At 63.4% G+C, this 115,343-nt stretch carries 107 protein-coding genes and 1 tRNA gene (2 of these 108 only partly in view); 47 read left to right on the top strand and 61 right to left on the bottom strand.

The features are described from left to right. A protein-coding gene (gene thiD, locus G4Y73_RS04325; RefSeq protein ID WP_164229799.1) for a bifunctional hydroxymethylpyrimidine kinase/phosphomethylpyrimidine kinase crosses the window boundary here: on the top strand, positions 1-640 show its 3' portion. 167 nt of this gene lie to the left of the window's left edge; 640 of the gene's 807 nt are visible here — the last part of the coding sequence; its start codon lies off the left edge, out of view; the stop codon is at positions 638-640. Here thiD and G4Y73_RS04320 read toward each other — a convergent pair. The 6 genes from G4Y73_RS04320 to G4Y73_RS04295 all read right to left on the bottom strand — a co-directional run bounded on the left by G4Y73_RS04320 (position 637) and on the right by G4Y73_RS04295 (position 3,961). After that, complete coding sequence (locus G4Y73_RS04320; RefSeq protein WP_164229797.1) at positions 637-1,641, bottom strand: isocitrate dehydrogenase; 1,005 nt, start codon at positions 1,639-1,641, stop codon at positions 637-639. The two genes, thiD and G4Y73_RS04320, sit on opposite strands and share 4 nt — an antisense overlap. Before the next feature lie 176 nt (positions 1,642-1,817). After that, positions 1,818-2,078, bottom strand: coding sequence for a glutaredoxin 3 (gene grxC, locus G4Y73_RS04315; RefSeq protein WP_164229794.1), 261 nt, complete (start codon positions 2,076-2,078; stop codon positions 1,818-1,820). Between the two features lie 33 nt (positions 2,079-2,111). Beyond that, positions 2,112-2,804 (bottom strand): hypothetical protein, encoded by a 693-nt coding sequence (locus G4Y73_RS04310; protein ID WP_164229792.1) that lies wholly within the window; start codon positions 2,802-2,804, stop codon positions 2,112-2,114. A 158-nt stretch (positions 2,805-2,962) separates the two neighbouring features. Then, complete coding sequence (locus G4Y73_RS04305; protein ID WP_164229790.1) at positions 2,963-3,307, bottom strand: TusE/DsrC/DsvC family sulfur relay protein; 345 nt, start codon at positions 3,305-3,307, stop codon at positions 2,963-2,965. Continuing rightward, entirely contained in the window at positions 3,304-3,615 is a 312-nt protein-coding gene (locus G4Y73_RS04300; protein WP_164229788.1) for a hypothetical protein, read from the bottom strand. The genes G4Y73_RS04305 and G4Y73_RS04300 overlap by 4 nt, the downstream gene beginning before the upstream one ends. Further along, positions 3,605-3,961, bottom strand: a complete 357-nt coding sequence (locus G4Y73_RS04295; protein ID WP_164229786.1) for a DsrE family protein — start codon at positions 3,959-3,961, stop codon at positions 3,605-3,607. Before G4Y73_RS04295 ends, G4Y73_RS04300 begins: the two co-directional genes overlap by 11 nt. 61 nt (positions 3,962-4,022) lie before the next feature. Here G4Y73_RS04295 and G4Y73_RS04290 point away from each other — a divergent pair, with 61 nt between their 5' ends. Continuing rightward, on the top strand, positions 4,023-5,513 hold the full coding sequence (locus G4Y73_RS04290; RefSeq protein ID WP_164229784.1) for a M48 family metalloprotease: 1,491 nt from the start codon (positions 4,023-4,025) through the stop codon (positions 5,511-5,513). A gap of 15 nt (positions 5,514-5,528) precedes the next feature. Beyond that, a complete protein-coding gene (gene epmA / locus G4Y73_RS04285) occupies positions 5,529-6,455 on the top strand; it encodes an EF-P lysine aminoacylase EpmA (RefSeq protein ID WP_164229782.1) in 927 nt (308 codons plus the stop codon). On the opposite strand, the gene G4Y73_RS04280 is transcribed toward epmA, so the two are convergent. Further along, the gene (locus tag G4Y73_RS04280; RefSeq protein WP_164229780.1) at positions 6,424-6,993 is read right to left on the bottom strand and encodes a hypothetical protein; all 570 of its coding nucleotides are present in this window, start codon (positions 6,991-6,993) and stop codon (positions 6,424-6,426) included. The two genes, epmA and G4Y73_RS04280, sit on opposite strands and share 32 nt — an antisense overlap. A gap of 95 nt (positions 6,994-7,088) precedes the next feature. Between G4Y73_RS04280 and G4Y73_RS04275 the strand changes: the two genes are divergently transcribed. Continuing rightward, on the top strand, positions 7,089-8,051 hold the full coding sequence (locus G4Y73_RS04275) for a M15 family metallopeptidase (RefSeq protein WP_164229778.1): 963 nt from the start codon (positions 7,089-7,091) through the stop codon (positions 8,049-8,051). On the opposite strand, the gene G4Y73_RS04270 is transcribed toward G4Y73_RS04275, so the two are convergent. From G4Y73_RS04270 to G4Y73_RS04200, 15 genes are all read right to left on the bottom strand, one after another. Further along, positions 8,048-9,457, bottom strand: coding sequence for a deoxyribodipyrimidine photo-lyase (locus G4Y73_RS04270; protein ID WP_164229776.1), 1,410 nt, complete (start codon positions 9,455-9,457; stop codon positions 8,048-8,050). The two genes, G4Y73_RS04275 and G4Y73_RS04270, sit on opposite strands and share 4 nt — an antisense overlap. 44 nt (positions 9,458-9,501) lie before the next feature. Continuing rightward, on the bottom strand, positions 9,502-10,980 hold the full coding sequence (gene purF, locus G4Y73_RS04265; RefSeq protein WP_164229774.1) for an amidophosphoribosyltransferase: 1,479 nt from the start codon (positions 10,978-10,980) through the stop codon (positions 9,502-9,504). A gap of 1 nt (position 10,981) precedes the next feature. Then, entirely contained in the window at positions 10,982-11,509 is a 528-nt protein-coding gene (locus G4Y73_RS04260) for a CvpA family protein (RefSeq protein ID WP_164229772.1), read from the bottom strand. Then, positions 11,506-12,528, bottom strand: a complete 1,023-nt coding sequence (locus tag G4Y73_RS04255) for an SPOR domain-containing protein (RefSeq protein WP_164229770.1) — start codon at positions 12,526-12,528, stop codon at positions 11,506-11,508. The genes G4Y73_RS04260 and G4Y73_RS04255 overlap by 4 nt, the downstream gene beginning before the upstream one ends. 5 nt (positions 12,529-12,533) lie before the next feature. Continuing rightward, positions 12,534-13,817, bottom strand: coding sequence for a folylpolyglutamate synthase/dihydrofolate synthase family protein (locus tag G4Y73_RS04250; RefSeq protein ID WP_240451128.1), 1,284 nt, complete (start codon positions 13,815-13,817; stop codon positions 12,534-12,536). Between the two features lie 21 nt (positions 13,818-13,838). Next, positions 13,839-14,741 (bottom strand): acetyl-CoA carboxylase, carboxyltransferase subunit beta, encoded by a 903-nt coding sequence (accD, locus tag G4Y73_RS04245; RefSeq protein ID WP_164229768.1) that lies wholly within the window; start codon positions 14,739-14,741, stop codon positions 13,839-13,841. 1 nt (position 14,742) lies between these two features. Next, positions 14,743-15,576, bottom strand: a complete 834-nt coding sequence (gene trpA / locus G4Y73_RS04240) for a tryptophan synthase subunit alpha (RefSeq protein ID WP_164229766.1) — start codon at positions 15,574-15,576, stop codon at positions 14,743-14,745. After that, positions 15,573-16,796, bottom strand: coding sequence for a tryptophan synthase subunit beta (gene trpB, locus G4Y73_RS04235; protein ID WP_164229764.1), 1,224 nt, complete (start codon positions 16,794-16,796; stop codon positions 15,573-15,575). Before trpB ends, trpA begins: the two co-directional genes overlap by 4 nt. Further along, entirely contained in the window at positions 16,789-17,394 is a 606-nt protein-coding gene (locus tag G4Y73_RS04230; RefSeq protein ID WP_164229762.1) for a phosphoribosylanthranilate isomerase, read from the bottom strand. Before G4Y73_RS04230 ends, trpB begins: the two co-directional genes overlap by 8 nt. A 144-nt stretch (positions 17,395-17,538) precedes the next feature. After that, a complete protein-coding gene (gene truA / locus G4Y73_RS04225) occupies positions 17,539-18,327 on the bottom strand; it encodes a tRNA pseudouridine(38-40) synthase TruA (RefSeq protein ID WP_164229760.1) in 789 nt (262 codons plus the stop codon). A gap of 19 nt (positions 18,328-18,346) precedes the next feature. After that, positions 18,347-20,989 (bottom strand): FimV/HubP family polar landmark protein, encoded by a 2,643-nt coding sequence (locus G4Y73_RS04220; protein ID WP_164229758.1) that lies wholly within the window; start codon positions 20,987-20,989, stop codon positions 18,347-18,349. Between the two features lie 88 nt (positions 20,990-21,077). Then, a complete protein-coding gene (locus tag G4Y73_RS04215; protein WP_164229756.1) occupies positions 21,078-22,100 on the bottom strand; it encodes an aspartate-semialdehyde dehydrogenase in 1,023 nt (340 codons plus the stop codon). 208 nt (positions 22,101-22,308) lie between these two features. After that, positions 22,309-23,403 carry a chorismate synthase gene (aroC, locus tag G4Y73_RS04210; RefSeq protein ID WP_164229754.1) on the bottom strand — a complete coding sequence of 365 codons (1,095 nt, stop codon included), beginning with the start codon at positions 23,401-23,403 and terminating at the stop codon, positions 22,309-22,311. Positions 23,404-23,526: 123 nt separating this feature from the next. Continuing rightward, positions 23,527-25,122, bottom strand: a complete 1,596-nt coding sequence (locus G4Y73_RS04205) for an electron transfer flavoprotein-ubiquinone oxidoreductase (protein WP_164229752.1) — start codon at positions 25,120-25,122, stop codon at positions 23,527-23,529. Between the two features lie 91 nt (positions 25,123-25,213). Next, a complete protein-coding gene (locus tag G4Y73_RS04200; protein WP_164229750.1) occupies positions 25,214-25,828 on the bottom strand; it encodes an arylesterase in 615 nt (204 codons plus the stop codon). Here G4Y73_RS04200 and G4Y73_RS04195 point away from each other — a divergent pair. Both G4Y73_RS04195 and G4Y73_RS04190 read left to right on the top strand, forming a co-directional pair. Then, entirely contained in the window at positions 25,827-26,546 is a 720-nt protein-coding gene (locus G4Y73_RS04195) for an ATP-binding cassette domain-containing protein (RefSeq protein WP_164229748.1), read from the top strand. The two genes, G4Y73_RS04200 and G4Y73_RS04195, sit on opposite strands and share 2 nt — an antisense overlap. An 82-nt stretch (positions 26,547-26,628) precedes the next feature. Next, the gene (locus G4Y73_RS04190; RefSeq protein WP_164229746.1) at positions 26,629-29,085 is read left to right on the top strand and encodes an FtsX-like permease family protein; all 2,457 of its coding nucleotides are present in this window, start codon (positions 26,629-26,631) and stop codon (positions 29,083-29,085) included. 8 nt (positions 29,086-29,093) lie between these two features. On the opposite strand, the gene G4Y73_RS04185 is transcribed toward G4Y73_RS04190, so the two are convergent. Both G4Y73_RS04185 and G4Y73_RS04180 read right to left on the bottom strand, forming a co-directional pair. Then, positions 29,094-29,504, bottom strand: coding sequence for a hypothetical protein (locus G4Y73_RS04185; protein ID WP_164229744.1), 411 nt, complete (start codon positions 29,502-29,504; stop codon positions 29,094-29,096). A 133-nt stretch (positions 29,505-29,637) separates the two neighbouring features. Next, positions 29,638-30,936: a replication-associated recombination protein A gene (locus tag G4Y73_RS04180; protein ID WP_164229742.1), complete on the bottom strand. Its 1,299-nt coding sequence runs from the start codon at positions 30,934-30,936 to the stop codon at positions 29,638-29,640. Positions 30,937-31,033: 97 nt separating this feature from the next. On the opposite strand from G4Y73_RS04180, the gene G4Y73_RS04175 reads away from it, so the two are divergent. Continuing rightward, a complete protein-coding gene (locus G4Y73_RS04175) occupies positions 31,034-32,671 on the top strand; it encodes an AMP-binding protein (protein WP_164229740.1) in 1,638 nt (545 codons plus the stop codon). A 32-nt stretch (positions 32,672-32,703) separates the two neighbouring features. Next, the gene (locus G4Y73_RS04170; RefSeq protein WP_164229738.1) at positions 32,704-33,741 is read left to right on the top strand and encodes a DUF3524 domain-containing protein; all 1,038 of its coding nucleotides are present in this window, start codon (positions 32,704-32,706) and stop codon (positions 33,739-33,741) included. Positions 33,742-33,747: 6 nt separating this feature from the next. Here G4Y73_RS04170 and G4Y73_RS04165 read toward each other — a convergent pair whose 3' ends face one another. Beyond that, complete coding sequence (locus tag G4Y73_RS04165) at positions 33,748-34,284, bottom strand: class IV adenylate cyclase (protein WP_164229736.1); 537 nt, start codon at positions 34,282-34,284, stop codon at positions 33,748-33,750. 5 nt (positions 34,285-34,289) lie between these two features. Beyond that, a complete protein-coding gene (locus G4Y73_RS04160; RefSeq protein ID WP_164229734.1) occupies positions 34,290-35,237 on the bottom strand; it encodes a YihY/virulence factor BrkB family protein in 948 nt (315 codons plus the stop codon). 57 nt (positions 35,238-35,294) lie between these two features. On the opposite strand from G4Y73_RS04160, the gene G4Y73_RS04155 reads away from it, so the two are divergent. Next, positions 35,295-35,732: a hypothetical protein gene (locus tag G4Y73_RS04155; protein WP_164229732.1), complete on the top strand. Its 438-nt coding sequence runs from the start codon at positions 35,295-35,297 to the stop codon at positions 35,730-35,732. A 20-nt stretch (positions 35,733-35,752) separates the two neighbouring features. Here G4Y73_RS04155 and G4Y73_RS04150 read toward each other — a convergent pair whose 3' ends face one another. After that, complete coding sequence (locus G4Y73_RS04150) at positions 35,753-37,549, bottom strand: 3-hydroxybutyrate oligomer hydrolase family protein (protein ID WP_164229730.1); 1,797 nt, start codon at positions 37,547-37,549, stop codon at positions 35,753-35,755. Positions 37,550-37,704: 155 nt separating this feature from the next. On the opposite strand from G4Y73_RS04150, the gene G4Y73_RS04145 reads away from it, so the two are divergent. From G4Y73_RS04145 to G4Y73_RS04125, 5 genes are all read left to right on the top strand, one after another. After that, a complete protein-coding gene (locus G4Y73_RS04145; protein WP_205596471.1) occupies positions 37,705-38,475 on the top strand; it encodes a 3-hydroxybutyrate dehydrogenase in 771 nt (256 codons plus the stop codon). Between the two features lie 10 nt (positions 38,476-38,485). Then, positions 38,486-39,160 carry a response regulator transcription factor gene (locus G4Y73_RS04140; protein ID WP_164229728.1) on the top strand — a complete coding sequence of 225 codons (675 nt, stop codon included), beginning with the start codon at positions 38,486-38,488 and terminating at the stop codon, positions 39,158-39,160. 142 nt (positions 39,161-39,302) lie between these two features. After that, positions 39,303-42,200, top strand: a complete 2,898-nt coding sequence (locus G4Y73_RS04135) for a TonB-dependent receptor (protein WP_164229726.1) — start codon at positions 39,303-39,305, stop codon at positions 42,198-42,200. Positions 42,201-42,272: 72 nt separating this feature from the next. Continuing rightward, the gene (locus G4Y73_RS04130) at positions 42,273-42,935 is read left to right on the top strand and encodes a putative 2OG-Fe(II) oxygenase (RefSeq protein ID WP_164229724.1); all 663 of its coding nucleotides are present in this window, start codon (positions 42,273-42,275) and stop codon (positions 42,933-42,935) included. Between the two features lie 47 nt (positions 42,936-42,982). Beyond that, on the top strand, positions 42,983-43,522 hold the full coding sequence (locus tag G4Y73_RS04125; protein WP_164229722.1) for an ECF-type sigma factor: 540 nt from the start codon (positions 42,983-42,985) through the stop codon (positions 43,520-43,522). A gap of 44 nt (positions 43,523-43,566) precedes the next feature. Here the strand turns inward: G4Y73_RS04125 and G4Y73_RS04120 are convergent, their stop codons facing one another. Continuing rightward, positions 43,567-44,691: a M14-type cytosolic carboxypeptidase gene (locus G4Y73_RS04120; protein ID WP_164229720.1), complete on the bottom strand. Its 1,125-nt coding sequence runs from the start codon at positions 44,689-44,691 to the stop codon at positions 43,567-43,569. A 43-nt stretch (positions 44,692-44,734) separates the two neighbouring features. After that, positions 44,735-45,469, bottom strand: coding sequence for a pseudouridine synthase (locus G4Y73_RS04115; RefSeq protein ID WP_164229718.1), 735 nt, complete (start codon positions 45,467-45,469; stop codon positions 44,735-44,737). Positions 45,470-45,578: 109 nt separating this feature from the next. Here G4Y73_RS04115 and G4Y73_RS04110 point away from each other — a divergent pair, with 109 nt between their 5' ends. Then, entirely contained in the window at positions 45,579-48,377 is a 2,799-nt protein-coding gene (locus G4Y73_RS04110) for a tetratricopeptide repeat protein (protein ID WP_164229716.1), read from the top strand. 10 nt (positions 48,378-48,387) lie between these two features. On the opposite strand, the gene G4Y73_RS04105 is transcribed toward G4Y73_RS04110, so the two are convergent. Beyond that, positions 48,388-48,861 (bottom strand): MarR family winged helix-turn-helix transcriptional regulator, encoded by a 474-nt coding sequence (locus G4Y73_RS04105; protein ID WP_205596470.1) that lies wholly within the window; start codon positions 48,859-48,861, stop codon positions 48,388-48,390. A gap of 58 nt (positions 48,862-48,919) precedes the next feature. On the opposite strand from G4Y73_RS04105, the gene hppD reads away from it, so the two are divergent. The 10 genes from hppD to G4Y73_RS04055 all read left to right on the top strand — a co-directional run bounded on the left by hppD (position 48,920) and on the right by G4Y73_RS04055 (position 58,076). After that, entirely contained in the window at positions 48,920-49,966 is a 1,047-nt protein-coding gene (gene hppD, locus G4Y73_RS04100; protein ID WP_164229714.1) for a 4-hydroxyphenylpyruvate dioxygenase, read from the top strand. A 134-nt stretch (positions 49,967-50,100) separates the two neighbouring features. After that, positions 50,101-51,228: a homogentisate 1,2-dioxygenase gene (locus G4Y73_RS04095; RefSeq protein ID WP_164229711.1), complete on the top strand. Its 1,128-nt coding sequence runs from the start codon at positions 50,101-50,103 to the stop codon at positions 51,226-51,228. Positions 51,229-51,360: 132 nt separating this feature from the next. Then, the gene (locus G4Y73_RS04090) at positions 51,361-52,353 is read left to right on the top strand and encodes a fumarylacetoacetate hydrolase family protein (RefSeq protein ID WP_164229709.1); all 993 of its coding nucleotides are present in this window, start codon (positions 51,361-51,363) and stop codon (positions 52,351-52,353) included. Beyond that, positions 52,350-53,030 carry a maleylacetoacetate isomerase gene (gene maiA / locus G4Y73_RS04085; protein ID WP_164229707.1) on the top strand — a complete coding sequence of 227 codons (681 nt, stop codon included), beginning with the start codon at positions 52,350-52,352 and terminating at the stop codon, positions 53,028-53,030. The genes G4Y73_RS04090 and maiA overlap by 4 nt, the downstream gene beginning before the upstream one ends. 42 nt (positions 53,031-53,072) lie before the next feature. Next, positions 53,073-53,456 carry a DUF4398 domain-containing protein gene (locus tag G4Y73_RS04080; RefSeq protein ID WP_164229705.1) on the top strand — a complete coding sequence of 128 codons (384 nt, stop codon included), beginning with the start codon at positions 53,073-53,075 and terminating at the stop codon, positions 53,454-53,456. Continuing rightward, positions 53,453-54,445 carry an OmpA family protein gene (locus G4Y73_RS04075; RefSeq protein WP_164229703.1) on the top strand — a complete coding sequence of 331 codons (993 nt, stop codon included), beginning with the start codon at positions 53,453-53,455 and terminating at the stop codon, positions 54,443-54,445. The genes G4Y73_RS04080 and G4Y73_RS04075 overlap by 4 nt, the downstream gene beginning before the upstream one ends. Before the next feature lie 237 nt (positions 54,446-54,682). Then, the gene (locus G4Y73_RS04070; RefSeq protein ID WP_164229701.1) at positions 54,683-54,901 is read left to right on the top strand and encodes a YdcH family protein; all 219 of its coding nucleotides are present in this window, start codon (positions 54,683-54,685) and stop codon (positions 54,899-54,901) included. Positions 54,902-55,097: 196 nt separating this feature from the next. Beyond that, positions 55,098-56,471, top strand: a complete 1,374-nt coding sequence (locus tag G4Y73_RS04065) for a pyridoxal-phosphate dependent enzyme (protein WP_164229699.1) — start codon at positions 55,098-55,100, stop codon at positions 56,469-56,471. A gap of 42 nt (positions 56,472-56,513) precedes the next feature. Next, on the top strand, positions 56,514-57,662 hold the full coding sequence (locus G4Y73_RS04060; protein WP_164229698.1) for a cystathionine gamma-synthase: 1,149 nt from the start codon (positions 56,514-56,516) through the stop codon (positions 57,660-57,662). Positions 57,663-57,674: 12 nt separating this feature from the next. Continuing rightward, positions 57,675-58,076 (top strand): FHA domain-containing protein, encoded by a 402-nt coding sequence (locus G4Y73_RS04055; protein WP_164229697.1) that lies wholly within the window; start codon positions 57,675-57,677, stop codon positions 58,074-58,076. A 130-nt stretch (positions 58,077-58,206) separates the two neighbouring features. Here the strand turns inward: G4Y73_RS04055 and truD are convergent, their stop codons facing one another. From truD to dapE, 3 genes are read right to left on the bottom strand one after another with little or no spacing between them, the layout of a single operon-like run. Next, positions 58,207-59,232: a tRNA pseudouridine(13) synthase TruD gene (truD, locus tag G4Y73_RS04050; RefSeq protein WP_164229695.1), complete on the bottom strand. Its 1,026-nt coding sequence runs from the start codon at positions 59,230-59,232 to the stop codon at positions 58,207-58,209. Continuing rightward, the gene (locus G4Y73_RS04045) at positions 59,229-59,513 is read right to left on the bottom strand and encodes a septum formation initiator family protein (RefSeq protein ID WP_164229693.1); all 285 of its coding nucleotides are present in this window, start codon (positions 59,511-59,513) and stop codon (positions 59,229-59,231) included. The genes truD and G4Y73_RS04045 overlap by 4 nt, the downstream gene beginning before the upstream one ends. Beyond that, positions 59,513-60,682 carry a succinyl-diaminopimelate desuccinylase gene (gene dapE, locus G4Y73_RS04040; protein ID WP_164229691.1) on the bottom strand — a complete coding sequence of 390 codons (1,170 nt, stop codon included), beginning with the start codon at positions 60,680-60,682 and terminating at the stop codon, positions 59,513-59,515. Before dapE ends, G4Y73_RS04045 begins: the two co-directional genes overlap by 1 nt. A 143-nt stretch (positions 60,683-60,825) precedes the next feature. Between dapE and G4Y73_RS04035 the strand changes: the two genes are divergently transcribed. Further along, a complete protein-coding gene (locus G4Y73_RS04035) occupies positions 60,826-61,581 on the top strand; it encodes a M90 family metallopeptidase (RefSeq protein ID WP_164229689.1) in 756 nt (251 codons plus the stop codon). A 303-nt stretch (positions 61,582-61,884) separates the two neighbouring features. On the opposite strand, the gene G4Y73_RS04030 is transcribed toward G4Y73_RS04035, so the two are convergent. Further along, complete coding sequence (locus G4Y73_RS04030; RefSeq protein ID WP_164229687.1) at positions 61,885-62,265, bottom strand: methylated-DNA--[protein]-cysteine S-methyltransferase; 381 nt, start codon at positions 62,263-62,265, stop codon at positions 61,885-61,887. Continuing rightward, the gene (locus tag G4Y73_RS04025; protein WP_164229684.1) at positions 62,237-62,989 is read right to left on the bottom strand and encodes an RNA methyltransferase; all 753 of its coding nucleotides are present in this window, start codon (positions 62,987-62,989) and stop codon (positions 62,237-62,239) included. Before G4Y73_RS04025 ends, G4Y73_RS04030 begins: the two co-directional genes overlap by 29 nt. A 112-nt stretch (positions 62,990-63,101) precedes the next feature. Between G4Y73_RS04025 and G4Y73_RS04020 the strand changes: the two genes are divergently transcribed. Then, positions 63,102-63,932 carry an inositol monophosphatase family protein gene (locus G4Y73_RS04020; RefSeq protein WP_164229682.1) on the top strand — a complete coding sequence of 277 codons (831 nt, stop codon included), beginning with the start codon at positions 63,102-63,104 and terminating at the stop codon, positions 63,930-63,932. A 99-nt stretch (positions 63,933-64,031) separates the two neighbouring features. Here the strand turns inward: G4Y73_RS04020 and G4Y73_RS04015 are convergent, their stop codons facing one another. The 3 genes from G4Y73_RS04015 to truB form a co-directional block, all read right to left on the bottom strand. Then, positions 64,032-65,462, bottom strand: coding sequence for a hypothetical protein (locus tag G4Y73_RS04015; protein ID WP_164229679.1), 1,431 nt, complete (start codon positions 65,460-65,462; stop codon positions 64,032-64,034). Positions 65,463-65,562: 100 nt separating this feature from the next. Next, positions 65,563-66,318: a 2OG-Fe(II) oxygenase family protein gene (locus tag G4Y73_RS04010; protein WP_164229676.1), complete on the bottom strand. Its 756-nt coding sequence runs from the start codon at positions 66,316-66,318 to the stop codon at positions 65,563-65,565. A gap of 42 nt (positions 66,319-66,360) precedes the next feature. Continuing rightward, a complete protein-coding gene (truB, locus tag G4Y73_RS04005; protein ID WP_164229674.1) occupies positions 66,361-67,260 on the bottom strand; it encodes a tRNA pseudouridine(55) synthase TruB in 900 nt (299 codons plus the stop codon). A 114-nt stretch (positions 67,261-67,374) separates the two neighbouring features. Between truB and G4Y73_RS04000 the strand changes: the two genes are divergently transcribed. The 3 genes from G4Y73_RS04000 (at position 67,375) to G4Y73_RS03990 (ending at position 72,168) form a co-directional block, all read left to right on the top strand. Further along, the gene (locus G4Y73_RS04000) at positions 67,375-69,183 is read left to right on the top strand and encodes an FAD-dependent oxidoreductase (RefSeq protein ID WP_164229672.1); all 1,809 of its coding nucleotides are present in this window, start codon (positions 67,375-67,377) and stop codon (positions 69,181-69,183) included. Positions 69,184-69,280: 97 nt separating this feature from the next. Continuing rightward, entirely contained in the window at positions 69,281-71,116 is a 1,836-nt protein-coding gene (locus tag G4Y73_RS03995) for a 2-oxoacid:acceptor oxidoreductase subunit alpha (RefSeq protein WP_164229669.1), read from the top strand. Continuing rightward, positions 71,113-72,168, top strand: a complete 1,056-nt coding sequence (locus G4Y73_RS03990; RefSeq protein ID WP_164229666.1) for a 2-oxoacid:ferredoxin oxidoreductase subunit beta — start codon at positions 71,113-71,115, stop codon at positions 72,166-72,168. Before G4Y73_RS03995 ends, G4Y73_RS03990 begins: the two co-directional genes overlap by 4 nt. 34 nt (positions 72,169-72,202) lie before the next feature. Here the strand turns inward: G4Y73_RS03990 and rbfA are convergent, their stop codons facing one another. The 7 genes from rbfA to G4Y73_RS03955 form a co-directional block, all read right to left on the bottom strand. Beyond that, positions 72,203-72,550 carry a 30S ribosome-binding factor RbfA gene (gene rbfA / locus G4Y73_RS03985; RefSeq protein WP_164229664.1) on the bottom strand — a complete coding sequence of 116 codons (348 nt, stop codon included), beginning with the start codon at positions 72,548-72,550 and terminating at the stop codon, positions 72,203-72,205. After that, entirely contained in the window at positions 72,550-75,123 is a 2,574-nt protein-coding gene (infB, locus tag G4Y73_RS03980) for a translation initiation factor IF-2 (RefSeq protein WP_164229661.1), read from the bottom strand. Before infB ends, rbfA begins: the two co-directional genes overlap by 1 nt. A gap of 21 nt (positions 75,124-75,144) precedes the next feature. After that, complete coding sequence (gene nusA / locus G4Y73_RS03975) at positions 75,145-76,650, bottom strand: transcription termination factor NusA (RefSeq protein ID WP_164229659.1); 1,506 nt, start codon at positions 76,648-76,650, stop codon at positions 75,145-75,147. Positions 76,651-76,684: 34 nt separating this feature from the next. Then, a complete protein-coding gene (gene rimP / locus G4Y73_RS03970; protein ID WP_164229656.1) occupies positions 76,685-77,170 on the bottom strand; it encodes a ribosome maturation factor RimP in 486 nt (161 codons plus the stop codon). Positions 77,171-77,237: 67 nt separating this feature from the next. Then, positions 77,238-77,314: transfer RNA gene (locus tag G4Y73_RS03965), tRNA-Met, on the bottom strand. A gap of 107 nt (positions 77,315-77,421) precedes the next feature. Then, positions 77,422-78,117 carry a glycosyltransferase family 2 protein gene (locus tag G4Y73_RS03960; RefSeq protein WP_164229654.1) on the bottom strand — a complete coding sequence of 232 codons (696 nt, stop codon included), beginning with the start codon at positions 78,115-78,117 and terminating at the stop codon, positions 77,422-77,424. Beyond that, positions 78,105-78,698, bottom strand: coding sequence for a DedA family protein (locus G4Y73_RS03955; RefSeq protein WP_164229652.1), 594 nt, complete (start codon positions 78,696-78,698; stop codon positions 78,105-78,107). The genes G4Y73_RS03960 and G4Y73_RS03955 overlap by 13 nt, the downstream gene beginning before the upstream one ends. Positions 78,699-78,858: 160 nt before the next feature. Here G4Y73_RS03955 and G4Y73_RS03950 point away from each other — a divergent pair, with 160 nt between their 5' ends. The 3 genes from G4Y73_RS03950 to G4Y73_RS03940 all read left to right on the top strand — a co-directional run bounded on the left by G4Y73_RS03950 (position 78,859) and on the right by G4Y73_RS03940 (position 83,210). Beyond that, positions 78,859-81,228 (top strand): alpha/beta fold hydrolase, encoded by a 2,370-nt coding sequence (locus G4Y73_RS03950; RefSeq protein ID WP_164229649.1) that lies wholly within the window; start codon positions 78,859-78,861, stop codon positions 81,226-81,228. 4 nt (positions 81,229-81,232) lie between these two features. Continuing rightward, the gene (locus G4Y73_RS03945) at positions 81,233-81,946 is read left to right on the top strand and encodes an SDR family NAD(P)-dependent oxidoreductase (RefSeq protein ID WP_164229647.1); all 714 of its coding nucleotides are present in this window, start codon (positions 81,233-81,235) and stop codon (positions 81,944-81,946) included. A gap of 253 nt (positions 81,947-82,199) precedes the next feature. After that, positions 82,200-83,210 (top strand): hypothetical protein, encoded by a 1,011-nt coding sequence (locus tag G4Y73_RS03940; RefSeq protein ID WP_205596468.1) that lies wholly within the window; start codon positions 82,200-82,202, stop codon positions 83,208-83,210. A gap of 150 nt (positions 83,211-83,360) precedes the next feature. On the opposite strand, the gene G4Y73_RS03935 is transcribed toward G4Y73_RS03940, so the two are convergent. Beyond that, positions 83,361-83,567 (bottom strand): hypothetical protein, encoded by a 207-nt coding sequence (locus G4Y73_RS03935; RefSeq protein ID WP_164229645.1) that lies wholly within the window; start codon positions 83,565-83,567, stop codon positions 83,361-83,363. A gap of 110 nt (positions 83,568-83,677) precedes the next feature. Between G4Y73_RS03935 and frdA the strand changes: the two genes are divergently transcribed. From frdA to rquA, 5 genes are read left to right on the top strand one after another with little or no spacing between them, the layout of a single operon-like run. Further along, entirely contained in the window at positions 83,678-85,429 is a 1,752-nt protein-coding gene (gene frdA / locus G4Y73_RS03930; protein ID WP_164229643.1) for a fumarate reductase (quinol) flavoprotein subunit, read from the top strand. Beyond that, a complete protein-coding gene (locus G4Y73_RS03925; protein ID WP_164229640.1) occupies positions 85,422-86,162 on the top strand; it encodes a succinate dehydrogenase/fumarate reductase iron-sulfur subunit in 741 nt (246 codons plus the stop codon). Before frdA ends, G4Y73_RS03925 begins: the two co-directional genes overlap by 8 nt. Further along, entirely contained in the window at positions 86,159-86,548 is a 390-nt protein-coding gene (locus G4Y73_RS03920) for a fumarate reductase subunit C (protein WP_164229637.1), read from the top strand. Before G4Y73_RS03925 ends, G4Y73_RS03920 begins: the two co-directional genes overlap by 4 nt. A 1-nt stretch (position 86,549) precedes the next feature. Further along, positions 86,550-86,906: a fumarate reductase subunit FrdD gene (frdD, locus tag G4Y73_RS03915; RefSeq protein WP_164229633.1), complete on the top strand. Its 357-nt coding sequence runs from the start codon at positions 86,550-86,552 to the stop codon at positions 86,904-86,906. A 46-nt stretch (positions 86,907-86,952) separates the two neighbouring features. Beyond that, complete coding sequence (gene rquA, locus G4Y73_RS03910) at positions 86,953-87,735, top strand: rhodoquinone biosynthesis methyltransferase RquA (RefSeq protein ID WP_164229630.1); 783 nt, start codon at positions 86,953-86,955, stop codon at positions 87,733-87,735. A gap of 60 nt (positions 87,736-87,795) precedes the next feature. On the opposite strand, the gene sufU is transcribed toward rquA, so the two are convergent. The 7 genes from sufU to G4Y73_RS03875 all read right to left on the bottom strand — a co-directional run bounded on the left by sufU (position 87,796) and on the right by G4Y73_RS03875 (position 94,003). Beyond that, the gene (sufU, locus tag G4Y73_RS03905) at positions 87,796-88,215 is read right to left on the bottom strand and encodes a Fe-S cluster assembly sulfur transfer protein SufU (protein WP_164229627.1); all 420 of its coding nucleotides are present in this window, start codon (positions 88,213-88,215) and stop codon (positions 87,796-87,798) included. Positions 88,216-88,235: 20 nt separating this feature from the next. Then, on the bottom strand, positions 88,236-89,486 hold the full coding sequence (locus G4Y73_RS03900; protein ID WP_164229622.1) for a cysteine desulfurase: 1,251 nt from the start codon (positions 89,484-89,486) through the stop codon (positions 88,236-88,238). Between the two features lie 184 nt (positions 89,487-89,670). Further along, positions 89,671-90,873, bottom strand: coding sequence for a Fe-S cluster assembly protein SufD (gene sufD / locus G4Y73_RS03895; protein ID WP_164229620.1), 1,203 nt, complete (start codon positions 90,871-90,873; stop codon positions 89,671-89,673). Between the two features lie 4 nt (positions 90,874-90,877). Continuing rightward, entirely contained in the window at positions 90,878-91,633 is a 756-nt protein-coding gene (gene sufC / locus G4Y73_RS03890) for a Fe-S cluster assembly ATPase SufC (RefSeq protein ID WP_164229617.1), read from the bottom strand. A 41-nt stretch (positions 91,634-91,674) separates the two neighbouring features. After that, positions 91,675-92,097: a GxxExxY protein gene (locus G4Y73_RS03885; protein WP_164229615.1), complete on the bottom strand. Its 423-nt coding sequence runs from the start codon at positions 92,095-92,097 to the stop codon at positions 91,675-91,677. Continuing rightward, entirely contained in the window at positions 92,097-93,542 is a 1,446-nt protein-coding gene (gene sufB / locus G4Y73_RS03880; protein ID WP_164229613.1) for a Fe-S cluster assembly protein SufB, read from the bottom strand. The genes G4Y73_RS03885 and sufB overlap by 1 nt, the downstream gene beginning before the upstream one ends. Then, positions 93,539-94,003: an SUF system Fe-S cluster assembly regulator gene (locus G4Y73_RS03875; protein ID WP_164229611.1), complete on the bottom strand. Its 465-nt coding sequence runs from the start codon at positions 94,001-94,003 to the stop codon at positions 93,539-93,541. The genes sufB and G4Y73_RS03875 overlap by 4 nt, the downstream gene beginning before the upstream one ends. A 161-nt stretch (positions 94,004-94,164) precedes the next feature. Here G4Y73_RS03875 and G4Y73_RS03870 point away from each other — a divergent pair, with 161 nt between their 5' ends. Beyond that, a complete protein-coding gene (locus tag G4Y73_RS03870) occupies positions 94,165-95,994 on the top strand; it encodes a hypothetical protein (RefSeq protein ID WP_164229609.1) in 1,830 nt (609 codons plus the stop codon). Further along, entirely contained in the window at positions 95,991-96,977 is a 987-nt protein-coding gene (locus G4Y73_RS03865) for a phosphotransferase (protein ID WP_164229607.1), read from the top strand. Before G4Y73_RS03870 ends, G4Y73_RS03865 begins: the two co-directional genes overlap by 4 nt. A 1-nt stretch (position 96,978) precedes the next feature. Here the strand turns inward: G4Y73_RS03865 and G4Y73_RS03860 are convergent, their stop codons facing one another. Both G4Y73_RS03860 and G4Y73_RS03855 read right to left on the bottom strand, forming a co-directional pair. Continuing rightward, positions 96,979-98,154: a GGDEF domain-containing protein gene (locus tag G4Y73_RS03860; RefSeq protein WP_164229605.1), complete on the bottom strand. Its 1,176-nt coding sequence runs from the start codon at positions 98,152-98,154 to the stop codon at positions 96,979-96,981. Between the two features lie 106 nt (positions 98,155-98,260). After that, complete coding sequence (locus tag G4Y73_RS03855; protein ID WP_164229602.1) at positions 98,261-100,072, bottom strand: diguanylate cyclase; 1,812 nt, start codon at positions 100,070-100,072, stop codon at positions 98,261-98,263. Positions 100,073-100,248: 176 nt separating this feature from the next. Between G4Y73_RS03855 and murU the strand changes: the two genes are divergently transcribed. After that, positions 100,249-100,914 carry an N-acetylmuramate alpha-1-phosphate uridylyltransferase MurU gene (gene murU, locus G4Y73_RS03850; RefSeq protein WP_205596467.1) on the top strand — a complete coding sequence of 222 codons (666 nt, stop codon included), beginning with the start codon at positions 100,249-100,251 and terminating at the stop codon, positions 100,912-100,914. Here the strand turns inward: murU and G4Y73_RS03845 are convergent. From G4Y73_RS03845 to G4Y73_RS03835, 3 genes are all read right to left on the bottom strand, one after another. After that, on the bottom strand, positions 100,903-102,108 hold the full coding sequence (locus G4Y73_RS03845) for a tetratricopeptide repeat protein (RefSeq protein ID WP_164229600.1): 1,206 nt from the start codon (positions 102,106-102,108) through the stop codon (positions 100,903-100,905). The genes murU and G4Y73_RS03845 overlap by 12 nt on opposite strands. A gap of 223 nt (positions 102,109-102,331) precedes the next feature. After that, entirely contained in the window at positions 102,332-103,756 is a 1,425-nt protein-coding gene (locus tag G4Y73_RS03840) for a DUF4331 family protein (RefSeq protein WP_164229598.1), read from the bottom strand. A gap of 209 nt (positions 103,757-103,965) precedes the next feature. Continuing rightward, on the bottom strand, positions 103,966-105,540 hold the full coding sequence (locus G4Y73_RS03835) for an alkaline phosphatase (protein ID WP_164229596.1): 1,575 nt from the start codon (positions 105,538-105,540) through the stop codon (positions 103,966-103,968). 133 nt (positions 105,541-105,673) lie between these two features. On the opposite strand from G4Y73_RS03835, the gene G4Y73_RS03830 reads away from it, so the two are divergent. From G4Y73_RS03830 to asnB, 5 genes are all read left to right on the top strand, one after another. Next, entirely contained in the window at positions 105,674-106,795 is a 1,122-nt protein-coding gene (locus G4Y73_RS03830; RefSeq protein WP_164229594.1) for an NAD(P) transhydrogenase subunit alpha, read from the top strand. 176 nt (positions 106,796-106,971) lie between these two features. Continuing rightward, positions 106,972-107,262, top strand: a complete 291-nt coding sequence (locus G4Y73_RS03825; protein WP_164229592.1) for an NAD(P) transhydrogenase subunit alpha — start codon at positions 106,972-106,974, stop codon at positions 107,260-107,262. A 3-nt stretch (positions 107,263-107,265) separates the two neighbouring features. Continuing rightward, entirely contained in the window at positions 107,266-108,663 is a 1,398-nt protein-coding gene (locus tag G4Y73_RS03820) for an NAD(P)(+) transhydrogenase (Re/Si-specific) subunit beta (protein WP_164229590.1), read from the top strand. Between the two features lie 183 nt (positions 108,664-108,846). Further along, positions 108,847-110,553 carry a hypothetical protein gene (locus G4Y73_RS03815; protein ID WP_164229588.1) on the top strand — a complete coding sequence of 569 codons (1,707 nt, stop codon included), beginning with the start codon at positions 108,847-108,849 and terminating at the stop codon, positions 110,551-110,553. Between the two features lie 9 nt (positions 110,554-110,562). Beyond that, a complete protein-coding gene (gene asnB, locus G4Y73_RS03810) occupies positions 110,563-112,221 on the top strand; it encodes an asparagine synthase B (RefSeq protein WP_164229586.1) in 1,659 nt (552 codons plus the stop codon). Between the two features lie 157 nt (positions 112,222-112,378). On the opposite strand, the gene G4Y73_RS03805 is transcribed toward asnB, so the two are convergent. The 3 genes from G4Y73_RS03805 to G4Y73_RS03795 are packed head-to-tail and all read right to left on the bottom strand — an operon-like array spanning position 112,379 to position 114,685. Further along, positions 112,379-113,053 (bottom strand): hypothetical protein, encoded by a 675-nt coding sequence (locus G4Y73_RS03805; RefSeq protein ID WP_164229584.1) that lies wholly within the window; start codon positions 113,051-113,053, stop codon positions 112,379-112,381. 10 nt (positions 113,054-113,063) lie between these two features. Further along, positions 113,064-113,645: a CDP-alcohol phosphatidyltransferase family protein gene (locus G4Y73_RS03800; RefSeq protein WP_164229582.1), complete on the bottom strand. Its 582-nt coding sequence runs from the start codon at positions 113,643-113,645 to the stop codon at positions 113,064-113,066. Beyond that, positions 113,642-114,685, bottom strand: coding sequence for a DUF2066 domain-containing protein (locus G4Y73_RS03795; protein WP_240451190.1), 1,044 nt, complete (start codon positions 114,683-114,685; stop codon positions 113,642-113,644). Before G4Y73_RS03795 ends, G4Y73_RS03800 begins: the two co-directional genes overlap by 4 nt. 136 nt (positions 114,686-114,821) lie before the next feature. Here G4Y73_RS03795 and purM point away from each other — a divergent pair, with 136 nt between their 5' ends. Continuing rightward, positions 114,822-115,343 carry the 5' portion of a phosphoribosylformylglycinamidine cyclo-ligase gene (purM, locus tag G4Y73_RS03790; RefSeq protein WP_164229578.1) on the top strand. It continues 510 nt past the right edge of the window, so 522 of the gene's 1,032 nt are visible here — the first part of the coding sequence; the start codon lies at positions 114,822-114,824; the stop codon falls past the right edge of the window.

Raw genomic sequence — 115,343 nt, 5'->3', positions numbered from 1 at the left:
AATCTTTTCCGCCGACTTCGTCGCCCGGCAGCTCGACGCCGTGCTCGCCGACCTGCCCGTGCGAGCCGCCAAGACCGGCATGCTGGCCAATGCCGCCATCGTCGAAGCGCTCGCGCGGAGCTGGTCCGACGCGGGTCGGCCGCTGCTGGTTCTCGATCCGGTCATGGTCGCCACCAGCGGCGCGCGGCTGCTCGACTCCGATGCCGAGCGCGTGATGATCGAGCGCCTGCTGCCCCTGGCCGCACTGGTTACGCCCAACCTGCCCGAAGCGGCCGTCCTGACCGGATTGCCCGCGGACACACCCGCCGAGCACCTGGCCGACGCCCTGCTCGAACTCGGGTGCCGGGCCGTGCTGCTCAAGGGCGGTCACGCCCGGTCCGGCGAAATCGAAGACTGGTTCGTGACAGCAGACACGCGGGAGCGACTGCGACACCAGCGCGTCGAAGGCAAGGTGCATGGCACGGGCTGCACCCTGTCGGCGGCGATCACTGCAGGCCTGGCCCGCGGTGAGGAACTGTCCGCAGTGGTGCCGAAAGCGGTCGAGTGGCTACAGACCCTGATTGGCAGGCGCTGGATGCCGATCCGCGGCGACCTCGGCCTGTTGCCCTTCGCCGACCGCCAGCTCGATCCGGGCGTCTAAAGACGTTCGCAGATTGCGTCGGCAAACCCTTCGGTCGTGCCGCTGCCGCCGAGATCAGGCGTGGTGCGGTCGCCGGCTTCGATCACCTCGGCTATGGCCTTGCGTAGACGCGCAGCCCGTTCGTTGTCACCCATGTGCTCGAGCATCTGGGCCGCGCCGAGCATCAGCGCGCAGGGGTTGGCGATCCCCTTGCCGGCGATATCAGGCGCCGAACCGTGGACTGCCTCGAACATTGCCGCGTTGTCGCCGATATTGGCGCCCGGCGCCAGCCCCAGGCCACCGACCAGCCCCGCGCAGAGATCCGAAATGATGTCGCCGAACAGGTTGGTGGTCACGATCACGTCAAACTGTTCGGGGCGAATGACCAACTGCATGCAGGCATTGTCGACAATCAGGTCGTTGCTCTCGATATCGTCGTATTCCTCGGCCACCTCGTGGGCCACGCGCAGGAACAGGCCGGTGACATCCTTGAGGATGTTGGCCTTGTGCACGACGGTGACTTTCTTGCGGCCGGCGCGGCGGGCCAACTCGAAGGCAAAGCGTACAACCCGTTCGCAACCCTTGCGGGTAGCCACCATCTTGGACTCGGCACGGCTGTCGTCCGGTGCCGTCCAGGCACCTTCGCCGAGATAGGCCCCCTCGGTATTCTCACGCACGGTGATGAGATCGACGTTGTCATAGCGCGAACTCGAACCCTTGAAGCTGATCGCAGGACGGACATTCGCATACAGGTCGAAATGCTTGCGCAAGGCGACGTTAAGCGACTTGAAGCCGCCACCGACCGGCGTGGTCAGCGGCGCCTTGAGGGCGATGCGGTTGGCTTCGATCGATTCCAGCGTGGCCTGCGGCAACAGTTCTCCCGTCTCCTCCTGGGCGGCCATTCCGGCAAGCTGAAAGTCGTAGCTCAGACCAGCACCGATCGTGTCGAGCACGCGGAGGGTGGCGTCCATGATTTCGGGGCCGATGCCGTCGCCCCTTATGACGGTGATTTGCTGCGTCACGCTGCTCTTCCTGTTGTGATCATGCGTTTGCACTCAAGCCGGTCATTATAAATCCTATCCCGGCCCGGCATCGCACTCGCAACCGTCAGGCCTGCAGCACCTGATCGTTTAATTCATTCGAATCTCGGTCATTCGAATTTGTTTGATACTTGATGCCTGGAATTTGAAATTTTTACCTAAAGACCGAGCATCCGATCCAGGGCGCCTTCCTGGTCGAGCGCATCGAGATCGTCGAAGCCACCGAGGTGCTCATCGCCGATGAAGATCTGCGGTACCGAGCGCTGGCCGCTGCGTTCGATCATTTCTTCCCGCTTGTCAGGATCGGCATCAACCGCAATTTCCGTCCACGTCACACCCTTGTCGCGCAACAGATTGCGGGCGGCCGTGCAGAACGGACAGGTGGCAGTGGCGTATATCAAAACAGCGCTCTGGGGCATATTCAGGTCTCTTCCATCACTCCGGCAGCAGCGCTACTCCATGGGAATGGCATGGGCCAGGCGCTCGCCATTGAAAAATTCGATCTGCTTCTCGTCCGGGTTGTAGCGCATACGAATCCGGCCGTCAGCACCATCCAGAGTGATGAAATTGCCAGCCGCAATGCGTAACGCTTCGCCGGAATCGACGGCGTCGATCACGATTCCGGCCCGCGAGGCCGGAGCGTGCTCACTGTATCCGAATTCCGGCCCACCGAGGACAATGCCGTAGCGCGGTTTGCCAGCAGGCTGGGCGTTGCTGGTCATTACGCTCAGCCCCACTTCCGTCGGCGCGGAGCCGCCGTTGATGATTTCAAGGCCACGCACCAGGGCAAATTTGTCGGAATAATTGAAGCCATTGACCTCCATGCCGACGGCTGGATGGCCGTTGTAGGTCACGGCGATGCTGTTGAGCCCCCAGACAGGGCCGCCCTGTCCCTCGTTTTCGGCATAGGTCGTGGCGCCAACCGCCGCACCCGACCCTTCCTGCCGAATCGCCGTACCCAGCGCCGCAGTCTGCACATCCTCACCGGGTGGGATAAGCGTATAAAAGGTGGACGCATTGAAATCCGCTTCCGTGGCCGTTTTGGACACATACAGCGGCGGGCTACCCGTTCGATCCTCAAAGTCCCAAATACGCAGCTTCGGCGGCGTGCGATCGCCGAGTATCAGTTCGGCCGAAGTAAACACGGCCAGGGCTCCGGATGCGAAAGCCAGAATGAATCCAAGAATGAAGGGAACAAGCCATTGACGCATCGTCCATCTCCGCCCATGAAAGGACTTTCTTTAGTCTGGAGACGAGGCTACTGCGCGCGGGTTTGCGCGGTCAATTCTCACGCAACCACTGATCAGATACACCAATCCGGCTTGGGCAGCCCGCCATAGCGGCAGGCCTCGCGCACCGGGCCGTCCGGAAACAGTCGGTACAGATCGCGGCTGCCGCGGCTGTCAGGGTGGCGTTTGCGGTACTCGGCCACGACCACGCGCATCAGCGGCGGATTGCCGTAGGTTGTGTACTGATTACGCACGAATTCGATCAGCCACCAGTGCTCCTCGCCCAGGCGGACCCCGTCGCGTTCGGCCAGAGCCTCGGCCACCTCTGGAAACCACTGTGCCGCATCGCACAGAAAGCCCTCGCCATCGAGCCTCACCGGCCGACCCGCCACATACAGCAGCGTACTCTGATCACTCACAGTCGCAATACTCCGGCTGCCTCAGAGCACAGGTGCTTCAGGCTGGTCTCGGACAGCGGTGCCACGCCCGTGGGCCAACTGGCTTCGAGACCATTGCCGACTCCGAACAAATCGGCCAATTCATGATCGACCAACTGCCGCCAGGGTCGGAACAGTTTCGGATCGAAAAGGTCCAGACCGGCGTCACGGAAAACGACTGCCAGCCCCACCTCGAGCGTGGCGCCTGCCAGCACCAGTTCAAGCATCTCCCGGCTGTCGTCCGCATCCGGCGCCGAGTCGATGATGACGACCCATACATCACCCGGCATGGTCGTCTCCGAAACTGAGCACCTGCGGAGCATCCAGCGCCTGGTGCCAGAAGCTGACCAGGCTGGACAGCATGAAGGGTTCAGCGGGCGCCAACTCGTGCCGCCGTCGCCACGAGCCACTGCATACTTCCAGCCGCGCCCCCAGCCAGCCGGCCAGGCGGCGCCATTCAGCACCGGCCCCATCGTCAGCGGCATGATCGACACCGGCTCCGTGAAAAAACACCAGCACCCGAGCGCCATGCCGGCGCAGCGCGGCCTCGGCCCGGGCCAGTGCCTGGCGACTGCCGTACGAGCCCGGGCGGGCACGCACCAGCAGAATTCGGTGATACTGTAGCGCTTCCGACAAAGCCACGTTCCTGTCAGCCAGTGAGTGAACCCCCGACGCCTTCAGCCGGTCTGAACCTCCGATGATTCAGACTTGCCGAAAATTTCTTCTCTGCTGCACCATTGTAGCGGTCAGTGCCGTGGCCGGCGCGCAGGAATCGGTTCGCCTGCCGGATCTTGGCGGCACCAGCACTCGGATTCTTTCGCCGGAAGAGGAACGTCGCTTCCCGCGCGAATTCGAGCAATATATGCGGGCCAGCGAGCTACTGGTCGAAGACCCGATGGTGCGCGACTACTTCGTGGACATGGGCTATCGCCTCGTCTCCTATTCCGACCGCGCCGAAGAAAACTTCCACTTCTTCGTCCTGCAAGAGCCGAACATCAATGCCTTTGCCGCACCCGCGGGCGTGATCGCCTTGCACTCCGGACTGTTGCTGGCCGCCCAGGATGAGCACGAAGTGGCCGGCGTGGTCGCCCACGAAATCGCCCATGTGACCCAGGACCACCTGGCCCGCGGCATGGAAAATGCGCAACGCACCGCCCTGCCCACCCTGCTGGCCAGTATCGGACTGGCGCTGGCCGCCGCATCGGCCGGCAGCGGCGGAGACGCCAGCCAGGCCATTCTGCTGGGCGGCATGAGCCTGGCTCAGCAGTTCCAGATCAACTACACGCGACAGAGCGAATCCGAAGCCGACCGCATCGGCATTCAGCTGCTGGCGCGCGCCGGGTACGACCCGCACGGCATGACCCGCTTTTTCGAACGACTCAACCTCCTGAGCCGACCGATGGGCGAGGGCCCGCCGGAATACCTGCGTACCCACCCGTTGACCGTCAACCGCATTGCCGAGGCACGCACCCGGGCCGAGCGGCTCGACTCGAAACCTGAACGTGGCGACGACGAATTTCATTTCGTCCAGGCCCGACTGCGGGCCCTGTCCACCGAAACGACCAAGGCCGAGCTCTGGTTCCGCGTGCGGCTGTCCGGCAGCGAGCGGCCAACTGATGCCATGCGCTACGGCCTGGCCCTGACGCTGATGCGTGATCAGCGGCTCGACGCCGCCCGCGACGAAGTCGAAACCCTGCTGGAATCTTCCCCCAACCGCCAGATTTTCCGCCTGCTGCACGCTGAACTGCTGGTCAACGAAGGCCGCGTGGCCGAGGCGCTCGACGAACTCGAGTCGCTCATGCGCCAGTACCCCGGCAGCCGACAGGTGACGATCGAGTATGCGCGCACACTGATGCATGAACGCGACACGGAGCGGGCGGCAAAAGCCACCCAGGTACTGCGTGACTACCTGCAGCATCATCCCGATGATCTGCCCAGAACCGAACTCTACGCGCGCGCCGCCGACCGTGCCGGCGACCATGTGCGGGCGGCCGAAGCGCTGGCCGAAAGTTACTACATGCGCGGCGGCATCTGGGAAGCCATCGTGCAGCTCGAACGTGTGATCGAACGTGAAGACCTCGACTATTACCAGCGCTCGCGCATCGGTTCACGCCTCAATCAGCTGCGTGCCGAGTGGCTGCGCCTGAGCGAACGCGAGCGACTGCGCCAGCGCGATCGTGATCGCTGAGCCTTGAGGTCCGGCGTGTCCGACTGGCGTCCGACTGCCACTCCTGACCACCTGCGCGAACGCGCCCGGCTACTGGCCCAAGTCCGGCACTTCTTTGCCGAACGCGGCGTCACCGAGGTAACCACCCCGGTATTGACCCGATGCGGGGTGACCGACGTACAAATCGACAGCGTGGCCACCGACGACCCCGCTGGCTGGCTACGGACCTCGCCGGAATACTTCCACAAGCGTCTGCTCGCCGCGGGCCTCGGAGATCTCTACGAACTCGGCCCGGTCTTCCGGCGCGGTGAGCAGGGACGTTTCCACAATCCCGAGTTCACCTTGCTGGAGTGGTATCGCGTTGGCTGGAGCTGGCGTGAACTGGCCGGGGAAGTGGTCGAACTGTTCTCTCAGGTACTCGACGATGCCCCGCGCGAGGTCCGCTACCGAAGCTGGCGCGACTGCTTTGAGAACGCCCTGGACATCAACGCACTGAGCGCCGACACCGGCAGCCTGCGCGCCCTCGACCCGAATGTACCGGCGGATCTGAACCGCGACCAATTGCTCGACTGGTTGTTCGCCACCCGCATCCAGCCGGAACTGCCCGATGGCGCCATCACGGTGGTTTTCGATTACCCCGCCAGCCAGGCAGCGCTGGCACGCCTTGACCCCGATGATTCACGCCTGGCACAGCGTTTCGAGGTCTTCATCGGCTCGCTCGAACTGGCCAACGGCTACCAGGAACTGACCGATCCGGCCGAGCAGCGGCGGCGCTTCGAGCGAGACAACCGTCTCCGACATGAACTCGGACGGGAGATCATGCCGGTCGACGGGGCACTGCTCGACGCCCTTGCGACGGGATTGCCGGAGTGCTCCGGTGTGGCGGTCGGATTCGATCGCCTGCTGATGGCCTGGACCGGCGCCGGATCGATCAGCGAGGTGGTGCCATTCGCATCTTGCTAGCCGGCCGCAGGGGCCAGATCCAGATCTCGCGAAAACGATCGAGCGCCAGGTCGAAGCGTTCGTGCCAGGCCAGTTCGTTGGGCCGGAACATGCGCGCCACCGCACTGGTTTCGACTTCTGAGTAGTTTCCGTCTTCACCCATCAGCACCAGTAACCGGGCCGTGGGCAGCGGGCCGTCGATGCGCCGGCTGCCCAGCCAAGCGGGCCGTGCCGCGAGCAGCTGCCCGCTTTCCGCGTCCCGAACACCGGCCAGCCAGGAGTGGATGACCTGCCCGGAGCGCATCTCCACCCGCCACAGACTGATCGGGCGGTTGCGTGCCAGCGCATGCGAGGGGTCGCGGCCGGGAACGGATTCGGCGGCGAACTCACGTTCGAGTCCGCCCTCAGGGTCAGCCAGCAGCCATTCATCAACCGAAGTCGGCCAGAGCGGCAACAGCACATGGCGTGCCGGCCAGGCCACAGCGACAAGTATTGCCACAAGCAGTGCTGCGCCTGCCGGCAGGGTGCGCAGCAAGGTCGATGGCAAACGTGGCAACATGTGTCAGAATATAGCACGTTGAAAACAGCCTTTTGCCCAGCTCCGCGGGGGATTGAACGGGAGCATCAGGGCGCCGACAAACTGCCGGAGCAATGATGGAAGACTCAATCCGGGTGCGGCCCGCACGCACCTCTGAAGTGGGCACCTTGGCCAAGCTGGTTCGCTCCAGATTGCCCGATATGATGGCCAACGCCGAACATGGCGAGAATGTCGAATCCCACCTGTCGGGGCTCATTCCTGATCGGGCACTGCTGGTGGCCACCCACGGCACGCGGCTGGCCGGCCTTGGCGCACTCGATCTCGACAGGCACTGCATCCTGGCCTGCTATCTTGACCCTGAGATCGCCTCACCCGACACACCACGCCGCCTGTTCCAGGCGCTGGAGCACCACGCCCTGCGTTTCGGCATCCGGGTACTCTCCGGAAAGGCCCGCAAACGCGTGGCGGGCTTCATGCGTTCCCTGGGCTACGAATGTGTGCCGGACCGGGATAACCCTGAACACATCGCCATCCGCAAGAATTTGCTCGAGGAGGCCGACGAAGCCATCGTGCGCGTGATCGAATTGTGCGACGAGCTGGGCGTTCCGGAACACTACGGGCCTGAACATCGCATGCCGCTGACGCTGGAAGCCGACGAAGTCATTTATGCCGGCCATGACATCTTCGAGCGTGAGCAACGACTCATTCCTGCAGCGGCCGAATCACTGCAGCGGATGCGCGAGGCCGCGATGAACTCCGGTCTCGAACTGAAGATCGTGTCCGGGTTTCGCACCGTCGCCTACCAGGCCAACCTGTTCCGCCGCAAGCTCGATCAGGGTCATACCATCAAGGAAATCCTGCTGGTCTCGGCGCCGCCGGGCTACAGCGAGCATCACAGCGGCCGTGCCGTCGATCTCACCACACGCGGCTGCAAGCCACTGGACGAGGAATTCGGCCATACGAAGGCCTACCAGTGGCTGGTATCGAACGCGCGATTCTTCGGCTTTCGGGAATCTTATCCCCGCCACAACCGCCACCGCATCAGTTGGGAGCCGTGGCACTGGTACTTCACTCGTTAACGAATGGAATTCCAGGCATCCAAGGCGCGGCGGCGGGTGGCTTTCAGGTCGACTATGGGTTCGGGATAGCCGAATGATTTGGCCTCGTCGGGGGCCAGGGGATGGTGGATGCGATTGGCATCCTGCCTAGCCAATTCCGGGCACCAGCGGCGGACGTAGTCGCCGTGCGGGTCGAATTTCTCGCCTTGCAGGACGGGGTTGAAGACGCGGAAGTACGGTGCGGCATCGGCGCCGCAGCCGGCCGTCCACTGCCAGCCCTGGGTATTGTTGGCCAGGTCGGCGTCGACCAGGGTATCCCAGAACCAGCGTGCCCCTTCCTGCCAGGGAATCAGCAGGTTCTTGGTCAGGAAAGAGGCCACGATCATGCGCACCCGGTTGTGCATCCAGCCCGTTTCCCACAGCTCGCGCATGCCTGCGTCAACCATCGGAATGCCGGTTCGCCCGCGCTGCCAGGCCGCCAGGTCGCTGGCGTAGTCGTCGCGCTCGCGCCAGGGAAACGCCCGGAACCCTTCCTTGAGGGATTCGTCGCTGGTTTGCGGAAAATGCCACAGCAGGTGGTACGAGAACTCGCGCCAGGCCAGTTCGCTGGCGAAGACCATGCGCCCCTTGCCGCCAGGCAGTTCGCCGGAGGGCTCGAGGGCGCGAATGACCTGACCCGGCGAGATCTCGCCGAAATGCAGATGCGGCGATAGTCGCGATGTGCCGGTTTGATCCGGGCGATCCCGGGCCGCGTGGTATTCAAGCGCCCGTTCAGCGAAATCCTCCAGCCGTCGGCGGGCACCAAGCTCGCCCGGAGACCAATGTGCCGTCAGCTTTTCCGGCCAGTGATGGTCCGGCTGCAACTCGAGCTCGTCGATCTCCAGACTGGCCGGCCACCGCGCCGGGGCCTGCAGATCACGCGGTTCGACATGCTGCACAAGCGGCATCCAGCGCTTTTGCACTTGCTTCCAGAAAGGCGTGAAGACCCGATAGGGTTCACCGTCGGCCTTGGTACCATTCCAGGGCTCGACCAGCAGCGAGCCGTTGAAACTGCGAACCGTCAGTCCGTTCTCGTGCAGGCGCTGCTTGATCTCGCGATCGCGTTCGACCGCGCCCTTTTCGTAGCAGCGGTTCCAGCAGACGGCCTCGGCGCCGGTCACCTGGCGCACCCGCTCGATCGCTTCGAGCGGATCGCCCCTGGCCACGATCAGGCGGCTGCCGCGATGGCGCAATCGACCATCGAGTTCAACCAGCGAGTGATGCAGCCACCAGCGGCTCGCCGAGCCCGGGCTCCAGGGCGCCTCGGCTTCGGGATCATGGACGAACAGGGGCACGACCCGCGCATGATGCCGGCGGGCGTTATCGAGCGCAGGGTTGTCGGCCAGGCGCAGATCCCGGCGGAACCAGACGATTGCGGTATCGGTCATGGGCGCCATTGTTGCACCCGCGACTTCAATTCCGCATCAAGCCATCACTTGATGCCACGGCGCTGCATGCGCGCTGCGTCGGAGCGTCTTGCCTCCAGTGCTTCGAGGTAGCCATCTTCCAGGCCGGTCACGTACTCGCCGCTGAAACATGAACTGTCGAATCCATCGAGTTTGGTGTTCTTGCCGCGCACGGCTTTCTCGAGCGCATCGAGGTCCTGGTAGATCAGGCGATCGGCACCGATGACCTCGCGGATTTCGTCTTCGCTGCGACCCGAGGCGACCAGCTCACTGGCCGCCGGCATGTCGATGCCGTAGACGTTGGGGTAGCGTACCGGCGGCGAGGCGGAGGCCAGGTAGACCTTGTTCGCCCCGGACTCGCGCGCCATCTGGATGATCTGCTTGGAAGTCGTACCGCGCACGATCGAATCGTCGACCAGCAGGACATTCTTGCCCTTGAACTCGAGTGCGATGGTATTGAGCTTGCGCCGTACCGAGCGCACCCGCGCCTCCTGGCCGGGCATGATGAAGGTCCGCCCGATATAGCGGTTCTTGATCAGGCCCTCGCGGTATTTGACGCCCAGTTGGTGGGCCAGTGGCAGGCAGGCCGTGCGGCTGGTATCCGGCACGGGGATCACCACGTCGATGTCATGGTCGGGCCATTCCTGCAGGATCTTCTCGGCCAGCGCCTCGCCCATTCGAAGCCGGGCCTTGTAGACGGAGAGATCGTCGATCATCGAATCCGGACGGGCAAAGTAGACGTACTCGAACATGCACGGCGTGTGCGATTCGGCGTGTTCGCTGACGTGCCGGTGAACCTCGCCATCGAGGGTGATGAACACGCATTCACCCGGTGCGATATCCGAGATGGGCTCGAAGCCGAGAATATCGAGTACGACCGACTCCGAGGCGACAATATGCTCCGGCCCTTCCGGCGCTTCGCGGCGCCCGAGCACCGCCGGCCGGATGCCGTGCGGGTCGCGGAAGGCAAGCAGACCGACGCCGGCGACCAGGGCCACGGCGGCATAGCCGCCGCGGCAGCGCGCGAATACACCGTCGACAGCGGCAAAGATGTCTTCCGGCCGGATGCCGTTGTCGGTGCGCACGCTCAATTCGTGGGCGAAGCAGTTGAGCAGCACTTCCGAGTCCGACTCGGTGTTGATGTGCCTGCGGTCCTCCTCGAACAACTCCCGGCTCAAGCGTTCGCTGTTGATCAGATTGCCGTTGTGGCCCAGCGCGATGCCGCAGGGCGAGTTGACGTACATCGGCTGGGCCTCGTCGGGCTGATCGCAGCCGGCGGTCGGGTAGCGGACATGACCGATGCCGATCGGTCCGGTCAGGGCCGCCACATCCTCTTCCGAGAAAACGTCGCGTACCAGACCGAGGCCGCGCGCCGAACGCATGCGTCCGGCATCCAGGGTGGTGATGCCCGCTGCATCCTGGCCGCGATGCTGCAGGATGGTCATGGCATCGTACAGGCGGGCTGCTACCGGCGAGCGCCCCACGATTCCGACAATTCCACACATGTCAGGTATCAGTCTCCATTTCGACGTTTTCGGTTATGCCCTCTTCGGGCAGATATTCCTGGATGGACTCGGGAAAGAACGCCACCAGCCAGTCGGCCAGGCGCTCCATTTCCGGCAGCAGTATCGAACGCTGCCACCAGGGGTCCTCGACAAAGGGCGTAAATCCGGCCACGAGGACTGCTGCCAGCACGATAGCCAGACCGCGCAGGGCGCCGAAGACGGCCCCGAACAGGCGATCGGTTCCGCTCAGTCCGGTGCTGTCGACCAGCTTGCCCAGCAGGAAGTTGATCAAGCCTCCGACGACCAGCACCAGCACGAAGACACCGACGAATGCAGTGATCACGCGCACCGAAGGCACTTCGATCAGGCCTTCGAGCTGCACCGCAATCGGTCCGGACGCCTGCAGGGCGGCGTAGACAGCCGCAATCCAGACCAGCAGCGAAAACACTTCGCGGATGAAGCCGCGAAACAGGCTGACCACCATCGACACCAGACAGATGCCGAGGATGGCGTAGTCCGCAGCGTTCATGGATGGGAAACCACGATGCCCTGCAGGCCTTCTTCCTCGATCAGTGTCTTGAGCAGGCGCTCGGCCTCGTCCCGGGTTTCATAGGTGCCGACACGCACACGCCAGATGGTACGGCCACCGGAGACTTCGCCATGCATGAACGCGTCATAACCGGCCTGTGCAAGTTGGCCCACCAGACGCTCGGCATTGTTGCGGCTGGCAAAGGAACCGACCTGCACAGCCATGCCCTTGCGGTCCTGGCTGCCGGCGGTCCCGTCGAGCTGGCGCACCACCGGCTCGACGCCGGAAACGGTGGCGGCAATCTGCCCGCGGGCGCGCCCGGCATCGTCCTCGCTGGCGTAAGGCCCGGCCCTGAGGCGGTGAAGCTCGGCCTGGTCGCGGACAATGACATCAACCATCACTTCGTGGCCGAGCTCTTGCAGGCGCTCGCGGATCGATGCGGCCGTGTCGACGTTGCCGAACACCGCAACCTGCACCACCCAGCCGCCGCCGCTGTCGGACGCGACCGTTTCCGAGCCTTCGGTGTCGGTTTCGGCAACTGAAACGTCGTCGACGCCGGAATCTGCGGGCGTTTCTGCTTCCGCTTCTACCTCCGATTCACGCTCGGCCGGGAGCATTTCAGGCTCCGTCGTGGACTCGTCATCGGGTGCATCCTGGCCCGGCGCCGCCAGTTCCCCGATTCGATCCCGATCATCGCCAGCGTCGGCGTCGGGCTCGGTGTCGGGCAGCACCGGTCGGGAAGCCGATTCGCCGCCGCTTTCCGGACGCGGCTCGGCATCGCCGGACGCTTCGGGCGGCTCGGCCTGCGCGTCCGAACCCGGACGACGGGCTTCGGCCGGGTCCAGCGACAAGCGCCGGATACGCCGTTCACCCTCGCTGCGCTCGGGTACGTCGAGCGCCAGTTCACGCTGCTCGATACGATCCTCACGACCGTCGTCGAACAGCATCGGCAGAAAGATGACGGCCAGGGCAATCAGGATGCTGGCGCCGACCAGGCGTTGCTTGAGAACCTTATCCATATCGTTCAGTGCGCCTTCGGTGTAAGTGCAATCCGGGCCTCGGCCACGGTCAGGAACGAGCCGAACACCACCACCCGGTCGCCGGGGCCGCTGTCGGCCAGTGCCCGCTCGAGCGCGGCAGCTACGGATTCTACCGTTTCCCGCGAACCGGAAACAGGCGAGTGCGCCAGTTGGTCCACGATCTTTCCGGCTGGCTGGCCTCGATCACCCGCCAGGGGGGCGATCAACCAGCGATCGAAGCAGGCATCGAGCTCGCGCCCGATACCGGCCACATCCTTGCCCGCCAGTGCACTGAACACGGCCGTGCTGCGACCGCCGGGCAGTCCCAGAAACCCGGCCAGCATGCGGGCAGCTGCAGGATTGTGCGCCACGTCCAGTATCACTTCCGGATCGTCCTGAACGCGCTCGAGACGTCCCGGCAGGCGAACCCGCAGCAGGCCTTCGGCCATGGCTGCTTCCGACACCGGCAGGATGTCTTCGAGCTGCAGCAGGGCCGCCGCCGCACAGGCCGCGTTGCCCAGTTGCCAGCGGCCGGCCAGCGCGGGTCGCGGCAGTTCCAGCCGCTGTTCGTGGCACTGAACTTCAAGCCCGCCGGCGGTCTCGCGCCAGCTCAGGTCCGCACCCGGCCACAGCACTCGGGCGCCGCATTCCTGCAGCGCCGTACGCAGTCCTTCCGGAGGATCGCTCTCGCCGACAATGACCGGACGGCCGGGCCGGGCGATACCGGCCTTTTCGCGGCCGATGGCCGAGCGTGTCGAGCCGAGATACTCCGCGTGATCGATTCCGATCGACGTGATCACGGCAACATCGGCGTCGACGACATTGACCGCGTCAAGACGCCCGCCGAGGCCGACTTCGAGAAGGACTGCGTCCGCGGCCTGCTCGGCTGCCAGCCACAGGGCCGCCAGGGTGGTCTGTTCGAAATAGGTCAGCGCGATCTCGCCTCGGGCGGCTTCCACCGCGTCGAGCGCGGCGACGATGTCGGCATCCTCTGCCGGGCGCCCGCCAATACGCATGCGTTCGTTGAACTGGAGAAGATGCGGCGATGTGTAGGCAAACGGGCAATAGCCGCCCGCCCTCAACATGGCCTCGAGCATGGCGACAACCGAGCCCTTCCCGTTGGTGCCGGCGACGCTGATCACCGGCACGGCCAGATCGACGGCGAGCGCGCGCCAGACCCGCTCGACGCGCTCCAATCCCAGCGCGATCCGCGAAGCGGGGGCGCGCTGTTCCAGGCGCTCGAGCCAGTCAGCAAGCGTAGCGGGGGAAATGGGGGGCGTCTCGTTCAAGGCCGTGCGGCCGAGGGCGAATCAGTCTTCGCGCTCGACCAGCTCACCTTCGCGCGCTTCGCCGGCACGCCGCGGCGCCATCAGCATGGTCAGCAGGCCGTGGATACGCTGGCGCAGTTCGCGACGATCGACGATCTGGTCGATGGCGCCCTTGTCGAGCAGGAACTCGGAGCGCTGAAAACCCTCGGGCAGCTTCTCGCGCACGGTCTGCTCGATCACGCGCGGACCGGCGAAACCGATCAGGGCGTTGGGTTCGGCGATGTTGATGTCGCCGAGCATGCCCAGACTGGCCGACACACCACCGGTGGTCGGATGCGTCAGCACCACGATGTAGGGCAGGCCCTGCTCGGCCATGCGCGCCAGTGCCGCCGAGGTCTTGGCCATCTGCATCAGCGAGTACAGGCCTTCCTGCATGCGCGCGCCGCCGGAGGCCGCGAAGCACACCAGCGGCAACTCCCGTTCCAGGCATTCGTGGGCAGCCCGGGCAAAGCGCTCGCCCACCACCGATCCCATCGAGCCGCCCATGAAGCGGAAATCGAAAGCGCAGGCGACCACCTCCATTTCGAGCAGCCGGCCCCGCAGTGCCACCAGAGCATCCTTCTCCCCGGTGGCCTTCTGGCTGGCCACCAGGCGGTCGCGATACTTCTTGGTGTCCTTGAACTTGAGCACGTCCACCGGCGCCAGATCGGCACCGATCTCGACGTGATCGCCATCATCGAGAAAGGCGTCAAGGCGCGCCCGGCCCGACAGGCTCATGTGATGGTCGCACTTGGGACAGACATTGAGATTGCGTTCGAGCTCTGGCCGGTAAAGCACGGCATCGCAGGCCTTGCATTTCGTCCAGAGGCCGTCGGGCACCTTGCGGCTCTTGTTCGAGCCTTCGGTGCGAATCCGCGCAGGCATCAATTTCTGAAACCAGCTCATGTCAGGCACTCACCACGTTGCTTGTCGAAGAGGCGGTATTGTCCATGGCCTGACGAATCGGGGCAAGGTAGTCGCGTGCAGCGGCCACCGCAGCCGCGGTCGAGTCAGCCTGGCCCAGGCGTTTGACCAGGGCCGAGCCAATCACCACCGCATCGGCACTTCGGGCCGCAGCGGCGGCGTGCTCGGGCGTGCTGATGCCGAAACCGACCGCAACCGGCACCCCGGCGGCCGCCTTGATGCGCTCGACCGCCGGCGCCAGAGACGCCGTGTCGAGACTGGCCGCCCCGGTCACGCCCTTGAGCGAAACGTAGTAGAGGAAGCCGCCGGCCAACTCCGCGGCCCGCTTCAGCCGCGCATCCGTGGTCGTGGGGGCGACCAGGAAAATCTGGTGCAAGTCGTGCCGGGCCAGTTCGGCACGCATTTCGCCGGCTTCGTCGGCCGGCACATCGACGATCAGCAGGCCATCAACGCCGGCCGCCGCGGCTTCTTCGCAGAAGCGCGCCACGCCGCGTCGCTCGATCGGGTTGGCATAGCCCATCAGGATGATGGGCGTGTGCGCATCGCTGCGGCGGAATTCGGCGACCATGGCCAGCACCTGCTCAAGCCCCGTCCCCTGCTCCAGCGCACGCGCGCAGGCTTCCTGGATGACGGGACCATCGGCCATGACATCGGAAAACGGCATGCCGATTTCAAGCAGGTCCGCGCCGGCCTCCACGGCCGCGTGCAGTACCGGCACCGTGGCATCGGGCCCCGGGTAGCCGGCGGTTACATAGGGAATCAGGGCGCGGCGGCCGCGTTTGCCAAGATCTTCGAAACGGGCATCGATACGATTCAAAGCGTGATTCCTTCCAGTTCGGCCACGGTGTTGATGTCCTTGTCGCCGCGGCCCGAGAGATTGACCAGAACGATTTCATCCCTGCCGCGCTCGGCGGCCAGCTTCATGCCATAGGCAATGGCATGCGCGGACTCCAGCGCCGGCATGATGCCCTCGCTGCGGGTCAGTTCATGGAAGGCGGCCAGCGCCTCCTCGTCGTCAATGCCGACGTATTGCGCCCGGCCCGAATCCTTGAGCCAGGCGTGCTCCGGGCCGACGCCCGGGTAGTCCAGGCCGGCCGAGACCGAATGCGTGTCGAGAATCTGGCCAGCGTCGTCGTCGAGCAGGTAGGTGCGCGAGCCGTGCAGCACGCCGATGCGCCCGGCACACAGGCTGGCGGCGTGCTCGTGGCCGGACAGGCCCCTGCCGGCGGCCTCGACGCCGAACATTTCGACCTCCTGATCACCGATGAAAGGATGGAACAGGCCGATGGCATTCGAGCCGCCGCCGACGCAGGCCACCAGCGCGTTCGGCAAGCGACCGTACTCGTCCTGCATTTGCCGCCTCGCCTCGCGCCCGACCACCGCGTTGAAGTCGCGCACCATGGCCGGATAGGGGTGCGGCCCGGCGACGGTGCCGAGCACGTAGAAGGTGTCGTCGACGTTGGTCACCCAGTCGCGCATCGCCTCGTTCAGTGCATCCTTCAGAGTCTTCGAGCCGGCCTCGACACTGACCACTTCGGCGCCGAGCAGCTTCATGCGAAAAACGTTGACCGACTGGCGGGCGACGTCTTCGGAACCCATGTAGACCACGCACTTCATTCCCAGCCGCGCGGCCACGGTGGCGGTGGCCACGCCATGCTGACCCGCCCCGGTTTCGGCGATGACGCGGTGCTTGCCCATGGCCTGCGCCAGCAGCGCCTGCCCGACGGTGTTGTTGATCTTGTGCGCGCCGGTGTGATTGAGGTCCTCGCGTTTGAGCACGATCTTCGCCCCACCCGTCTTGCGGGTCAGGTTCTCGGCGAAATACAGCGGTGAGGGCCGGCCGACGAAATGCGCCAGATCAGCATCGAGCCTGGCGACGAATTGATCGTCGGCCAGATTCTTGCGCCAGGCGGCTTCGAGTTCTTCCAGTGCCGCCATCAGGGTTTCGGAAACGAAGCGCCCGCCGAATACGCCAAAGTGGCCACCGGCATCGGGCAATTGGGTCGGAACCGCTGTCTTTTCGGCTGTTTCAGCCATTTCTTACCGCCTTGATCAAGTCATGAATCAGCTTATCACTCTTCACACCGGGACGGACTTCCACCCCGCTGGAAACATCGACCGCGTCGGGCTTCAGACGCCTGCAGGCCTCGGCCACGTTGGTGGGGTTCAGACCGCCGGCCAACACCCAGGGACGATCGAGCCTGGGCACCCGGGTCCAGTCGAAGGTTGCGCCGCTACCGCCGGCCTGTCCCGGCGCGTGAGCGTCGAGCAGCAGGGCATCAGCCAGTTCGTAGTCCGCCGGATCATCGGGCCGCTCACCGCCCATCGCCAGGGCCTTCATCCACGGCCGGCCGAACTGCCGGCAGAAATCCTGATCCTCGCGACCATGGAACTGCAGCCAGTCCAGCGGCACCTGGTCGAGGATACTTTCGACCGCTTCGGTCGAGGCGTCCATGAACAGGCCCACTCGTGTGACGAAGGGCGGAAGCACACGGCAGATGGCGCGCCCGCGTTCCGGATCGATCTGCCGGGTACTCTGATCGGCGAACACCAGCCCGATCGCGTCGGCACCGGCCGTTGCTGCTGCCAGTGCGTCCTCGATGCGCGTGATGCCGCAGATCTTTACCCGGGTCATGTCGATTTCCGATATGAGTTCATTGCAACCGCAGATTACGCAGATTCACGCAGATTCGAAAAAATTTTCCACACGTTTCACCGATTGTTCGAGATCGTTTAGTTCAATCTGCGTAATTCTGCGAAATCTGCGGTTCCAGGAACGTCACGTCTGACGGGGCGGGAAATCGATCTCCCGGTCGACCGGCAACTGCGGGTAGTCCGGATAGGTCGGCGCCACGAAGTACAGGCCTTCCGCCGGCGCCGTCGGCCCCGCCACTGTTCGATCGGCAGCTGCCAGGACCTGACCTGGCCAGGACACCGGCTTTTCGCCTTTGCCCACCGGAATCAGCGTGCCGGCAATGTTTCGCACCATATGGTAGACGAAGGCGTTGGCCTCGATGTCAACGATCACCTCACTGCCGCGGCGGGTCACATCGAGGCGGTGAATCTCACGCACCGGGGATTTCGCCTGGCAACCCACCGCCCGGAAGCTGGAAAAATCGTGCTCGCCCAGCAGTGCCTGCGCAGCTTCGTGCATGCGCTCGGCATCGAGCGGCTGGCGAATCCAGGCAACCCGGCCGCGTTCGATGGCCGGGCGCACCCAGCGATTGAGCATGCGATAGCGATAGCGCCTGCGCGTGGCCGAAAAGCGGGCGTGGAAGGTCTCGTCGACCGACCGCACCCACAACGTGGAGATACCCGGATGCAATTGCGTGTTTGCGCCGAGCACCCACGACCGTTCCCGACGTTCGGCCGGGGTGTCGAAGTGAACGACCTGGCAGTGGGCGTGGACGCCGGTGTCGGTGCGACCGGCACAGTGCACCACGATCGGCTGGTCAGCAACCCGGCTCAGGGCCGATTCGAGGCATTCCTGCACGGTCGGCGACTGGCGCTGCCGCTGCCAGCCGTAGAAGCCGCTGCCGTCGTACTCGATTCCGGCGGCCAGTCGCATGCCCGGACCCGGATTGCGATCAGAGATCGTCGAGCAGCTTCTGAGCTTCGGCCCGCTTTTCGGCGCTGCCCTCGCTGACCACTTCCTCGAGCACACTGCGCGCCGAATCGCCCAGGTCGACCGAGATATAGGCGCGCGCCAGGTCGAGCTTGACGTCGGCATCCTCGTCGCTGAGCGAGGAGGATTCGTCACCGCTGGTATCGGGTTCGTCGGCCTGTGATTCCGCCTCGTCTGTGGCCTCGGCCCCGGCGGAATCATCATCGCCGTGTGCTTCGGGTGTTTCGTCAAGCTCGAAATCCAGGCCGCCATCAGTGGTCAGCTCGGGATCGCCCTCGACGTCCGAGGTGAACTCGAGATCCAGATCTTCCTCATCGCGGGTGCCAGACTCGCCGAAAATCTCGTCGGCCTCCTGGTCGCGCGCCGGACCAAGATCCAGATCCGACTCCGGTGCGGCCTCGTCCGGCAGTTCCTCCGTCGGCTCGCCCGAGCCGCTGGCAGGTTCCGACTCACTCGATCCGTCGTCTTCGCCATAACCGCCTAGATCAAGGTCACCCTCATCGCGATCGAATGAGCGGTCCTGGCCCGGCTCGGTCGAGGGATCATCGACTCGCTCGGACAATACAGCCAGGTCCATGTCATCGCTCAGGGCATCCTCGTCCTCGATCACTGCCTCCGGCGCAGGGTGATCGACTTCTTCTTCGTCCGCTTCGCTCTCGCCGCTCAGGTCGTAACTCTCAACCGTGGACGCTTGTTCCTCGCGGGCCTCGTGTTCCTCGGCCGCCTCCTCGTCGGAGTCCGCTTCCAGCATGCCGATCATCTCGTCGGCGCGGCGATCATATTCGTCGCCCTCATCCCCGGCCGACGTTTCCTGCGGCGTCAGCAGCGGATGATCGGGGGCATGGGCGGCAGCCAGAGACACCGCCTCCTGCCAGTTCGGATCAGATTCGTCGTCAACCTGTTGGTACATCCGGTCGAACGCGTCGGTAAAGGCCTCCGTCTGCCCCCGATCTGCCAGCACCTGCAGCAGAGCCAGATGCGCTGCCAAGTCGGTAGGATGACGAGCAACCCGGGATCGGGCCGATTTCACCGTAAAGGCCCGGGCCTCACCGGCCTGCGGTTCATCGTCCGTAGCACGCCGGCCACGCAGCCAGAACACGACAACCGCCAGGATCAGGGCCAGTACCAGGATGCCAACGGCCGGAAGCAGCCAGCCGGGCAGACTGTCGTCGGCCGACGCTTCCGTTGACACCCGTTCATTCCGGGCGACGTCTCCGGTGTCTTCTGCGGCGTCTGCAGTTTCTTCCGGAGACGGTTCGGCAGCGTCCGAGTCCGAGGCATCGTCGTCGAACTGCCCCTGGAGCTCGCGCATATACTCGTCTACGCGGTTGGCCTCAGCGGTCTCGCCGTCGCCCGTGTCGGCCAGTGCATCGTCCTGTGCTGCCTCGGCCTCGCGCACCTCGCGCAGACGCTCCTGCAGCTCGGCCAACGATTCCTGGGCCACCGCCAGGCCCGCCAGATCGCTCTGGTCGAGTGCATCGTGAATTTCGGCGATGCGGTCGTCGAATTCCTGGCGCTCGAGACCGCCGGCGAAAATCTCGTCCTCGATCTCAGTCAGTTCGCCGCGTACCCGGCGAATCTCGCCGTCGGAAACGGCCGCACCCTCGTCGGAGGGCTCATCTTCGAGCGGAACCACGTCGAGCCGATGATCGGTGTCTTGCTCGCCGGAAGTCGGCGTCGTGGCAGTCTCACGTTCCGGTTCGGCCTCGGGCATGGCGGCTTCGCTGACCTCCGGCGTTTCCGACGCGAATCCGGATTGCCAGGCATTCATCTGCTCGCGCACGCGGCGCTCGGCCTCTGCGCGATCAACGGTGCGGACTTCGTCGATGCCCGGCATGTCCAGGCGGGTGTCGCTACGCAGCCGGTTGATGTTCTCGCCCAGGAAGGCATCTCGGTTGCGATTGAAGATGGCCAGCATCACCTGATCCATGCTGAGGCTGGTATCGGGGCGCCATTCGGACGCTATTCGCCACAGCGTGTCGCCCGGCGCCACGGTGATGGTGTCTTGCGAAAAACGGTCGGTCGCGGACTCTCGTCCGGCTTGAGGGGCTTCCGGGGCCGATCGTTCGGCCGGCTGAGAACGCGACTCGGCGGGTTCGTCTGGACGGGTCGGGGCCGGTGCCTGCTCGCGCGCGGGACGTTCGGCCGGCGCCGCTTGCTCGCCGTCGACACGCCGAACCGGCGCGCTGGAATCGACCGTCGGCGGATCGAGAAACAGGGTGTATTCGCGCAGAACCCGGCCGCTTGACCAGCGCGCATCGATCAGAATCTGGACGATCGGATCGTTGACCGGTTGGCGCGAGCGCACGCGTATCCGCGCCGGCTCGACGCTGCGATCGACGGTGACTTCCAGGCCCAGTCCCAGCGACTCGCTCGGCACACCGAGGCGTTCGAAATCAGCCAGTGCAGCCGGCCCGACGCTCAGCGACTCGACGTTTTCGCCCTCCGCCGCGAGCAGGCGAATGGACACATCCAACGGCTGGCCCAGCCAGGAATCGACGCGGGCCTCCCCGAGCCCGAGCGCCCGGAGGCCGTCGCTCGGAAACAACAGCATGAATGCACCCAGCAGGGCCGGGACAATCAGTCGAACAACGTTAGTGACCATGAGCGCCGCTTCCCTCTAATGCTTGAACAAACTTGCGTCAATTCAAGCGAGTATACCAATGTCTTCACATGGCGCGAAAGCGCTATCCTCAGCGGCGGCTGATCAAGTACTCCGCTATCTGGATGGCATTGAGCGCTGCACCCTTGCGCACGTTGTCGGCCACCACCCAGAAATCCAGCCCCTGCGGGTGGCTGAGATCGCGGCGAATGCGGCTGACAAAGGTCTCGTCGTGGCCACTGGCGTGCGTCAGCGGCGTGAGAATTTCTTCATCCCCGACGACCTTCACGCCCGGCGCCTTGCGCAGCAATTCACGCGCTTCCTCGACTTCCAGCGGCTTGACTGTCTCAAGGTGAACCGCCTCGCCATGGCCGAAGAACACCGGCACTCGTACGGCCGTGGCATTGACGGCAATCTGATCGGAATCGAGGATGCGACGCGTCTCGTTGTGCATCTTCATCTCTTCCTTGGTGTAGCCGTTGTCCTGCAGCACGTCGATCATCGGAATGACGTTGAAAGCGATGGGTGCATTCAGGGCCTTGACTTCGGGATCCCTGAAATTGAAGCGGTCCTTGCTCTGCTGGGCCAGTTCCTCCATCGCCTTGGCCCCGGCACCGGAGACCGACTGGTAGGTGGCCACATTGATACGGGCCACACCAGCGGCGCGATGAATGGGTGCGACAGCGAGCAGCATCTGGATGGTCGAGCAGTTGGGATTGGCGATGATGCCGCCGTCGGTGCCGAAATCGTCGAGGATGCCGGCATTGACCTCGGGCACCACCAGCGGCACGTCCGGGTCGAGGCGGAAATGCGAGGTGTTGTCGATCACCGTACAGCCGGCCTTGGCCGCCCGCGGGGCATGTTCGGCCGACACACTGCCGCCGGCGGAGAACAGCGCGTAATCCCAGCCGCTGAAATCGAACTCGGACAGGTCCTGAACCGTGACCGATTTGCCCTTGAAATCGACCTGGCTGCCGGCCGACCGGCTCGAAGCCAGCACCGCCAACTCACTGATCGGAAACTCGCGCTCGGCCAGCAATTCCAGCATGACATGCCCGACCGCACCGGTCGCACCGGCGACGACTACTCGATAACCTTGCTTCGCTTCACTCATGTTGTGTGGTTTTGCTTCCCGTTTGGATGGAGGAGTACTTGAAACCGCAGATTTCGCAGATTGACGCAGATTATTTAATAATTCTGGCCTGATCAAAAACCCAGTATGCGAAGGGCTATCGCCCCAATCGTCTCGCAGCTTGGCGAAACGCGAGCCTGCTCAAATCTGCGCTAATCCGCGAAATCTGCGGTTCCAAAAACTCCAGTCTTCAGGTGGGGATACGCGGCGCCTGCTCCGGCACGTCGCCACACTGGGCGCGGTCAAGCAGGTAATGATCCATGATCACCAGGGCCAGCATGGCCTCAACGATGGGTACGGCGCGTATCCCGACACAGGGGTCATGGCGGCCGGTGGTGACGATTTCAACCGGTTCGCCCCGGATATCGACGGTTTTCCCGGGCAGGCGCAGCGACGAAGTCGGCTTGAACGCCACCGCGCACTCGACCGGCTGACCGGTGGAAATTCCACCCAGGACGCCGCCGGCATGGTTCGACTCGAAGCCCCCGGGCGTGATCTCGTCGCGATGCTCGGTGCCCTTCTGCGCGACGGACGCAAAACCGGCGCCGATCTCCACGCCCTTGGTGGCGTTGATGCTCATCATGGCCGCGGCCAGGTCACCGTCGAGTTTGGCATAGACGGGTGAGCCCAGGCCGACGGGCACACCGGTCGCCCGCGCCTTCACCAGCGCCCCCACCGAATCGCCCGACTTCCACAGCTTCTTCATGTAATCCTCGAGATCTGGCACGCGTGCTTCGTCGGGGCAGAAGAACGGGTTGTTGTCGATGACCGCCGGGTCGAACTGTTGGTCACAAACCAGTTCGCCGAGCTGGCCCAGCCAGCCGGTGATCTCGACGCCGAGCTTGTCCTTCAGGTATTTCCTGGCCAACGCGCCGGCGGCAACCCGCATGGCCGTTTCCCGCGCCGAGGAGCGCCCACCGCCGCGATAATCGCGAATGCCGTACTTGTGGTGGTAGGTGTAGTCCGCGTGACCGGGGCGAAACTGATCGGCGATCTTCGAGTAATCCTTCGAACGCGCATCGGTGTTGTGGATCAACAGCGCGATCGGCGACCCGGTGGTCTTGCCCTCGAACACGCCGGAGAGAATCTGGACGTCCTCGGCTTCCTTGCGCTGCGAAGTCCACCGACTCTGCCCCGTCGCCCGCCGCATCAACTCGGACCGGATCTCCTCAGCACTGATCTCCATCCCCGGCGGAAACCCGTCGATTACACAGCCAATCGCCGGCCCATGGCTTTCGCCGAATGTCGTTAGGGTCAAAACCCGGCCGAATGAATTGAATGCCACCGGCTGTCCTCGCGTATTGATATAAGGCTATGAAATTGGAACCGCAGATGAACACAGATGAACACAGATTTTTTTGAATTCGATTTTCATCTGCGTTGATCTGCGTTCATCTGCGGTTCGCAATCAAAGGTTGGTGTAGTTCGGCCCCGACCCGCCTTCCGGCGTGACCCAGTCGATAACCTGATAGGGGTCGGCGATGTCGCAGGTCTTGCAATGCACGCAATTGGCGGCATTGATCTGGAGGCGCTTGCCGCCATCATCTTCGACCACTTCATAGACATTGGCCGGGCAGAACCTGGTGCAGGGATTGCCGTATTCCTCCTCACAGCGCGTGAAGCAGACATCCGGATCGATGATTTTCAGGTGCACCGGCTGGTCTTCATCGTGGGCGGTCTGGGCGAAGTAGACCGAGGCGAGACGGTCGCGCGGTGGCAGGTCGCGGTCGACGTAGTCGGAGTTCAGGCCCTGCTCGTCGAGCTTGCGGTACTGCTCATGGTCGGCGTGGTTGGACAGCGTGCGGGGCAGCTTGCCGGCGGTGACCGTCTCGATAGCGGCGGTTGCCATGCCACGCCACAGACCCTTGCTGAAGCCGGGGCGGATGTTTCGCACCTTCTTAAGTTCAGTCGCGATTTCGGACTCACGCAGGCGGGCGTCAAAGCCCTCGCTGGTGCGTCTTTCGGCCAGGTGCTCGGCCGCGAGCATGCCCGACCTCATCGCCTGGTGGACGCCCTTGATCTTGGGCACGTTGAGCAGGCCAGCCGTATCGCCGATCAGTAGCGCGCCCGGCATCTCTATCTTCGGCAGGGACTGGTAGCCGCCCTCGACCAGCGCACGAGCGCCGGCGGAGAGTATCTCGCCGCCATCGAGCAATTCGTGCAGCATCGGATGATGCTTGAACTGCTGAAAGGCTTCGAAAGGTGAGAATTTCGGGTCCTGGTAATCGAGTCCGCAGACGAAGCCGACGGCCACACGATCCTTGTCGAGGTGATAGACGAAGCTGCCACCGTAAATCTCCGGCGGCAGCGGCCAGCCCACGGTGTGCTGGATCAGGCCGGGCTGGACTCGCCCCTCGGGCAATCGCCAGAGTTCCTTCATGCCGATGCCGTAAGTCTGCGGGTCGCTGTCGGCGTCGAGCTTGTACTTGCGGATCGCGCGCTTGGTCAAGTGACCACGGCAGCCTTCGCCCAGTACGGTTACCGGCGCGTGGATCTCGATCCCCTGGACGTAGCTTGCCTTTTCATTGCCCTCGGCATCGACACCCATGTCGCCGATGATCACGCCCTGGATCTCGTCCTTGTCGTTGTAAGACAGATCGGCGGCGGCGAAACCGGGAAACAGGTCCACGCCCAGCGCCTCGGCCTTGGGCGCCAGCCAGGCGCACAACGCACCCAGCGAGACGATGAAGTTGCCGTGATTTTTCTGCTGCGGCGGGGTCGGCAGCTTGCGCTTGCCGGTCTTTGTCAGGTACAGGAGTTGGTCCTTGCCGGCCGGCACGCAGATGGGCGGCGGATCGTCGCGCCAGCCCTCGATCAGCGCATCCAGCGGCTCGGGCTCGATGACCGCGCCGGAGAGGATGTGCCCGCCGATTTCGGCGGCCTTCTCGATCACGCAGACGTTAAGTTCATTGTTGAGCTGCTTGAGCCGGATGGCACAGACCAGTCCGGCCGGGCCGGCGCCGACGATGACGACATCGTATTCCATGATTTCGCGTTCGGACATGGGGTTCGCTGGAAGTCTCGGGACAGACCCCAAAGGATACAGGGAAGGCGTTGACGGTGTCAGCCGGCCTCCAGGCGACCGATTCGCCCGCTCATTCGGACAACAGCGCCTCCAGCCCCGACCACACGGCTTCGAGCATCAACGGCTGGGCCTCGACCGTGGGGTGAATGCCGTCATCCATCAGCATTCCGGGTTGGTCGAACACGTCGTTGAGGAAGAACGGCAGCAGCTCGATGTCGTAGCGTTCTGCCAGGCGTGGAAAGACCGCCTCGAAGCGCTCGATGTAAACCGGGCCGAGATTGGGCGGCAGGCGGATCTGCATCAGGGCCACGGTGGCACCGGCTGACTTGCCTTTCTCGATCACGGCCGCCAGATTATCTTCGGTCTGGGCCGGCGAAAGTCCGCGCAGGCCGTCGTTGCCGCCCAGGATGATCAGCAGCAGGTCCGGCCGGTGGGCTTCCAGCAGTCCGTCGATGCGGCTGGCCGCTCCGGCGGTGGTCTCGCCCGAAATACTGGCATTGACGATCTCGTGCTCGCCATCGACGCGCTCCGACAACAGTTCCACCCAGCCCGATTCACGCGGAATGGAATAGGCATCGGACAGACTGTCACCGACAATCATGACGGTGGCGGCGTGCGCGGGCAGGCACAATACACTGCCAAGCATCAATCGGGCGATCACGTTACATAACAGACGGTTGAACATGAACGATTCCGGTCAGAAGAACATTCTGTCGGCCCGCCGGGTCGGCTACAGTGTCGATGCCCCCGGCGGGCGGCTCGATATCCTGCACGATATCAGCCTGGACCTGAACGCCGGCGAAACGCTGGCCATTGTCGGAGCCTCCGGTTCCGGCAAGACCACCCTGCTGGGCCTGCTGGCGGGGCTGGACCAGCCGACTGTCGGAGATATCCGGCTGATCGACGCCGATCTCAATGCGCTCGACGAAAACAGCCGGGCCCGCGTCCGCCGGCGCCACGTCGGCTTCGTCTTCCAGAGTTTTCACCTGCTGCCCAGTCTGACGGCGCTGGAAAACGTCAAACTGGCGCTGGAAATTGCCGGCTTCGAGGACGTCAACACGCGCGCCCGGCGGGCACTCGACCAGGTCGGCCTGAGCCCGCGCCTGGAGCATTACCCGCGCCAGCTCTCCGGCGGCGAACAACAGCGCGTGGCGATCGCCCGCGCCTTTGCCGGCGAACCCGACATCCTGTTCGCCGACGAACCCACCGGCAACCTCGACCAACGTACCGGCGGGGCCGTGGCCGACCTGCTGTTCGATCTCAACGAACACCATGGCACCGCGCTGGTGCTCGTCACCCACGATGTCAGGCTCGCTCGGCGGTGTGGGCGGGTGGAAGAGATGGTGGATGGCTCGCTGGTACAGGGCGAGATGGCGGTTGAGCGTGCGGAGCGCTCGCAATGATCAATTTTCAAATGCCAATTCTCAAACAATTTTCAAGCTCCAATTCCCCAATGACCAAACGCAACAATCGGTGCGGCCCCCGATGAACGCCACCACTCTCTCCCTCAAGCTGCTGACCCGCCAGTGGCGCTCCAGCGCCCTGGTGATGCTGTTTGCCGGGCTGGTCGTGGCCACCGCGGCGCTTTCGGCGGTGAGCCTGTTTACCGACCGGGTCGGGCGGGCGCTGGAGCGCCAGGCCGGGGAAGTGCTGGCCGCCGACCTGGTCGTGACCGGGCGCGAGCGATTGCCGGAGGCGTACCACCAGAAAGCCGCCGAACTGGGCCTGGAAACGGCCGAAATCGCGCTGCTGTCGACCATCCTGTTCGTCGGCGAGGAAAGCCACCTGGTCGATCTCAAGGCGGTGACCGACGGCTATCCCCTGCGCGGACAGCTCAAGATTGCCGAACACCTCGGCGGTGACGAAGTGATCCTGACGACCGGCCCCGAACCGGGCTTGGGCTGGATGGCCGCCCGCGGGCTGCGTCTGTTCGAGACCGACACCGGTGCAGAAACCGAGATCGGCCGCCGCCCGATCACCATCGACCGGGTTCTGACCTGGGAACCCGACCGCGGCGGCAGCCGTTTCATGCTGGCCCCGCGACTGATCGTCCACATGGATGACTTGCTGGAGAGCGAATTGATCGGGCCCGGCTCGCGCGTTCGCTGGCGCCTGTTGGTGGCCGGCAGCGAACCGGCGGTCGCCGCGTTCCGGAACTGGGTCGAGCCCCGGCTCGAACAACGGCAGGAGATCGAAACCACAGCCGAGGCCGAGGCCGAAACCGGCCAGGCCCTGACCCAGGCACGCCGCTTCCTGGGCGTGGCCGCCCTGACCGCCGTGATTCTCGCCGGTGTGGCCGTGCTGCTCGCCGCACTGCGCTTTTCACGCACACAGCGCGACCTGGTCGCCCTGCTCAAGGCTTTCGGCGCCGAAAGCGGGTCGATTCTGCGCGCGCTCACCCTGATGCTGCTGTGGCTTGCGCTGGCGGGCATCGTCGTTGGCGGACTGCTCGGCCTGGGTGCCCAGGCCGTGATTGCCACGATCCTGGCCGACGGCCCGGCCGGCCCCTTGCCCGCGGTGCGCGCCCTGCCGCTGCTCGGCAGCGCCGCCTTCACCCTGCTACTGGCCGCCGGCTTTGCCCTGCCCCCGCTGATCGGCCTGCGCGCGGTCGCGCCGATACGTATTCTCAATCGCTCGCTCGATTCGCGGCCGGGACTTTCCGGCTGGCCCTGGCTGCTGCCCGTGGCCGGAGCACTGGCCATCCCGGTGCTGCAACTGGGAGAATTCCGGCTCGCGCTGATCGTGCTGGGCGGCTCGGCAGCCCTGGCCGCCCTGCTGGCCCTGTCAGCCTGGCTGGCGATGCTGGCCACGCAGTGGCTCGCCCGCCGCACGCGGGCCGGATGGCGGTTCGGCCTGGCCGGACTGCATCGGCGTCGCGGCCAGGGCATCGTCCAGATCACCGCGCTGGGCCTGGGCCTGATGGCGCTGCTGCTGTTGATGATCGTGCGCAGCGAACTACTCGAGCAGTGGCGCAGCAGTCTGCCGCCCGACACCGCCGATCACTTCGTGGTCAATATTCAGCCCGACCAGCGAGATGCCGTCGAGGCTGCCCTGGCCGGGGCCGGTGCCAGCAACCTGCAACTGCGACCGATGGCCACGGTCAACCTGGTCGAGGTCAACGGCGAGCCGCCGCCGGATCATCGCTGGGCCGGACAGGTGAATGTCTCCTGGATCGACCACCTGCCGCCGGCCAATCGCGTCACCGAAGGCGAGTTCTTCAAAGCGGATTCCGAAGGCGAAATCTCCCTGGCACAACGCTGGTCGGAACGCACCGGCATCGGCCTGGGCGACAGCATGACTTTCGAGGCCGGCGCCCGCCGCATCGAGGCCACCGTGACCAGCATGCGTGAGGTCGAGTGGGAGTCGTTCAACGTCAACTTTTTCATTCTGCTGACACCGAGTGCCGGCGAGGTGCTGCCCCACCAGTTCATTGCCAGTTTTCGCTGGCCCGAGACGGCCGGTTCCTTGCGCGACATCCAGCAGGCCTGGCCCAACGTGTCGATCATCGACATCGGCGCCCTGCTCGACCGCGTGAGCGAAATCATCGATCGCGTGACCACGGCCGCCCAGGTGGTGTTCTTCTTTACCCTGCTGGCTGGCCTGGTGGTGCTGCTGGCTGCACTCGAAGCGACCCGCGACGAACGCCGCCAGGAAGCCGCATTGATCCGGGCCCTGGGCGCCGATAACGCCATGGTCCGGCGCGGACTGCTGATCGAGTACGGGGTGATGGCCATCATTGCGGCCGTGCTGGCCACCGGGGGTGCTGCGCTGACCGGCTGGCTGCTGGCGAGCGAGCTGTTCGAGTTTGCCTACCGCCCCTCGGCGAGCCTGCTCGGCACCGGCCTGGCGGCAGCTGTCGTGATCGTCATGGGCAGCGGCTGGCTGGGCAACCGCAGTGTGCTCGGGGTGTCACCCATGCGCATCCTGCGCGCCGGGGGTTGACGAAGCGATCAGCGCTGCCGCCGCACGTCCTGGTTGATGGTGTATATGGTGAAAAACCTGTTCTCGCCCTCGTCTTCCTGCCGCCGGCCGGGCCGGGACTCGCTGGTCAGGCCCATATATTTGAGATCATGGCCGGGGCCGGCGCGGTAAACGAGTAGCGCCTTGTTCGAAACCGAGAGCGGCTGCTCGCTGACCAGCACCAGCTGTTCGCCGTTGTTGCCCGAGTCGGCCACCGTCACCTTGATGAAGCGGCTGCCGGACTGGTTCATGTCCGCAACCGCGCCCTGGTAGTAGGTGGTCTGACCGCGGCGCTCGAGGCCCAGGGTGCTCGACAGGGACGAGACCAGCTCGTCGGCCCGCTTGAGCGTCTCCTCGTCGAAAAACTCGTAGATGTCGTCGTCACGTTCACGGCGTGGCATGGCAACCTCCGCTCTTCGAGCTGGCGACCCGATCATTCAATCGAGCCTGATTGGTGAAATATATCGCACATTTGCCCGAAACGAAAACCGATTAGCGGCGCAGGACAACCGTACGGCGGACACCGCTGCCGACTCAGGTTGAGCGTTTTCGCGCCCACCAGGCCAGGCGCCTGGCGATTTCACGCTCGAATCCGCGCTCCGGCGGCCGATAGAACGGCTGCCGCTCGAGACCTTCGGGAAAGTAATTCTGCCCGGAAAACCCGGCCTCGGTATCGTGATCGTAGACATAGTCGCGCCCGTAACCCAGCTCCTTCATCAGGCCGGTGGGCGCATTGAGAATATGGGCCGGGGGCATGAGGGAACCGGTCTCCTTCGCCGAGCGCCATGCTGCGCCGGCCGCCTTGTAAGTCGCATTGGACTTGGGTGCCGTCGCCAGGTAGAGGGTGGCCTGGACAATGGCCAGCTCGCCCTCGGGTGAACCCAGCACCTCGTAGGCCTCGCGCGCAGCCAGTGCCTGGACCAGTGCCTGGGGATCGGCCAGGCCGACATCCTCGGAGGCGAATCGAATCAGCCGGCGCGCAATATAGAGCGGGTCCTCTCCCCCGACCAGCATGCGCGCCAGCCAGTAGAGCGCGGCATCGGCATCTGATCCGCGCAGGGATTTGTGCAGGGCCGAGATCAGGTTGTAGTGTTCCTCGCGATCCTTGTCATAGGCCGGTGCACGGCGTTGTACCAGGCCCATCAGGCGCTCGCTGTCGATCATCTCGGCATCGCCGGCCAGGTCATCGATCGCCTCGGCCATGTTGAGCAGGTAGCGGCCGTCGCCATCGGCCATGGCCAGCAGCATCTCGCGTGCTGCCTCGTCGACCGGCAAGGTTCGACCCAGTTGCGCCTCGGCCCGCGCCAGCAGCCGATCGAGCGCCTGATGGTCGAGGCGTTTCAGCACCATCACCTGCATGCGTGAAAGCAGCGCCCCGTTGAGCTCGAAACTCGGGTTCTCGGTGGTCGCGCCCACCAGCGTGATCGTGCCGTCCTCGACATGCGGCAGGAAGCTGTCCTGTTGGGCCCGGTTGAAACGATGGATCTCGTCGACGAACAACAGCGTGCCCTGACCATTGCGGCGGCGGATCCTGGCAGCCTCGAAGATCTGCTTGAGATCGCCCACGCCGGAGAAGATGGCCGAAATCTGCACGAAGTGCAGATCACCGACCTGCGCCAATAGGCGAGCCAGCGTGGTCTTGCCGGTACCCGGCGGCCCCCAGAACACCAGCGATACGACGCGGCCCGAGTCGATCATGCGCTTGAGCGGCCCTGCCTCGCCGAGCAGGTGGTCCTGTCCGACCACTTCGTCGAAGTGCTGTGGACGCAGCCGATCCGCCAGCGGGCCGGATGGCGCAGCTCGCTCTTCTTCGGTTGCAAACAGGTCGCTCATGCCCGCCATTTTACGCGTCCGCAATGGATACCGACGGCGCCTCTGACGGCCGTTGCTATACTCCGGTCCACAGCACAATACGAGGGGAGGAGCCAGCATGCGCGGTATTCAGGATCAACTGGCGCATCGGGCGAAGCAGACGCCTGACCAGCGTTACCTGTCACAGCCCATCGAACGCGAGTGGCACACCTGGACCTGGGCCGAGGCCTTCGACGAGGCGCGCCGCATGGCCGCCGCGCTGGAGCGGCTGGGGCTGGAACCGGGTGACCGGGTCGGCCTGATCTCGCGCAACTGCGCCCACTGGGTGCTGGCCGACATGGCCATCATTCTCGCCGGGCTGGTCAGCGTGCCGGTCTACCCCACGGCCAAGGCCGACACCATCCGCCAGATTCTCGAGCACAGCGGCTGCCGTGCCTGTTTTGTCGGCAAGATCGACCAGGCGGCCGAACGCCTTGCCGGTGTGCCGGCAGGCGTGACAACCATCGCCATGCCCTATCCCGACACCGGGGGCGACCGGTCCTGGGACGAGCTGATCGAGCAGCCCGCCGGAGACTTCCAGCCCCGCAAGCGCGGCGAAGAGGATCTGGCCACCCTGCTCTACACCTCCGGCAGCACGGGTACGCCAAAGGGCGCCGTGCACAGCTTCTCGAACTTCGCCTTCGTCGGGCGCACCCTGCCGACCGCTCTGGGCGTGGAGCCGGGCGACCGTGTGTTCTCCTACCTGCCGCTTTCGCACTGCACCGAACGCGCCTACGTCGAGGCAGCGAGCTTCTACGCCGAGACCTCACTGTATTTCGCCGAGTCCATTGACACCTTCGCCGAAGACCTGTGCCACGCCCGGCCTACGTTGTTCGGGTCCGTGCCTCGCCTGTGGAAGCGTTTTCAGCTCGGCGTGCTCGAAAAACTACCTCCGGAAAAGCTCGATCGACTGCTGCGTATTCCGCTCGTATCAACGCTGATCAAGCGCAAGATCAAAAAACGGCTGGGCATCGACCAGGTGCGCTGGTTCGCCAGTGGCAGTGCGCCGATGGCCGTCTCACTGCTGGAATGGTGGGACCGCGTCGGCGTGACCATTCGCGAAGGCTGGGGCATGACCGAGACTTTCGCCTACGGTACACAGATCGGGCTCGACATCGAGCCGCGCTTCGGCACCATCAGTCGCGCCCTGCCCGAAGCCGAACTGAAGGTCAGCGACGAGCAGGAACTGCTGATTCGCTGCCCCTGCCTGATGGACGGCTATTACAAGGCCGACGAGCTCACCACCGAAAGCATGACCGAAGACGGCTTCTTTCGCACCGGGGACCGCGCCTTTATCGAGAACGGCTGGGTGACCATTACCGGGCGGGTCAAGGAGTTGTTCAAGACGGCCAAGGGGAAATACATCGCGCCGGTGCCGATCGAAAGCCTGCTCGCGCGCAATTCCTGGATCGAGATGGCCTGCGTTCTCGGCAGCGGCATGACGCAACCCGTTGCGCTCGTACAGCTGGCCGATCATGCGCCCGATGACCGGGCGCAGTTGACCCGGCAGCTCGAATCCGACCTCGGCCGGCTGAACCGCGATCTGGAACCACACGAGCGTCTTGCCAGCCTGATCGTGGTCAGCGAAACCTGGGAGGTCGATAACGGCCTGCTCACGCCCACGCTCAAGATCAAGCGCGACGTGATCGAGGCTAAGTACAACGACCTGGTCGCCCGCGCGGGTGACGCGGGTAACCAAGTCCATTTCGAGGATTAAGGGCTTCAGCCGCCGAACTGAAACCCGTTTCCATGACCCGCATTCTGCTCCTGTCCGCCTACCGCTCCGACAGCCACGCCGCCTGGGCAGACTGGCTGCAGAATCATGTCGAGGGCATCGAGTGGACGGTGCGCGAACTGCCGGGCCGACACTTCGCCTGGCGCATCCGCGGCAACCCCTTGAGCTGGCTCGACGATATTCCCGCCCAGGCACCGGATCGCGTGCTGGCCACTTCGATGGTCGACCTGGCCACCCTGCGCGGTATTCATCCACAGCTGGCCGCGGTGCCGACGATTTACTACTTTCACGAAAACCAGCTGGCCTACCCGGTCAGCCACAACCAGGTCAGGAGCATCGAGCACGCCATCGTGCAGATCTACGGCGCCCTGGCGGCTGACGAGTTGTTGTTCAATTCCGACTACAACCGGCAGACCTTCCTGGAAGGTGCCGACCGGTTCGCTGACCAGATGCCCGATCGCGCACCTCGCGACCTCGGCGACAGGCTGGCACCGAAATGCCGCGTCCTGCCGGTGCCGATCGAACCCGTGCCGGCGGCCGAAAACCGCGATCGGCGACTGATTGTATGGAATCACCGCTGGGAGTATGACAAGCGACCCGAGTTGTTTGCCGAGGCTGTGTGCCGCCTGGCCGAAGAGGGGGTCGATTTCCGCCTTGCCCTGCTGGGCAAACGCCCGCGCAAAACACCGACTGCCCTGTCACGCCTCCGGCAAAATCTGGGCGAGCGCATCATTGCCGACGGCCTGCTGCCGCGAGCGGACTATCGCACCCTGCTCGGCGGTGCCGGTATCGTGGTCAGTACCGCCGTTCACGAGTTCCAGGGGCTGTCCATGCTCGAAGCCGTCAGCGCCGGCGCGATCCCGGTCGTGCCGGATGCGCTGTGTTATCCGGAGCAGTACCCCGAGCCCTTTCGCTACCCGGCCGATGACGTCGAAGGACTTGTCTCCAGGTTGCGCGACGTTCTGGCCGACACACGGATCGACGCGCCCGACGTGAGTCGCTGGACGAGTCGAAAGCTCACGCAAGGCTGGCGCAACGTGCTGATTGCATGATCCGGATCAATCCGGATCGTCCGACGATGCCCGGGACTCCTCAATCAGGTCGACATAGGCCACTTCAACCAGGTCCGCTTCGGCAATGTGCAGTCGCTCCATCAGGAACCGCGCCTCGGACTCGCCAATAGCGGAAGACTCCCTGTCGGAAAGCACGACTTCGAGCTCCAGAAAGTCGCCCAGGCCCTCGACATGGTCAAGGTGAATCCGCGTTCGGCCCGCGAGGTAGAGCTTGCGTTGCTTGCAAACCCGTCCGGTGACGCCAAGTGCATCCGTCAGCACAGCGCGCAGGCCCTCGGGGTCTTCGGTCGGCGTGATGCGATATTCGGACTGGCCCGGCCCGGCCTGGTCAGCTCGACGGTAGAAGATCAGCTCGCCGTTGCCGTTGCCGAAATCGCGCAACTTGAGACGGCCGTCCCGGCAGCCGAAGAAGGTATCGTCCTGCTCGATGGTCCAGGGGCCTTCCTCGGCCACGCTTGCAGCACGCCTGGCCGTCGCATCCGGATCGCCTACGCGGGCCTTGATTTCGATATTTCTTGCCATGGTGGTCAACGCCCTTTCTGCGGACCTGAATCCTCGATCAACTCGCGATGCACTCGCACGGCCGTATTGCGCGGCCGGATCGGCCGGTTATCGGCTTCCAGGCGCGAGCGGCAAATGGAAGCACCGAACAGCAGGATCAGCGAGGAGTAGTTAACCCAGAGCAACAGCAGTACGAGCGATCCGGCCGCACCATAGGCCGACGCCACCGCCGTGTTCGCCAGGTACCAGGCGATCAGGGACCGTCCGAGCGTGAACAGCAAGGCCGTGACGAAGGCACCGGCCAGCACCTCGGACCAGCGCAGCGCGACATCCGGCAGGATTCGGAAGATCGCCGCGAACAGCATCGTCACCACGGCCAGGGACAGCAGGATCTCGATACCGATCATGGTCCATCCCGGCACCGGCAGCCACTGTTCGGCATGGGTCATCACGGCGCGAACCAGGACACTGAGCAGCAGCGAGACGAGCAGGACGAAGCCGATCGCCAGCACGATGGTCAGCGAGAGAACGCGCGTCTTGATAAACAGCCAGATGCTGTTGCGCGACGGCCGCGGCGCCACATCCCAGATCTGATTGAGCGATTTCTGCATCTGGGCGAAGACCGTCGTTGCACCCACCGCCGTGGCCGCGATACCCGCCACGGTCGGCCACAATCCGCCGCTCTCGATCTGGGAATTCTCGATGGCCGTCTCGACCACGCCCGTGGCCTGGGCGCCAAGTACGGCCTCGATCTGGCTCATCAGTTCGATGCGTGCGGTTTCCTCCCCCAGAAACAGCCCGACTACGGCGACGATCACGATCATCACCGGCGCGATCGAAAAGACTGTAAAGAAGGCCAGGGCCGCGGCATAGATAAAGGCTTGGCTATCGAGCCAGTTTTTGCCGGCGGCTTTGAGAATGGCACCCCAACGGCGCAGGAAGCCGACTGCGCTTGCTAATCGATTCGACGTCATTGCGTGATGATACCGGACGGGTGCAGAATGCCGAAAACGATAGAAGAGGGAACCGCCATGATCGATACACCCGCCTCTCGGCCGCCGGTACATTTCTGGATCGTCGCCGTGATTGCCGTACTGTGGAATGCCGTCGGCGCCTTCGATTACGTCGCAACGCAGCTACGTCTTGAATCCTACATGTCTGCCTTTACCGAAGAGCAGCTGGCCTTCTTCTACGGCATCCCCACTTGGGCCGTGGCCTGTTGGGCCATCGCCATCTGGTCGGCCGTGCTCGGATCGCTGTCCATGCTGCTTCGCCTGCGCTGGGCCCTGCACTTGTTCGTGATTTCGCTGGTCGCCATGGTGATCACGTCATTCCAGAACTTCGTCCTGTCCAATGGCGCCGAGATCATGGGCACCGGCGGCTTGATTTTCTCGGGCGTAATCGCGTTGGTCAGCATTTTCCTGGTCTTTTATAACCGCGCGATGTTGCGCCGCGGCGTGCTCCGCTAATCCGCCACTAGCTCATCGACTTACAGACCGAGGTCGGCTTCGCGTAGAGGCTGGCCGGCCCGGGCCGGATCGGGATCGATTCGACGGTCCTCACCGAGCGCCTGGCGGCCATCGAGAACCGCGCCGATATGGTCGAGCGCATGCCAGCCATAGGGCAGCAGCGGCACGTAACGCCCGGCCACGCCAGGTGCGGCCAGCAGTACGTCGAAGTGCTGAGCGTCGGCCACTTCCCAATAGGCCAGGCGCGCCCCGTTCTCACGCGAGAGCTCGACGTAGGGGCGTGAGCTCAGCGCCACGGGAACGAGCCCGTCGTCACGGCCGTGGATCACCACCACCGGAATGTCGGGCAGTTCCGCGGTGGCACGCGTCGCCTCGATGCCCTGGTCGAGACGCTCGGCTTCAGCCTCTTCGCCCATGCGCAGCTCATGCAGGCACAGCAGCCCGGGCAGCGTGCTGTCCTGGCCTTCGGCCATGGCATCGTCGAGCACGATGCCCTCTCCCGGACCGATCCCCGAGTGCGTGGCCCACCAGGACTGGCGCTGTGCGGTACTGGCATCAGCGGCAGAATAGCGATAGCCACAAGGCATGTCGAAAGCACCGCGTCGCAGGTACGCCGAGGCATAACTGGCAGCAATAGTGCGCCATAAATCCAGCGCCACATTGACCGCCGACTGTTCCAGGGCGGGTGCATCGAAGCCGGCCTCGACCAGCCGGTCCCGCGCTGCGGACGCTTCGGGCGCATCGAGCAGTCCGGCCTGCACCAGAGACTCGCAGCGAACTTCACCCAGGGCGGCGAGCATCGGATTGCCCAGCGGCATGTCGGCAACGGCTTCGGGATCGGCCAGCAGGCAAGGCTGGTAGAGCGCCCCTGCAAGCGCGGCATCGAACAGCGGGGTCGCCTCCGGCGCCGTGATGTTGGGCGCCACGGCCACGACCGCGTCGAGCAGGCCCTGATCATCGAGCTCGGCCGCGCGCAGTACCGCACCACCGCCATTGGACAGGCCAGCGGCAATGATCCGGGTGTTGTCCGGATTGATCTGCTCGGTCAGCTCCATCGACAGGATTTGCAGGCCCAACTTGGCCGCCCGCAGAACGTGATGGCCCCAGTCGGCTTCCGGGTTGTCACCGGAGTGAACGTGAGGCAAGGCAATGACTTCAGAACCCGCATCGGATTCCGGCGCGGCCTCGGGCCGAAACGCCAGCGCGCCCTCATCAGCATGCACACGGCGGCCGTCCAGGCCGGTACCGCTGCTGTCGGAATAGTCGAAAAAATCGGTACCGGCCCCCTTGTCGGTATAGGCCACGGCACAACCGGCCGGCAGGGCCCAGGGTCCGGCGAACGCGATCGCGCCGTAGACGCCGCGCGAACCCGATGCCGGCGCCACCACCAGGCAAGGCTTTTCGGTGTCGAAGTCATCCGGAAGCTGCACCAGGATGCGGATGGGATGCGTGGCATCCTCGACCTTTACCAGAGCCTGAAACTCGCGCCCCGGGATCGTCGGAAGGTCATCGAGCAGGCCGCCCACACCACCGGCAGGTGTCAGCGAATAGATACCGTTCCAGGCCTTGTAGATGGCCAGGCGGCGCAACTCGGCAGCGTCAGGGGCGTCCGGATCGGCCGGCCGGGGTGCTTCGGAGGTCAGGCCGTCCAAACCCAGACCAGCGCTCAGCAGATCATCGCCTTCGCGGTGCTCAGTGCTACGGATGGTGAGATCGAGTCCGCTGCGCGAGGTCTCTTCGGAGCCCCTGTCGGCGGGCTGGCAGGCGACCAGGAGGCTTGCGATCGCAAGGCTGAACAGGGATCTTGCAGACATCATCGAAACTTCACCCGGTATCCTGATTGGGGATTCACTTTAGCAGCGCGTGTGGATTCGCGGGCAATGGACTTTGGTACAGCTTCGCGCTTGACCGGTGTTTGCTAGGCTTTGCCAGAACCAAGCCGGACAGGTTTGTCAGGAGAATCAATCCGAGCATGAACGATCGAGTGCAGCGTATTCTGATCACCGGTGCCGGCAGCGGCATCGGCGCCGGCATTGCCACCGAACTGGCCGCCGCCGGTCACCACATTCTCGTCACGGACCTGAACGCCGAATCGGTCGATGCCGTGGTCGAAGGAATCGTGAATGCCGGCGGCAGCGCGGAAGGTCATGCCCTGGACGTAAGCCGTGATAGCGATGTCGAGCGGCTGGCGTCGGGACTCGATCGCCCGGTCGACGTACTGGTCAACAATGCCGGCCTCCAGCACGTAGCCCGGCTGGAGGATTTCCCGATGGACAAGTGGGATCAGCTGGTCCAGGTCATGCTCACCGGCACCGCCCGGCTCACCCGCGCCCTGCTGCCGGGTATGCGTCAACAAGGCTACGGGAGAATCATCAACATCGGCTCGATTCACTCCCTGGTCGCCAGCCCGTACAAGAGCGCCTACGTCGCCGCCAAGCACGGCCTGACCGGTTTTTCCAAGGTGCTCGCGCTGGAAACGGCCGATACCGACATCACCGTCAACACCATCTGCCCGACCTACGTCAAAACGCCACTGGTCGAGAAACAGATTGCCGACCAGGCGAAAACCCACGGCATCTCGGAAGACCGGGTGGTTGACGAGATCATGCTCAAGCCGATGCCCAAGGGCGTGTTCATTTCCTTCGAGGAACTGGCCGGTATCTGCGCCTTCCTTCTGACGCCGCCGGCCCGCAATATTACCGGCCAGTGCATCGTTGTCGACGGCGGCTGGACTGTACAGTAGTCTCCTGTCCATGGCCACGCGCGTCCTGATTGCCGACGATCACCCGCTGTTCAGAACCGCCCTGGTTCAGGCCTTGAGCGCCTGCATGGACGATGTCGACATCCTCGAGGCGCGCGATCTGCCCGAAACCACGGCCCTGCTTGAGACGCACGAGGCCATCGACCTGGTCTTGCTCGACCTGCACATGCCGGGCAGTCACGGTCTGGCCGGCCTGGCCGCAATTCGCTGCAATCATCCAGCCGTGGCCGTGGTGGTGGTTTCGGCCAACGAAGATCCACGCGTCATCCGGCGCGTGATCGATCACGGCGCGGCCGGCTTCATTCCCAAAAGCTCAGGCCTGAACGAGATGACCGCCGCCCTCGATGCCGTGCTCGACTGTCGCGAATGGGTGCCGCCGCACCTCGAGCGCGCGGTGGCCGACCTCGATTCCAACGACGAAGACCTGCTGCTGGCCGAGCGCATCGCCGGCCTCACCCCGCAGCAGTTCCGTGTGCTTTCGCTGGTTGCCGACGGCTGGCTCAACAAGCAGATTGCCGACGAGCTCGGCATCCAGGAACGTACCGTCAAGGCGCATATGAGCGAAATCCTCCACAAGCTCGAAGTGCGTAACCGAACCCAGGCCGGCGTTGCCCTCAGACGCCTGGAACTGGTCGATCCGGCCAGCCGCCTGGCCGGAAACGACTGAAAACCTCCTGCCCCCCTGAGTCGGACCGTACCTGGCTCACGAATTGCCTCGGTGAGCTTGCAATCACCCGGTCATATGTGACATTTTTGTGAAGAGAGGGGGATGACTGCCATTCACAGAAGCATCAGGGAGACCGTAATCCATGAAGCAATATCAGCCTAGACTCACCGCGTTTGCGGTGGCTTTCGCAACGGCGCTTCCGGCGATGATCGCCGGCAACGCGCACGCCCAGGAAGAACCGGAATCGACCGACCTCGATCGGGTGCAGGTCACCGGTACGCGCATCAGGCGCGATGACCTGGAAGGTCCCGCACCGGTCGCCGTGATCGACCGCGAGGCCATCGAGAGAACCGGCCATACGCGGCTAAGCGATCTGTTGCAGGAGTTTTCGGCTTCCGGCTCGGCGCTCAATACAGCCTTCAACGCGCCGGATCAGGGCGGGGACGGCGGTGAACGCGTCTCCCTCCGAAACCTCGGGCCGGAGCGAACCCTGGTCATGGTCAACGGCCGTCGTTGGGTCAAGGCAACCACCCAGGCCGGGGTGGCCAATGCCGCGGACCTGAGTACGATCCCGACGGCCGCGATCGAGCGTATCGAGATCCTCACCGGCGGCGCCTCCTCGGTCTACGGCTCGGATGCCATCGCCGGCGTCATCAATGTCATCACGCGCAAGAATTTCACCGGCACTTCGGCCAGTGCGCAGTACGGCCAGACCAGCGAAAGCGACGGCGAGGAAGAGGCCTACAGCTTCACCATCGGCCGCGGCGATGACAACAGCAACCTGCTGCTGAACCTCAGCTACACCAAGCAGAAGGAAATCATGGCGGCCGACCGCAAGATTTCGCGAGTGCCACAGTTCGGTGCAGACACCTTCGGTGGCGCCATCAGCCGCGGCTCGTCCGCCACCCCCGAAGGTCGTTTTGTTTTCACCAATCCGGAAACGGGCGAAACCGTTGATCTCACGCGCGACCCGGGGACCGGCATGCCAAGCCTGGGCGATTTTCGAACCTTTGACGGCACTGCGGACCGTTTCAACTTCGCCCCGGACAACTACCTGCAGATTCCGCTCGAGCAGACCTCGGCCTATATCCAGGCCACACACGAGTTCTCGCCGGAAGTCCGCTTCTTCACCGAGGCCTTCTACAATCGCCGCGAATCAACCCAGCTGCAGGCGCCGGTGCCAATCTTTATGGGTTCGGCCGGGATCCTGCCCCTGGACGTGGGCGTATCGGCCGACAACCCCTACAACCCCTTCGGTTTCGACCTCGACGCACGCGATAACCTGATCCTGATTGGCCGACGCTTCGTCGAAGCCGGCACGCGCAACTACAACGGCAAGGTCGATACCTGGCGCTGGACCGGCGGATTTGAAGGCAACTTCGAGATCGCTGACCGGCTATTCGACTGGGATGTGTCCTACACCTTCTCGCGCTCGGAGCGCAATGCCAACATCGAGAACCTGCTCAACCACGACCGCCTGGCGCGGGCGCTGGGACCGATCGACCAGTGCACCGGATCCTGCGTGCCGTTCAATATCTTCGGCGGCCAGCAGGGCACCGGCAACGCTCCCGGCAGCGGCGGGTCGATCACCCCCGAGATGGTCGACTACGTGACCTACACGGCGCTGGAACAGAACGAGCAGAAGATGGCCAATTGGCTGGCCAACATCGGCGGCGAGTTGTTCGACCTGCCCGCCGGGCCGCTGGCCTTTGCCGCCGGCTTCGAAAAACGCCGTGAGTTCGCGGCCGACACCCCGGATCCGCTGGCCCAGGCTGGTTCCGGCGCATCCAGCGTCAGCGGCGGCCAGCGCGCGCCGACTTCCGGCCGCCTCAACCTCGAGGCCTGGTATGCCGAGGTCAACGTTCCGCTGCTGGCCGACGTGCCGGGCGCGGATCTGCTCGAGCTCGACGCCTCCGTGCGCGCATCCGACTTCGAGCAGTTCGGCACCGAAACCACCAGCCGCCTCGGGGTGCGCTGGCGCCCCTATCAGGACATGCTGGTCCGGGCGAGCTATGCCGAAGGCTTCCGGGCCCCGGGCGTGCAGGAACTGTTCGGTGGACAGGGCGTGGCCGATCCCGAGCTGGCCGATCCCTGCTCGAACTTCCTCGACACCGGTGTTTCCCAGGAAGTGATCGACAATTGCATCAGCCAGGGCGTACCGGCCGACGGCAGCTACGAGCAGATCAACACGCAGATCCGGATCACCACCGGCGGCAACCCCGACCTCGAGCCCGAAACCTCCGAGTCGTTCACCGTCGGTACCGTGTGGACGCCGGAAGCCGTTCCAGGCCTGAACGTGGCGATCGACTACTACAACATCGAGCTGGATAACTCCATATCCTCGATCGGCGCCCAGAGCATTCTCGATGCCTGCGCCTTCTCGTTGCGGCTGTGCAACCTGGTCGAGCGTTCGTCCTCGGGCGAGGTCTCAAGCCTGCTCGACACCCAGGTCAATATCGGCGGCACGGAAACGGCCGGCGTGGACTGGTCCATCGACTACCGCTTCGGCGAACAGTCCTGGGGCAATCTGCGCACGATCTGGCGCGGTACCTATACGTCGAAGTTCGAAGAGTCGGTGCCCGATTTCTCCGATCCCGACGCTCCGGAGGAAGTCCGCGACCTGCTCGGAACGATGCTGCCCGGCCAGCCTGATCGCAGTTTCCCGAAGTGGCGCAGCAACCTCGACCTGATCTGGGGCCTGGGTGACTGGGAAGCGGTCTGGAATGTCCAGTACATCCACAGTTACACCGAAGGCTGCAACGATGGTCTGTCGCCCAGCTTCGTAGAACTGGGGCTGTGCTCCAACCCCGACCCGGTCAATCCGACCAACAAACTGGATTCGGTGGTCTACAACGACTTCCAGCTGTCCTACTTCTTTGACGACTGGGACTTCGCGGACAGCAAGTTCACCATCGGTGTGGACAACGTCTTCGATGAGGATCCGCCGGTTTCGATGTCGGCCTTTGCCAACAGCTTCGATGCCAGTCAGCATCGGATTCCCGGGCAGTTCTACTATGCCCGCGTCAACTTCGATTTCTGACACGCACGATCAGTTGGAGGCGCGTGGCCCGCGAGCGACTCGCTCGCGGGCCTTTTCCATTGAGTTACCGGTATGACCCAGAAAAGCCCGCTCAACGTCACGCCCGCATTCGCCGCACCCCTGGTGGAAACGCGACATCCCGATCCGGAGCCGCTCAATCGTGCCCTGAAGATCCTGTTTCTGGAACGTGAAGGCCCGGAGATCGAGCCCGATCCGCCGACCCCCACGCTCAAGCACAATGTCTTCGAGTCGGAGTTCAGCCTCTTCGCCTGGCCGGATGAATGCGTCCAGGCGTTGAAACGCTTCGTGGTCGGCAGCGTCGTGCGTGTGGTTCAGGAGCTCAACGGGTACAGCGAGGATCAGATGCGGCGGCTGCGTGTATCCAATCACAGCTGGTTTCACATCACACGAAGCGGCGGCTATGCCTCGGTCCACAACCACCCCATGGCGGCCTGGTCAAGCGTCTACTGCGTCACGTCCGGCGATGACGAGGGCGCCCTGAACCCCGACAACGGTGTGCTGCGCTTCCTCGATGCACGGCCGGCAGCGAGCATGTATCTCGACCCCGGCAACATGCACCTGCGCCGACCCTACGGGCACGGCTCGATCAACTATCGGCTGGAGCCGGGCCAGCTGATCGTGTTTCCGTCGCATTTGATGCACGAGGTGGCGCCCTATTACGGCAGCAGCGAACGGATTACCGTGGCCTCGAATTTCTGGTTTCAGTCGGCATGAGACACTGCGTGTCGAAAAGCACAGGGCGGCCTTGACGAGCGACACGGATGAACGAGCACAACCCTGACCCCGCAGACAGCTTCCACCCTGCCGATCGCCAACGCCTGGAGCATCTCTATCAGGAACTCCGGCGCATCGCCCGGCGTGAACGCCAGCTCATACCTTCGGCCACGCTCAACACCACCGCACTGGTGCACGAAGCCTGGCTGCGACTGGCGGCCGGAGACAGCGACTTTCGCGATCGGCGGCATTTCCTGGGCGTGGCTGCGGTGGCCATGCGACGCATGGTCGTCGACTACGCGCGCTATCGGCTGGCTCGCAAGCGCGGCGGCGACGCCGTGCGGGTGGAACTCGGCGAGGATGATGCAGCAACCGTGACCGACATCGGACGGATCATCGACATCGACGAGGCCATGAACGAACTCGACGGTCTGGATCCGCGCCTGTGTCGTCTGGTCGAGTTGCGCTTCTTCACCGGCCTGTCCAACGAGGACGCCGCGGATGTGCTCAGCATATCGGCGCGAACCGCCGCGCGCGACTGGAAGCGAGCAAAAGCCCTCCTGGCATCCAGCCTGGAGAGCGATTAAGGAACGCTTTCACGAGGGCCAGGCCGGACACGTCCCGAGTCGGATCAGAGTTCCGGCAGGATGCGCCAGAAGGCATCAACGCAGGCAGCGCCGAGGTGCTTGCAACGATCCGGCGACCAGCCGATGGCCGGCATGGGTGAGTCGGCATTGTCCTTGAACGGCATTTCGAGCGTCATCGCCAGGCAGTCAAAGGTCTCGGCCATCCAGTCGGTGTTCTTCTTGAGGTCCGAACTGTTGGGAGAATCGAGCTCGTATCCATGCTCGATCTGGAAATCGGGGCTGATCCCGGCCAGCAGGTGCTTGAAGGTGTCGAGTTGGTGCTGCTTGCGCTCGTTCCACGACGGCGTCCCCTCGGCGCCGGCGATGAAGTTGTACGGCAGGGCTTCGTCGCCGTGGACATCGAAGGCCAGGTCCACCCCCGTGGCTTCCATTCTTTCGCGGGTGTAGTAAACCTCGGGCGAGTCTTCCCGCGAAGGATCGGCCCATTCACGATTGAGATTGCGCCCGCGGGCATTGCAGCGCAGGTGACCGCGCACCGCACCGTCCAGGCACATGCAGGGCACCAGGTAGATCACCGCCTGTTCCAGTAAATGGACCGAAACCGGGTCTTCGCGATCGAGCAGGCGCTCGAGAAAGCCCTCCACCCACCACTCGGCCATGGTCTCGCCGGGATGCTGGCGCGCAATGACCCAGATCTGCTTGCGCCCTGTATCGGGCTCGCCGATGCGCAGCAGGGTATGCGGCCGGCCGTCGGGTGTGCTGCACAACACCTCGGCGCGCACCCGCTCGTCGACCAGCGCCGAGACGATCAACTGATCGTGCTCGTACTGCGGATACGGCGCGAAATAGGCGTAGTAGATGCTGTCACTCGACGGTTTGTGGCGGATGGTCAGGTGCTTGCCGTCAAACTCGGTGGGTACGCGAAACCAGTGCAGCCGATCGGTACTTGCGACTGCCTGATAGTTGTCGAAACCGTCGACATAGGACACATCCCCGGCATTCTCGATGGTCATCGTGCAATGGACATCGCGCGCGCCAGAGAGCTGGTAATAGAACCACTGCATGTGTTCCCCGCCGGCGTCAGGTCGAATCTTGAGGCGAATGCCGTCGGGACTGTCGGCCTCGAGCACCTCGATGTTGCCGCTGTCGAAACTGGAGTGGATGTACATGGCTGGGCTCGGTTTAGGGGTCAGGCAAAGTCTATCGCAGGCGTCAATCGGTGTTGCATTCCGTTCCCTGAATTCTGACTCCTGGCCCCGCCTCCGTCCAGCCGAAGATCACTTCGACGACGCGGGCGAACTCACCGTCCAGGGGCGCCGCCAGTTCGAGCCTGTGGCCTTCCTGCGGGTGATCCAGTTCGAGCCGGCTGGCATGCAGCAGCATGCGATGACAATGCAGGTGTTGGCGAAACAGCCGGTTGTGGCGGCCGTCGCCGTAGGTGGTGTCGCCGATCAGATGATGTGAGATGTGCTTGCAGTGGCGCCTGATCTGGTGGCGCCGGCCGGTCTCGGGCGTGGCCTCGATCAGCGAATAGCGTGCGGTCTCGAAACCGCCGACCGGAAGCGGCAGCTCGCAGTGGGCCAGACGCCGATAGCGGGTGCGGGCCTCGCGCCGCTCGGCCTTGTCATGGCGGGCCAGCGGATGATCGATCTCGCCGCGCTCGTCGGTCCAGCCACGCACCACGGCCAGGTAGCGCTTGTCGACGCGTCGGTCCATGAAGGCCTGACCGAGCCGCCCGGCGGCTTCCGGGTCGAGCGCGAACAACAGCACGCCGGAAGTGGCCCGGTCCAGCCTGTGCACCGGCCAGACTCGCTGTCCAAGCTGGTCGCGCAGCTTCTGCAACACAAACTCGCGGTCGGTGCCAATATTGCTTCGATGCACCATGATTCCCGGCGGCTTGCCGATGGCGCACAGCCAGCGATCCTGGAAAAGGATCCGAAATGCCATGGGCGGCTTCTCCTGATGGGCCACTAGTTCCCTGGAATGACTTTCGACGCGGACTGGGGCAGTATACGTTGGCTACGACATACCTTCGCTGCGTCGCCGGAGTGTATCCATGCATATCGACAGTGCCATTTGGAATCGCATACGCGAACACTTCGACCGCCTGGTCGACCTGCCGCAAGATCGGCATGAGGCCTGTCTCGAGCGCCTCGAGCTCTCTGACGACGAACGCAACGTTCTTCGCCACCTGCTCGCCACCGAAGCACGGGACAGCCTGCTGGATCATTCCGCTCCGGACCTGCTGGCGCTGGGCGAAGAGCGCCGGGAGGCACCAGCCCGGCATGACTGGCAAGGCAGCGAGCTCGGCCCCTGGCGCGTCGAGGAACTGGTCTCGCGCGGCGGCATGGGCGCCGTTTATGCCGGCTACCGCAACGATGGCCGCTTCGACAAGAAGGTCGCCATCAAACTGCTCGATACCGCCGGGCTCGACTCCGACGAGCATTACCGTCTGGCCGAAGAAGTCCGCATCCTGGCACGCCTTCAGCACCCGGGCATTGCCCACCTGTTCGACAGCGGTGTAACCGAGGACGGTTATACCTGGCTGGTCATGGAGTTTGTCGACGGCCAACCGCTGGACCACTATTGCAGCGAGCACGATGTCGGTCTCGAGCAGCGCATTGGTCTGCTCTGCCAGGTGGCCGACGCCCTCGACTATGCCCATCGGCGCCAGATCGTGCACTGTGATGTCAAGCCGGCCAATATCCTGGTCACGGCCTCCGGCCGGGTGCAGCTGGTGGATTTCGGCATTGCCCGCATGGTGCGCGATCGCGCCGCCGGCGAGTCCGACCGGCGCGTCTACTGTTCACCCGGATTCGCCGCTCCCGAACGGCTGAGGGGCGAAGCAGCCACCACCATGCAGGACATCTACGCCCTCGGTGCCCTGCTCTACCTGCTGATCACCGGACAGCGCGTGACCTGTTCCGGAAAGCAATACGGGCCGGAGGCGCAGATCGAACCGATGCCACCCTCAGGTTTGCGCAATGCGACCTTTCGTATCGATCGCGACCTTGATGCCATCTGTCTACGCGCACTGGCCGCCAATCCCGAACTGCGCTACCGCTCGGCGGAATCCTTGCGCGAGGATCTCGGCAACTGGATAGCCCATCGGCCGGTACGCGCGCGCAATGGCGGGCGCGCCTATCGAATCGGACGCTTCGTGCGCCGCAACACGCTCGCCACCGTGCTGGCTCTTGGCCTGATCGGCGTGTTGCTCGCGGGCCTTCTCACCGCCCAGTGGCAGGCCGACGAAGCCATGCGCGAGGCCCGGCAGAAGACCGCTGCACTGGAGTACCTGCAGGAAGTACTGCACACCCTGGTGCCCGATGCACCCGACGCGGTGGCGGAGCCGCGTACGCGCGTTCTTCTGCGCGCCGCCGAACAGGCACCCGCAGCGCTGGGCGATGAACCGCTGGTCCTCGCCCGGGTATCGGAAACCATGGCCGGCCTGCTGGCGCAGATCGGCGAATACCAGGCGGCCCAGGACACCCAGGAACGGGCTGCCGACCTGTACCTGGAAACGCTCGGCCCCGAACATCCCGACACAGTGCTGGCCCGGACTGAACAGATGCGGCTGTACGCATCGCAGGGGGGCGCTTCCGACCCTGTCGTCGAGCAGGCCCTCCGAAAGGCGGTCGCAGTGACGCGTGACCGACCCGCCTACCGGCGCCGCCATGCAATGTCACTGAGACACCTGGCCACCCACCTCGGCAGTATCGGACAAACCGAGGAGGCACTCGAGGTCATCGGCCAGGCACTGGCCACACTGACGCCGGAGGATCCTTTACAGGAACGCGTCGAGAGCAACCTGCTGGCCGCCGAGTTGCATATCACGTCGGGAGCCCACGAAGAAGTGTTGCGACTGAGCCAGGCGCACGAAGCCAGGGTTCGCGAAACCCTGGGCAGCGAACACCGGCTCTACCTCGCCTTGCTCGGGGTTCAGGGTGAAGCCCTGCGCTATGCCGGCCGGCTGGACGAGGCACAAGACCGCCTCGCCACCGCCATCGACGGGCTCAGGAAACTCTATCCGGAAGGCAACGAGCGCTTGCTGGACCTGCTCGGCGGGCTGAGTATCGTCTACTACAAACTCGGCGAGCACGACCGCGCGGCCGACATCGCGAGTGAACACCTCGAGCTCTCGCGCCGCCTGCTGGGAACGCAAAGCCACCAGACGGCCCTGGCCCTCTCGAACACGGCCAACATCGAGTTTGCACGCGGGCGCTACTCCGCCGCACTCGATCTGCAGCGCGAATCCGCCAAAGTCTTTGCCGAACTCTACGGCGACGATCATGCGGCGGTGGCGCTGACCCAGGGCAACGTGGCCGAAGCCCTGCACCACATGGGCCGATATGAACAGGCCCTGGCCCTGCGCACGGAAGTCACGGCCCGGATCGGCGAGGTGTTCGGGGAGGACTCGCCGCGGTACATGCACCAGCTTCGGGCCCTGGCCCGCACCCAACTGGCACTGGGGCAAGTCGAAGTCGCCGCCGAGACGCTCGAATATCTACTCTCGCTATCCGGAGACGACGACGCACCGTCGGCCGAAGAAAAGCGCTTGAGCAGGGCCTGGCTGGCCGAAGTGCGGCGGCAGCAGGGCCGTCTTGAAGAGTCCCGAAGGCTGATGTCGGAGGCTCGCCAAAACCTGACCGAAGCGGAGGCGGGACCGGCCGTTGAGGAACAACTGCTGCGCCTGGAAGCCCGGCTGGCCTGCGCCCTCTCCGACCTCGAAGGCTGCGAACGGGCGGTCGGATCGGCCGACGTGCTCTACGCCCGGCGCCTGCCCACCGACAACGTCATCCGCACCGAGCTGCGAAAACTGCTCGAGACGGCACGCAACCGTTCCGGCACCGGCTGATCCGGGTTTTTCACTCCCTGCCGCCAGCCGCCTCGGCCAGGCGCTCCAGGCTTTCCAGGAAGCGGCGCCGCTCTTCGGGCTCGAGCGCCTTCAGCAGGTCACGCTCGAATTCCAGGGCCGCCGGTACGATGGCATCGTACACGGCCTGCCCGGCATCGCTCAGATACAGGCGCTTGGCGCGCCGGTCACCGTCGTTGTCATGCCGTTCCAGCCGCTCCTGATCAAGCAGACGCGAGACCGCCCGGCTGACCGCCACCTTGTCCATCGCCGCGCGTTCGGCGACTTCGGTCGCGGTGATGCCGGGATAGCGCCCCAGGATGGCGATCACCCGCCACTCGGTGACGCCCAGACCAAAACGTTCCTCGTAAGTGCGCGCAATGCCGCCGCTGATCCGGTTGGATAGCACCGACAGGCGATAAGGCAGGAATTTCTCGAGATCGAGCATGGTCAAAGTTACCGGGTCGCGGCTTGAAAACAGTTTCAAATGTAACTAATATCGTAGGCATTCGGCAAGTCCACCAAAATTCCTCAGGAGTTCGAACATGAGCCAGTCACATCCCAACCCACTCGGCGTCGAACAGTTCGAGTTCATCGAATTCGCCGCACCCGAACCGGCGCTGCTGCACGACCTGTTCCAGAAACTCGGCTTCACCGCCGTGGCGCGGCACAAGTCGCAGCCGGTCACGCTCTACCGTCAGGGCGGGATCAGTTTTCTGGTCAATGAAACCAGTGACTCCTTCGCCAGCGATTTTGCCGCCGCACACGGCCCCTGCTGCACGGGCTTTGCCCTGCGCGTGGCCGATGCGAAGACCGCCTACGAAACGACCCGCGCCAAGGGTGCGAAAGATGTCGAGAACAGGTCCGATACGCTGCCCATCGACACGCCGTGCATCGAGGGCATTGGCGGCAGCGTGCTCTACCTGACCAGTGGCGTCGAAGACCTCGAAAAGCACTTCGAGTTCGACCCCTCGGTCGAGCGCGAGCCCGAGGGCGTGGGCCTGAATTTCATCGATCACCTCACGCACAACGTCTACAACGGCAACATGGGCCAGTGGGCCGGGTTCTACGAAGACCTCTTCGGCTTCTTCGAAGTCAGGTACTTCGACATCAAGGGCAAGGCCACCGGCCTGAAATCCAAGGCCATGAACGGGCCCAATGGCAAGATCGCCATCCCGATCAATGAGTCCGAAGATCCCAAGAGCCAGATCAACGAGTACCTCGACGAGTACAAGGGTGAAGGCGTCCAGCACATTGCACTCTATACCGACCGCATCTACGAAACCGTCGAGGCGCTGCGCGAGAAGGGCGTGGACTTCCTCGACACACCCGACACCTACTACGACGTGGTCGACGAGCGTATCCCGAACCACGGTGAAGACGTTCCACGCATGCGCAAGAACAAGATCCTGATCGACGCCGACCCCAACGACAGCGACAAGCAGTTGCTGCAGATCTTCACCAAGACCAACATCGGCCCGATCTTCTTCGAGATCATCCAGCGCAAGGGCAACGAAGGCTTCGGCGAAGGCAACTTCACGGCCCTGTTCGAAGCGATCGAACGCGACCAGGAAAAGCGTGGGGTTCTGTAGCCCTGCAGTGATTGAAACCACAGATTACACAGATTGACACAGATTTTTTAAACAGAAGTTTCTAAATCAATCTGCGTGAATCTGCGAAATCTGCGGTTTCATGCTTTGCATCAGCTCAAATACGAGAAGTTACTATGCGCAAGTGGATCAGCCATTCCAAGATTGAAGGCCGCGCCAGCCGGCAGGCGCATACCAATCTGCCAGAAGGCACTTTCGAGCGCGAGATGGGCAAGGAAGGCTTCTTCGGCCCGGCCACGCACATGTATCACGCGCACATGCCGACCGGCTGGACCGATTTCGAAGGGCCGCTGCAGCCACGCGCCTACGACACGACAAAAATCGACGGGCGCAGCAACTCGCCCTGGCAGGCTACGGAACTGCTGCACAACGCGCACTGCCGCTTCCGCTGCTGGCACTCCGACGGCAAGATGGATCACCTCGTGCGCAATGGCGACGGTGACGAGCTGCTGTTCATCCACGACGGCACCGGCGAACTCTACTGCGACTTCGGTCACCTGAGTTTCCGCGATGGTGACTACATCATGCTGCCACGCGGCACGATGTGGCGGATCGAGTCCGACAAGCCGGTCGACCTGCTGCTGATCGAGGCCACCAACGGCAGCTACATGCTGCCCGAGAAGGGCCTGGTCGGCCCGCATGCCATCTTCGACCCGGCCATGCTCGACAGCCCGGAGATCGACGATGCCTTCCGTGCCCAGCAGGGCGAGGACGAGTGGCAGGTGCGGGTCAAGCGCCGCCAACAGATCTCAACCATCACCTACCCGTTCAACCCGCTCGACGCAGTCGGCTGGAAGGGTGACCTGATGCCAGTACGCATCAACTGGCGCGACATCCGTCCGCTGATGAGCCACCGCTATCACTTGCCGCCATCGGCCCATACCACCTTTGTCGGCAATCGCTTCGTGGTCTGCACGTTCGTGCCGCGCCCGTTCGAATCCTCGGACGATGCACTCAAGGTCCCGTTCTTTCACAACAACGACGACTATGACGAAGTGCTCTTCTACCACGCCGGCAATTTTTTCTCGCGCGACAACATCCACCCCGGCATGATCTCGCACCACCCCTGTGGATTCACCCACGGGCCGCATCCCAAGGCCATGAACAATGCCTTCAAACCCAAGACGGATGCCACCGAGGAAGTCGCTGTCATGCTCGACACCCGCGATGCCCTCGACGCGACCGACGAAGCGGCAAGCATCGAATGGACCGGCTACGTAGACAGTTGGAAACCCAAAGATTAAGCACTGGGTTGAAACCGCAGATTTCGCAGATTAGCGCAGATTTTTTGGAATCGGCTTCCGTTCGATACTAATCTGCGCACATCTGCATAATCTGCGGTTCCCAGCAACTCCGAATCAAAGAGGCAACGCAACATGAAACTAGCAACCCTCAAGGAAGGCGGACGCGACGGTACGCTGATCGTCGTCAGCCGTGACCTCACCCGCGCCGTTCGCGCCACCGGCATTGCAGCGACCCTGCAGGCCGCGCTCGATGACTGGGACAGCGCCGCACCGCGGCTCGCGGCCCTGTTCGACGATCTGATGAACGGCAAGGCCGAAGGCAGCTTCGACCTGGACGTCAACGCCCTGGCCGCGCCACTGCCGCGCTGCTACCAGTTTGTCGACGGCTCGGCCTACCTGCCGCATGTCGAGCGCGTGCGCAAGGCGCGCGGCGCCGAGGTACCCGAGAGTTTCTTCACCGATCCGTTGATGTATCAGGCGGTTTCCGACGGCTTCTTGGCGCCCTACGATCCGATCGCCATGGCCTCGACCGAGTGGGGTATCGACTTTGAATCCGAAATCGGCGTCATCACCGATGATGTGCCGATGGGCGCGAGCGCCGACGAATGCGCCAACCATATCCAACTGGTCACCATCCTCAATGACGTTTCTCTGAGAAATCTCATCCCCGGCGAACTGGGTAAAGGCTTCGGATTCCTGCAATCCAAGCCGCGCTCGGCGCTGGCGCCGGTGGTGGTCACGCCCGATGAACTGGGCGATGCCTGGCAGGAGTGCAAGCTCAAGCTGCCGCTACTGACCCACTTCAACGGCGAGCTGTTCGGCGAGCCCGAGGCCGGCGAGGACATGCAGTTCAACTTCGCCGAACTGGTGGCCCACGCCGCCAAGAGTCGCCCGCTGGCGGCTGGCTCGCTGGTCGGGTCCGGCACCATCGCCAACCAGGACACCAGCCGCGGCGCCTCCTGCCTGGCTGAAAAGCGCATGCTCGAGATCATCGACGGCGGCGAGGCGAAGACACCGTTCATGCAATTCGGCGATGTCGTCCGCATCGAGATGAAGGCGCGTGACGGCGAATCCATCTTCGGCGCGATCGAGCAGAAAGTTGTCGAGTACAAGCGCGGCGCATGAACAGCGAGTCCCGAGTCCCGAGTCCCGAGTCCCGACTAACTCTGTACTCCTACTGGCGCTCCTCGGCCAGCTACCGGGTGCGCATGGCCCTCAATCTCAAGGGCCTGGAGTACACTATTCAGCCGGTGCATCTGGTACGCGACGGCGGCGAGCAGTTCGCCGACGACTACACGCGACTCAACCCGCAGCAACTCGTGCCGACCCTGGTCGACGGCGAGACCGTGCTGACCCAGTCGCTCGCCATTCTCGAGTATCTCGAAGAACGCCATCCGCAACCGTCGCTGCTGCCGAAAGAGAGCGCCGACCGGGCCCGCGTCCGGGCAATCGCCCAGGCCATTGCCTGCGAAATCCACCCCCTCAATAACCTGCGCGTGCTCCAGTACCTGACCGGCCCGGCCGGGCTGGGCGAGGCTGGCAAGATGGCCTGGTACCGGCACTGGACCGAAGCCGGCCTGGCAGCAGTGGAGCGCATGCTCGGCGACGAGCGCACGGGGCGATTCTGTCACGGCAACGAACCGACGGTGGCCGATTGCTGTCTATTGCCACAGGTCTATAATGCCGAGAGATTCGAATGCGACCTGACGTCGTTTGCGACGATCCGGAGAATCTGCGACGAACTCAAGAATCTGCCGGCCGTCGTCGACGCGATGCCGGAAAACCAGCCGGATGCTGCCTGAGCATCCACCCTGAATTGACAACCTTATAGTGTGACCGATCACATGAAGTCCGAATTTCGACTGCTCGCCGGTGCCGCTTTGCTGGCACTGATCACGGCCTGCGCCACGACACCGCCCGATCCGCGCATACTCGACAACGCGCGCGACGCCATCGCCCAGGCCGAGTCGGCCCAAGCGGAGGAGTACGCGCCGCTGGAGATGCGCTTTGCCCGTGAACGGCTGATGGCGGCCGAGCAGGCCCTCGGCAACGAGCGCGAGGACGACGCCCGGCGACTGGCCGAACAGGCCGAACTCGAAGCACAGCTGGCCCTGGCACGCACGCGGGCGGCCCTGGCACGCGCCGAGCTGCAGAACAAACAGCGTGAACTCGAGCAGATCCAGAACGACCTGGTCGAGGTCTTCGGCGAAGAGGTACTCGAACGATGAGTCGATTTACGCTCCGATTCCTGACATTGATTGCCATTGCCTTGCTTGTCAGCGCCTGCGCCGTGCAGCAAACGCGCGAAAATTCCGACCTGCGCAATCTTCGCGCCGATCTCGAGGAATTCCGCGAAAATGAGGACTTGTCCGATCGCGTGCCCCTGGCACTGGCCGACGCGGAACGCGCGGTCCGGGCAGCCGAGGCCGAGGGCCTGTCGGAGGCGGAGCTGGGTCACCGCATTCACCTGGCTGGCAAGCGCATCGAGATTGCGAGAGCCGAGGCATTCCGCGCCCAGGCACTGGAAGAGATCGACAGCATCGACGACACCCGCACCGACCTGTTGCTACGCGCCAGTCGCCTCGAGGTCGAGGATGCCCGGCGAGAAGCCGAGCGGGCCTGGCGCCAGAGCCAGGCAGCCCAGGAGGATTCCGAGCGTAGCCGTCTGGAAGCCATGACCGCCGAGGACTTGCGCGAGGAGGCCGCGCGACGAGAACGCGAGGCACGCGAGGAGGCTCAAGCCGCCCGCCGCCTGGCCGAAGCCCAGTCCAACGAGATCGAACTGGCCCGACGCGAGGCCGAGCTGGCCACTGAGGCGGCCGAATCGATGCGACGGCGGCTCGAGTACCTGGAACTTCGCGAGACCGACCGCGGCGTGGTTGTCACCCTCGGCGACGTCCTGTTCGCCAGCGGGGAAACCACGCTGCAGCCCGAAGCCGAGGCGCGCCTGCGAGACGTGGTCGAGTTGCTCGCTTCCGAGCCCGACAAGCAGATTCGCATCGAGGGGCATACCGACTCGACCGGCTCGGCCAGCGCCAATATGCGCATTTCCCGGCAGCGGGCGGAGGCCGTGCGTGACGCCCTGATCGAACTGGGCATTGACGCCGAGCGAGTCCAGGCCGTCGGCATGGGCGAGGACTTTCCGATCGCCTCCAACGAATCAGCTGATGGTCGCAGCCAGAACCGTCGCGTCGATGTCATCCTGCTCAATGATTGAAGATCACCCTTGAACTGTATCGCCGATGACGCTATAACTGATGACATGGTGGTTTCTTTGAGCGATCCGCTCGTCTCATTTCCACGCCGCCGCTTCGGCGATCCGCCAGAACGCGATGCGGCGCGTCTCCAAACTCCCCCGAATGTAAACGGGCCGCCCCAGTGCGGCCCGTTGTTTTATGCGCCCGGCCCGGGGCCGTGCGCGCCTGTTGGACCCAATGAAAAAAGGAGTCTGCCCATGTTCGAGAATCAGAAGGATCAGATGGAAGTCATGCTCAAGAGCAACGAGGAGTTCCGTCACCTTTACAATCGCCACCAGCAGCTCGAAAAACGCGTTCTGGCCGCCGAAAACGGCACGGCCCCGATGGAAGATCTGGCGCTCAACCAGCTCAAGCGCGAGAAACTTCACGCCAAGGATCAGCTCACGCGAATGTTGGAACAGGCGCAGGCCGCCTGACAAGCGCTGCAACCCCGATTCACCGAACGCCCGGCCCATGCTGGCCGGGCGTTCTTTTTTCGGGCCCATCGCCCTGGGAAGCTCTGATCGGTCATGCACGGGCGTTCAGTGCATGATCGGACAGATGCTCTCTTGCCCCCGGCCGGCCATACAGGGTATCGTGGCCGGCTGATACCTGCCCCCGCCAGAGCCCCGGATGAACGTATACGACAACACCCTGGAACTGATCGGCAACACGCCGATCGTGCGCGTCAACAAGCTCGACACCGGCCCTTGCGAACTCTACCTCAAGCTCGAGAATAACAATCCGGCCGGCTCGATCAAGGACCGCATCGCGCTGAAAATGATCGAGGAAGCCGAGAAGCGCGGCGATCTCAAACCCGGTGCGACGATCATCGAGGGCACGGCCGGCAACACCGGGCTCGGCCTCGCGCTGGTCGCTGCCCAGAAGGGCTATCGGCTGATCCTGGTCATTCCCGACAAGATGAGCCGTGAGAAGATCTACAACCTCAAGGCCATGGGCGCAGAGGTGGTTATCACCCGCTCGGATGTCGGCAAGGGCCATCCTGAGTACTACCAGGATCTGGCCGAAACGCTGGCCAGGGAAACCGACAACAGCTACTTTATCAACCAATTCGGCAACCCGGACAACCCGAAGGCCCACGAGGAAGATACCGGGCCGGAAATCCTCCGGCAGATGGACGGCAAACTCGATGCCATGGTCATAGGCGTTGGCTCCAGCGGCACCATTACCGGCCTGTCGCGTTGCTTCGCCGACGCGGCCCCCGAACTGGAATTGGTCCTGGCCGATCCCGAAGGGTCGATCCTCGCCGACTACATCGCCACCGGCAAGGTCCGCGAAGACGCCGGCGGATGGCTGGTGGAGGGCATCGGCGAGGATTTCCTGCCCAGCATCAGCGACTTCTCGCGGGTGCACAAGGCCTACGCGATTCCGGACCGGGAAAGCTTCCTGACCGCGCGCGAGCTGCTCGAGAAGGAAGGCCTGTTCGGGGGCTCTTCGACCGGTACGCTGCTGGCCGCCGCGCTGAAGTACTGCCGCGAGCAGACCGAGCCGAAGAAGGTGCTGACTTTTGTCTGCGATACCGGCAACAAGTACCTGTCGAAGATGTACAACGACACCTGGATGCGCGAACAGGGCTTTCTCGATATCGAGGAGAAGGGCGACCTGCGCGACCTGATCGCCCGACCCGCGGCCACCCGCGACGCCATTACGGTCGGGCCCGACGAGCCGCTATCCAACGCCTACAAGCGCATGAAGCTCTACGACATCTCGCAGTTGCCGGTGATCAAGGGCAAGCGCATTGTCGGCATCGTCGACGAATCCGACCTGTTGATGGCCGTCTACGACCACGAGGAGCGCTTCTCCGAACCGGTCTCTTCAGCCATGGTCAGCAAGCTGGAGTCCGTGCAGGTCGATGACGCCATCGACGCCCTGCTCCCCATCTTCAACCGCGACCTGGTCGCGATCGTGCTCGACGGCGAGGAATTCATGGGTTTGATCACGCGCGTCGACCTGCTGAATTACCTGCGAAGACGAGCCGATCGGTAATCGCGCAAGCCAACAAGCAAACCAGTCAACGAGCCAACGACCATGACCAAACTCGCTACACGCGTCATCCACGCCGGCCAATCGCCGGATCCTTCGACCGGGGCCATCATGACCCCGATCTACACCACCTCGACCTATGTACAGAGGAGCCCGGGCGACCACCAGGGCTTCGAGTATTCGCGCACACACAATCCCACGCGCAAGGCCTGGGAGGCCTGTATCGCGGATCTCGAAGGCGGGCGCCACGGCTTTGCTTTCGCCTCGGGCATGGCCGCGACCGATGCGCTGATGCACCTGCTCGAACCCGGTGACCACGTGCTGGCCATGCACGACCTGTACGGCGGAACCTGGCGCCTTTTCGAACGCGTGCGCCGCCGTTCCTCGGGTCTGGAATTCAGTTTCGCCGACCTGGCCGACGTCGATGCGGCACGCGCGGCGGTTAACGACAGGACGAAGATGATCTGGGTCGAATCACCTACCAACCCGATGCTGCAGCTGGTCGACATCGCCGCCATGGCCGAACTGGCGCGCGAATCCGGTGCAATCCTGGTGGTCGACAACACCTTTGCCACGCCGATGCTGCAGCAGCCGATTGCGTTGGGCGCCGACATTGTGGTGCATTCGGTCACCAAGTACCTCAACGGTCACTCCGACATGGTCGGTGGTGCGCTCGTGGTCAAGGACGACAAGCTGGCCGAGGACATCGCCTTCATTCAGAACTCGTCCGGCGGCGTACAGGGACCATTCGATTCCTTCCTGGTGATGCGCGGGGTCAAGACCCTGGCGTTGCGGATGGCCGCCCACTGCGAAAACGCCGCGCGCATTGCCGAATGGCTCAGCGAGCACCCGAAAGTCGAGAAGGTCATCTATCCCGGCCTGGACAGCCACCCGCAGAAGGCCCTGGCCGAAAAGCAGATGACCGGTTTCGGCGGCATGGTCAGTTTTGATATCGGCGGCGACCTGGACCGCGCCCGCCGGTTCCTCGAGAACACCAAGTTGTTCGCCCTGGCCGAATCCCTGGGCGGCGTCGAGTCCCTGGTCAATCACCCGGCCATCATGACCCACGGCTCGGTGCCCAAGGAGAACCGCGACCGACTCGGCATCACCGACACCCTGATTCGCCTGTCGGTGGGCATTGAGGATGTCGATGACCTGATCGGCGATCTGTCCGAAGCCCTGGATCGGGTCTGAGGAGGCGATACCGTGCAATTTCGCCTGAAAGCCGCCTCCGGTCCGAATACGGGAAAAAATTTTCCACTCGAGGAAGACACATCCATCGGCTCGGCCGATGACGCCGACATCCGGCTCGAGGGTCTTCTGGATCGACACGCCAGGATTATCTACAACGGCGAGACCCTGATGCTCGAGCTGGCCGGCAAGGCCTGGGTCAACGGTCAGCCGGCGCAGCGGCAGCCGCTCCAGTCCGGCGACGAAATCCGCTTTGGTGAACATCGCTTCGTGCTGCAGGCGCCGGGCCTGCGCCCGCCGAGCGTGCTCAAGGACGCCGGGCCGCGCAGGAGTCGGGCGTGGTTGTGGATTTCGCTTGGGGTGATTGCCGCTGGCGGCCTGGCGGCGGCAGCATATTTCTACTGGCCGATGCAGTAGGCAAGCCTGAAGACAAAACCATGGGACCACGGAAAGCACGGAAGACACGGAAACTTATTTCTGTTAATTCCGTGCATTCCGTGTTTTCCGTGGCAGAAAGGTTTTATCTCGAACCGCCCCAGAGTGACTGTTACTCGTAGTCGACGAGCTCGCGCAGTACCGACGTGGCGTAGCTGCCCTTGCCTAAAGAAAAGACCAGTTTCAGGCTTCGCTCGTCGGGGAACGTCCAGGCCAGTTCGCCGACCCGCATCCTCAGCGGCCGGCGCTCCTGTTTCATGCCGAACTTCGCCAGGCCTTCGATCAGTTCCCGGTGGGACGAGAACACCCGGTTCTCGATTTCGGCCGCTTCACCCGTAGCCGGACTGTCACCCTCCCCGGGTAGCGGGCCACTCGGGTGGATGTCCATTTCGGCACAGCGACGAACCTGCTCCGGATCAGCAGCATCGGCCTGGAAGAATGAGTGGCTACCATCAAGCACGGCCAGATCCCCGTCGATCAGGCGGTTCCAGTCAGCACGGCGAATCCGCTCGGCCAGCACATGGTTGAAGACCAGGCTGCGGGCCGCTGAAAGATAGAAGCCGCGCTTGGTCTTCGACGGTTTGCGACGTATCTCGCCGCGGAACAGCGCCAGCGCCCTGGCAATGTTGTTGTGACCGAAGCGCTGCTCACCGAATCCGTTGGGAACGCCCTGGTCTCGCACGGCGGCCAGGCGTTCCTCGAGGGCGTCTCGATCACCGTCGAGCTCACGCACGATCAGCTCGAATCGGTTGCCGCGCAGTCGCCCCCGACGAATCTTGCGTGAACTCCATGCAGCCGACTCGATATTGACCCCATCGATCGTCCAATCCCGCCAGTCCGGCATGGCCTGACCAGGCAGCTGAATGGAAAAATACTGCTCAGTGACGGCGTTGCGATCCTTGAGGCCAGCGAAGCCGACACGGTTCGGGCGTACGCCGGCCGCGCGCGCCAGGTCGGAGGCCACATCGACGGTATTGCGCTCGCGCTTGCTCACCCACAGCCACAAGTGTTCACCCTCGCCGTCGGGCTCATGACCCAGCCGCTCGGACACCAGGAAATCTTCCGGCTGACATCGGATGCGCCCGCGTACGGGCGGCCCACCGAAGGCGTGACCCGGTCTGATTTCGTCACCACTCATCCGCTTGGCTCGGCATCTTCCGGATCGACGATCAGGAAGAAGGACTCCCCTTCGCGAATCAGGCCAAGTTCCGAGCGGGCGCGCTCCTCGATGGCCTCCAGGCCGGCGCGCAGATCCTCGACTTCGGCGGCCAGTGCCTCGTTCCGCCGCTCCAGCTCCTCGTTCTCGATCTGCTGCTGCTCGACCATTTCGCGCAGCGAGCTCACCTCGGCGAACTCCCGCCACAACTGCACCTGCAGCACGACGAGGATGACCAGCAGGGCAATCAGGATGATGCGCATCAGCCGCCCTGCCCGCACAGCATGCTTTCAATGACAGCCGCATACACCGCCGGCAGGGCTGCCAGATCCTCCAGATCGATACACTCATCGATCTGGTGAATGCTGCGGTTGACCGGACCGAGTTCGATCACCGGAATGCCGCGCGGCCCGAAGAAGCGACCGTCGGAAGTGCCGCCACCGGTATCCGCTTCAGGCGTGATGCCCAACTGCTCCCGGCAGACCTGCCTGACGATGTCGGCCAGCGGACCGGTGGCCGGGCCGAAGGGCTGGCCCGAAACGCGCCATTCGAGTTCCCAGATACCCGGGTCATGGCGCTCGATCAGCTGGCGCAGCCGGGCTTCGAGGGTCTCGGCCGAACTGTTGGGATTGTTTCGAAGGTTGAACCAGACCTCCAGTTCGCCGGGCGTGACGTTGTCGGCGCCGGTGCCGGCACGGAGGTTGGAAATCTGCAGTCGCGTCGGCGGGAAGTACTCGTCGCCGTCATTGAAAGCCAGCCGGCTCAGCTCGGCCAGCAGCGGCGCGGCCCGGTGCACCGGATTGTCGCGCGGATCGGCGTAGGCGGTATGCCCCTGCCTGCCATGAACGTGCAATCGACCCTGGATGGAGCCACGCCGGCCGATGCGGATCAGGTCACCCAGGCGCTCTTGGCTGGACGGCTCGCCGACCAGGCAGGCATCGGGCAGCAAACCCCTGTCTTCGAGCTTCGGCACAACCGCGCGAATGCCGTGGCGTGCGGGCCCTTCCTCGTCGGATGTCAGCAGCAGGGAAATCGTTCCGGCATGATCCGGATGTGCCGCCAGAAAGCGCTCCAATGCCAACACGAAAGCCGCAACGGAAGACTTCATGTCGGCCGCGCCGCGGCCATAGAGCATGCCATCGCGGATCGTGGGCTCGAACGGCGGCGAACTCCAGTGTTGGGCCGGTCCCGGCGGCACCACGTCGGTATGCCCGATCAGCATCAGGTGCGGCGCGCCGTTGCCATGACGGGCGAGCAGGTTGTGCACGTCCTCCACATCGATCGACTCGACCGTCATCCCCGCCCGCTCGAGCCGGCTGGCGATGAGGGGCTGGCAGCCGGCATCTTCAGGCGTGATCGACTCGCGCGCGATCAGTTCGCGGGCCAGTGTCAGCACCGCATCGCGCTCGGTTTGGGAAGGGGCAGTCGCCATGGGAGAAGCTTAACGCATTGACCGACATTCGTCGGAAGCACCAAATCCGAAATCTCAATTCCGAAACAAATTCGAAATCGCAATGTTCGAATGACCGAAATACCTGCGAAAATCGAACCTCTCCCGACCGCCCACGGTGTCGCATGTTCCGCAAATGGCGCGAAAAACGCTGGCAACATAAAGTCGACGTGGCCATGCCGTCACACGAAGACATTGCGGCGGTGATCAAGCATTTCCCGGTCCTGGCCACAATCGAGGGAGAGAGCGCCGCACGCTTGCGCCAGCGCAGTGGGGAGATCCTGGCCAGCAAGACCTTTCTCGGCGCCGGTGGCCTGCAGCCCGGCTACGAGGATTGCCTGGCCGTCGCCCTGCTCGCCGCCCGTCCAATCCTGAACCTGGGCATCGAGTGCTACGCGGATTTCCACACCTTCATTCTCTATCCTGACGAGTTTATCGCGGAGGAGGAGTTCGAAGACGAGGCCGGCGTGGTCAGCCGGGGCCGTGACCTGCGCTCGGGAGAGGCCTGGGCGCGCGGACCGGTGGTGCTGTCGATGGCCGACGTGATGGACTCCGCCCAGGGCCAGGGCTTCGACGTGGTCGCGCATGAACTCGCCCACCAGATCGATCAGTTAAACGGCGAGATGGATGGTTTCCCGCCGCTGCACCGCTCGATGGACCCGGACGAATGGACCCGCGCCTTCTCCGCGGCTTACGACCGGCTCAATCAGGCACTCGATCGCGACGAAGAACCCGCCATCGATCCCTACGCCGCCGAGTCACCGGCCGAGTATTTCGCAGTAACCAGTGAATATTTCTTCGATGCGCCGGAGTGGTTGGAGCAGCACGAGCCGGAGGTGTTCAGGCTTCTGCAGGCCTTCTACGGGATTAGGAACGCATGAGACTTCGCCCTATGGGCAAAAATTCCAAATCCGAAGCACCAAATCTCAATCAAATTCGAAGTACCAAAATTCGAATGACCGAAACGCACCACAATCAACCTGGATCTCGCTCGCATCCTCGACGGGCAAGTTCGTGATCTTCACACGTGATAGCTAGCGTTCTGAACCGAAGCATGGTCCGTCGGTAATGCAACTCCGACCTACGGCTGCTCCGATAAGCCGCTGATTCCTGTTTGAAGCATTTGAACATTGGAATTTCGAATTTGTTTCGGATTTGGTGCTTCGGATTTGGTGCTTTTGAAGTCACTCCCTTCCCGGCCCCCAAAGCATCCTGTCCAGCGCGCGCTCCGGGCTGAAACGCTCAAGATCAATCGTGTCGTTTTCAAACTCCACGCCTTCCTCCTCCAGCAGTCGCCGTTGCTCGGCACCCTTGCTGCTGCCCTCGGGAAAACTTATCTTGCCCTGGGCGTTAACCACGCGGTGCCAGGGCAAGGCCATCTTCTTTGGCGCGCGGCCGAGTGCCATGCCGACCAGGCGTGCCCGGCCCGGCAGGCCGGCCAGCCGGGCGACCGAGCCATAGTTGAGCACGCAGCCGCTGGGAATGCCAGCCACAGCGTCCCAGATGCGCTGGTAGCGGTCGGCGTCGGAGACCGGATCAGTCTTCTTGTTCTTCTGATCGCTCACGAACGATTCCAAGCGTGTGTGACACGATGCCGTTGAGAATATTGAGTTCGTTCTCGTCGGGGCGGGCGCGCAGGTAGAGCCGGCGCAAGCGCTGCATCAGGCGCTTGGGCTGGCGCGGGTTGAGGAAGCGGATGGCCAGCAGCGATTCCTCCAGGCGCTGGAAGAAGAACTCCAGGCGCTCGGGATCGACCGGCTCCCAGTCCGGCGGCGGCGTCTCGCCCGGCCCACCATCGAGTTCGGCCAGGTGGATCTCGTAGGCCAGGATCTGCACCGCCTGGGCCAGGTTGAGCGAGGAATACCGCTCGCTGGTCGGGATATTGACCAGCCAGTGGCAGTGCTTGACCTCTTCATTGTCGAGCCCGCTTTTCTCTCGCCCGAATACCAGCGCCACTTCATGCTTGCCGGCCTCGACCACGGCCTTCTGCGCCGCCGATCGGGGATCGAACAAGGGCTGCGGCAGCGATCGCAGGCGCGCGGTGGTGCCCAGCACCAGCGGGCAGCCGGCAATCGCCTCCAGGAAATCATCGACCACAACCGCATTGGCCAGGATGTCGTCGGCACTGGAGGCCATGGCGGTCGCCTCGCCGGAAGGAAATTTCGCCGGCGAGACGAGGTAGAGCCGCTCGAGTCCCATCACCTTCATGGCCCGAGCCGCAGCGCCGATGTTGCCCGGATGCGTCGTGCCGACCAGCACGACCCGGATATTGCTTGCGGGATTTGTCATGCGCGATATTCTACCTTCGCGGGCGTATTCGGGCTCCGGGACCGAGGGACTCACGCACAGCCCCCGATATTCCTTTATCCTTACGGGTTTGGCACTTCAGTCGATTCCCGCGATGTCCAACCCCTATCTCAATATCGCCTCCGAGGCCGCACACCAGGCTGGCGATATCGCGCTACGCTACCGCTCCCGCCTTGACAGCATCCCGGTGGAGCGCAAGGCCCGGCACGACTACGTCAGTGACGTCGACCGGGCCTGCGAGCAGGTTATTCGGGACCACATCGGCCGGCATCACCGCGACCACGCCATTCTCGGCGAGGAAGGCGGACTCAGCGGGGACAGCGACCACGTCTGGATCATCGATCCGATCGACGGCACCAGCAACTACCTGCGCGGCATCCCGCATTTCGCCATCTCGATCGCCATCCAGGTCAAGGGCCGCATCGAGGCCGGTGTCGTCTATGACCCCGTCCGCGAGGAGCTTTTCACGGCCAGCCGTGGCCAGGGTGCTTTTCTGAACAGCCAGCGCATACGCGTTTCAGGGCGCAAGGAATTGTCCGACGCGCTGGTTGCCACCGCCTTCCCCTTCCGCAAGCGCCGCCTGCTGGAAGGTTATCAGGGCATGTTCAATGCGATGTTCGAGAGGGTCGAGGATTTCCGCCGCGCCGGCACCGCCTCGCTCGATCTGGCCTACGTCGCCTGCGGCCGGCTCGACGGTTACTGGGAGCTGGGGCTCAAGCCCTGGGACCTGGCTGCCGGCGCCCTGCTCGTCCAGGAAGCGGGCGGCGTGGTCATGGATATCACCGGCGGCGACCAATGGCTGCAGTCCGGCCATGTCCTGGCCGCACCCTTCAAGCTGATCACCCCCATGCGCGCCGCCATCGAACCGCACGTGACCGAGGCCATGAAGGCGCGCACGGCCAAGCCTGGCGACGCTTCACAATAAACCGGGTAACCTGACAGGCACGCTGCCGGGAACGCTTTCAGGAATTTGGGAAAACCGGCTCCCGCGGGGCACGACCACCCGCGGGAGCGCTCCGCAGCGCTAGGGACAGGGCCCGTCGACGATCTTGACGGCATCGCTGGTGAACTCACCGAAGCCGGAAAGTACCGGCTCGACCTTGACGCTTGCCGCGTTGCAATTGGAGAACTCGACGGTGATGGACCCGAACAGCGTCTGGCTCACGTCCCAGGGCCGGAACTGCCCGCCAAAGTCGGTGCCGGAGGTGATATAGACGGCCGGGAACTCGACGATATTGCCGCTTCGGTCGCCGACTCCGATCATCCACATCTGCTCACCGCCATCATAGGTATAGAAAGTGATGATGTATCGATCGCCCTCGGCAACGATCTGGAACCCTTCTCCGTTGCGGGCCGGGTCAAACATCGTTCCGGTATACGCCTGATCCGTGTCCGGGGGTGCGCCGGCGCCGCAGGTCACCGGCGTAATGCGGGTAAGATCGACGACAATTGGCTCGAAGGCGACATCGTCGGGATCGACCCGCGCCGTCATGCGGTTGCAGTCCCTGAAATCGAGAACGATTTCGCCCCAATCGCGAGCCTCGTAGTCACCGCTATCGTAGTTGCTCCCGTATTGCGGGCCCTCGGTAATCGACATTTCGTCAAAGACCAGCTGGCCGTCCATCAAACCCCCGACGCCGATCAGCCAGACCTGCTCGCCGTCAAGGTAGGTGTAGTAGGTCAGGATGAAAGTCTCGCCGTCGGCCTCTCGTGTCAGCCGCAGGCCTTCGCCATCTCGCGAGGGGTTGAAATAGCTTCCCGAAATCTCGTCGCGCAGGATGTGATCGGGATCCGGACCTTCGTCATCGTCGTTCGCATCGGTGGGCACGTGGGCGCCGCCGGTGATGGGACCGTCCGTGGCAAAGCGGCCGAGTGCCACGTGCCCGCTATTGCCGTCGATCGCTGCCGCAGAAATGACGATGGTATTGATCTCGTCCCAGGCCGGGGCGGTACCGGTCATGGGGGCGAACTGGTTAAAAGGCAGGGTTGCGGAACCGACCGTGGGCGATTCGATGAAAGCAAGGGCCATCTCCTCGCTCGGACCGAACACGAACACTGCCATCGCAGTCGCGCCGCCCACCGACGTGATGTCCATCTCGAATGCGCTCGAGCCCGACAGGTCGAACAGCGGGCCGTCACCGCGAGCCCAGCCCGTGCCACAACCACCACCCGTTTCCTCATGACTGGCAGTCAGGTTGATTTCGCAGCGAAATTCACCGCCGGCCACACCGACGGTGACGGTCGAGCCGGCTGGGGCTTCATCATCGAGACCCGGGGCCATGACCCGGAACCCGCCGAGCACGGCATCGGTCTCGAGAACCCCCTGCTCTTCGGTGATCTCCTCCCCGGGTCCAACTGTGAAGGGCCCCTGGCCCACCGAAAAACCGTCGATCAAGGCCGCCGATGCGGGTTGAAAAAACACGAGCGCCAGCCCGATGCATAGCAGTCGCTTCATGGTTTGCTTCCTCGCCAGATGACTGATGACGCCTTCACTAACGCAATCACCGGGCGATTTACGCCATCCCGGGCCAGCGGCCAATGACTTCGGCGGCTACCTAGCGGTGCACCCAACCGGTAAAGCTGCATCGATGGCCGCGGGCAAATGGCGCGACTGCCTGTACCGCATGTCTTTGCGGCACGAGAAAGACATTGAGCACGTTAAAGCGTGGAACGAAAGCGTGCTCGATGTTGCCGTCTTCATCGAAGAAGGCGAGATGCCCACCCCAGTCCGGGTTCCATTCCGGCGTCAGGTTGAGCACGTAGGCAGCAACCCGGTCGCGCCGCGCGTGAGCATCATCATGCATGGTCAGAAAATGACCAGGCTCGTAGCGCGTTGCCATCACATCCACTTCCCGGGCATCCGGTTCGCGGGTGAGCTGGCGAAAGAAGTCCAACGTTGTCCCGGAATTCAGAAATTCGGCGACTTCGTGCAGGGGGTGACCTTTGTTCTCGCCGCGCTCAATCGTTTCACTGATGTAGTACTGGCAAAAAAGGTACTGGAACTGTTTACCTGCGCGCTCGTGAACCCGCTGCATGAACTGTTCACGTTCCACCTGGGAAACCTTTTCGAGATTCTCGGCAGGCACTTCCAGATTTTCGGCGCCACGATTGAGGGACAGGTACCAGATCGCGTTCTCCTGAAACGCCTGCCATAGATTCTGCGCGGACTCGGGCGTCAGAAAATCCGCAATCTGTACGCGCGTCGTGGCTGCCAATTGCTCGGCAGCCCTGGCAGCATCGAGCTGTGGATTGATCGTCAGGGAAAGACTCATAAACGCTTCCGTTTCGTTATTCTGGTGGTGCCGTGCCAATCAGTGTAATGGAAGGTTCACCGTATCAACCAACCCGCCGCTTCAAGTGGTCAGCAGAATCCTGGTGGGGCGGAGATGACCCGCTCCATCCATCTGGCCGATCCCCACGAACAGTTCGGGCGAGTAGATTCTTACATTGCCTGCCTCCGTCCCAGGCAATCCGGACAGGAATTGACCCTGTTGAAGGCGAGCAGCCTGCTGCTCATCGACATGAACCGCCGGCAGATGCTCTAGCGCGCGATCGGCGGGCAGCAGCAGGCTACGGGCGTCATCGCACGTGAGCGTCTGCAAATTCTCGAGCGTGTGTGCATCGGCGACCCTGAACGGTTCGCTAGCGGTCCGTCGCAACCCGATCAGGTGCGCACCGCATTCCAGACGTTTTCCGATGTCACGGGCCAGTGAGCGGATATAGGTGCCCTTCGAGCAGCGCACTGACAGCTCGATCAGGTCACCTTCGTGACCCAGCAAATTCAGTTCGTGGATGATTACCGGGCGCGGTGGGCGCGCCACCGTCTCGCCCCGGCGCGCCAGCTCATAGAGCCGCCGTCCGTGGTACTTGAGGGCCGAATACATGGGTGGAATCTGCTCGATCGAACCACGGAAGTGCTCCAGGACGGCATCAATGTCACTTTCACTCAACTCGGGCACCTCGCGTCGCTCGATGACTTCGCCTTCGGCATCCTCACTGTCGGTGGTAATACCGAGCTTCAGCGTGGCCTCGTAGGCCTTTTCGGCATCGAGCAGGTAACCCGCAACCTTGGTCGCCTGACCGAAACACAGCACCAGCAGCCCCGAGGCCAGTGGATCCAGAGTGCCGGTATGCCCGGCCTTCTTGAGGCCGAGAATACGTTTGGCCTGGCCGAGCGCGGCATTTGATGTCATGCCGACCGGCTTGTCGAGCAGCAGGATTCCACTGCTGGAAATAGAGGGTTCAGTTTTCATTTCAATCCACGATAATCCGGGTTGCCACCGATGAAAGACGGTTACAGGGAGGCCCCGGTTGCGCTATGCTTCGCCTGAGGACATTCGAGCGATGGTGCCGCGGAAGGTTTGAGGATGAAGCCGACCGATACTCAAAACCCCGATTACTACCACAAGGTGGTCGATTGCCAGTGGGGTTGTCCAGCACACACCGACGTTCCCGAATACATCCGGCTGATCGCCCAGGGGCGATTTTCCGACGCCTACATGGTTAATCGTGAGTCTAACGTATTTCCCGGTATTCTGGGCCGGGTCTGCGACCGGCCATGCGAACCGGCTTGCAGGCGCAGCCGCATCGATGAAAAACCGGTCGCCATCTGCCGTCTGAAACGCGTCGCAGCCGATCACCGCGACGACATCACCGAACGGCTACCAACGATCCCGAAGCACCACAATGGCAAGCGCATCGCGCTGGTCGGTGCCGGCCCGGCCTCGCTGACGGTATGCAATGACCTGTTGCCGCTCGGCTACCAGTGCACACTTTTCGAGAAACTCGGCAAAACCGGCGGACTGATGCGGTCCAACATCCCGGCATTCCGGCTACCGCAGAAGGTCCTGGACGAGGAGATCGAATACATTCTCCGCATGGGCGTGGATCTGCGCCTGAATACTCCGGTCGATTCGATGAAGTCCCTACTGGACCAGGGCTATGACGCGATCTTCGTCGGCTCGGGCGCACCGCGCGGCAAGGAGCTCGATATTCCGGGTCGCAGTGAAGGCGACGCCAGCATTCACATCGGCATCGACTGGCTCGAGTCAGTGGCTTTCGGGCACACGAAAGAAATCGGCAAGAAGGTTCTGATTATCGGCGTCGGCAACACCGCGATGGATTGCTGCCGCACCAGCCTGCGGCTGGGGGCCGATGACGTCAAGGTCATGGCACGCAAGCCGCGGCAATTCTTCAAGGCCTCGGACTGGGAACTCGAAGATGCCGAGGAAGAACAGGTCGAGATCGTCATCAACCGCAGCCCGAAAGAATTCGTCGTCAGGGATGGCCAGCTTCAGGGCATGATTTTCGAAATCATGGAATACGACATCTCGGATGGCCGCATCACCGATTCCCGGGTAACCGGGGAAGAATTTTTGGAGGCCGATGACGTCATTCTGGCGATCGGCCAGGAAACGGCTTTTCCGTGGATCGAGCGCGACCTCGGCATCGAGTTCAACCAATGGGACGAACCGGATTGCGATCGCAGCACCTATCAGTCCACGCTACCGGGCGTGTTCTTCGGCGGTGATGCGGCATTCGGCCCGGAAAACATCATCTGGGCCGTCGAGCACGGTCACCAGGCCGCGATTTCCATCCATAAGCATTGCCACGGCGAAGACATCAACGCCCGACTGCCGCAGACCATGAACCTGGGCTCACGCAAGATGGGCATACACGAGTGGAGCTACTCGAACTATTTTGATCCGGCTGCGCGTCGCAAGATGGAACATGTGCCACTGACCGAGCGTTTCCGCGAGCTCAATACCGAAGTGGAACTTGGTTTTACCGCCGAGCAGACTGCCTGCGAGGTCGAGCGCTGCCTGAATTGCGATGTCCAGACGGTATTCACCGATTCGCTTTGCATCGAATGCGATGCCTGCATCGACATCTGCCCGACCCAGTGTTTGACCATCACCGCCAACGGCGAGCAGGAAGCGGTTGAAGCTTGCCTGACCGCACCGCGCCAGGAACCGGAGCAGCCCCTGTTCATTTCGGACCAACTCAAGCAGACCGGCCGCATCATGGTCAAGGATGAAAACGTCTGCGTCCACTGCGGCCTGTGCGCCGAGCGTTGTCCCACCGCCGCGTGGGACATGCAGAAATCGACACTTCGCATTCCGTACGCCCGGGACCACGACGCCAAGCCAGTGGCAAAGGCAAAGGTCGGGTCTTGATCCAGATGCAGGCCACGGATTACACAGACCTCAGGCGAGCGGGCTGAAACCAGCCGACGATCCTTTCACAAGACCCCTTGAGACTCTAGGGAACAGCATGGCTACAGGCAACGCGCAGATCAATGACTTCGTCCTCAAGATCGCCACGGTCAACGGCAGCGGTTCGGCGAGCGCGAATGGTCTCTTGATGAAGGCACTGTTCCGGATGGGTATCCCCGTCACGGGAAAAAACCTGTTTCCATCCAATATCCAGGGCTTGCCGACCTGGTACGAGATTCGCGCAAGCCGCGAGGGCTACAACGCGCGGGTTTCAAGAGTCGACGTGATGGTGGCGATGAACGCCCAGACCTATGCCAGGGACCTGGCTGAAGTGGGTGAAGGCGGCTACCTGATCTACGACTCGACCTGGCCCCGGGAGTCGCAACTCCAGCGCGAAGGTGTGCACGTACTCGGCATTCCGCTGTCCGGGATGGTCAACGCGAATTTCGAGAGCGCTCGCGTCAGAACGGCCGCCCCCATCCGGACCCTGATGAAGAACATCGCCTATGTCGGCGCTCTGTGTGCGCTGATGCAGATTGATCGTGAAATCGTGCGCAAGCTGCTCGAAGAAACCTTTGCCGCCAAGCCAAAGCTGGTCGAGCCAAACTTCAAGGCCGTCACGCTGGGATACGACTATGCGCGCGAGCACTTCGACTGTCCGCTCCGGGTCCGTGCCGCGCCAATGGACGGCACCGGCGGCAAGATTCTGATCGAGGGCAATGCTGCTGCGGCGCTGGGCTGCCTGTACGCCGGCGCGACGGTCGGCGCCTGGTATCCGATCACACCGTCGACCTCCCTGATGGACGCGTTTGAGAACTTTTGCAACAAATTCCGCAAGGATCCCGAAACCGGCGAGAACCGCTTCTGCATCATCCAGGCTGAGGATGAGCTGGCTGCAGCCGGCATGGTACTGGGGGCCGGATGGGCCGGCGCGCGTGCTTTCACGCCCACATCCGGACCGGGCATTTCGCTGATGAGCGAGTTCATTGGTTTCGCTTACTACACCGAAATCCCGGCCGTGTTTTTCGACATCCAACGTGTCGGGCCTTCGACCGGCATGCCGACCCGAACGCAGCAGTGCGACTTGATGACCGCCGCATACGCCTCGCATGGCGACACCCGCCACCCGGTGCTACTGCCGTCCGACCCGAAGGAGTGTTTCGAGATGGCCGTGGCCGCATTCGATCTCGCTGAACGCCTTCAGACGCCGGTGTTCGTACTGTCCGACCTTGACATCGGCATGAACGAGTGGATGGTCGATGAGCTCGAATGGGACGACAGTTACCGGCCCGACCGCGGCAAGGTTCTGACCGACGAAGATCTGACTCGAATCGACCAGTTCCACCGCTATCTGGATGTAGACGGTGACGGAATCCCATACCGCACGCTTCCGGGGTCTCACCCCAAGGGCAGCTACTTCGTCAGAGGATCCGGTCATGACCAGTACGGCCGCTACACGGAGGATGCCGATGAATACCAGCAGGTCGTCGATCGACTCCGATTGAAATGGCAGACCGCAAAGACGTTGGTCCCCGATGCTGTCCTCCGCTCCGCACGCGGCCATACCGATGTCGGCATCATTGCGTTCGGCTCGTCGCATGGTGCCACAGTCGAGGCGCTGGATCGGCTGGCCGCCGAAGGTGTCGATGCAGACTACCTGCGGTTACGCGCATTTCCATTCGGCAAGGAAGTGGAAAAGTTTCTCGACCAGCACCGGCTGGTATTCGTGCTCGAGCAGAACCGCGACGCTCAGATGCGCGGCTTGCTGATGCTAGAACTCGACGCGGACCCGGACAAATTGATCTCGATCCTGCACTACAACGGATTGCCGGTACCGTCCGATGTAATTGTTGAGTCCGTTACCGAGCACATCAGACAGGGAGCCGTGGCATGAGCTACATCACCAAACCGAAAGTCAAATGGAGCGGGCGACAGACCAACGAACTGGGATTGACGCTGGCCGACTACGAAGGTGGTCTATCAACGCTGTGCGCCGGTTGCGGTCACGACTCGATTACCGCGGCGCTGGTCAAGGCATTCTGGGAATTGGCCTTGAAACCCGAACAGGTCATCAAACTATCGGGTATCGGGTGTTCTTCCAAGACGCCGGCCTATTTCCTGTCCGGGGCACATGGCTTCAACTCGGTACACGGACGCATGCCCTCGGTGGCCACGGGCGCCCAGGCTGCACGACGCGACCTGATCGCGATCGGCATTTCCGGCGACGGTGACTCGTTGTCGATCGGCTTTGGCCAGTTCGCGCACGCAGTGCGGCGCAACCTGAACGTGCTCTATATCATTGAAAACAACGGCGTCTACGGTCTGACCAAGGGGCAGTTCTCGGCTTCGGCCGACCCGGGCAGCAAGACCAAGAAGGGCCTCGAAAACAGAAATCAGGCCATCGACCCCGTCACAACCGCTATCTCGCTTGGCGGCAGCTTCGTGGCGCGCTCGTTCTCCGGTGACAAGGAGCAACTCGTTCCGCTGATCAAGGCCGGCCTCCGGCACCCCGGCTGCGCTGTTATCGACGTCATCTCGCCGTGCGTGACCTTCAACGACCACGAAGGCTCGACCAAGTCCTACGCCTGGACCCGTCAGCACCTGCACGCGGCCATCGAGACCGATTACGTGGCACCATCGACCGAGATCGAGGTGGACTATGCCGAAGGGGAAGTATCCGACGTCGAATTACACGACGGTTCAGTCATTCGCTTGAAGAAACTCGATCAGGATTTCGACCCTTCCAGCCGCGCGCAGGTGCTGGGACACCTCGCAGCCGCTCATGAGCGCCAGGAAATTCTCACCGGCCTGCTGTTTCTGAACGAAGACTTGCCAAGCTTGCACACCATCCAGGGCACTTCCCGAAAACCACTGTCCCGGTTCGCATTCGACGAACTCAACCCGGGAGCAGCGGCATTGAAAACGCTGCAGGAGGGAATGCGCTGAATTCCATTCGGTGCAAGCTGCGACTCTGAGAGACTCAGCTCTTCTTCTTCGCGGCCGCCAGGAGTTGCTCGATGCGGTCGCCGGTCTCCGATGAGGTGTCGTGCAGGAACTTGAGGGTCGGGGTCACACGCAGACGAATTCGTTTGCCCAGCTCGTGGCGGACCTGGCCGGCATTCTCATTCAGGAACTTGATGATTTCCGGCGCCTGCTCGATCTCGAGCACGGCAATGTACACCTTTGCGTGGGACAAGTCATGCGCGACCTCCACGTCGGTCACGCTGATCAGGCCGCGCGGAATTTCGTACTCGAACTGGCCGTGGAGAATATCGGCCACTTCACGCCGCAGGAGCCCGGCGACGCGTTCAGCTCGGCCGGTACTCATCAGTCGTCCAGCGTGCGTTGCACTTCGATGCGCTCGAAGCACTCGATCTGGTCGCCCGGCTTGACGTCGTTGTACTGCTTGACGCCGATACCGCACTCGGTACCCGCCTGCACTTCGCTAGCATCGTCCTTGAACCGACGCAGCGACTCGAGTTCGCCTTCGTAGATCACCACGTTATCGCGCAAGACGCGAATCGGGTTGGCGCGCTTGACCACACCTTCGACCACCAGGCAACCGGCAATCGCGCCCAGCTTGGAGGAACGGAACACGTCCTTGACTTCGGCCAGGCCGATAATCTCTTCCTTGGTCTCCGTGCCGAGCAGGCCGGTGATGGCCTTCTTGACGTCATCGATGGCGTTGTAGATGACGCTGTAGTAGTTCAGGTCGAGATCGGCTTCCTGGATAATCCTGCGTGCCGAGGCATCGGCGCGCACGTTGAAACCGATGATGATCGCGCCCGAGGCCTGCGCCAGACTGGCGTCGGATTCGGTAATGCCGCCGACACCCGAGGCGACCACGTTGACCTTGATCTCGTCATTCGACAGGCGCGTGAGTGCATCCTTGAGCGCCTCAACCGAGCCCTGTACGTCAGCCTTGATGACCAGGTTGACGTTCTGCTGATCTTCACCGCCCTCGTCCATCTGATCGAACAGGTTCTGCAGCTTGGCTGCCTGCTTCTCGGCCAGACGTCCTTCGCGCGCCGACTGCTTACGCTGATCGGCTGCGTCGCGGGCCTTCTTCTCGTCGGTCACGGCCAGCACATCGTCGCCGGCATTGGGTACGCCCGACAGGCCCAGCACTTCGGCCGGAATCGACGGACCGGCTTCCTCGATCGGCTGGCCGGCCTCATTGAACATGGCGCGCACGCGACCGAACTCCTCGCCGGCGAGAATCATGTCGCCGCGCCGAAGCGTGCCGTCCTGAACCAGGATGGTGGCGATCGGTCCACGGCCCTTGTCGAGCGATGACTCGACCACGACCCCGCGACAGCGCTTGTCGGGATTGGCCTTCAGTTCGAGCACTTCCGACTGCAGCAGGATCGACTCGAGCAGATTGTCGATGCCATCGCCGGTAATGGCCGAAACGGGGACGAAAATTTCCTGTCCGCCCCAGTCTTCCGGCACGACCTCCTCGGCCGCCAGCTCGGACTTGACGCGTTCCGGATCGGCATCGGGCTTGTCCATCTTGTTGACCGCCACGATCAGCGGTACGCCAGCGGCTCGCGCGTGCTGGATAGCCTCCTTGGTCTGGGGCATGACGCCGTCGTCGGCAGCCACCACGAGCACCACGATATCGGTGGCCTGTGCACCGCGTGCCCGCATGGCGGTAAACGCCGCGTGACCGGGTGTATCCAGGAAGGTGACCACGCCGTTGTCCGTCTCGACGTGGTAGGCACCGATGTGCTGGGTAATCCCGCCCTGCTCGCCGGCAGCTACCTTGGCACGACGGATATAGTCGAGCAGCGAGGTCTTGCCGTGGTCGACATGGCCCATGACCGTGACCACTGGCGGACGCGAGACCTCGTCGCTCTCGACGGACTCTTCGGCTTCGACCAGTTCCTGCTCGATATCCTTGTCCTCGGCCGCCTTGGCGGTGTGCCCCATTTCCTCGACCACCAGAATGGCCGTGTCCTGGTCCAATGGCTGGTTGATCGTGACCATGGTGCCCATATTCATTAGCACCTTGATCAATTCGCCGGCCTTGACCGCCATCAGCTTGGCCAACTCGCCCACGGTAATGGTCTCGGGCACCTCAATCTCGCGCTTGACCGGCGCGGTCGGCCTCTGAAAGCCGTGCTCGGCCCCGACGCTCGCCACCTTGCCAGGGCGCGCCGCACTCTTGCGCTTGGGCTTGCGCCGCTTGGACTTGGGTGCGATGTGCAGTTCCTCGCGACCGTATCGGGTGGCCGGCTCTTCCTTGCCGACATTGCCCTTGGCAGCCTTGCGCTCGGCTTCCTTCTGCTTGGCCTGGCGAACAACCTTTTCCTCGACTTTCTTGAGGGCCTCGGCTTCGGCACGCAGCCGGTCTTCTTCCTTGCGGCGCTCTTCTTCCTCGGCCTCACGCTTCTTGCGATCTTCTTCTTCCGCACGGGCCTGTTCCTCGGCCTCGCGCTGGCGCCGTTCAGCTTCTTCGCGCTCCTTGCGCTCGGCTTCCTCGCGCTGGCGCTTCGATTCTTCCAGCGCCTGCACTGCGGCTTCGCGCTCGGGATCGGATTGCTCCTGCTCGGCGATCTCGCGCCGCTTGACGTAGGTGCGGCGTTTGCGCACCTCGACGTTGACCGTGCGTGAGGGTGCTGCACCACGTGAACGGGTGCGCCCGGCGCCGCCGGTGGGCACTTTCAACTCGCTCATGCTCTTGCGCGTGAGCGTGACTTTTCGCGGTTGCGTCGTGTCTTCGGACTCGGCCTTGCCATGGCTCGAGCGCAGGTAGGTGAGGAGTTTTATCTTGTCTTCATTGGTCACCTCGGCATCGGGTTCACTGACCTCGATACCGGCCTCGTTGAGCTGGGTAATCAGACGCTTGACGTCAACGCCCAATACGTCAGCTAGCTGTGCAACTGTGACCTGAGACATGTGTATTCCTTGAACCTCGTCTTATTCTTCGGCAAACCAGTGCGCGCGAGCCTTCATGATCAAGTCGGCAGCTTGCTCGGGCTCGAGATCCTCGATTTCCTCGAGCTCGTCGACCGCGCATTCGGCCAGGTCATCGCGCGAACGAATGCCCTTTTCGGCCAACCGGTAGGCCATGGTATCGGTCATGCCCTCCAGATCAAGCAGATCCTGCTTCGGCTTGTGCTCTTCGAGCTGTTCCTCCGAAGCGATCATCTGGGTGAGCAGGGCATCGCGTGCGCGTTGGCGCAGTTCAGCCACGACATTCTCGTCGAACTCCTCGATCTCGAGCAGTTCGCTTTCCGGCACGTAGGCAACTTCGTCGATGTTGGTAAACCCCTCCTGCACCAGGATGGAGGCAACCTCTTCGTCAACGTCGAGCTTTTCCTTGAACATCTCGAGGATGCTGCTGGCTTCCGTTTCGCTCTTCTGCTCGGCTTCCTCGATCGTCATGACGTTGAGGGTCCAGCCGGCCAGCTCGGAAGCGAGGCGCACGTTCTGGCCGCCGCGGCCGATCGCCTGCGAGAGGTTCTCTTCCTCGACGGCGATGTCCATGCTGTTGGAATCTTCGTCGACCACGATCGAGTGGACTTCGGCCGGCGCCATGGCATTGATGACGAACTGGGCCGGATTCTCGTCCCACAGGATGATGTCGATGCGCTCTCCGGCCAGCTCGTTTGATACAGCCTGCACGCGCGAGCCGCGCATGCCCACACAGGCACCGATCGGGTCGGTGCGGCTGTCGAGGGCGTGGACGGCGATCTTGGCGCGCCGGCCCGGATCGCGGGCTGCGCCCTTGAGTTCGATCAGGCCCTGGCCGATCTCGGGCACCTCGAGCTTGAACAGTTCGATCAGAAACTCGTTCATGGTCCGGCTGACGAACAGTTGCGGGCCGCGCACTTCCGGACGCACCTCGTAGAGGAATCCACGCACGCGATCGTTGATGCGCGCAGTTTCGCCGGGAATGGTGTGACGCGAGGGAATGAAGGCCTCGGCGTTCTCACCCAGGTCGAGCATGATGCCGCCCTTTTCCATGCGCTTGATCTGACCGCTGATGAGTTCGCCGACGCGTTCCTCGAAGGCTTCGACGACCTGGGCTCGTTCGGCCTGGCGCACGCGCTGGACGATCACCTGCTTGGCGGCCTGGGCGGCGATGCGGCCGAACTCGGGCGGCTCCATCGGTTCCTCGATGTAGTCGCCAACTTCCAGCTCGGGATCGTGCTTCCTTGCCTCGCTCAGGCGGATCTGGTGATCCTCGGATTCGAGTTCGGCTTCTTCTTCGTCATCCGAGATGACTTCCCAGCGACGGAAGGCGTCATAATCGCCCGTTTCCCGGCTGATCGAGACGCGCACTTCGATGTCTTCGGGGTGGCGACGCCGCGCGGCTGACGCCAGCGCCGCCTCGATCGCTTCAAAGATCGTCTCGCGCGGCAGGCCCTTCTCGTTCGAGACGACCTCGACCACCTGCAGGATTTCCTTGCCCTTGTTCATGATTGCCTGATTCCGCAATAGCTCATTAATTTGATCATTGATTCCGTCCGGCCGCCAGAAGCGCGTCCATGTCCGGCGCGAGCGAAGCCCGTTGCATGTCAGCCACGATCAATTCGTGACGCTCACCATCGACCTCGAGGATGACGCGCTCGTCGTCGGCCGACACGATGCGACCCTTGAACTTGCGCCGACTCTCAACTGGTACGGCCATGATCACACGGGCTTCTTCGCCGACAAAGCGGGCAAAATGCGCGCCGGTGAACAGGGGCCGCTCGATGCCCGGCGATGATACCTCCAGCGTGTACTGGCTGCTGATCGGGTCTTCCACGTCCAGCAGGGCCGAAACCTCGTGGCTGACACGCTCGCAGTCATCCACACTGATACCGACCTCCGGCCGGTCGATGTAGAGCCGAATCAGCCGATTCTTTGGATTGGGCTGATACTCGATGCCGACGTACTCGTAGCCAAGATCCTCGACCAGCGGCGCCAGCAGCGATTCCAGTTTGTCGGGTACAGCCACGGTATTCTCTCCGGCCTTGAACGAAAAAAGCCCCTTTGACCAGGGGCTTTTTTCTTTTCCAAAAACCTGGTAGCGGGGGCAGGATTCGAACCTGCGACCTTCGGGTTATGAGCCCGACGAGCTGCCAGACTGCTCCACCCCGCAATCGAGCCGGTAATTATAGGATCGGACCAGTTGGATTGCAAGCCGCAATCCAAAATCGACCGATGCCTGGACGAACAGATGGGGTGTACTGATGGTACGTTCAAGGCTCAACCACCGGTATCGCGAACGCGGTCTTGCCGGCCGATTCTCAGCAAGCCGACGAGCCCACCAATCACGTACAGGCTCCAGGTGACTGCTGTCACCTCGCCGATCATGCGCAGACGCCGCCACAAGCCCCGCCACCAACCGAACTTGTTCTCCTTGGTGCGGTGCACCACACCCTCGATCAGATCAAAGCCCATGCCACCGCCGCAGAGCTTGGCGGTGTGATTGAGCGCGATCTCGATGCGGAATCCACGCTTGTGCCGCTCCGGCACCCGCTGCCATAGCCCGCGCGTCAGGGCCCGCTCGCCACCGATGATGGGAAAGACCCGTAACAGGCGGTTGAGCCACAGTGTCTTGCGCGCCCGCACGCCGACGAACATCTCGTAACGCCCCTCGATGACCGGCCGCATGATGCGACTGAGCACCTCCTGGGTCAGACCGGTCACATCGGCGTCGAGAAACAGCAGCACATCCTCGCGGGCCGCCGCCACACCGGCATCGAGCGCCAGGGCCTTGCCGCGGTTTTCCGGCAGCGTGATGACCCGGGCACCGGCCTTGCGGGCTTGTTCAGCGGTGTCGTCGCTGGAGCCATCGTCGACCACGATGATTTCACTGACCTGTGGATGACCGACCACATCGGCGACACAAAGCCCCACAGTGGGCGCCTCATTGAATGCGGCGATGATTACCGAAACCATTGTTTTCTCACAATCGTGCCTACGAGGATGAACAGGCCAACGGTCAACAGCACAAACAGCAGGAATACGACCTCGATATGGCTGACCAGCGCCTCGAGCTGCTGGGCCGTTTCCACCACCGACCAGGCCAGTCCCGCCAGGCAGAGCACGAGCGTGGCCACGCCCAGGACATTGACGCCCATATAGACTGAAAACGGCATTTGCGCGGCACCGGCCAGCACCTGCGCAGCAATGCGGGTGCCATAGACGAACTTGGATAAGAACAGCAACCTGGGACCGTTGCGGCGAAACAGGGTATCGAGCCGTGCCACCTTGGCATCCGATTGCCGGGCGCGAATCCGGGCCAGCGCCTGAGCCGGATACCAGCGACCCAGCAGGTACCACAGACCATCGGAGATCAAAGTGGCCACGATCGCCACGGCGATCACCCCAGCCGGATCCAGGCGCCCGGTGGTGGCCAGGTAGAGTGCCGGCAGCAGGACCGCCTCCCCGGCCAGGAGCAAGCCGACGAACAGCACCAGGTAGGGATAATCGGCAAAAAGCTCGAGAACCGGCTGAAACAGTCCGGCGGCGTGCTGCATGCGTGATTCTCCCTGAATGCCCGCCAACGATTGTACCCCGCCAGCGCACACGAGGACGGCCGCCCCGCGCCGGCTCCGGTGCGGTATCCTGAGCGCCCGGCGATGCCCCGGCATCGCCAACCAAAGGTTTCAAGTTTCTGACCCCAAACCCTGGAAGAACATGCAAGCACGACTGATTACGCTTTTCCTGCTGGGCCTGACGATCGCCAGCCAGGCCCAGACCCCGCCCCTGAAACAGATTATGGCCGACCCGGACTGGATCGGACCGCCGGTCGAGCAGGCCTGGTGGCAGCTCGACGGCAGTGCCGTCAATTACCGCGTGGAGCGACCGGACAGCGATCTGGACGATATCCACCAGATCGACCTCGAACGCGGTGAAGACCGCCGCCTCGACTACGCCGAACAGGCCGTGATTGACGGGCCGGATCCGATTGTCCATCACGCAAGCGGTCGGGTGGTGTTCGTGCGCGACGGCAACCTGTTTGCTCGCCTGCCCGACCGCGACCGCCTGCTGCAGCTTACCCGCAGCACGGAATCCGACGCCCAGCCCGCCTTCAGTCCCGATGGCAAGCGGGTCATCTTTCGCCGCGACAGCCAGTGGTGGGTGCATGATTTCGAACGGGGCCTGAACTGGCCGGCGACCGACCTGCGCTTCGAGGACAAGCCGGATGCCGAGCCGGAGGACGAGCTGGGAGAGATGCAGCTTCGTCTGTTCCAGAGCCTGCGCGATCAGCAAGCGGACAAGCGCGAAGCCCGAACCGAAGCCGAAAAGGCCGCCAGCCAGGATCCGACCCGGTCGGTCGCACCCTGGTACCTGGGCGACGACATGGAAATGCAGCAGTCCAGCCTCTCGCCCGACGGCCGCTGGCTGCTGCTGGCGGTGAGCCCCAAAGACCACGACGACGGAGATGACGGCCAGATGCCGCACTACGTCACTAACGACGGCTATATCGACGTCGAGGACGTACGCACGCGCGTTGGCCGTAACGCGCCGCCGCCACAAACGCTGTGGCTGCTCGACCTCGAGAAACGCAGCAAACACGAGTTGGCCTTCGACGACCTGCCGGGCATCGGCGAGGATCCGCTGGCCGAGCTCAAGCAGGCACAGGATATCGACCCGCTCGCCGATGACGAAAACCGGCCGGTAAGCATCAACGATTTTGAATGGCACGCCGGGGGCGAGTTGGCCGCAGTGCAGATCCGCGCCATTGACAACAAGGACCGGTGGCTGGCGATCGTCGATACCGCCGATGATGAGCCCGCCCTGCACCATCGCCACCGTCTCAGCGACGTGGCCTGGATCAACTGGTACTTCAACGATTTCGGCTGGCTGCCTGATTCCGAGACGCTCTGGCTGCTGTCGGAGGAATCCGGCTACAGCCACTTCTACACCGTCGATGCCCGCGCTGGAGCGGCGCGACAGCGCACCGAAGGCGACTTCGAAGTGCTCGAACCGGTCGTGCGCGCCGATGGCCGCACCGTGCTGCTGCTTGCCAATCGCTCCCATCCGGCCGAGTACGACCTCTATCAACTGGATCTCGAGCTCGACGAACTCGAGCGCGTGACCGAACAGCGCGGGATCGAGTCCTTCACCCTTCGGCCCGGCGATGACGAGCGCGCCCTGGTGCGCTATTCCTCACCCTACCTGCCGCCCCAGGCCGGCCTGGTCGATCTGGAGACCGGCGAACTCGAAGCCCTGACCGACACGCGCACGGATGCATTCAAGACAATCGAATGGCAGCAGCCCGAGATCGTCGGCGTGCCGTCAAGCCATGTCGACCGCCCCGTCTGGTCCAAGTTCTACCCGGCCCGTAGCGAACCGCCCCACGGCGGCGACAGGCATCCGGTGGTGCTGTTCGTCCACGGCGCCGGCTACCTGCAGAACACCTGGCTGCGCTACCCCAACTACTTCCGCGAGCAGATGTTCCACAACCTGCTGACCGAACGTGGCTACCACGTACTCGACATGGACTACCGCGCCAGCGCCGGCTACGGCCGGGACTGGCGCACCGCCATCTACCGGCAGATGGGCACACCCGAACTCGAAGACCTGATCGACGGCGTCGACTGGCTGGTGGAAAACCACAACGCCGACCCCGGCCGAGTCGGTGTCTACGGCGGCTCTTACGGCGGATTCATGGCCTTTATGGCGATGTTCAGGGCACCTGAAGTGTTCCAGGCCGGGGCTGCACTAAGGCCGGTCACCGATTGGGCCCACTACAACCACTTCTATACTTCGAACATCCTCAACACACCCGAGGTCGACCCCGAAGCTTACCGGCGCAGCTCGCCCATCGAGTTTGCCGAGGGCCTGGACGGCCACCTGCTGATCGCACACGGCATGCTCGACGACAACGTCTTCTACCAGGACTCTGTGCGCCTGGCACAACGCCTGATCGAGCTCGAAAAAGACCACTGGGAAATGGCGTCGTATCCAATGGAGCGGCACGGATTCACCCGCCCGGATAGCTGGCGCGACGAATACTGGCGTATCCTGAACCTGTTCGAGAACACCATTGGAGGGAACTGACAGCATGAACGTGTTCATCACTGGCAACAGCAGCGGCCTGGGACTGGGGCTGACCGAAGCGCTGCTCGATCGCGACGCCATCGTCTGGGGCATGAGCCGGCGCGGATGCCCGCTGGCGGCGCACAACGACGACGGCCTGAGGGACCGAAAGCAGGACATCGGCAACCTCAATCATCTCGAGGAAGGCCTGGACGCACTGCTATCCGACTGCCTGCGCCTCGACCTGGTCGTGCTCAACGCCGGCATGCTCGGCCGCATCCAGGAAATCTCGCATACCGACGTGCACGATCTCGAGCACCTGATGCGTGTCAACGTCTGGGCCAACAAGCTGATCCTGGACTGGTTCATCGAGCGCCAGATTCCGATCGACCAGGTGGTGGCCATTTCATCCGGGGCGGCCGTCAACATGAACTACGGCTGGGGCGGCTACTCCCTCTCGAAAGCCGCGCTCAACAACCTGATCAAGCTCTACGCGCCGGAAATGCCGGACACGCACATGATCAGCCTGGCACCCGGCCTGATCGAGACCGGCATGCAGGACTACATCCGCGACGAGGTCGACAGCGAGGAATTCCCGTCGGTACAGAAACTCAAGGATGCTCGCGGCACCGAGCACATGCCCAAGCCGCGAGAGGCAGCCGACCAGATCCTCGACCTGCTCGACGACCTGAAGGAAAATCGCGAATCGGGCGACTTCGTCGACATCCGCAACCTTTAGCGCCCGCTCCGCACTGTCCGGGATAACAAGTAATCAGGGGTCATCCCGGCCTTGAGCCGGGATCCCGCACGCCTGAATCCGGCACGGCCCCGGGGATTGCCGGCCTGAAACCTGCGAGATCCCGGCTCAGCGCGCCGCGCTGGCCGGGATGACAAGTGTTTCGCCAACCAGCCAACCAATTTTGGCTGTCACGTTCCGGCCCGAATTCCCGTAGTATCGGATACGAACCAACTGGTGAAACGAGGGATTCCCCATGATGGACTTCAAGATCGGTGAAGTACTGGGCCTGATGGCCAAAACCATGCCATTCCTGATTTTCCGCTTCCTGATCTACTTCGGTATCACGCTGGCCTATGTGCTGGTAACCGGCGTCGGGGCTGGAATCGGATATTTTGTCGGCCACATTGGCGACGACCCTGGCGCATTCAGCGTCTGGGGCGGCCTGGTCGGATTCGGCATCACTTCGGCCATTCTGTATTTCCTGCGCGAGTACCTGCTTTACATGGTCAAGGCCGGCCACATTGCCGTACTGGTCGAGCTACTGGAAGGACGGGAGCTTCCCGAAGGCAGGGGTCAGATCGACTATGCCCAGGGCATCGTGCGCGAACGCTTCGTGGAATCGTCCGTGTTATTCGGCATCGATCAGCTCATCAAGGCTGTGCTCAAGGCATTCAACCGGGCATTTTTCACCATCACCGCCTTCATCCCGATTCCCGGACTGCAAGGCGTGGTGAAATTCATCAACACCGTCGTCAACCTGTCGCTCACCTACCTCGACGAGGTCATCCTGGCGCACAACATGCGCACCAAGTCAGACAACCCCTGGCGATCAGGCCAGACCGCGCTGATCCTCTACGCACAGAACTACAAGACCTTCCTGAAGAACGCCTTCTGGCTGGCCTTCTTCATCTGGGCCATGACCTTCCTCGTCTTCCTGGTGGTGTTGCTGCCGGTCGCCGGACTGGTTTCCCTGTTCCCGGGCACTGCCGGCATCCTGACCCTGGTCATCGCGCTGGTGTTCGCCTGGGGCATCAAGCAGGCCGTGATCGAGCCCATCGGCATGACCGCCCTGATGCAGGTTTATTTCAAGGTCACCGAAGGCCAGGAGCCAAACCCCGAGTGGGACGACAAGCTCAGCAGCGTCTCCAAGAAGTTCGGCGAGATGAAGACCAAGGCGATGGACTGGGACCGCGAGAAGGGTACCAAGCCCCAGGCCTCCGACGAACCGACCCCGGGCGGCGCAGCGCAACCCGAACAGAGCTAGTATCGAATAAAACGAACAGAAGAAGAACGATGTAAACCTGCCGGGCATCGCCCTGCCACAACAAGAAACCGAACTGCCCCGCAGCCGCTGGTTGCGGGGTTTTTTATTTGATGCGCGGGAGTTTTCGACGAGCCGATCTGCGACGTCGTGCTACAACCGGTCGCCCATCTCGTAACCCAGGGTGTCGTTGACCGTCTTTGGATTGTCCAGTGCATGTGTTTTGATTTCAGCCGTGGCAGAGGTGGATACACGGGGCGTCTCGGTGATGGCGAGGACCCCATCACGCCGGAGTTTCAGGCGTGTCTGGAATTGCATGAAGGAGACGACTTCGTGCTCTGGCTTCTTGACCCAGATCAACGGGCTACTTCCACGGCTGGGTGATAGTGCACCCAGGAGCAATAGCTTGAAAGTGGATATTCCGGTGCCTGACCGGTAACGCAGAAGCAACTGATCTACGAGGAGCGGCGATGCGGCTCGTTAATGCAGATGTAGTCATCATCGGAGGCGGTGGCGCGGGTCTGCGGGCCGCGATTGCAGCCGCCGAGGCCGATCCTTCTCTGCATGTCGCCCTGGTGTCCAAGGTCTACCCGATGCGCAGCCACACCGTCGCCGCCGAAGGTGGCGCGGCGGCCGTTGCGGGCGAAGACGACAGTCTGGAGAACCACTTCCGGGACACCGTCAGCGGCGGAGACTGGCTCTGCGACCAGGACGCCGTGGACCTGTTCGTCACCGAAGCGCCCGGTGCCCTGCGAGAACTGGAACACTGGGGCTGTCCCTGGAGCCGGCAGCCCGACGGCCGGGTCGCGGTGCGCCCCTTCGGGGGCATGAAGATCGAGCGCACCTGGTATGCGGCCGACAAGTCCGGCTTCCACATCCTGCACACGCTCTTCCAGACCTCCCTCAAATACGACGCAATCCACCGCTATGACGAGTACTACGTGGTGGATCTGCTGGTGGCCGATGGCCGGTGCACGGGCTGCGTAGCGATCGAGTTGAAAACCGGCGAGACGGTCGTCTTCTTGGCGCCGTCGGTGGTTATGGCCACGGGGGGCGCCGGGCGCGCCTTCCCGTTCACCACGAATGCCGGCATCAATACCGGGGACGGCATGGCCATGGCCTATCGCGCCGGGGTGCCGCTCAAGGACATGGAGTTTGTCCAGTACCACCCTACGGGTCTGCCTGGCACGGGCATCCTCATCACAGAGGGCGCGCGTGGCGAAGGTGGGGTCCTGGTGAACCGCGACGGCTATCGCTACCTGCAGGACTACAACCTCGGTCCGCCCGACCCTTGGCCGCGCAAGAAAGCCATGGAACTGGGGCCGCGTGACCGCCTCAGCCAGGCGTTCTGGCACGAACAGCAGAAGGGCCGCACGGTCGATCACGCTGCCGGCCAGGTCGTGATGCTGGATGTGCGCCATCTGGGCGAGAAGAAGATTAACGAGCGCCTGCCCTTCGTGCGTGAACTCGCGCGCATCTATGCCGCCGTCGACCCGGTGCACGAGCCCATCCCCGTACGTCCGGTCGTCCACTACACCATGGGCGGCATCGACACCGATATCGATGCGGCCAGCCCGGTCGACGGACTTTACGCGGCCGGAGAATGCGCCTGCGTGAGCATCAACGGCGCGAACCGGCTGGGCTCGAACTCGCTCACGGAACTTCTGGTCTTCGGCCGCATCGCAGGCCAGAACGCAGCGGCCACTGCCAAGGTCGAGCGGGCCGACGAGGCCTTGGCACAATCGCTGGCCGGCACCGCCATGTCCCGTATCCAGCGCCTGCGCGACACATTGCCAGGTGAGGAAACCATAGCGGGCCTGCGCGATGAATTGAACGGTTACATGGAAGAATGCGCCGGCATCTACCGCGACCAGGAGCGGCTCGACCGGGCCTGCGATGGGATCGGCGAGCTTCGACGGCGCTACGGAAAGCTTGGTATTACTGACAAGAGCAGCGTGTTCAACACGGAACTCGCTTACGCCCTGGAACTGGGCGCCATGCTCGAGATCGGCGAGGCCATGGTGCATGCCGCACGCACGCGCCGCGAGTCTCGCGGTGCCCACCAGCGCCTGGACTTTCCCGAGCGCAACGACGGTGAGTTCCTGGTCCACAGCATGGCCGGCTTCCGCGGCGACGGGCCACCGGAAATCACCCGCAAACCGGTCACTATCACACGCTGGGAGCCCGCCGAACGCGTGTACGGAGGAACGAGCGATGACTGAACGCCGCATTCGGCTGGAAGTGCAGCGCTACCGCCCGGAAACGGATTCGGAGCCCACCTGGGAAAGCTATGACGTCCCGGCCCGGGAAGACTGGGTGGTGCTGGACGCACTCAACTACATCAAGGACCACCTCGACGGAACACTGAGCTACCGCTGGTCCTGCCGCATGGCAGTCTGCGGCAGCTGCGGCATGATGGTCAACGGCAAGCCGGTACTCGCCTGCAAGGCCTTTCTGCGCGATTACCCGGAAACGGTGCGTGTGGCACCCATGGCCAATCTGGCCGTCCACCGCGATCTGATCGGCGACATGGAGACTTTCGCCACCCGGCTGCCGACGGTCAAGCCCTTCCTCATTCCCGAAGTGGAACCCCCCCAGGAGGACGTGTTCCGGCAGCAGTCTTCTGAACTGGCCGTATACCGTCAGTTCACCATGTGCATCAACTGCCTGCTGTGCTACGCGGCCTGCCCCCAGGTGGGGCTGAACGAAAACTACCTGGGCCCATCGATTCTCGCCCTGGCCCACCGCTACAACCGGGACTCACGCGACGGCGGGCGAGCCGAGCGCGAGGAAGTCACCGCCAGCGAAGACGGTATCTGGGAATGCACCTTCGTGGGCGAATGCTCGGAGGTCTGCCCCAAGGGCGTTGACCCGGCCGGCGCGATCCAGCAGATGAAGCTGGCCAGCTCCCTGGACTGGATCTCGCGGCCCTTGAAGCGCGGAGACAAATCATGAAGGGACCCACCCCCTGGCGTCCGGAAATGCCGACCTTCTGGTGGCTGGACCGGCCCGGCTACCTGCGCTACATGATCCGGGAACTGACCTGCGTCTGGGTGGGCGCCTGGGTTGGCATGGCCATTGTCGGCCTGATCAGACTCCGACAGGGGCCGAATGCCTGGGAAGGCTTTCTCGACACGCTGGGGTCGGCGCCGGGCATCATCTTCCAGTTCGTGGCACTGCTGTTCGTGCTGTATCACACGGTCAGCTGGTTCCGGCTGGCGCCCAGCACGATGCCCGTCTGGATCGGCGAAACCCGGATGCCGTCGGGATGGATCGAGCTGGCCCATTACGCGGCCTGGATCGTGGCGTCCCTTTTCATACTCTATTGGGTGGGGGTGTAACGTGGCGCGATCGAACAAGCCAATCATCTGGTTGCCATTCGCCGCCGGCGGCACGGTTGCGGCGTTCCTGTTGCCCGCTGTGATGCTCGCCGTCCTGCTCGTCTCGCTCGGCGCTTTGCCCGCCGATGCGCTGTCCCATGCTCGTATGCAAGCTCTCGTCGTCCATCCCGTCGGCAAACTCGCGATCCTGGTCGTGCTGGCGCTGCCCCTGTGGCATGCCGCCCACCGGCTGCGGATGACGCTACAGGACCTGGGCGTGCGCCGCTCCGGCGCGCGCCGGCTGGTTGCCCGGCTGTGTTACGGCCTGGCCGCGCTGGCCACCATAGCGCTCCTTTATGCGCTGCTGCCGACACCATGAATTGCAAAGTTTCGACCCCTGAGTCGGTCACCGTGGAGACGGAATTATGAAAAACTGCAAACTAGAGTACCGCCATGACGCTGCGGGCGGCGGGTCCACCGCCATTACCGCTCCGGCCTTCCCAACTCCGGTGCGGGACGACAAGTCCCTGCCGGACTATCTCGTCCGCTACTACCGCTGGGCCTACTTATGGCCCATCGCGGTGTGGTTCTTCGACCACCAGCCCATCATCAACGCCATTCTCTTCGGCAATTACCGCCGCATCATGAACGAGACCCGGCGACTGATGGACGCCCCCAATGCCGGCAAGACCCTCCAGATCGCGGCTGTCTACGGCAAGCTCACGCCGACCCTGGCCGCGGAGGTCGATGAACTGCACCTGGCCGAAGTCGCCCCGGTCCAGATCCGGGCCGCCGAGCGCAAACTCGAAGCATCCGGGCTGAAGGCCAAGATTGAACGCATGAACGCCGAGCAACTTGAGTACGGCGCCCAGAGCTTCGATACCGCGTTGATGTTCCTGCTCATCCACGAACTGCCACCCCGGGCGCGGCGCAACAGCCTGCGCGAGGCCCTGCGCGTGATTCGTCCCGGCGGCCGTTTCGTCATCGCCGAATACGGCGAAGTCCGACGCCGCCACTTCTTCCACCGCTTCGCACCCATGCGCTGGATTCTCACCACCGCCGAGCCCTTCCTCGGGGATTTCTGGAACGAAGACCTCGTGGAAACATTGAAGGCATGTGCCGCCGAGGAAGGTCGCGAAGTCGAACTCGACGAACACGTGGATATCTTTGGCGGGTTCTACCGGGTCATGCGATTCCGGGTCCTCTGACTATCCGCCGTCGCGGTCCTGGACCCCGGGCCGCGACGACTCCATGCCTCTCGCGGCGCATCAGCACTCGAGAGCGCTCAATGTCGTTCGCCAAGGCAGCAACGCATTGCGCACCCGCGCGGGAAAACCGCTGACCGATCGCAGGTGATTCATTTCCCCAAGTTCAGGATCGTCGGTGCTCTCAGGTTCATCGAGCAGTTGACTGAAGCGCTCGTAAGCGGCCGTAGTCTCGGCCAGGGAACGCCCCACCAGCCAGTCCATCAGCATCGAAGCGCTCGCCGTGGTGATGGCGCAGGCTTCACCGGAGAAGGCGGCTTTCTCGATTCGGCCCTCGACCACCCGGAGCTCGATCAGGATATCGTCGCCGCACAGGGCGTCCTGGCCACGAGCGCTGTGGGTCGCGCCGTCCAGACGGCCGTTGTGGTGCGGGGAGCGATTGTGGTCGAGAATGACCTGCTGGTAGAGCTGATCGAGCGCCATGGCTCGGAATTTTAACGCGTTCAGGCCAGCATCTCGCGCGCCTTGCCCAGGGCCTTGACGAAGATATCGATTTCGTTACGCAGGTTGTAGGGGGCAAAGGACACCCGTGCGGTAGCAGGCACACCGAAGAATTGCATCACCGGCATGGCGCAGTGGTGGCCGGTACGAATGGCCACGCCATAGTGATCGACGATCGTGCCGATATCGTTGGGGTGAGCGCCTTCGAGCGTGAATGAAACCACGGGGCCCTTGTGTTTGGCCGTACCGATCACGGTCAAACCATCGACGGCCTGCATTTTCTCGGTAGCGTAATCGAGCAGGCGTTCTTCCTGCCACACGATACCTTCAAGGCCGGTCTCTTCCAGAAACTCCACCGCCTTGCCAAAACCGATGGCGCCGGAGATATTGGGCGTGCCGGCCTCGAACTTGTGCGGCAGGTCGTTGTAGGTGGTGCCGTCGAAGCTGACGCGATTGATCATCTCGCCGCCACCCTGCCATGGCGGCATTTCCTCCAGGGTCGATTCGCCCGCCCACAGGGCGCCGATGCCGGTCGGGCCGTACATCTTGTGAGCGGAAATGCAGTAGAAGTCGCAACCCAGGGCCTGGACGTCGACGGCCATGTGCGGCGTGGCCTGGGCGCCGTCGACCAGCACCGGCACGTTGTGCTGCCTGGCGATCCGGCAGACTTCCTCGACCGGATTAATCGTGCCCAGGGCATTGGAGACATGCACCATACCGATGAGCCTGGTGCGCTCGTTGATCATTGCCGCCAACTCATCGACCAGCAACTCGCCCTGGTGGTTGATCGGCGCGACCTTGAGCACCGCTCCGGTCTGTTCGCACAGAATCTGCCACGGCACGATGTTGGAGTGGTGTTCCATGTGCGTGATCAGGATCTCGTCGCCTTCTTTCAGGCGCGGGCGCAGGTAGGCCTGGGCAACCAGGTTGATGGCTTCGGTCGTCCCGCGGGTAAAGACGATTTCCCGAATGGAGTCGGCGTTGAGCAGCCGGCGCACGGATTCGCGCGCGCCCTCGAATGCCTCGGAGGCCTCTACGGAAAGCTGGTGGACGCCGCGGTGCACGTTGGCGTTGTAGTAACGATAGAACTCGTCCATCGCCTCGATCACCTTCAGCGGTCGCTGGGCAGTGGCGGCGTTATCGAGATAGACCAGTGGCTTGCCATCGTGCACCTTCCGCGCGAGCACGGGGAACTGGTCGCGCAGGGCGAACACGTCGAGCTGGTCTTTGACTTTCGATTCAACCGTTTCCATGAACTTTCCAGGTGTTTAGATTGGAACCACGGAAATCACGGAATTCACGGATAAGGACTCGTTCAATCTCTTGATGGAGCACAATTGATTGATTCCTCCAGAAAAGCGGGCGATCCAATTCAACTGCATCCAGTCGACTTTTCAATTTCCGTGATTTCCGTGACTTCCGTGGTTCCCAAAAAATTTAAAGCTCCGACTCCAACTCAGCCAGCAGCCAGTCGCGAACTGGCCCAGCGGCCAGGTTTTCCAGCGGGGCGGCGGCGAAGCCGTACTTGAGGAGGCGATTGGCTTCCTCGGTCGGCAGGCCGCGCGAGCGCAGGTAAAACAGGGCGTCGTCGTCGAGCTGGCCGATAGTCGCACCGTGGGATGCGGTAACGTCTTCGGAATAGATTTCCAGCTCGGGTTTGGCGTTGATGCGCGCCTGTTCCCCGAGCAGCAGGTTGGCCGTGTTGAGGTCCGAGTGACTGTCGTCGGCATCGGCGTGGATGTGGATGCGACCGTTGAACACGCCCACGCCCGTACCACCGGCCAGGATGCGGAAAGATTCGCGACTGTTGGTGTGGCCCGTGCAGTGATCGATCGAGGTGTGATAGTCAACGTGCTGCTTCGAGCTCAATGCCACGGTGCCGTCGATCTCGCCGACCGAGCCGGCCCCGTTCAAAAAGACATTGAGGTCCTGTCGGCCCAGCCGTACGCCGGTATCGAGCACGAAGCTGTGGTACTCGGCATTTCGCATCACGTCCACGCGCGTGCGGGCCACGCGCACGATGTCGCCGCCGGCACGGCGCATGACGTGGTTCAGGGCCGCGCCCTGCCCCACCCGGATATCGGTGACGGCATTGACCATGCCCTCGCCGCCACCTGACTGGGCTTCCACCAGCGTGGCGCGAGCGTTTTCAGCCAGATTGATGAACAGGCGGGGGTGCACGGCGGCAGCAAAATCGTCGGAGCTTGTGTAGACGAGCACCAGTGGGCGATCCAATTCGCCCTCGATGGTGATACGCCAAGCCTGGCCAAAGCGGGCCAGATTGAGCCAGGCGAAGGCATCCTCGCGTCCACCGTACTCGATGCCTTCGAAATCCTCGCGGGTGGCCGGAACCAGCCTGATGGCGTCGGGCAATTCGGCGACGTCAGCGCTCAGGATGCCGTTGTCGAAATGCAGCAGGTACGCCTCGAACGGCAGTTCGGGGGCAATCGATGCCGATCCCGGCAGGGGCTGGAAATCGCGCTTTTCGAGCAGCTTGATCGGCGTGTATTTCCAGGCCTCGGTCTTGAGGTCGGGAAAGCCGTACTGCATCAACGCACGCTGCGCACCCTGGCGCAGATCGCTGAAGTCGTCGGCAGCCAGCGCCGATTCCGGGGCAAGTTTTTGGGCCAGTTCATTCATGCTACTAGGCCTCGGTCGCTTCCGCTTCCAGATGCGCGTAGCCTTCCGCCTCGAGCCGGTGCGCCAGTTCCTTGCCGCCGGACTCGACGATGCGACCGCCGGACAACACGTGAACGCGGTCGGGCGTGAGGTGCTCGAGCAGACGCTGGTAGTGGGTGATCACCACGAAGGAACGCTTGTTGTCCCGAAGCCGGTTGATACCTTCGGCCACCAGCTTGAGCGCATCGATATCGAGCCCGGAGTCGGTTTCGTCGAGCACCGCCAGCTTGGGCTGCAGAATGGCCATCTGCACGATCTCGTTGCGCTTCTTTTCGCCACCGGAAAAGCCTTCGTTGACGGCGCGCTTGAGCAGCGAATCGTCCATCTTCAGGTCACCCAATGCAGCGCGAACGGCCTTGAGGAAATTCATCGAGTCCATTTCTTCCTCGCCGCGCGCCTTGCGCTGGGCATTCAGCGCCGAGCGCAGGAAGTAGGCGTTGTTCACGCCCGGAATCTCGACCGGGTACTGGAAGGCCAGAAACAGGCCGGCGGCGGCCCGCTCCTCCGGCTCCATGTCAGCCATGTCCTTACCCTCGAACTCGATCGAGCCCTCGGTGACTTCATAGCCGTCATGGCCGGCCAGCACATAGCCAAGCGTCGACTTGCCCGAGCCGTTGGGGCCCATGATGGCATGCAGTTCACCGGGGCCGATCTCGAGGTCCAGGCCCTTGAGGATTTCCTTGCCGTCGATGGTGGCGTGTAGATTTGATATTTTGAGCATAAGAGTTTTTGAAACCGCAGATTTCGCAGATTTACGCAGATTTAAGTTTGATTGACGAATCTTTTGTACTGAAGTGACCGGGCCTTGAAATTCAACAGCAGTCCTTTCTCCAGACCGGTCGCTTTCAGATAATTGATCACCTGGGCTTCATGGACTGAATCCAGGTGACTGACTGCCTTCAATTCGACAATCATCGAGTCAAAGCAGAGGAAGTCCGCCTTGTAAGTTGTTCTCAAGGGCGTGCCCTTGTAAGTGACGGGAAGTACGCTTTCCCGAGTGAATTCGATTTCGCGTTGCCGCATTTCAATCTCGAGCGCGTCTTGGTAAACAGCCTCCAGAAAACCCGGACCCAAGGCCCGATGCACTTCCATGGCTGCACCGATCACCGCATACGACTCCGGATCATTTCCAGATTCATAATCTGCGCGAATCTGCGCAATCTGCGGTTTCGCGATCTCATTCATCAGCCGACCGCACCTTCCAGGCTGATCTCGAGTAACGCCTTGGCTTCCACCGCGAATTCCATCGGCAGCTCCTTGAAGACTTCCTTGCAGAAGCCGTCGACGATCAGGGCAACCGAGTCTTCTTCACTCAGACCGCGCGAGCGGCAGTAGAAAAGCTGATCTTCGCCAATGCGCGAGGTGGTCGCCTCGTGCTCGACCTTTGCGGTCGGGTTGAAAGATTCGATGTAGGGGAAAGTATGCGCCCCGCACTGTTTGCCGATCAGCAGGGAATCGCACTGCGTATAGTTGCGCGCGTTCTCGGCCCGTTTGGCCATGCGCACCAGGCCGCGGTAGCTGTTGTTGCTGTGGCCGGCCGAGATGCCCTTGGCGATGATCTTGCTGGTGGTGTTCTTGCCCAGATGGATCATCTTGGTGCCGGTATCGGCCTGCTGGTAGTTGCGCGTCAGTGCCACCGAGTAAAACTCGCCCGAGGACCGGTCACCCCGGAGAATGCAGGACGGGTACTTCCAGGTAATGGCCGAACCGGTCTCGACCTGCGTCCAGGTGATGCGCGCGTCGTCCTCGCGGCAGTCTCCACGTTTGGTCACGAAATTATAGATGCCGCCCTTGCCGTTCTCGTCGCCCGGGTACCAGTTCTGGACGGTCGAGTACTTGATATGGGCCTTTTCCTTGGCCACCAGTTCGACCACGGCGGCGTGCAGCTGATTTTCGTCGCGCATGGGCGCGGTGCAGCCTTCCAGGTAGCTGACATGGCTGCCCGGCTCGGCAATGATCAGCGTGCGCTCGAACTGCCCCGTATCGCGGGCATTGATCCGGAAGTAGGTCGACAACTCCATCGGGCAGCGCGTGTTCTTCGGGATGTAGACGAAGGACCCGTCGGTGAACACCGCCGAGTTGAGCGCGGCAAAGTAATTGTCGGTATGGGGTACGACCGATCCCAGGTACTCGCGCACCAGGTCGGGGTGCTCCTGCACGGCCTCGGAGAAGCTGCAGAAGATGACGCCGGCTTCCTTCAGTTCCTTCTGGAAAGTGGTGCCGAGTGAAACCGAATCGAACACCGCATCGACGGCCACGCCGGCCAGGCGCTCGCGCTCGTGCAGCGGCACGCCCAGCTTGTCGAAGGTCTCGAGCAGCTTGGGATCCACTTCGTCGAGACTCTTCGGCCGGTCCTTTTGTTTCGGCGCCGAATAATAGTGAATCTTCTGGAAATCGATCGGCGGCAGCTTCAGATGCGCCCAGTTCGGGCCGACCATCTTCTGCCACTGGTGAAAGGCCTTCAGGCGCCATTCCAGCAGCCATTCCGGCTCGTTCTTCTTGGCCGAAATCATGGCGATGATGTCTTCGTTCAGGCCGGCCGGCACGCGATCGGATTCGATATCGGTATAGAACCCGGCCTTGTAGCGCTGCTGGATGTAGTGCTGGACCTGTTCGGTAGTCTGACTCATGACAATTCTCTCTGCGACTCACGCAGCGTGGTTTCGGCACGAATGGCGATACGGCGCGAAGCGGGTTCGGCCAGGTCGGCCAGGCTCAGCCCGGCGAGCGCAGCCTCCACGGCCTGACCGATCATCTGCCAGTTACCCCGCAGGCTGCAGTCGGACTCGTGTGAGCAAAGCCCCGGCTCGAGCCCGCACTCGGTCAGGGCGATCGGTCCTTCCATGGCGCTGACGATGCCGGCCACCGAGATGTCCTCGGGTGGCTCGGCCAGCCTGTAGCCGCCGTTGACGCCGCGAATCGAGGTCACCAGGCCAGCGCGCGCCAGGGTCTTGAGCACCTTTGCCACCGTCGGCGGCTCCAGATGCGTCAATTCCGCCAGGCGACTGGCGGGAACGCACTCTTCGGGACCCCGCGCAAGCGCGGCCAGAAGTACCGTGGCGTAGTCGGTCAGTTTGCTGATTCGAAGCATGGCCTGCGCTCGCGAAAACTGTACCGTTCATTATGCGGGCCGGCCGGCGCCGAAACAAGACCAGATTGGTATTGTTTAGCCGTCGCCCTTGTCGTTACCGGGCATGAAACGCTCGAATTCGCTGGTAAACTGACGCCGTTTCCCACCGGCAACGGGGCCCGATGAACGGTAACGATTTCAGCTTTTCCGTATCCGCCTCTTCCGGGGGTGCAGCCAGCGAGGATTCGACTCGCTACCTGGCTCCACCCTACAACGCGCGCTTGATCGATCAGCAAACGGTTTCCCTGCTGATCAGCGGCACCGCACAGGCCAGGGAACTGCCGCTGTCGCTGGTGCAGGTCCTGAGCCAGTGCGGCCGCTTCCGGACCCTCGATGAGCACGCCCGGGAAGTGGCGCGTTCACTGCAGCTGCCGCCACCGCGCGCCGCTGAAATCCGCCGCTCCCTCGACCAACTGGTCGAACTGGATCTGCTGCATTCGGAATCCGACGTGCTTGCCCGCCTGGCCAATCGCCGCTCGAAACAATCACAACGCCCAATCGAGATCCTGTTCGTCCGCAGTTGCGGCCGGCCCGCCACCCTGGGCCGCCTGCTCGAGTCGCTGGCAGCACGGAGTTTGCCCGACGGCCTGTCGCATTGCCTGGTGCTCGACGACAGCCGGGATGCCGATGAACGCACCGCAACGCGCTCGGTCATTTCCGACTTCGAGGACCGCCTGGACGGTAAATTGCGGCTGGTCGATGTCGATCAGCGCCGCCGCCTGATCGAAGCGATTGCAGCCCAATCCGGCGTCGAGGCAGAAAGCCTGCACTGGGTGATTGAGGGCGACCCCGATGATCCGGCCCCGAGCTACGGCGCCAGCCTCAATCTGGCCTTGCTGTTGGGGGCCGGTTCGCGCATCGCCATCATGGATGATGATGCGAGTTTCGACGCCTTCGAACTGCCGAACGTCGCAAACACGCCGGCGTTTCGTTGTAGCCAGTCGGCACGCATTCACTTTCCCGAGCCCGACTGGACACTGCCCGGTGATCACTATCAGGCGCTCGGGCGCCACCCGCTGAGCTGTCACGACGAGCTGCTCGGCGCTACCGGTGGGGACCTCGCCGCGCTCGGTCAATCCGACCAGCGCGGACTGCTTGAGGATCTGGACCCGCAGCTCCTGCACGAACTCTCGGGCGAAACCCGGGTTCGCATGACCAGCAGCGGCACCCTGGGTGACCCCGGCACCGGCAGCATCCTCTGGCTTCTGGCCGAGGATCCGGTGTATCTGCAGCCACTGTGCGAAAGCGAGTCCCGCTACCGGGAACTGATCGGCCAGCGCCGGCTCGCCCGCTGTGCCGACCGGCCCCTGGCCACGACGGCCTACGCGCTGATGACCACCACGCTGACCGGCATCGACAACCGCGCCCTGCTGTTGCCGACCCAGGCGCGAGGTGCCAACGAGGATCTGCTGTTCGGAGCCCTGATCGACTTTTTGCATCCCGGTTCGCTGCAAGTCGGCCTGCCGCACATGCTGTTCCACCTGCGCCCCGAACCGCGTCGCTGGGAGACAGCGGACATCGAGCGGCCGCGCAATGTCGAACGCGGCGGCTTCCTGGCGCGGCAGATCGAGCAACTCGCCCAGACCAGCCGCTCGCGTGATCCGGAGCGGCGTGCCGATCTGCTCACCGCCGCGTTGCGTGATCTCGCCCGCTGCGACGATCTCGACTGGCGGCTCAAGCGCGAGTTGCTGGAAACCCGGGCCGACCTGATCGAGCGGATCGGAAAAACGCGGCAATCGCTCAAGCCGCCGCCCTGGCTTGACCGCGATTTCGCTCGATCGCTCAAGGCGCAGCGAAGCATCACTGACCAGGACGAGGAACGATTGAACCACCTGGCGGCCAGCCTGCCGGCATTTCTCGAGAGCTATGCCGCCAGTCTTCCGCATTGGCGTCGGGCCTGGCAGTCCTGCCAGTCACTCAACCTGGCCGACCTGCTGGATTCCACACAGTGAGCACCACCGACGATCGACGCGAACTGGCGCAAAGTTGGGCGGCTGCGCAGCTCGGCTGGAAGCACTTCGACGCCGAATCCGTTTCCAGCGACGCCAGCTTTCGCCGCTATTTCCGCCTGCGCCGCGGCGATGCTTGCCACATCGTCATGGACGCGCCGCCCGAGCATGAAGATACCGACCGTTTTGCCGACGTGGCCGCTCGCCTGAGGCGCAGCGGCGTTCATGTCCCGGAAGTACTCGCCCATGACACCGAGCGGGGCCTGATGCTCCTCGAAGACCTCGGATGCCGCCCCTATCACCAAGTGCTCGACGCCAACAATGCCGACGCCCTGTTCGGCGATGCCCTGGACGCCATGCTCCGCTTCCAGCGCGGCGCCGACCCCCAAGGCTTGCCGGACTACGACCCGGCGCTTCTGATGCGGGAACTGGCGCTGTTCCCCGACTGGTTCCTCGCCCGTCACTGGCAGGTCGATCCGACCGACGGCGAACTGGATGCCTGGGACCTGGTCTGCGCCACGCTGATCCGCTGGGCGCTGGATCAGCCGCAGGTCTTCTGCCATCGCGACTTCATGCCGCGCAACCTGATGGTCGCCGAGCCCAATCCCGGCATCATCGACTTCCAGGACGCCGTCCGCGGTCCGATCAGCTACGACCCGGTCTGCCTCTTCCGCGATGCCTTCCTGAGCTGGCCACCCGAACAGGTCGACGGCTGGCTGGAGCACTATCGCAACAAGGCACTGGAGGCCGGACTGCCGGTCCCGGAAGACGCCGATCTCTGGCGCCGAACCTGCGACTTCATGGGGGTGCAGCGCCATCTCAAGGTCATCGGTATCTTCGCGCGCATCCGTTATCGCGACGGCAAGCCGAGATACCTGGAGGACGCCCCGCGCTTTTTCGCCTATCTGGACCAGGCCATCGATCGCAATCCGGAACTGGGCGACCTGCGTCGTTTGCTGGCCGCCTGGCGCAACCGGTCGGCCTGAGTCAGGCCAGTTCGACCCGGTCTCGACCAGCGCTCTTGGCCCGGTACAGCGCCTGATCGGCGATAGCAACGCAGTCCTCCCAACACATCTGCCCCGGCCGGCATTCCACTACGCCGAAGCTGGCACGCAGATCGACCGGCTGATCGTCGATCCTGAAATCGGTTCGCCGCATTTTCGAGCGCAGTCGATCGGCCACTTGCGCGGCCTGCTGACGTTCGGCGCCGGGTAGCAACACCAGAAATTCCTCCCCGCCGAAACGGAAAGCAATGTCGCTGTCCCGAATGACGCCATTGATCAGGTCCGCGGCGCGACACAGTGCCCGATCCCCCGCCTGGTGGCCGAAGCGGTCGTTAACGTCCTTGAAGTGGTCCAGGTCGATGAGGATGAGCGAGAGCGGCACATCACGCTCGATCGCGCGCTGCAGTTCCCGCTCGGCGATGCTGTCGAGTGACAGACGGTTGTAGAGACCGGTCAGTGGATCCTGTTCGGCCAGGTCGGACAGTTCCACCTGCTTTTCACGGAACAGCACCAGTACAAGCGCCATGGTCAGCGCATAGCCGTAGATCATCGAGACGACGAAAATGCCGATCTGGAACGGGTCGCCGACGAACGACGTTGTCAGGGCCGGGCTGATCAGGGCATAACCGAAACGCAGGGCCAGTAACACGGCGTAGACCATGATGACGGTCGCGGCAATACGATGAAAGCGCCGCATGCCCGGTCGGCGTGCCCGCCACAGCAAGGCGCCGGCATACAGGCCCAGCGCGACGTAGAAACCGGATTGCACGATGATCCGCCAGCGCAGGCTCTCGCGCAGTTCAGCCGACACGAACACGGACGCACAAATCACCATGACCATGGCCAGCACCGGCCAGAACCAGGTCCGGTAGCCCAGGTAGCGCTGAATACCGACCAGCACCATGCCGTGGCCGAATCCGATCAGCGAATTGGCCAGCGACGCGGCGATCCAGGTCGCTACCGGCACCTCGAGGGTCTGCAGGATGTGGCCGAGCAGGTAACCCAGGCCAAAGCCCAGGCCGGCGATGGCCCAGTCAATCAGCACCCGCGAGCGCATGCCGGCCAGGTAGATTCCGATCATGGTGGCGGCCATCAGAAAGCCACTGACGCTGGAGGCGAAAGCCAACGTGCGGACATCCAGCAGCAGCAGCTCAATCACGTCGCTCGTTCCCGCTCGGCATCACCAATCCCCTCCTACAATAGCGCGACTCGATCGGGTCGGAAACCCGCTCAGACCCCGTGGGCAGACAGCAACCCCTTCCTTGTCAGGCCCGCTCGACCCGGTCGCGACCGGCGCGCTTGGCGCGATAGAGCGCCTGGTCGGCTGCCTTGATCAGACTCTCGGCCTCGTCGCCGTGATCGGGGTAACTGGCAACACCGAGTGAAACAGTCACGCCGTGAAGGGGTTGCCCACGATACTCGACATCCATATCCGAGACCGCCTTGCGCAGGCGTTCGGCCGCCAGCATGGCCTGCTCGACCGACGCGCGTGGCAGCACGATCAGGAACTCTTCTCCGCCCAGCCGGCACGGCAGGTCCATGTCCCGGGCCTGTTCGGCCAGCAGCCTGGCCAGGTCGATCAGCACGGCGTCACCGGCATCGTGGCCGAGCGAATCGTTGAACTGCTTGAAGTGATCGACATCCAGAACGATGACCGAAAGGGGATTGCCGGTACGCCGGCTGCGCGATATCTCGCGGCCGAGGTTTTCATCGAGAAAACGGCGGTTGTAAAGGCCCGTCAACGGATCGCGGATCGACTGGTCGCGCAGGGAATCTCGCAGCCGCAGATTGCCGACATTGAGCGCGAGTGTTTCAGCCAGCACCGCCGCGATGTGCCGCGTCTCCTGGTCAAGTCCGGGACCGTCGAGCGGCGTGAGGCTGAGCACGCCGATGACCTCGCCGCGATCCATCATGGGAATGCACAGCCCCTCGGGCGCCGAAGACACGGGGAAGTGGCGGCAGGGTGGATCGCCGTCGGCACTGCGGAAGTGGTACTTGTAGCCGGTACGCAGAGACCGGCACTCCCCGGGCTCGAACATCTGATCGTGGGGTTTGGCCGCTGTTTCCGGCGGCCAGGCGAAGGCGGCGGCGAGCTGGTCGCGTGAAGCCCGGTACAAGCTGAGTGCACCGGCCGTACCCGACAGCAGCTTCGAGACGTAGCCTTCGGCAACCGCGAAGGATTCGTCCGAGGTCTGGCAATCCTGCAGGCTGCGCGTGAGCCGGTCGAGCAGGTCGGAATGGCGCTTGCGTTCCTCCAGGCGCGCGGCCATTTGGTTGAAGCCGTTGGCAAGCTGCGCGAACTCCCGGCTGTCTTCCAGCTCGACCCGATGGGAAAAGTCGCCTTGCGCCACCCTCTCGGCAGCTTCAGAGAGCACATTGAGACCACCGCGAATCCGGCGCACCAGTGCGCCGACCAGAAACATGCCGAGTACTACCGCCAGCGGGGCACCCGCAATGCTCACGATCTGGGCATTGCGTTGGTGCGCACCGGCCTGGGCGATATGTGCGTCGACGCGAGCCCGGATCAGTTCGATCAGATCTCGCGCGATCCGTTTCATATCATCGACCTGAGCCTTGTCTCGCCCGCTCGCGACGAGTACCTCCAGGTCTTCCCGCACCCTCTGGCTGTCCCGGCCACCGGCGAGTACCTGGCGTTCGAGTGCAATCATCGGCTCGGCAAGCTCCCGGCGATACACCGCGAACTGGGCGGCGAAACGGTCGAACAACTCCCGTTCGCGCGAGCCGGGAGACCAGGCCTGCCGGGCCTCCGCGGTCGTCTCCGCCTGGGCATCGAGCGCTTCACGATACGGGGCCAGAAAGGCCTCGTCCCCGGTGATGATGAATCCGCGCACGCCGGTCTGGGCATCGAGCACATTGACCAGCATCTCCTGGCTGAGCGTCAATCCCGTACTGGTACGCTCGATCTGGCGGGACAGTTCGGCATGATCGCGCATCAGCTGGTAAACAGCCAGGGCGATTACCAGTGCCACGATCAGCGGCACCATAGCCGCAAGCAGGGCCTGGCGGGCGATCGTCCGGCGCTGGCCCGAAAAGGCACGTTGGTAGGCTCGACGCATCCGGTCCGTTTTCCTTGTCGCCACGGCGCGTGCCCGTGACTTGGTCGTGGAGGCCCCGGCCCTACCCAGGGCTGGGAGGATAACCAGCCGTACGATGGCCTGCAAATTTCCCGGACGCCCGGAGCCACTCGATTAGACTATGCCGGCATGGGCCGGCATTCAGACGGAGACAGAACTTGCGCGCCATGATCCTGGCGGCTGGCCGCGGCGAGCGGTTGCGGCCTTTGACCGACACCACGCCGAAACCGCTGATTGAAGTCGGCGGCAGACCGTTGATCGTCCACCACCTCGAGCGCTTGTCGGCGGCTGGCGTCGAGGAGGTGGTGATCAATCTTGGGTGGCTGGGTGAACAGATTGCCGACTATCTGGGGGATGGGCGGGAATTCGGCCTGCAGATTCGATACTCGAAGGAACCACCCGGCGCCCTGGAGACGGCCGGCGGCATCGTCGAGGCCCTGCCCCTGCTCGGCGAGACGCCGTTCCTGGCAGTCAGCGCCGATGTGCTCACGGACTACCCCTTCGAACGTCTGACAGGCATCGAACCGGGCGGGTCCGCCCATCTGGTCCTGGTCGACAACCCGCCGCATCACCCGCAAGGCGATTTTGCGCTGCGCGACGGCCAGGTCCGATTGGCCAGCGGTGACGGTCTGACATTCAGCGGCATCGCCCTCTTCCGGCCCGAGCTTTTCCGGGGTCTCGAGCCTGGGCGACGCGCCCTTCGTCCAGTGCTGGAGGCCGCGATAAAAGCGGGTCGAATCACGGGGGAGCGTTATCGGGGAAGCTGGGCGGACATCGGGACGCCCGATCGGTTGGCAGCGGTGCGCAAACGATCATTCACCTGACTCGCCAAAGAAGCCGGCAGCCGAACCGAGCCGTTCGCTTCGCACGGGCAGCGTCACACCGCAGCCTTCGGACAGGCCCTTCAGATCGGAAAGCTCGGGGGGGTTGAGTCCTGTCGCGAGGGCGTCTTCGAGCGCCCGACAGGCCTGCTCCTCTTCGCCTGCCGCCTGGGCTGCGACCGCCAGGCTGATCCGGCTGCCGATATCGGCCCGAAGGGAACGGTTCTGACGGGCGAGCGCCAGTGCGCGATCGACACGGCCTTGCTCGATCAGGAAATCGATCGCATGGCCTCCGTAAGCTGCAGGATGAGCCGCGAGCAATCGTTCGTAGTCGGCCATCGCACGGTCTCGCAGGGCGCGTGCGTGCTCGGTGTTGCCGAGCGCCTCTTCCACCTTGGCCAAGGCGGCGCGGAAGGCCGGATCGTCGGTCTGTTCGATCACTTGTCGGTAGCGCAAACGCGCCTGCTCAAGGGCACCTGTTTCGTATTGGCATTCGGCCAGGTGCTCGGCGGCCACGTAGAAGCCCGGCACGCGTTGCAGCGCCGCCTCAAGGTACGGGATGGCGCGTTCGAACTCGCCGTTGCGCACAAGTGCGATGCCCTGCTGCGTATACAGCCAGGCCAGGGGAAAGGGATTCGAATCCCGGTACTGCTGCTGAGCACGGAAGAATTGCAGATTCGCTGTCTCCAGCTGCCCCAACAGCACACTGACGTTGCCGCGAAAGGCCGCGTCATAGAAGCCGGCCGCCGGCTGTCGCGCCCAGGACCAATCCTCGCCGAAGGAATCGTACTCGCCTTGTGCCAGGCGCAACTCGCGGTCAAGGCGGTCGACCGTCGCGGCAGGCGCCCCCCGGTCCCGCGCGGCCTCCAGGTCGCGGCGTGCCCCGGCGAAGCGGTGGAATCCGGCGCGAATCGAGGCGCGCCTGAGCAAAGCCGTGGCTGAAGCGTCCGGACCCACGTTCTGCTCGACCAGGTCCAATGCGCGCTCGCCGTCGGTGAGGCGGCCGAGGATGCGGTAGCGATGATAAAGCTGGGTAGCGAGTTCCACCGGCCGACCGGCCGTGTCGTCCGCGTCGGTTAGCGCTTCGATGGTCGCATTTAGATTGGACAAGTAGATCGCGCCGGAAGTGGTCGAATAGTCCGACTGCGACAAGGGATACGGGGCGGGGCGATTGTCGTCCGCTCCGGCTTGAGTCATTGAAATGCCCAGAAGGAGCGCCGGCAATATCCTGTGCAGCGTCAGGCGACCAAGCCTGAATAAACGGCTGCAGGCCGAGCGTTGGCAATGCTGTTTCATGAGATTCTCCCGAACGTTCAGTCCGAAGGCCAGGCCTGGTGGGCCACACGGCGAACGGCGCCGGACCGGTTCGGTCCGGCGCCAGGGTTATGTGTTCCGATTTCGTTGCAAGGATGGATCGGAATCAGTTCGGAAGCGCGACGAACGGGAACGCGTCACGCAGTTCGCTACTGAAGCCGACGAAGTCGCTCACTCCCGGACCGACGACAGCACCCAGCGTGTCGTCGATCACGTCGCGGCTGAGCGTGCGGCCGCCGCACTGGCCGGCGACGCCCAGTTCGACCGCCAGGTAGGCGTCGCACTCGGGAATGGATGCGTCCACGATCAGGCGATCGTCGGCGAGTACGGGCGCCAGATCGGTCGGAGGCAGCACGGTATTACCGGTTTCGCCGTCCAGCGTGTCCAGCGCTTCGAGATTCGACTGGATCTCGGCCGTGAACTGCGACCAATCGGCAGGATCTTCCGACCGGTTGTACTGATCCTTCAGACCGGTGTCTTCGAGCAGATCGATCAGTGCTGTGTTGATCGCAGGCCGCCCCATGCGGTCGATCTGGCCACCGCTAAGAAATTGGCAGCCCACGCCATCAATCGAAGTCAGGCGCTGCCAGTCGATCGTGCCCTGACCGTCGACGCCGTCGTAGCCCATCGTTGCGGAACTACAGCCGTCGAACTCGAAGCTGAGCGTACCCCACTCGGACACAGTCGGACCGTCTCCGAAAAATTCAGGCGGAAAGGCGCCATCCGATGTTTCAAATGCCTGGATCTCGGCGGTTCCGCCTTCGATCGGCGCGACACCAGTAAGATAGCGGGGTGTCCCATCAGGCGAATAGACGTCCCAGATCGCATACAGACGCTTGGGCCCGCCATCGCTGGAGGGCGAGAGAACTTGCAGCGTCATTCCGTGCCCGGAGTTGTCCGCGTCGAAGAACGAGCCTGTGAAGCTGCCGTCGGCACCCGTGTTGCCCACCCGGTCGGTGGAGGCATAGATTTGGAGCGTATTGTTGGCGCCATTATCCGTCAGCCGGTCGCTGTCGATGCCGACAGCCAGAACCAGCGTATTGAGATTGGCGAAAAAATCCGTACCCGGATCGGTGAACTGGGGTGCGAGCGTGGCAACCGTCTGGTTGAATGCCTCCAGGTCGAAAAAGAAAGCATCGTCGGCCAGACCGATCCACACGCGCATTCCGTCGCCCATGCCGATTTGATTGAGTCCGGTTTCAGCCTTCAGGCCGCCGGGGCCCGCACAATGAACCCGGACGCCGTCGCCGTCGAAAGTACAAGTGATCGTGGCGCTGCTGGAACCGTTGTCGACGTGGAATTCGTAGTCGACGGCATCGGAGAATCTCGAATCGACCGACGCGACCGGCACCACGGTCTTGAGCATTACGAGCTCGGATGCGTCGTTGGGATTAACGAAGGCGTACACGTCATTGATGTCGGCTGCCGGATCGTTCTGGACGAGGGGCGAATCGAGATGATCCGCTGCGAATGTCTGGGCAGCCGCGAGCGGAATGATTGCCGCCAAGGCTGCGAGTCTTGAATATTTCATGATGTTACCTCCGAACGTGAGTGGCCCCTTCCTGCAGGGTCCACGCTACGCTCGGGCCATGATCAAGCCGTGAAGGGTTTCCCGGATCGGGGCTGACGAGCTTGAATCCGTCGGGATCTGGCTCGCCATGTCGGGAGTGCGGCAAGCCTGGGGAAGGCGGCCTGCCGGGATGGACCGCGTCGCCCGGCGTGCGACGCCAGGCTTGACCGTCAGCAGTCCGACGTCTCGGCGTTTGCGGCTTGGCAAAGCAGCTTCGACCAGTCGGGCAGATCGTTCTCGCCGGCCAGGGATCCGGCCATGTCCCGCAGGGGCGGCATCGCCTGGACGATGGTATGGAAAATGACGTTTTGCTCGAATACGCCGTAGAGGACGGCCGCACCCGGACCCTTGGCGTAAACCGGAACATCCTCACCGGAGTGCGTGGCCGACCACAGGCCCACGGCCGACTCCTGCCGGTAATCGGGATCACGCGGATCGACTTCGTCGAAATCGGGCCGTTCACCGCCGCGGTAGCCCGGGCCGTTCGAATAGCCCAGAACGGTTATGGGCCTGTCGTTGTCGTCGCGCATCAGGCGCGGCTCTCCCCCGTCCCGGCTCGGACGGTCGGCCAACCCGGCGATCGGGTTGCCGCGCTTGCCGTAGCCGCCGAAGGTCAGCGCGTGGCCATGATCGGCGGTGACGATGATCAACGTGTCCTCGCCGGTCATCTCGTCGGCGCGTCTGACGGCTTCCGCGAAGGCGATGGCATCGGTCAGGGCCCGCCAGGCGTTATTGGCGTGATGCGCATGATCGATGCGCCCGCCCTCGACCATCAGGAAGAATCCGCGCTCTTCGTCGTCCAGCAATTGCAGCGACTTGGCCGTCATCTCGGCCAGGGAGGGCTCGCCGGCGATATCTTCTGGCCGATCATGCTCGTAATTCATGTGGCTTGGGGCGAACAAGCCCAGCACCGGGCCGTCGGTGGCGTCCGGCAGGGCGTCGAAGCCCTCGGCGTTCCAGACGTAGTGGCCGTTCTCGTGCAGGGCCTGCCATTCGGCTATCAAGTTGCGACCGTCACCGCGATGACCGCGCTGATCCGGATCCTCCGGATCGTTCTCCTCGGTGGGCAGGAAAGCCCTGCGACCGCCGCCGAGGACCACGTCGATCGGCCCGGGGCTGTACTCGATCAGCTGCCTGGCAATATCGCGGCACCCGGCATCCCGCTGCGACGGCGGAATTCCCTTGTCGGTTTCCCATCCGCGGTCGACCGAGCGGGCATACAGGGTTGCCGGTGTGGCGTGGGTGATTCGGGTGGTGGTCACGATACCGGTCTTGAGTCCGCTGAGTTTGGCCAGGTCGAGCAGTGACGCCCGCTCGTTGCCGGCCATGGAGGCACAGTTCGCGCGACTGGCGTTCTGATCGACGGATATCGCCCCGGCAAAACTCTTCACGCCGGTAACCATGGCCGTCATCGTTCCGGCCGAATCCGGCGTTTGCTGGTTGGTGTTATAGGTCTTCGCCAGGCCGGTATGGCGGAACCGCTCGAAATGAAGCGTGTTGGCCTCGCCGCTCTCACCGCGCATCTGCCCCTCGAGAATGCGCGAAGCGGCGACCGTGGTCAGGCTCATGCCGTCACCAATGAACAGGATGACGTTACGCGCCTCGCCCGGATCGTTCAGGGCGGCGCGGCGTTCGGCAATCAAGGTCTTTCCATGCTCATACCACTGGGCCGGGCTCTCGTCGGCCACGGCGCCGGCGGCGAAGATCAGAGCGGAAAGGGCGAAAGAAATGCGGGATAAAGTCATGGTGTTCATGGTGTCGAGTTTAATTCATCCATATTTCGATGAGATTGCGAAGTGACGGACTGAAACCAAATCTCAATTGAACAAGCCGCTTGTGACCGGCTACACTCATCGACAGATATTCGAAGGGAATCCCATGACGCTCAAGATCGGTATTGTCCGGGAAACCGCGCCTGGCGAACGCCGCGTGGCGCTGGATCCACCCACCGCCGCCAAGCTTGTTGCCGACGGGCACCAAGTGCTCGTGCAGGCCGGCGCCGGCACTGAATCCGGCCATCCGGACGACAGCTGGGGCGAGTGCACCATCGTCGAGGATGTCGCTGAACTGGCCGGAAAGTGCCAGATCCTCCTGTCCGTACGACGCCCCGAACCGGAGGTGCTCGAGAAACTCGGCCAGGGCAGCGTCGTCATCGGCCAGCTCTCGCCGTACCAGGACTTCGACGCGCTCGAGACGGCGGCCAAACAGGGCCTGTCGCTGATCGCGATGGAACTGGTGCCGCGCATCAGCCGCGCCCAGGCCATGGATGTGCTTTCTTCACAGGCCACCATCGCCGGCTACAAGGCGGTGATCATCGCCGCGGACATCGCACCGAGAATTTTCCCGATGCTGACCACCGCCGCGGGCACGCTGCGCCCGGCCAAGGTCGTCGTCATCGGCGCCGGTGTGGCCGGCCTGCAGGCCATTGCCACGGCCCGGCGCCTGGGCGCTCAGGTCGAGGCTTACGATATTCGCGCCGCGGCACGCGAACAGGTCGAGTCCCTGGGGGCAAAGATGATCGATACCGGTGTGGATGCCGAGACGGAAGGCGGCTACGCGCGTGAGCTGACCGACGAGGAACGTCAGCAGCAGGCCGATGCGCTGGCCAAGCACCTGGCGAAAGCCGACGCGGTAATCAGCACCGCCGCCATTCCCGGCCGCCCTGCGCCGAAAATCATCACTCGGGAAATGGTCGACGATATGGCCCCGGGCAGCGTGATCGTCGACCTGGCCGCCGAGACCGGCGGCAACTGCGAACTGACAAAGGCCGGCGAGACGGTCAATCACGGCGGCGTGCTGGTCAACGGTCCGACCAACCTGCCCAGTCGCGCGCCGCTGCACGCCTCGGAAATGTACGCCCGCAACCTCCACAACCTGATCAAGCTGCTGATCGACGAGGAAGGCGGGCTGAAGGTCGACACCGAAGACGACGTCATCGCCGGCTGCCTGCTGGCGCACGACGGCGCGATCGTTCACGACAAGTTTCTTGAAAAGGATTAGATAACCGCAGATGAACGCGGATAAACGCGGATAAATGCAGATTGAATGATTCAGACACTGGATGAAGGTGCGTGCCAATCCGGGCAGTTAGCACCGCATGCGCGTATTCTTTATTTTGATCTGTGTTCATCTGCGTTCATCTGCGGTTCCAAATTAACGCTCAATCGGGAGTAGCCATGGAAGGCTGGGTCGCACTTTATATCTTCATGCTGGCGGCATTTACCGGGGTCGAGGTGATCTCGCGGGTGCCGTCGATTCTGCACACCCCGCTGATGTCGGGATCGAACTTCATCCACGGCATTGTGCTCGTCGGCGCCATGGTCATCCTGGGCATGGCCGACACCTCAGCGGAGATCATCGTCGGCTTCATCGCCGTCGTGCTGGCAGCAGGCAACGTCGTCGGCGGCTACGTGGTCACCGAACGCATGCTGGAGATGTTCAGTTCCACCGGCCGGAAGAAGGAATAAACGATGACCTCCGCACTCGACTTCATCATTCCCGCCGCCTATTTCATCGCCGCGGTGATGTTCATCTACGGCCTGAAGGCCATGAGTTCGCCGGTCACCGCCCGGCGCGGCATCCTGTGGTCGGGCGCGGCCATGCTGGTCGCCGTCCTGGTCACTTTTGTCCACCCGGAGGTCAAGGGCAACTACGCCCTGATGATCGTCGCCATCGCCATCGGCTCGGTGGCCGCCTGGTGGACAGCCAAGCGTGTGGCCATGACCGACATGCCGCAGATGATCGCGCTCTACAACGGCATGGGCGGCGGCGCAGCAGCAGCCATCGCCGGCGTTGAACTGCTCAAGGCATCAAGCGGCGCGGTCACCATGGACCTGGCCACGATCATACTGGCCGTGCTCGGCGGCATTATCGGCTCGATCGCGTTTACCGGTTCGCTGATCGCTTTTGCCAAGCTTCAGGGCTGGATGCGCAAGACCTGGCGCTTTAGCGGACAGCAGATACTCAACTTGCTGGTGTTCGTCACGACCGTGGTGCTGGGTGCGGTTCTGGTCGTTCAGGGTGCCTCCACGGGCGTGCTGATCGCTTTCTTCGCCTTCGCCCTGCTCGCCGGCCTGCTGATCACCGTACCCATCGGCGGCGCCGACATGCCGGTGGTGATTTCGCTCTACAACGCCCTGACCGGCCTGGCGGTCGGCTTCGAGGGTTACGTACTGCAGAATCCTGCGATGATGATCGCCGGCATCGTCGTCGGTGCGGCCGGCTCCCTGCTGACCCAGTTGATGGCCAAGGCCATGAACCGCCCGCTTTCGAACGTGCTCTTCGCCGGCTTCGGCAAGGCTGACGAGGACGCTGCCGGTGCGGCAGCCAGCGGCGAGATGAAGTCAATCGACGCCACCGACGCTGCCATCCAGATGGCCTACGCGGAGAAGGTCATCATCATTCCCGGCTACGGCATGGCCGTGGCCCAGGCACAGCACAAGATCTGGGAGTTGACCGAACTGCTGACCGCCCGCGGCGTAAAGGTAAGTTTCGCCATTCACCCGGTCGCGGGGCGCATGCCCGGCCACATGAACGTGCTGCTGGCCGAGGCCGGCGTGCCCTACGATGTCATCCACGACCTGGAAGACATCAACGCCCAGTTCCCGACCACGGATGTCGCGCTGGTGATCGGTGCCAACGACGTGGTCAACCCGGCCGCACGCAAGGACCCAAGCAGCCCGATCCACGGCATGCCGATCCTGGACGCCGACCGTGCCAAGAACTGCATCGTCATCAAGCGCGGCCAGGGCACCGGCTTTTCGGGCATCGAAAACCTGCTGTTCTTCGAGGAAAACACCCGCATGCTCTACGGTGACGCCCAGAAGGTGGCGCAAGCCTTGATCAGCGGCGTGAAGTCCCTGGGTTGAATGACAACCCGGGTTCTGGATCGCTGATCCAGGGCACATCGCCACAGGACGGAAACTACGGCATACAGCTAACGAGCAACTAGCGAACCGGCCAACATGCCAATCCAAAAAACTTGACAAGTGTGTTGGTGTTGTATAACACTATTACCACGAGACCACCCATCCCCCTAGGAGGGATCGAACATGATTCGCAAGATTGCCGTTTTCGGGGTTTGTGCCCTGCTCCTGGCCGGCTGCGGCCGCGACGAAGCCGACTCCACATCGACCGGCGAAGCCGGGTCAAGCGCCGCTGGAGCAGCCAGTCATGCCCTCTTTGACCGCATCGATGCCGACACCGCCTGGCTGATTGCCAACACCGAACAGCTACCGGAAAATCTCAGCGAGCTGCTCTGGGCACCCATGGCCTCGATGGCGGAGTTCAACCGCGAAACCTATAACGGAGTTGCCGACGAACTCGACGAGACACCCGCCGCCGCGGCGCTGTTGCGTGAACTGGCGCAGATCGACAGCCGCGAGGCCCTGGCCGAACGCGGCATCGAGCCCAACGGTCGCTGGGCCGTGCATGCGGTCTCGCTCTTCCCCTTCGTCACCTGGCAACTGTCGGATGCAGAGGCTTTCCAGGCCACCATCGACCGGGTTATCGGCGAGGCCGAAGTCGAACCGGAATGGCGTGACATCGACGACGCCCGCGTGCTCTGGATCGGACTCGGGGATGTCGGCGTGGCGGTTTCGCACGATGACCGCTACGTGACCGCCGCCATCATTCCCGACAACCTGGCTCTGATGCGCCGCGTCGCCAATCTGGACCAGCCGGCCCGTGCATTCGATCCGGCTGACCTCGAACAGTTTTCCGAAGAGCGCGGCTACATGCCCTACGGCAGCGGGTTCGTTGATTTTGCACACGTCGTAAACCTGCTGCTTGACGAAGACGACGAGATGCTGCAGACGGCCCGCGAGTCCGAGAACCTGGCCGAAATGGCCGCCGACCCGGTCTGCCGGGCGGAATTCAACGCCCTGGTCGAGACCTTTCCACGCCTGAGCCTCGGCTACACGGAGATGAACGAGTCGACCATGGCGTTCGACGTGACGGTCGAGACCGAAGCTTCGTTCGCCAAGCGCATGGGCGCCATCGCCGATACGCCGATCAGCCTCGACAAGGGTGAGCCCGGTCTGCTCGACCTGGGCCTGGCACTCAACATCGTCGGGACGCGCGATTTCGCGCGCGAACTGGTCGCGGGCTGGGTTAACAATCCGCCGCAGTGCCGGGCTTTTGCGAGCATCGGCGAAAAAGCCCAAGAGTGGCAGCAGGCGCTCAACCAGCCGATTCCGCCGGTGGTCACCAACTTCCAGGGCCTGCGCGTCAGTCTCAATGACTTCGAAATCAGCGAGTCGCTCGAGCTCGAGTCAGCCCAGGGCACGCTGGCCCTGTTCATGCGCAATCCGCAGATGATGCTCGGCATGGCGCAAATGTTCTCACCCGATCTGGCGGCACTCGATCTCACGCCCGGCGGAGAACCACAACCCGTGCCGGAAGGCGTGATCCCGAATCTTCCAGCCGGAATTCCCGCCTTCATCGGCCTGGGCGACGGCGCCCTGGGAATCGCCGTGGGTGAAAGTCAACGCGAGCGCCTGGGCGAGGCGATGGAGCCGGGAGAAGGCGGCGGTGCGATCCTCAGGTACGGCATCGATTTTTCTGCCTACGCCGAGTTGATGGGCCGGGTCATGACCACGCTCGAATCCGAGTTCGAGGAGATGGAACAAGACGAAGCCTTCAGCAACCCGTCGGCCGGAATGGAAGCCATCGCCGAGTTTTACGACTACACCTCCGTCAGCCTGCACCTGACCGACCGCGGTATCGAGTTCCGCAGTGCGGTGACCCTCAAAGACTAGGTCTCCCAGGTGTGCTCGATTCTCGGGCTATTCGAGATCCCCGCAGGTCGCACCGGCCTGCGGGGTCTTGCCTTGGAGGCCTCGCGTAGACAACGCCATCGCGGGCCCGACTGGAGCGGCATCTACGTCCACGACCGGGCGGTCATCGCCCATGAGCGCCTGGCCATCGTCGATGTCGACTCCGGCGCCCAACCCATTCTCTCGCCAGACGAAAAGCAGGTGCTGGGCGTCAACGGCGAAATCTACAACCACCGCCAGCTGCGAACCGACTGCGGCGACTATGACTTTCGCACCGGCTCCGACTGCGAAGTCATCCTCGCTCTCTACCAACGCTTCGGCACCGACTTCCTGAACCGCCTCAACGGCATCTTCGCCTTCGTCCTCTACGACGAGGACAAGGACCGTTACCTGATTGCCCGCGACCCGCTCGGTGTCATGCCGCTCTACCACGGCCGCGACGAGGACGGCATGCTCTGGGTCGCCTCCGAACTGAAGGCCATCGAACCCTGGTGCAGACAGGTCGAGGCCTTTCCGCCGGGCCACCTGCTCGATTCCGCCGAAGGAGTAATCCGCCGCTGGTACGAGCCGGCCTGGCGCGATTTCGGCAATGCGAGTCAGCCGGCCGACCCTATCCGACTGCGCCAATCGCTGGAAGACGCGATCCACCGCCAGATGATGGGCGACGTGCCCTATGGCGTGCTGCTTTCCGGCGGCCTGGATTCCTCGCTGATCGCCGCAATCACCAAGCACTATGCAGACCGCCGCGTCGAGTCGGACGACACCGAGGCCGCCTGGTGGCCCCGACTGCACTCTTTCGCCATCGGCCTGGAAGGCTCACCCGACCTGGCTGCCGCGCGCATTGCCGCAGAGGCCATCGGAACCCAGCATCACGAATTCCACTACACCATCCAGGAAGGCCTTGATGCGCTGGACGACGTCATCGCCCACATCGAGACCTACGACGTCACCACCGTGCGGGCGTCGACCCCGATGTTCCTGCTGGCACGTCGCATCAAGGCCATGGGCATCAAGATGGTGCTCTCCGGGGAGGGTGCCGACGAAATCTTCGGCGGTTACCTGTATTTTCACAAGGCACCGAATGCGCAGGCCTTCCACGCCGAAACCGTCCGCAAGCTCGACAAGCTGCACCAGTTCGACTGCCTGCGCGCCAACAAGGCGATGGCTGCCTGGGGCGTGGAGGCGCGCGTCCCCTTCCTGGATCTCGAATTCCTCGACGTGGCCATGTCGATCGACCCGGCCGCCAAGATGCCGGGCCCGGACCGACCCGAAAAGGCCATCCTGCGCGAGGCCGGCGCTGACCTGCTGCCCGACGAGATTCTCTGGCGCCAGAAAGAGCAGTTTTCCGATGGGGTTGGCTACGGCTGGATCGACGCGCTCAAGGCCCGCGCCGAAGAAACAGTCAGCGACCGCGAACTGGCCGAGGCCACTCGTCGTTTCCCGATCAATCCACCGGCGACGAAGGAAGCCTGTCTCTACCGACGACTGTTCGAACGCCATTTCCCCTCGCCGGCTGCGGCCGCCACGGTACCCGGCGGGCCGTCGGTCGCCTGCTCCACGCCCGAGGCGCTGGCGTGGGATGAGAACTTTGCCAATACGGCTGATCCTTCGGGAAGAGCGGTGAAGGGAGTGCATCAGGATGCCTACTAGCATTCAATGATCAAATTCCAAGCACCACATCAAACAAGTGCCAATGATCAAATCCCAATGATCAAAACGGGACCGCATCCCGGCCTTTCCCTGGAAGCTGGCACCCGTTTCGGTCATTCGAGCATTAGAAATTGGAATTTGTTTGATGTGGTGCTTGTTATTTGGTGCTTAATATCTCCCTCACCAACGGCACCGAAAGGGTGCGCCGCTCGGTCAGGGCGCGGCGGGCGCCGGATTCGACCAGCTCGGCGATCCGGCCGGCGTTTCTCGGCGCCCGGCTGAGGATGTAGTCGACCACCCCGCGGCCGAGCAACACTTCGTGTTCGGCCGCCATGCGGCGCACCAGCTCGCCCAGATCGCCTTCCTCCAGCGGCTTGAGCGTCAAGCGCGTGGCCTGGCCCAGGCGTGAACGCAGGTCGGGCAGCACGAAACCGTCGCGCCCTGTTCCGCTCATGAGCACCCCTGTACGCCCGGCTCGCCAGCGATTGAGCGCATTGAACAGGGCCAGCTCGCCATCGTCGTCACCGGCCAGAATGTCGATGTCATCGAGCACGACCCAGTCGCCATCGGCATGCCCGAGCAACAAGCGCTGCTGTGGATTGCCCGGGGCGATGAAATGCGCCTGTTCGTCTCGCTGACAGCGGTCGGAGAAAAAGGCGGAAACCAGGTGCGAACGCCCGCTGCCGGCCGGACCCACCAGAAAATACCAGCCGCCGCGCTCGACGCCCTGCGACAGTGTGGCAATGACCGCCTGATTGGGGCCGGCAACGAAGTTGTCAAAGCGTGGCCGGCGTGGCGGCTTGAGCGCCAGGGGAAGCTGGGTACGACTCACGGCGGCACCTTCAGGATGCCGGGCCGTCACCGCCCTCACGGCGCGATCGACTGACCTCGACAGCCCGCCCGGCCCAGATCCAGACATACTGAACGAGCGTCAGAACGACCAGTACGCCGACCAGCCAGACCAGGCCGATCTGCGCCTCCGGCGGCAGGGAAACGCCGGCCAGGCGAACGAGCACGAACCACAGCAGGAAAACCTGGCAGAACGTATTGAATCGCGACAGCTGGGTCGGCTCGGCCTCGAATCGCTCAAAGCGGGTGTAGTAGATGTAACCTCCGACCACGATCACCAGGTCGCGAAACACCACCATGCCAATCAGCCACCAGGGCAATTCGCCCAGCCAGCCGAGCGTCAGGTAGCCGGCCATCATCAGCAGCTTGTCGGCCAGCGGATCGAACACGCCACCCCAGCGCGTCTGCCAGCCGAATCGCCGCGCCAGCCAGCCGTCGAGCAAATCGGAAACACCGGCAAACACCGCCAGCGCCAGCGCCCACTGATACTCTCCGATCAGCAACAGCCAGACCATCGGCGGCACGACCAGCATCCGGCCGATAGTGAGCAGATTGGGCAGGAAACTGAGGTTCAACGCGCCAGCCTGAAGTCGAGGCGATTGCCAGTTCGACCCTGTCGGGGAACCAGCAAGCCGCCCATGGTCAGGTAACGCTCGATGCGCTCACCTCGGGCGAGCACTTCGAAAACCACTTCGCGCTCGACCGCCGAGACGACCCGCACGTTCTCCACCACACTCAGGTTGTCCAGATGGCGTAATACCTCGGCATACTGAACTTCATCGACGATGCCATCGACCCCAATCAGCCAGCGCGTGGGGGCACCGTCGGTATCGAGCACGCCGTAGCGGCCCGCCAGCTGCGAGGACAGGCGTTGCAAACCTGCGCGGATCAGCGCTTCGACATCTTCGCCGGACCGGTCGAGGCCGGCGTCCTGCCCCTCGACCCGCCAGCGCCAGCGCGCGTTCCAGAGGACGGCATCATCGTCGTCACCACGCCGACGCAAATCGAGCATCGCGATCACGCTGGCGCCATATCGCTGCGCGCTCGCCTCGGCAGAGCCGAGAAAACCGCCGCGTACGTCAGCCAGGGTGACTTCAGCCAGATCAAGCGCATCGCTGAGCGGCCGAATGACGTCCAGCCCGACCCGCCGCGCATGTTCAAGAACCAGGTATTCCAGATGGGGGCTTTCGACAAAGCGGGCGCCCGCTTCATCCTCGATGGCCATCCACAGCAACACCGCCGAGCGCTCCCGCCCCCAGCGTGGCAGTTGGTTGCGGCGCAACAGTTCATTGATGGTCGGCTCGTCGAACTCGACTTCCAGGCGCAACTCCTCTTCACTCTCACCCGAAGGCGTGACGACAGAACGCTCGGCAAGCTGCTGCGAAAGCACCAGCTCATCGAGATCTTCCGGCCCGAGCCCGAGCTCCCGGACCAGCGAGCCCTCGAAGCGGCCCGTCAGCCGGGCAAGCACCTGGTCGAGCGCCGCCAGGCGATCGCCCGCGCTGCCCGGCTGCCGCTCGATCGCCACCTCGCCGACATACAGCGGCGTGGCGCAGACCGGCTGTGCTGTCAGCGCGGTCGCCAGAGTCAGGGAAATGAACAGCAAGCGAATCATCACGGCGCAAAGATAGCACAGGCGCGCAGGTCTTCAGCCGCGTTTCCGACGCTGGGAGAGAGCCCGCAACAGCGATCAAACTGCCGGCCCAATCCGTCATAATGTGCGGCAATCCTTACTCTCCGCGGCCAAACCCATGTCCGAGCGCAAACGCCCGTCCCTGAGCTATCGCGATGCCGGTGTCGACATTGATGCCGGCAACGCCCTGATCGACCGCATCAAACCGCTGGTGGCCAGGACCACTCGCCCTGAAGTGCTCGGCGGGCTGGGCGGTTTCGGCGGGCTGTTCCACCTGGGTGACAAGTTTCGCGATCCGGTGCTGGTCTCGGGCACCGACGGTGTCGGCACGAAGCTGCTGCTGGCCCGGCAACTGGACCGCCACGACAGCATCGGTATCGACCTGGTCGCCATGTGCGTCAACGACATTCTGGTGTGTGGGGCCGAGCCGCTGTTCTTTCTCGACTACTTCGCCTGCGGCCGGCTTGATGTCGATGCCGCTGCCGATGTGGTCGCCGGGATTGCCGAAGGCTGCCAGCAGGCCGGCTGCGCCCTGATCGGCGGCGAGACGGCCGAAATGCCGGGCATGTATGGCGACGGCGAATACGACCTGGCCGGCTTTGCCGTCGGCGCGGTCGAGCGCGACGGCATCATCGACGGT

This window comes from Wenzhouxiangella sp. XN201, assembly GCF_011008905.1.
In the GTDB taxonomy this organism is placed as follows: Bacteria; Pseudomonadota; Gammaproteobacteria; order Xanthomonadales; family Wenzhouxiangellaceae; genus Wenzhouxiangella.
Note: the sequence above shows the minus strand (reverse complement) of the source record. Positions and strands in the feature narration are given on the sequence as shown.

Coding starts and splice junctions, on each gene's coding strand:
- G4Y73_RS04170 (WP_164229738.1), top strand. CDS start 32,704: ATGACCCGCATTCTGCTCCTGTCCGCCTACCGCTCCGACAGCCACGCC.
- rquA (WP_164229630.1), top strand. CDS start 86,953: ATGAAAAACTGCAAACTAGAGTACCGCCATGACGCTGCGGGCGGCGGG.
- G4Y73_RS04230 (WP_164229762.1), bottom strand. CDS start 17,394: ATGACCCGGGTAAAGATCTGCGGCATCACGCGCATCGAGGACGCACTG.
- rbfA (WP_164229664.1), bottom strand. CDS start 72,550: ATGAGTACCGGCCGAGCTGAACGCGTCGCCGGGCTCCTGCGGCGTGAA.
- G4Y73_RS04015 (WP_164229679.1), bottom strand. CDS start 65,462: ATGAAGCGACTGCTATGCATCGGGCTGGCGCTCGTGTTTTTTCAACCC.
- G4Y73_RS03990 (WP_164229666.1), top strand. CDS start 71,113: ATGAGCTACATCACCAAACCGAAAGTCAAATGGAGCGGGCGACAGACC.
- sufC (WP_164229617.1), bottom strand. CDS start 91,633: ATGCTCAAAATATCAAATCTACACGCCACCATCGACGGCAAGGAAATC.
- G4Y73_RS04220 (WP_164229758.1), bottom strand. CDS start 20,989: ATGGTCACTAACGTTGTTCGACTGATTGTCCCGGCCCTGCTGGGTGCA.
- G4Y73_RS04180 (WP_164229742.1), bottom strand. CDS start 30,936: ATGAGCGACCTGTTTGCAACCGAAGAAGAGCGAGCTGCGCCATCCGGC.
- G4Y73_RS04075 (WP_164229703.1), top strand. CDS start 53,453: ATGAGTCGATTTACGCTCCGATTCCTGACATTGATTGCCATTGCCTTG.
- G4Y73_RS04145 (WP_205596471.1), top strand. CDS start 37,705: ATGAACGATCGAGTGCAGCGTATTCTGATCACCGGTGCCGGCAGCGGC.
- G4Y73_RS03840 (WP_164229598.1), bottom strand. CDS start 103,756: ATGAAATATTCAAGACTCGCAGCCTTGGCGGCAATCATTCCGCTCGCG.
- G4Y73_RS03925 (WP_164229640.1), top strand. CDS start 85,422: ATGACTGAACGCCGCATTCGGCTGGAAGTGCAGCGCTACCGCCCGGAA.
- G4Y73_RS04280 (WP_164229780.1), bottom strand. CDS start 6,993: ATGTTGCCACGTTTGCCATCGACCTTGCTGCGCACCCTGCCGGCAGGC.
- G4Y73_RS04275 (WP_164229778.1), top strand. CDS start 7,089: ATGGAAGACTCAATCCGGGTGCGGCCCGCACGCACCTCTGAAGTGGGC.
- G4Y73_RS04045 (WP_164229693.1), bottom strand. CDS start 59,513: ATGCGCATCATCCTGATTGCCCTGCTGGTCATCCTCGTCGTGCTGCAG.
- G4Y73_RS03875 (WP_164229611.1), bottom strand. CDS start 94,003: ATGCTTCGAATCAGCAAACTGACCGACTACGCCACGGTACTTCTGGCC.
- G4Y73_RS04130 (WP_164229724.1), top strand. CDS start 42,273: ATGACCCAGAAAAGCCCGCTCAACGTCACGCCCGCATTCGCCGCACCC.
- G4Y73_RS04140 (WP_164229728.1), top strand. CDS start 38,486: ATGGCCACGCGCGTCCTGATTGCCGACGATCACCCGCTGTTCAGAACC.
- G4Y73_RS03870 (WP_164229609.1), top strand. CDS start 94,165: ATGAACGGTAACGATTTCAGCTTTTCCGTATCCGCCTCTTCCGGGGGT.
- purF (WP_164229774.1), bottom strand. CDS start 10,980: ATGTGTGGAATTGTCGGAATCGTGGGGCGCTCGCCGGTAGCAGCCCGC.
- G4Y73_RS04035 (WP_164229689.1), top strand. CDS start 60,826: ATGTTCCGCAAATGGCGCGAAAAACGCTGGCAACATAAAGTCGACGTG.
- G4Y73_RS04120 (WP_164229720.1), bottom strand. CDS start 44,691: ATGTACATCCACTCCAGTTTCGACAGCGGCAACATCGAGGTGCTCGAG.
- G4Y73_RS03855 (WP_164229602.1), bottom strand. CDS start 100,072: ATGCGTCGAGCCTACCAACGTGCCTTTTCGGGCCAGCGCCGGACGATC.
- hppD (WP_164229714.1), top strand. CDS start 48,920: ATGAGCCAGTCACATCCCAACCCACTCGGCGTCGAACAGTTCGAGTTC.
- G4Y73_RS04300 (WP_164229788.1), bottom strand. CDS start 3,615: ATGCCGGGTGATGTATGGGTCGTCATCATCGACTCGGCGCCGGATGCG.
- G4Y73_RS04025 (WP_164229684.1), bottom strand. CDS start 62,989: ATGACAAATCCCGCAAGCAATATCCGGGTCGTGCTGGTCGGCACGACG.
- G4Y73_RS03835 (WP_164229596.1), bottom strand. CDS start 105,540: ATGACTTTATCCCGCATTTCTTTCGCCCTTTCCGCTCTGATCTTCGCC.
- G4Y73_RS03815 (WP_164229588.1), top strand. CDS start 108,847: ATGATTCGCAAGATTGCCGTTTTCGGGGTTTGTGCCCTGCTCCTGGCC.
- G4Y73_RS04290 (WP_164229784.1), top strand. CDS start 4,023: ATGATTCAGACTTGCCGAAAATTTCTTCTCTGCTGCACCATTGTAGCG.
- G4Y73_RS04255 (WP_164229770.1), bottom strand. CDS start 12,528: ATGGATAAGGTTCTCAAGCAACGCCTGGTCGGCGCCAGCATCCTGATT.
- G4Y73_RS03945 (WP_164229647.1), top strand. CDS start 81,233: ATGAACGTGTTCATCACTGGCAACAGCAGCGGCCTGGGACTGGGGCTG.
- G4Y73_RS03845 (WP_164229600.1), bottom strand. CDS start 102,108: ATGACTCAAGCCGGAGCGGACGACAATCGCCCCGCCCCGTATCCCTTG.
- truA (WP_164229760.1), bottom strand. CDS start 18,327: ATGCGACTGGCCGCCGGAATCGAGTACGACGGCAGCGGCTTCTACGGC.
- sufU (WP_164229627.1), bottom strand. CDS start 88,215: ATGGCGCTCGATCAGCTCTACCAGCAGGTCATTCTCGACCACAATCGC.
- accD (WP_164229768.1), bottom strand. CDS start 14,741: ATGAGCTGGTTTCAGAAATTGATGCCTGCGCGGATTCGCACCGAAGGC.
- G4Y73_RS03830 (WP_164229594.1), top strand. CDS start 105,674: ATGACGCTCAAGATCGGTATTGTCCGGGAAACCGCGCCTGGCGAACGC.
- G4Y73_RS03955 (WP_164229652.1), bottom strand. CDS start 78,698: ATGCAGCACGCCGCCGGACTGTTTCAGCCGGTTCTCGAGCTTTTTGCC.
- G4Y73_RS03825 (WP_164229592.1), top strand. CDS start 106,972: ATGGAAGGCTGGGTCGCACTTTATATCTTCATGCTGGCGGCATTTACC.
- G4Y73_RS04095 (WP_164229711.1), top strand. CDS start 50,101: ATGCGCAAGTGGATCAGCCATTCCAAGATTGAAGGCCGCGCCAGCCGG.
- G4Y73_RS03820 (WP_164229590.1), top strand. CDS start 107,266: ATGACCTCCGCACTCGACTTCATCATTCCCGCCGCCTATTTCATCGCC.
- G4Y73_RS04110 (WP_164229716.1), top strand. CDS start 45,579: ATGCATATCGACAGTGCCATTTGGAATCGCATACGCGAACACTTCGAC.
- G4Y73_RS04205 (WP_164229752.1), bottom strand. CDS start 25,122: ATGTCCGAACGCGAAATCATGGAATACGATGTCGTCATCGTCGGCGCC.
- sufB (WP_164229613.1), bottom strand. CDS start 93,542: ATGAGTCAGACTACCGAACAGGTCCAGCACTACATCCAGCAGCGCTAC.
- G4Y73_RS03940 (WP_205596468.1), top strand. CDS start 82,200: ATGATGGACTTCAAGATCGGTGAAGTACTGGGCCTGATGGCCAAAACC.
- infB (WP_164229661.1), bottom strand. CDS start 75,123: ATGTCTCAGGTCACAGTTGCACAGCTAGCTGACGTATTGGGCGTTGAC.
- G4Y73_RS04165 (WP_164229736.1), bottom strand. CDS start 34,284: ATGGCAAGAAATATCGAAATCAAGGCCCGCGTAGGCGATCCGGATGCG.
- G4Y73_RS04080 (WP_164229705.1), top strand. CDS start 53,073: ATGAAGTCCGAATTTCGACTGCTCGCCGGTGCCGCTTTGCTGGCACTG.
- G4Y73_RS04150 (WP_164229730.1), bottom strand. CDS start 37,549: ATGATGTCTGCAAGATCCCTGTTCAGCCTTGCGATCGCAAGCCTCCTG.
- G4Y73_RS03885 (WP_164229615.1), bottom strand. CDS start 92,097: ATGAATGAGATCGCGAAACCGCAGATTGCGCAGATTCGCGCAGATTAT.
- frdA (WP_164229643.1), top strand. CDS start 83,678: ATGCGGCTCGTTAATGCAGATGTAGTCATCATCGGAGGCGGTGGCGCG.
- G4Y73_RS03950 (WP_164229649.1), top strand. CDS start 78,859: ATGCAAGCACGACTGATTACGCTTTTCCTGCTGGGCCTGACGATCGCC.
- trpB (WP_164229764.1), bottom strand. CDS start 16,796: ATGGCTGAAACAGCCGAAAAGACAGCGGTTCCGACCCAATTGCCCGAT.
- G4Y73_RS04125 (WP_164229722.1), top strand. CDS start 42,983: ATGAACGAGCACAACCCTGACCCCGCAGACAGCTTCCACCCTGCCGAT.
- G4Y73_RS04270 (WP_164229776.1), bottom strand. CDS start 9,457: ATGACCGATACCGCAATCGTCTGGTTCCGCCGGGATCTGCGCCTGGCC.
- G4Y73_RS04155 (WP_164229732.1), top strand. CDS start 35,295: ATGATCGATACACCCGCCTCTCGGCCGCCGGTACATTTCTGGATCGTC.
- G4Y73_RS04090 (WP_164229709.1), top strand. CDS start 51,361: ATGAAACTAGCAACCCTCAAGGAAGGCGGACGCGACGGTACGCTGATC.
- nusA (WP_164229659.1), bottom strand. CDS start 76,650: ATGAACAAGGGCAAGGAAATCCTGCAGGTGGTCGAGGTCGTCTCGAAC.
- G4Y73_RS04190 (WP_164229746.1), top strand. CDS start 26,629: ATGAACGCCACCACTCTCTCCCTCAAGCTGCTGACCCGCCAGTGGCGC.
- G4Y73_RS04135 (WP_164229726.1), top strand. CDS start 39,303: ATGAAGCAATATCAGCCTAGACTCACCGCGTTTGCGGTGGCTTTCGCA.
- G4Y73_RS04065 (WP_164229699.1), top strand. CDS start 55,098: ATGAACGTATACGACAACACCCTGGAACTGATCGGCAACACGCCGATC.
- G4Y73_RS04000 (WP_164229672.1), top strand. CDS start 67,375: ATGAAGCCGACCGATACTCAAAACCCCGATTACTACCACAAGGTGGTC.
- dapE (WP_164229691.1), bottom strand. CDS start 60,682: ATGGCGACTGCCCCTTCCCAAACCGAGCGCGATGCGGTGCTGACACTG.
- G4Y73_RS04215 (WP_164229756.1), bottom strand. CDS start 22,100: ATGAGTGAAGCGAAGCAAGGTTATCGAGTAGTCGTCGCCGGTGCGACC.
- G4Y73_RS03795 (WP_240451190.1), bottom strand. CDS start 114,685: ATGATTCGCTTGCTGTTCATTTCCCTGACTCTGGCGACCGCGCTGACA.
- G4Y73_RS04070 (WP_164229701.1), top strand. CDS start 54,683: ATGTTCGAGAATCAGAAGGATCAGATGGAAGTCATGCTCAAGAGCAAC.
- G4Y73_RS03995 (WP_164229669.1), top strand. CDS start 69,281: ATGGCTACAGGCAACGCGCAGATCAATGACTTCGTCCTCAAGATCGCC.
- grxC (WP_164229794.1), bottom strand. CDS start 2,078: ATGCCCCAGAGCGCTGTTTTGATATACGCCACTGCCACCTGTCCGTTC.
- truD (WP_164229695.1), bottom strand. CDS start 59,232: ATGAGTGGTGACGAAATCAGACCGGGTCACGCCTTCGGTGGGCCGCCC.
- G4Y73_RS03900 (WP_164229622.1), bottom strand. CDS start 89,486: ATGGAAACGGTTGAATCGAAAGTCAAAGACCAGCTCGACGTGTTCGCC.
- truB (WP_164229674.1), bottom strand. CDS start 67,260: ATGAAAACTGAACCCTCTATTTCCAGCAGTGGAATCCTGCTGCTCGAC.
- G4Y73_RS04160 (WP_164229734.1), bottom strand. CDS start 35,237: ATGACGTCGAATCGATTAGCAAGCGCAGTCGGCTTCCTGCGCCGTTGG.
- G4Y73_RS04175 (WP_164229740.1), top strand. CDS start 31,034: ATGCGCGGTATTCAGGATCAACTGGCGCATCGGGCGAAGCAGACGCCT.
- G4Y73_RS04115 (WP_164229718.1), bottom strand. CDS start 45,469: ATGGCATTTCGGATCCTTTTCCAGGATCGCTGGCTGTGCGCCATCGGC.
- G4Y73_RS04260 (WP_164229772.1), bottom strand. CDS start 11,509: ATGAACGCTGCGGACTACGCCATCCTCGGCATCTGTCTGGTGTCGATG.
- maiA (WP_164229707.1), top strand. CDS start 52,350: ATGAACAGCGAGTCCCGAGTCCCGAGTCCCGAGTCCCGACTAACTCTG.
- sufD (WP_164229620.1), bottom strand. CDS start 90,873: ATGAATGAACTGGCCCAAAAACTTGCCCCGGAATCGGCGCTGGCTGCC.
- G4Y73_RS04060 (WP_164229698.1), top strand. CDS start 56,514: ATGACCAAACTCGCTACACGCGTCATCCACGCCGGCCAATCGCCGGAT.
- G4Y73_RS03960 (WP_164229654.1), bottom strand. CDS start 78,117: ATGGTTTCGGTAATCATCGCCGCATTCAATGAGGCGCCCACTGTGGGG.
- G4Y73_RS04020 (WP_164229682.1), top strand. CDS start 63,102: ATGTCCAACCCCTATCTCAATATCGCCTCCGAGGCCGCACACCAGGCT.
- G4Y73_RS04200 (WP_164229750.1), bottom strand. CDS start 25,828: ATGTTCAACCGTCTGTTATGTAACGTGATCGCCCGATTGATGCTTGGC.
- G4Y73_RS03920 (WP_164229637.1), top strand. CDS start 86,159: ATGAAGGGACCCACCCCCTGGCGTCCGGAAATGCCGACCTTCTGGTGG.
- G4Y73_RS04195 (WP_164229748.1), top strand. CDS start 25,827: ATGAACGATTCCGGTCAGAAGAACATTCTGTCGGCCCGCCGGGTCGGC.
- G4Y73_RS04185 (WP_164229744.1), bottom strand. CDS start 29,504: ATGCCACGCCGTGAACGTGACGACGACATCTACGAGTTTTTCGACGAG.